The sequence below is a fragment of the Comamonas kerstersii genome (assembly GCF_008801935.1).
Taxonomy (GTDB): domain Bacteria; phylum Pseudomonadota; class Gammaproteobacteria; order Burkholderiales; family Burkholderiaceae_C; genus Comamonas; species Comamonas kerstersii.
This window is the reverse complement of the sequence record NZ_VZOT01000002.1, coordinates 111,157-224,070: the sequence shown is the minus strand read 5'-3', so window position 1 is coordinate 224,070 and position 112,914 is coordinate 111,157. Positions and strand designations below refer to the sequence as shown.

Genomic DNA, 112,914 nt, shown 5'->3' with positions numbered 1-112,914 from the left:
TTCCGCACCGTATTGACGGCTATCAGGTCGACAAGAACTTCAACAAGTGTCTGGACTGCCACTCACGCACCAAGGCCGAGACTTACCAGGCAGTGCCTGTGTCTGTGACTCACTACCATGACCGCGACGGCAATACGCTGGAGCAGATTTCGACCCGTCGTTACTTCTGCGTCCAGTGCCATGTCCCGCAGGACAACGTCAGCCCTCTTGTGAACAACACCTTTCAGGACGTTGACAGCCTGGTGCTGAAAGCACTGCAAAACTCTGCCAAGAATGGCAAGAACGACTGATTGGGGGCTGAATATGATCCAACTGCTCAAGCGCTACTGGCAGGTGATACGACGGCCCAGTGTGCATTTCAGCCTGGGGTTTCTGACCATTGGCGGCTTTATTGCAGGCATTCTGTTCTGGGGTGCCTTCAATACCGCCATGGAAGTGACCAACTCCGAGAAGTTCTGCACGGGCTGTCATGAAATGCGCGACAACGTGTTCGCTGAACTGCAGTCCACCATCCACTACACCAATCGATCAGGTGTGCGAGCCATCTGTTCGGACTGTCACGTGCCTCACAACTGGACGGACAAAATGGCGCGCAAGATGCAAGCCTCCAAGGAAGTCTGGGGCAAGATCTTCGGCACTGTTGATACGCCCGAGAAGTTCGCAGCCAAGCGACTGGAGCTGGCACAGCATGAGTGGGCCCGTCTGAAAGCCAATGATTCGCTGGAGTGCCGCAACTGCCACAACTACGAATCCATGGATTTCACGCGGCAGAGCCAGCGTGCGCAGAACATGCACTCGACTTACCTTGCCAACAAGGAAAAGACCTGTATCGACTGCCACAAGGGCATTGCGCACAAGCTGCCGCATATTCCTCCCGGAGAAGGTCCTAGCGACACGCCCGGCCAGACTGTGCCCACACCCGTTGCTGCGGCCAAGCCCTGAGCCTATGGTGATGGTGTCTCCTGCATCCCAAAGCCTGCATGTCGCCGGCTTTGGGTGTGTTCGCAATGGCCGTGTGCTGCTGCGTCATATCAACTTCGAGCTGGCCTCAGGCCAGCTTTTGCTGCTTCAGGGTGGGAATGGCACGGGTAAAAGCACCCTGTTGCGTAGCATGGCTGGCCTTATGCACTGGCGTGCTGGCACGCTGAGGTGGTGCGGGCAGGTCATGTCTGCACGCAACCCGCTCTTTCAGCAGCAACTGGCTTATCTGGGCCATCAGTGCGCCATGCATGATGCCTTGAGCGGCGCAGAAAATCTGCGCTATGCCCTGCAGCTGCAGGGCATAGCCTGGCAGGCAGAACGTGCTCATCAGGTGCTGCAGCAATTGCAGGTGCTGCATGTGGCGCAGCGCCCTTTGGGACGTCTGTCGCAGGGCCAGCGCCGCCGCATGGCACTGGCGCGTGTGCTGCTCAGTGATCGCCCTCTATGGTTGCTGGATGAACCTGATAACGCACTGGACGTTGATGGCAGCGCGCTGCTGGCGCAGATCCTGGCAGCGCATGCGCAGGCTGGTGGCATGGCCGTGGTGGTGAGTCACCGTGGCATTGCCACACCGGATGTGCCCTGCCAGATTCTGAATTTGAATCCCCCATCTTCTGCGCTGCAGCGAGAGGAGGGCGCATGCTCGGTGCTGTGATTGCCAGGGAAATGCGCCTTGCTGTGCGGCGACCTGCAGATGCATTGGGCAGTCTGGCTTTCTTCATCATGGTGGGCAGTCTGTTTCCGCTTGCGCTTGGACCGGACAGTGCCTTGCTGCGACAGATTGCACCGGGTGTGGTCTGGGTGGCAGCGCTGCTGGCAGTTCTGCTGGGGCAGCATCGTTTGTTTGAGACGGATTTTTCCGACGGAACCCTTGAGCAATGGGCGCTGGCTGCTACACCTTTGCCTGTGCTTGTTGGTCTGAAAGTGTGTGCTCAATGGCTGGTGAGTGCGGTGCCACTGCTGCTGGCAACGCCATTGCTTGGCTGGCAGTACGGGCTGGATGGTGATGTGATTGTGGTGCTGCTGCTGTCGCTGGCATTGGGTACGCCCAGCCTGTGTCTGCTGGCGGCGCTGGGTGCTGCACTGACGCTGGGCCTGCGAGGCCAGTTGCTGCTGACGCTGGTGGTTCTGCCTCTGTGCGTGCCGGTGTTGATTTTTGGCAGCCATGCTGTCACTCAGGCTGTCCACGGGCTGCCTGCTGCCCCTTCCCTGAATTTGCTGGGCGCCTGTCTGTGTCTGGCTGTGCTGGCCTTGCCGTGGGCTATTGCGGCTGCACTGCGCCTAGCTTTGGAGTGAGATGAGATCCATGCCGGTTCATTCTGATTCGACGCCTGCCCCCGCAGTGGTGCAGACAGGCTTTCGCTGGCGCCAGCTGGCATCGATCCCGGTATTTGATCACTGGGCTGGGCGGGTCTGGCCCTGGCTGGCCGGGCTTGCCATCGTGCTGGCAGCGACGGGGCTGTATGTCGGTTTTTTTGTCGCACCGACTGATCACCAGCAAGGTGAGGTCTACCGCATCATTTTTCTGCATGTGCCTGCGGCCTGGATGTCCATGTTCATCTATGTAGCAGCCGCCATACATGCAGGATTGGGGCTGATCTACCGCATGCGCATTTCGCCGCTGCTGGCGCGTGCCCTGGCACCGACGGGCGCCATGTTTACGGTGATTGCGCTGTGGACCGGCGCAGCCTGGGGCAAGCCAACATGGGGTGCGTGGTGGGTGTGGGATGCGCGACTGACGTCAGAGCTGATTCTGCTGTTCCTGTACCTGGGCTACATCGGTGTGTCATCGGCGATTGAAGACACGACACGGGCAGACAATGCTGGCGCCATCGTGCTGCTGGCCGGTGTGGTCAATGTGCCCATCATCTATTTTTCGGTGCAGTGGTGGAGCACCCTGCATCAGGGCGCGACCATTCGCCTGAACGCAGCGCCCAGCATGACCCATACCATGCTGTTGGGCATGCTGCTGATGGCGCTGGCCTGCTGGGCCTATACCCTGGCTGTGTGTCTGGTGCGCACACGTTGCCTGATTCGAGAACGCGCCGCACAGGAGCAACTGTGATGCACAACCATGCTTTTTATATGACCCTGGCCTATGGCCTGAGTGCTGTGCTGCTGCTGGCTGAAGTGGCGGTGCTCTGCTTGCGATGGCGCAAGGCATGTGCAGTGAACCAAGAGAGAGAGAGCCTATGAAACCCCGCCAGAAACGCATGCTGTGGGTGCTGGCTGGTGTGGCGCTGGTGGGGCTGGCTGTGACGCTGGTGCTGCGAGCACTAGATGCCAATGTGATGTTTTTCTATAGCCCCAGTCAGGTGCGGGCGGGCGAAGTGCCGGAAGGGGCTGCGTTTCGCATTGGCGGTCTGGTGGAAGAGGGCTCACTGCAGCGCTCTGCCGATGGCTTGCAGGTGCAGTTTGTGGTGACCGATCAGGCGCAGCGCGTGCCTGTGCGTTACCAGGGCTTGCTGCCCGATCTGTTCAAGGAAGGCAAAGGTGTGGTGGCTTCCGGGCGATTGCAGGGCGATGGTGTGTTTGCGGCTACCGAAGTGCTGGCCAAGCACGATGAAAACTACATGCCTCCTGAAGCAGCCAAGGCCCTGGAAGATGCTGCCCAGTCCATGAAAGCCCAGCCATGATTGCAGAGCTTGGTGTTTTTGCATTGGTGCTTGCCTTGCTGGTTGCGGCAGTACAGGCCATCTTTCCATTGCTGGGGGCTCAGCTGGGCATCGCTGCCTGGGTGAGACTGGCTCGGCCAGCTGCCGTGCTGCAGTGTGCGCTGTCACTGCTATCGACTGGCGTGCTGGTCTGGTGCTTCTGGGTGGGCGATTACTCTGTGCTTTACGTGGCGGGTAATTCGCACCAGGATCTGCCTGCCATCTACAAGCTCACTGCCTTCTGGGGCGGGCATGAAGGTTCCATGCTGCTGTGGCAGTTGCTGCTGGCCTGCTGGAGCGTAGCGGTGGCATGGCGCAGTCAGGCGCTGCCGGAAGCTTTTGTGGCACGTGTGCTGGCCGTGCTGGGCTGGATCAGTGTGGGACTGCTGGCTTTCTTGTTGTTTCTCTCAAACCCGTTTCTGCGTCTGGTGCCTGCAGCGCTGGAAGGGCGTGACCTGAATCCCTTGCTGCAGGACCCTGGCATGGTGTTTCACCCACCGCTGCTGTACATGGGTTATGTGGGCTTTGCCGTGCCATTCGCCTTTGCGCTGGCCGCACTGATCTCCGGGGAGCTCGGCGCTGCATGGGCGCGCTGGTCACGCTCCTGGACGCTCGCGGCCTGGGCCTTTCTGACGCTGGGTATTTTGCTGGGCAGCGCATGGGCCTATTACGTGCTGGGCTGGGGGGGCTGGTGGTTCTGGGATCCTGTGGAGAATGCTTCCTTCATGCCGTGGCTGGTTGGCACGGCCTTGCTGCACTCTCTGATTGTCACGGACCAGCGCGGGGCATTTCGCAGCTGGTCGGCTTTGCTGGCCATCTGCGCGTTTTCGCTGTCGCTGCTCGGGACCTTTCTTGTGCGCTCAGGGGTGCTGACATCGGTGCATGCATTTGCGGTTGATCCCGGGCGCGGCCTGTACATCCTGTGCTTTATCGTGGCCGTGGTGGGAACGTCGCTGTGGCTCTATGCCTGGCGTGCGCCTGAACTGGGCAAGGGGGGCGGACAGTTTGCACTGCTTTCGCGCGAGACACTGCTGCTCATCAACAACGTGCTGTTCACAGCCGGAGCGCTGGCTGTGCTGATTGGTACGCTGTATCCGCTTGCGCTGGATGTGCTGCGTGACGAAAAAATCTCTGTGGGGCCTCCATACTTTGAGGCCGTGTTTCTGCCACTGGTGCTGCCTGCTGTCGCCTTGATGGGCGTGGGTACGGTGGCTCGCTGGAAACAGGGCTCGGCACATGAGCTATGGCGGCGTCTGCGAGGTGCAGTAGCTTTGACAGTGCTGGCCACGTTGCTGATCTGGCTGATGCAGGGGAGCTGGGGCTGGCGGCTGTCCATTGCAAGCTTGCTGGGCATGGCGCTTGGTGCGTGGTGTGTGCTGAGCACACTGGTGCACGCGTGGCAGCGTCTGGTGCCAGCTGTACGACAGGGCGAAGGTCTGCAGCGGTTGCTGCGCCAGCCTTGGGGCTGGTGGGGCACGCTGGTGGCACACATGGGTGTAGGCGTATTTGTGATTGCTGTCAGCGCTGCCAATGGTCTGGAAGTCAAGCGTGAAACCAGTATCAGTCAAGGCCAGAGTATGGAGGCTGGGGGGTATCGCTTCCATTTTGAAAGTCTGTCTCCGGTGACTGGCCCCAATTACGATGCCCAGCGCGCGCATTTCCGTGTGAGCCATGGCGATGCGCAGTGGGACATGTATCCCGAGAAACGTGCCTACCGCGTACAGAGCATGGGGCTGAGTCAGGCAGCCATCGACAGCACCTGGGGCCGGGATGTGTTTATCGCGCTCGGAGAGCCGCTGGACGAAGCCGGACTCAACTGGACGCTGCGCATACAGATCAAGCCGTTGATGGAATGGATCTGGCTTGGCACATTCATGATGGCGCTGGGGGCAGCATTGAGCCTGCTGGACAAGCGTTTTCGCACCAGCCGGTCACGTGTGCGTATCAAAACAGAAAGCAAGGTGGCGTGATGCGGTTTGTGATTCCTCTGGGAATTTTTCTGGCACTTGCGGTGATGCTGGGCATGGGGCTGCAGCGTGATCCGCGGGCGTTGGAGTCCGCTCTGCTGGACCAGCCTGTGCCGGTATTTGAGTTGCCGCAACTGCAAGCACAGGCAGGCAGAGACACATTCAGCCCACAGGCACTGCAAGGGCAGGTCTGGCTGCTCAATGTCTGGGCTTCCTGGTGTGCTCCTTGCCGTCAGGAAATGCCAGTGCTGGCTCAGATGTCTAAGCAGGACCAGGTTCCTGTCTACGGCTTGAACTACAAGGATGACGTGACCAAGGCGCTTGCGTTGTTGCGTGTGGCAGGTAATCCCTATGTGGCTTCTGGTGTGGATGCGACAGGCCGGGTGGGCATGGACTTCGGCATCCAGGCTGTGCCTGAGACCTTTGTGATTGATGCACAGGGCCGCGTGCGCTACCGCCATCTGGGGCCTGTCACCCCCGAGGTGTGGCGTGACAGCCTGATGCCTGTAGTGAGGGCTGTGCAATGAAAGTCAGCGCATGGATGTTGAGTGCTGCCTTGCTGTGCCACAGCGCTTGGGCGGCAGACACAGATCTGCAAGCGCGAGAAGCAGCGCTTGCAGCGCAATTGCGCTGCGTGGTCTGCCAGAACCAGACCGTAGCTGAGTCGCAGGCACCGATTGCCAAGGACATGCGCCGTGAAATTGCGCATCAGCTGGAGCAAGGGCACAGCGATGCCGAGATCGTGGCATTTTTCGAGCAGCGCTATGGCACCTTCGTGCGCTATACACCGCCCTGGAAACCTTCAACCTGGCTGCTGTGGTGCCTGCCTTTTCTTGTGGTGTTGGTGGGCATTGGCATGCTGGTACGCGCGCTGCGTAAGCGCTCTGCCGTGACGCGTGAAGGGCTGACGCCGGAAGAATGTGCACGGGCACAGGCATGGCTGACGCAATCTGACGAGAGCAAAGACAGGAAAGGCCTCCATGGGTAGCTTGTATGTATTGTGGTTTGGGGCTTTGGCTCTGCTGCTGGTGAGTCTGGCGGTGCTGCTGCCCACTCTGCTCAAGGATGAGGCTGCTGCGCCTGTACGCAATAGTGAGGATGCGCTGCGCAGTTTGTACCGCGCTCAGCTGCAGGAGCTGGTTCGTGAGCGAGAGGCCGGCAATCTGAGTGATTCCGACTTTGCACAGGCCGAGGAGGAACTGCAACGTCGCCTGCTTGCAGAGCTGGATCAGCGTGCCCAGCCACGTTGGGGAGCGCACAAGCCCTGGTTGCCGCGCGTAAGTGCACTGGTGCTGGCAGTAGCCGTGCCTGTGTGTGCCTTTGTGCTCTATGTGCAGGTGGGAGATCCGCAGGCTGCTGCACGCCTGGCTCAGGTGGATGAGCTGGGACATGGCGCAGGGCAGGTGAATGTCGATGCCATGGTGCAGGGGCTGGCGCAGCGCTTGCAGCATGAACCGGATGATCTGCCTGGCTGGGTGATGCTGGCACGTTCCTATGAAATCATGGAGCGCTATGAAGATGCGGTGCAGGCCTATCAGCAAGCCTTACAGGCTAGTGTGGTACAGGCTGTAGCTCCCCGGGAGCAGGCCAGGTTGTGGGCAGACATGGCTGATGCTATTGGTTCTGCCAATAACGGCAGTCTGGCGGCAGCCATGGAAGCCATTGATCAGGCGTTGAAGCTCGATCCACAGCAGCCCAAGGCGCTGGCGCTGGCAGGTGCTGCTGCCGTACAGATCGAAGAATATGCACAGGCACGTGAACACTGGCAGGCATTGCTGGCGCTGCTGGAGCCTGGCTCTGACGTGGCTTTGCGTGTGCAGGATGATTTGATGCAGCTGGATTTACTGCTCAACCCAAAGTGATTTATTTCATTTTCTGATAACTCCTCCGTAAAAAATGAATTTACGGAGGAGTTATATTTTGTGGATATTAAATCCACAATAAGAAAACCCGCCTCTCCGTGAAGAGAGGCGGAAAAACGTTTACAAGCATCAGGTCAGGGTAACCCTCCTGACAGGGCGTGATTCTATGTGAAATAGCAGCGATTTTTCAGCCTGAAATTTTGCATCGTGAAATTTTCTGGATTCAGTATTTTCTGAAAAATATTGATACGCAGTTTTTTTGCATGCTATTTCAAAATGTAGGCATGTATTTTGTATGGGCTGTGCTTTGAGCTGAATCTTTGCAGATTCATGGCTGTTTGTAGGTGGCCGCCAGTTGTTATTAATTTTTTCAACTCTTATACAAGAGCTAACATTTTGTAATAACTTGAGGTGGGTACAACACAGGGTGTGAGCAACCCTGCACGCATGTCGGCTGTCAGCAGCTTGGCAGGTCAGCAAGCTGCAGTGCATGGAAAATACTTGGCATGCAAACTAATTCTGTGAACTCCCATCCCGGCGCGCCTGAAATTGCTCAGGCGCGCAGTCGTTTTGGGCAGCTGATTGGCAGTGTGTACCGCCAGTGGCGCAAAAAAGTGGATGAGAGTTTCAGGGACCAGGGGTTGACGGATGCATCGCGCATGCCACTGCTGGTGCTGTTTACGCAGGGTGAGGCCATGCTGCAAAAAGACTTGGCACAGGCGCTGTCGCTCGATAGCTCTTCGCTGGTACGGGTGCTGTCGCAGCTGCGTGAGGCCGAGCTGGTGCAGTGGGCATGTGACCCCGCTGACCGGCGCACCAAGCGCATTGCCTTGACGGCGCAGGGCACAGAGATTGCCGGGCAGATTCTGCGCAAGAGCCAGGAAATTGAGCGGGGCTTGCTCGAGGGGCTCAGCGCCGAGGAACTGGAAGTCACAAGGCGCACGCTGCACAAGATTGCACAGCGCTTTGACAGCCTCTGAGCCTGCAAAAAATTCATTAGAACAACGGATAACACATGAAATTCAAACCATCACCCTTTGCCTGGGTGAGCTTCGCCATGATTGTGGGCGTCATGGGCACAGCCCTGATCAGCCCGCTGTATGCACTCTACAAAGAGGCGTGGCAGCTGCAGGCCAGTGATATTTCCATGATCTATACCGTCTACATGGGCGGCGCTCTGTGCAGTCTGCTATTTCTGGGGCGCCTGCCTGACCGTGTGGGCTTCAAGACAGTGATGCAGGCAGGCCTGGTGCTGACGCTGATTGGCACCCTGATCAGCATGCTGGCCTGGAACATGAGCAGCCTCATTGTGGGGCGCTTTATTGTTGGTGTGGCATCGAGCATGATGACGACCAGTGCCACCATGGGCATGACAGCGCTTTCACGCCCCGGCCATGTGCAGCGTGTGGCCATGATGATTGGCTTTTTGATGGCCTTTGGCTTTGGTCTGGGGCCGCTGGTGGGCGGTGTGATGGGGCAGTGGGCGCCCTGGCCACTGGTGACCACCTATATCCCGACATTGATTCTGGGTGCGCTGGGGCTGGTGGTTCTGCTGCGACTGAATCTGCCCCCTGCCGCACAAAAACAGCACAAGGACGCGCTGCGCATCCATGATGTGCTGCCCAAGCTGACCTGGCCGGAGCGCAGCGCATCGTCGGCGTTTGTCCTGGTCTGCGCACTGCCATTTCTGGCCTTTGGTGTGTTTGGTCTGTATGCGGCCATGTCTCCCTTGTTTCTGGACAAGCTGGTGCCATGGCATGGGCCAGTGGTCAGCGGCACGGCGATTGCTGTCATCCTGTTTGCATCGGCCACGGTACAAGTGCTGGCAGGCCGCATGCCTACCCAGTGGTGCGGTTTTGGTGGTTTTGTCGGTTTGGCGCTGAGCAATGCGCTGCTGATATTCAATCTGTGGGCCAGTTCGGCCGTGCTGTTTGTGCTGGGCGTGGCCTGCACAGCCGTTGGTCACGGTATGAGCATGCTCTCAGGCATGAGCATGGTCAACCGTATTGCTCGCCCTGACAATCGTTCGGGCTTGCTGTCTACCTATCTGGTGGTGGGCTATGTGGGCTGCATGCTGCCCATGATGGCCATGGGCTGGATTGCAGACCACTTTGGCATGAATGTGGCAGTGTGTGCTTTCTGTGGGCTGGTCATTGTGCTGGGGCTGGTATGCGGGGTGCTGTTTCTGCGCCACCCACGCATGCGCGTGCAGGAGGCATAAGCCATGCAGGCCAAGGAGTTGGCAGGCGCTTCTGTGCAGGCGCCGCTGTGGGTGCTGGTGCTGGTCACGCTCAGTGGCACCATGGCCATGCACATCTTTGTGCCAGCTCTGCCCGTTGCGGGTGAAGCGCTGGGCGCAGAGCCTTCTGGCATGCAGCAGACCATCACGCTGTATGTGATTGGTCTGGCTCTGGGACAGCTGATCTACGGCCCTGTCTCGGACACCTGGGGGCGCCGTCCGGCATTGCTGGTGGGCTTGAGCCTGTATTTCAGTGCCAGTGTGCTCGCCCTGTTTGCACCCAGTCTGCAATGGCTGGTGGCTGCACGCCTGCTGCAGGCGCTGGGCGGTGCGGCAGGCATTACGCTGGGGCGCGCCATCGTGCGTGACATAGCGCCACCAGACCGTGTAACCAGAGATCTGGCGCTGCTGAACCTGCTGACACTGGTGGGGCCGGGGCTCTCTCCCATTGTGGGCGCCTATCTGGCCGATCATTTTGGCTGGCGGGCCATCTATGTGTTTCTGGTCTGCATAGGCAGCGCCATGCTGTTCTGTGCCTGGAAGCTCCTGCCAGAGACGAACCTCAACCGCCGCCCGCTGGCCATCACGCGCATTGCACTGGACTACGGCAGCCTGCTGGCCAATCCGCGCTTTGCGGCCTTCATGCTCGGCGGCGCATGTTCGAGCACGGCGCTTTATCCCTATCTGGCGACTGCGCCGTACATCGTGCATGAGCAGCTGGGGTTGCCGATTCGCTATGTGGGCTGGTTTGCCGCCAGTACCATTGTGGGGGCAGGCCTGGGTACCTTTCTCACGCGCAAGCTCGCAGGGCGCTGGCCTGCAGAGCGTTTTCTCTACATTGGCTCAGGCCTGGGCCTTGGGCTGGCCACGCTGTTTCTGTGCATCCAGGCGCTGGGCTGGCTGAGTGCGCCGCTGCTGCTGGCCCTCATGGTGGTCATGACATTTGGGGCTGGTATGGCAAGCCCTGCAGCGCTGTCACGTGCGCTGGGAGCTACAACACCAGCATTGGCAGGTACGGCAGCGGGGCTGTACGGTTTTGCGCAGATGGCGATGGGCGCCGTAGGCACCATGCTGGTGGGCTTTGGCGAGGTGCCAGCGCTGGCCTGTGCGGTCACGCAGATATGTATCACTGGGCTGGCGCTCAGCAGCTACCGCTTTGCGGCAGCGTGTCCGGTGAAGTCATAAATATAAAAATATAGCTGCTAGCGCTTGCTGCATGGGCGCTAGAGCCTGTTTTTGCTATGAATTTGATGAGCGATTGGGCAGGCGCAGCACCACGGCAGATGCCGCAAACAGCAGCGCAGCAGCAGCACCAAAGGCCAGCCAGTGGGTGTGGTAGGCCTCATAGCCCCAGCCGCCCAGCCAGGAGCTGATCATGGCCCCGACCTGATGGCCCAGGTAAGACCAGCCATAGAGCACACCCACTTTGCGCACGCCGTAGACGTCGCCCAGGATGGCGGAAGACAGCGCAATGCTGCCGGCCCAGACTACGCCGCCAATGGCCGCTACCCCATACAGCTGCCAGGCGGTACCTACGATCAGCAGGCCAACAAAGCCCAGCCCACGCACACCGTAGATGGCGCTCAGCAGCTTGCGGCGCTCCATGCGGTCTGCAATACGGCCCAGCACCATGGTGCTGGGTATGGCGACCAGGCCAATCAAGCCGATGCCAAAGGCGCTGGTGCTGGCATCAAAGCCATGGTCCTGCAGCATGGGCATGCAGTGCGTGCCCATCAGGTTCATGCTAAAGCCACAGGCAAACAGGCCGAACGTCACTTTCCAGAACGTGACAGTGCCCATGGCTTGCCGGATGCTGAGCTGGTCCATCGGTGCAACGCGGGGTGCAGCAGGGGCACCATGGTGGTCGGGCAGTGGTGCATCCGCATGGTCTGGTGCCTGATCGCGGATGATGAACAAGGCCGCAGGCACGGTGATCAAGGTGAACACGGCGGCAAAGCCGAGCAGGGTTTGCTGCCAGTTCCAGTGCTGCAGGGCCCAGCCCAGTGCAGGTGTCATGACGGCAATGCCCGCCATAGAGCCGGTGGAGAGGAAAAACAATGCCATGCCACGGCGGCGGTTGAACCAGCAGCTGATGACACCTGTCAGGGCCACAGGGCTGGTAAAGGCGGCCCCCACCGACATGAAGACGCCAAAGCTCCAGAAAATGCCCGCCGCGCTGCGGGTGTTCACGGCCCAGAGGGTGGACAGCACCAGAATGGCCGTGCCCAGCAGCAAGGTGATGCGTGTGCTGGCGCGGCTGGACAGCCAGCCTGCCAGTGGCATGGCCAGGCCATAGCAGAGCATGCCTGCTGCCACGATGCTGGCCAGCAGGCTGCGGCTAAAACCCAGGTCATGGGCCATGGGCAGAAACAATGGGCCTATGCCCAAACGCATGCCGACGGTCAGCAGCGTCAGTACGGTGGCGGCGGCAACAATGTTCCAGCCAAAGTACCAGCGCGGCAAAGCCTGGTGCGGGGTGTGGTGCATGAATCGAACTCCCTGTCAGCAGACTGTGGCTGCTTTTGGGGCGCGATGTTAGTGCATGGCGTGCATGAATCCTGTCGCCAGCTATACCTCTTGGCGACTTTTGAGCCAGGGTTGCAGCCAGCGCTCGACCATGGCTGCGTCCAGCGCAGGGGAAAAACGCTCTGCCGCCCACGTGCTGGGGCGCAGCCACGCGGCTCTGATGATGGGGGTGGCGTGGACGACGCTGGACAGCAGAGCCTGCCCTTCCTGCTGTAGCCACAGCTGTGCTGCGCACAGGATGCGGTTGAGCGGCAGCAGTCGGCGTGGCGAGCTGGCAGCCTGGGCCTGCCACTGGGACAGGGTTTGCGCTGCATGCACGCGTACTTCACGCGACAGGCGCATTGCTACCGTGCGTGCACGTTGCTGGGATTCACGGTCAAACGCCGAGGCCCAGGCAGGTTGGCTCAGGGCCAGGATGCAGGTGGCTGTGAGTACGGAGAGGGTATGGCGCATGGCTCAGGACAAAAGAGGCTGATGCAGCAAAGCTTTTGTGGGCAGTGCAGGCAAGCAGAAAGCTTACGCCTGGACCCAAGATGTAACAAGTATTTTTACAACTTATTTCAGCCTCTAGGCCTTGTAGATTCAGCGCTAGGTGCTATTAACTTTTATAAAGATCTTCCACCAAAACGCCAGTCTGGCATGGCGCGGGCAATGCTGTGCACGACCAGGGCGGTGAGTGCGCACTTGATCAGATCACCCGGGATAAAGATCAGGTTGCCCCAGAAAGCCTGGGCCAGCGACAGCTTGGCAAAAAACATCAGACCGATGATGCCGCAGGCGTACAGCACCAGAATGCCGCCCACGGCCGAAGCCACGAAGGCACTGCCTGCAGCACGCAGCGGCGTGGACTTGGGCAGCATTCCCATGAGCAGGCCGGTGACAAAGGCTGCTGCAGCCCATCCCATGAAATAGCCGGAAGTAGGGGCAACAAAGGCGCCCAGTCCCCCTCGGCCGCCCGACAGCAGAGGCAGACCGGCAGCCACGGCCACCATGAACAGCAGCATGGCCTGCAAGCCCCGCCAGGGCCCCAGCAGGCAACCTGCCAGCATGACGCCCAGGGTCTGGATGGTGATGGGTACGCCCAGCGGCAGGTCAATCTTGGGGATGAGCCCCATTACGGCGAGCAGGGCCGCAAACAGGGCAGCCATGGCAATGGATTCGGAATGTTTGCGTGTTAGAGCTTGGTTCATGGTGTGCATTCACGGTTAAGTAGCGTCTCGGACGCTTTGGTTTTTTCATTCTATGCACGCCAAAAGTAGAAAAACGACAAGCAAATTGCTTTGAACTGCATTTAATTGCTTCTGATTTTCTGCCTCTAAATGCTGTCATCCGGCTTGAAAAATGAGGCAGGAACAGCTGGTGAATATGAAAAAAGCCTGCAGGTTACGGAAACTTGTCTCAAACCATGCGTAACGTGCAGGCATATGCATGCATATTCAGGTAACTGCTGCAGAAGGTGTGCTCAGCTGCTGGTTTTTGCGCAGCGGCTCAGCAGCTGACACGCGGCTTCCACATGCTGACGCGCCGCATGGCTGGCGGTGAGCATGCGTGCAAAGCCATGCACCATGCCTTCTGCGCGCTGCAGCAGCACCTGTGGCCCGTGCGGCAGTGCCTGCATCTGGTAGGCAAAGTCCTCGGCTTCGTCGCGCAGGATGTCGTGGCTGGCGGTCATGATGACCATGGGTGGCAGCAGCGGCAGTGCCTCGGCGCACAGGCTGGGGGTACGCAAGGGCTCAGCTTCGCCACCTAGCGCCTGCCAGTACTGGTGCATGGCCGTGTCCGTCAGGCCATAGCCCTGTGCAAAGCTGCGCATGCTGGCGTTGTCCTGCCCGGGCAGCAGGCAGGGGTAGAACAGCAGCAGGGCCTGAATCTGTGCTTGCTGGGGGCAAGGCATCTGCACGGCGCTGACGGCGGTGGCCAGGGCCAGATGGCCACCTGCACTATCACCACCGAGCAGCACCGTTTCGCGCGCAAACGGCAGCACGCCACGCATCTGATGCAGCCATTGCAGCACGGCCTGGGCATCATCCACAGCTGCGGGGAAAGGGTTCTCTGGCGTGCGGCGATAGTGCACGCTCAGCACCGTATGACCGGTGTAGTGGGCCAGGTGTTCGCACAGGTCGTCGTGGGTGTCCAGGCTGCCCACCATCCAGCCCCCGCCATGCAGCCACACCAGGGTCTGACCGCTGTCATGCTGGGTGGGTGCGTAGCTGCGTACGGCAATCTCTTGGCCTGCTGCTGTGATGTAGTGGTTCTGAACGGCAATGTGGGGGAGGGCCCGGGTGCGCAGCAGGCGTGCCTGCAGTTCGCTCATCAGGCGGCGGCGCTGCACATAGTTCAGCCCGGGTGTCACGATCTCAGCATCGAGCTGGGCAAAGCGTTGTAGACAGTGAGAGAGCATGGGATCAATAGGTGGAATATTCATAATTAATAGCTGCTTGCGCAGGCGTGATGGTCCTTGGAGGCCAATTTTGATCGCAATAAAAAAGGAGTACCCATGGCACTCCTTGCAGGTGGTGGTGCGGCAGCCCATCAGGGTAGCAGTCGGGGCTCCTGGGGTGCAGCGCTGCCAGCCCGCAGCTGTGAGCTATGCATGCCCTGATTGCGCAACTTGAAGATGGCTACGGCCTGCAGCAGTTCATTGGCCTGGACGGACAGGCTTTGTGCGGCGGCAGAGACTTCTTCGACCAGCGCCGCATTCTTTTGGGTGGCCTGGTCCATGCTGGTGATGGCTTCTGCGACCTGGCCCACGCCATTGCTTTGCTCGGTGCTGGCGTGGCTGATTTCGCTGATCACGCGAGAGACCTTGTTGATCTCCTCAATCGCCTGCTGCATGGAGTTGCCTGCTTCTGTGGCGCGTGCGTTGCCCGAATGCACTTCGTCCAGGCTGTTCTGGATCAGGGTCTTGATCTCCTTGGCAGCTTCGGCGCTGCGACCGGCCAGTGCGCGCACTTCGCTGGCCACCACGGCAAAGCCGCGGCCATGTTCACCGGCGCGGGCAGCTTCTACCGCGGCATTCAAAGCCAGGATGTTGGTCTGGAAGGCAATGCCGTCAATCACGCCAATGATGTCGGCAATGCGCTGGCTGCTCTGATTGATGCCAGACATGGTCTCCACCAGTGCCGTCACCGTCTGACCACTGCTGTTGACCACTTGCTGGGCCTGGCGTGCCAGCGTGTCTGCCGTCGTGGCATTGTCTGCATTGTGGCGGACGGTGGAGCCCAACTCTTCCATGGCCGCAGCCGTTTCTTCCAGTGCACTGGCTGAGCTTTCCGTGCGGTTGGCCAGGTCGGCATTGCCGCGTGCAATTTCTTCGCTGGCCAGCGTGACGCCATTGGCCTTTTGCTGCACGGTGCGGATCAGACCATCGAGCGAATCGGCCGTGCGGTTGATGGCTTGCAGCAATTTGCCAATCTCGTCCTCGCTGTGCACGGGCGCGCGCTGTGTCAGGTCGCCCTTGGCCAGCGCTTCGGTGACTTCCAGACCCTTGTACAGCGGCATGACCACAGTGCGGCGCAGCACCCAGTAAATGGCACCTGTCAGCGTGAGAATACTCAGCAGGCCGAGCACGATGAAGATCAGCTGCAGCTGTTTGCCTGCTGCCAGAATTTCAGATTCATTCACGCTGGTGGCAATGCTCCAGTCCCACGGGGCAAAGCGCCTGAAGGTGGTCATCATGGTGCGGACGGACTGGTCCTTGTTCAGCACGTCATAAATATGCGTGCCACGATCGTGGCCCAGCATGTGCTGGATGTACTTGTGCCCCTGTGCGTCCTGGCGCTCCCACAGGTTGTCGCCTTCCACGCGGGGGTGAACCAGAATGGTGCCGCGCTGTGGGCCGCTGGTCTGCATGACAAAGTAGTAGCCGTCCTTGCCCACTTTGAGTTCACGCAGGGTTTTCTTGATGCTTTCCAGGAAGGCACTGAAGTCCATGCCAATGAAGACCGCACCAATGACCTGCTTGTTGGCATCGTGCAGCGGGCTGTAGTGCGCCATGAACTCCTTGCCGAACAGCTTGATCAGACCCAGGTATTCCTTGCCTTGGAGGAGGAGCTGGTGTGCTTCCAGTTCTTCAGGAATGGTGGCGCCTACGGCGCGGTTGCCATCTTCGAGCTCGACGGTACTGGCAATGCTTTTGAATTTGCCGTTGTCCAGCACAAACACCGTGCTGGCAGCGGTCGTCAAGGTCTGGAAACGATCCAAAAGGGCGTTGTCGCCATTGGCGGAGGCACCATTGAGCAGCAGCACCTTGCGGTCGCCCACGTCCAGCGTCTGGGCGCTGCGTGCGTGTTCACTCTGGAAAACCTTGGTGATTCTCTGGGTGCGTTCCCGCAAGTCCTGATCGCTGCTGGCGAGGAACCCATAGACCATGTCCATGCTCTGCTGCATGTCCATTTCGGCGCGCTGCTGGATGGTGCTGGTTACGCGCATATTGATGACGAACATCAGCACCATCATGATGACAGCCACCGTCAGCAAGGTTGCCAGCGAAAGCTTGACACCTAGATTCCATTTGGTTTTTCTTAGTTTTTCGAACATTTCACGTCGAACTGGGTTTCAGTGCGGCGCAGCGTAGATATTTACATTTATTAACACAAGTAAAACTTATTGAATCGCTCTGATTTCAGGAGTATTGAATGTATGTGCCCACTGGCTTTAAATTCCAAGCTCTGTGGAAGAATTCAAAGTGAAGCATCGTGCGCAGATGGGCCTCGCCTGTTCAACGGCGATGCTTGGTCAGTACTTTCAAGCGCTATGTACCCAACGCACAGAGCGAAGCACGGCCTTGGGCAGACAGGCAAAGTGCAGGCTAGGCTTGTGCGGGCTATGCGATCAAAATTTTATAGCTATCAGCGCTTGCTGCATAAGCGCTACAGGCCATTTTTGTTAATGGCCTGTCTGAGAAGGCAGAAAAAGATCTTGCTCAGGGCTGGGTGTCAGGTGTGCGATAGACCAGTACCTTGAGGCTGCGTTCTTCATCCACATCGGCAAACACCGCAGGGTTGGCGACGCGCTCGACAAACTCCAGCTCGGGGGCGATGTCTGCCATCTGGTCTTTGAGAAAGGCAGTGTTCAGCTCCGGCGCATTGAGGCACAGCAGCACATGGCCACCGGGGCGTAGCAGTGCGGGCAGGCGGCGCATGAGCTTGGCGTAGTCCTTGGTCGCGACAAAGCTGCCTTTCTGGTAGCTGGGCGGATCAATGATGATCAGGTGGTAGGGGCCGCTGCGTGTGATCTTGCCCCAGCTGCTGAAGATGTCGTGCGCCAGAAAGCTGGCGCCTGTCAGCCCATTGAGCTGGTGGTTCTGCTGACCGGTGGCCAGTGCTCCTTGGGCCATGTCCATGTTCAATACCTGCCTAGCACCTGCATCCAGTGCCACCACCGAGAACGCACAGGTGTAGGCAAACAGGTTGAGCACCTTGAGGCCATAGCGGTGTTCAGGGTGTGTTGCTACATGTTCACGCACCCAGCGCCGGCCTTCGGCCATGTCCAGAAAAATGCCGTGGTTCTGCCCGCGCAGCACATGGGCGCGGTATTGCAGCCCGGCTTCGGTGACGGTGTGCGGTTCCGGCACGCAGCCTGCCATCAGCCGTGTTTCCGCTTTGGCACCGGGCTGGCGCATCTGGTAGACCCAGTTCAGTGGCTGATTACCACCAATGTGTGCCCAGCGTGCCTGCAGTGCTTCGCCCACTGCAGCCAGTGCAGCTTCTTCCAGCGGCTGAAAGCTGGTCAGCACCAGCACGGGAGGGAAGGCATCGAGCACCAGATGCTCGCAGCCTGGGTAGCGGCCTCCGCGTCCGTGGAAGATGCGGCTGGCATCCGTGGGCATTTCAAACTGGGCAATGGCGTCGAGCAGTGCTTGCATGGGGATCACGAGAGACTGGAAAGGCCGTGAGTATGCGCTACTGCACGGCCAGATGATGGGGGTGTGGTGGCTTAGAGCGTGTCGGCCATAGGCTTCCAGCTCTGGCCATCCGCTTCAAACATGGGGATATGGCCTACCGTCTTGACGCGTTGCTCCCAGCCGGCTTCCAGTTCGTTGACCACGGCACGCCAGGCATGGCCTTCGCTGAGCACGTTCACCATGCCCACCACATTGGCGCCCGCACGCTGCAGCAGGCGGATGGCAGAGACGGCGCTCACACCGGTGTTGATCACATCATCGACCAGCACCACGCGCTTGCCCTTGATGCGCTCGACAAGCGCGGGGTCCAGATAGACCTGTTTGCCCTTGGTGCTGGTGGAGGAGGTGGTGGATTCGCTGAGCGCCTCGTCATACCAGAACTTGCGCGAGTGACCCAGCGCTACATAGTGGGGGTGGCCCAGGCCGCGTGCGACCAGACGGCCGTAGTCCAGGCCCATGGTGGGCACAGCTGCGATCACATCTGGGGCAAATTCCTGGGCTGCCTGTGCCATCAGGGGAGCGAGGGCATCCTCAACAGCGAAGTCGCACTGGTTGGTCATCAGCAGGGCAATGGCCTTGTCGCCCGTGGGCAGTACGCGCAGGGGCAGTTCCAGGTGGCTGCCATCGCTCAGGCGTACGGCGTAGCGGTCAGCAGGTGTTTCAAACGCTTGTCCAGCGGGGTAGTGGCGTGCCTCGTAGGTGGCAAGAGTCGTCATGGCGAATGTCTCCAAAAGCAAAGTCCAGCATGTAAAAAGCCTGAAAGGCAGGTGAGTTCCTTTCAGGCTTGCGGATGCAAGGGGATGGCCGGGATTAACCCAGTGTGCCGATCACGCCCTTGACCAGGAAGTTCATCTTCAGCTTGTCAGCATCAGGCATGTCGCCAGCCTGTGTCTGCTGCTTGCCCGACTGGTCCAGCAGCGGGCCATTGAATACGGGGCGCTTGCCAGAGATGATGTCCTGGCGGCGCTGCTCTACCGCAGCACGCACGTGCTCGGGCAGGTTCTTGCTGAAGCGGTCGTAGTGGATGGCGCCGTCCTTCAGACCCAGCCATACATTGCCGGGCTTCCAGGTGCCTGCCATCTTGTCGGCCACGACCTTGTTGTAGTGCACGCTCCAGTCCAGGCGGGCTGCAGCCATCTGCGCATCGCCACCCCACTGTGCCATGTCGGTATCCCAGCCAAAGCCCACCTTGCCTGCTTCCTTGGCCACTTGCAAAGGAGCGGGGGAGTCGGTGTTCTGCATCAGCACGTCCACGCCCTGGTTCAGCAGGGTCTTGGCTGCTTCTGCTTCCTTGGGGGGATCGTAGAATGTGTTGACCCACAGGATGCGTGTTTCAATCTTGGGGTTCACTTCCTGAGCGCACAGCGTGAAAGCATTGATGTTGCGCACGATTTCAGGAATTGGCACAGGAGCGACCACGCCGATGGTGTTGGTCTTGGACAGGTGACCTGCGATGGTGCCGTTCAGGCACGCACCTTCATAGGTGCGGATGTCATAAATGCCCATGTTCTTGGCCATCTTGTAGCCGGTGGCGTGTTCAAAGGCCACATCGGGGAAGTCACGCGCAGCGCGCTCCATGCCGTTCATGAAGCCGAAGGCACCACCAAAGATCACCTTGGCACCCTGGGCGGCCAGGTCACGGGTCACACGTTCGGCATCGTTTTCCGCCACGTTTTCCACGAAGATGGTTTCCACCTTGTCGCCAAACTTCTTCTGCACTTCCTGGCGAGCCAGTTCGTGGGCGTGGGACCAGCCAGCGCCGTCTGCGGGGCCGATGTAGAAAAAGCCAACCTTCATGGGGTCTGCAGCGTGGGCAGCAACGAAGGTGGCCGCACAGCCCAGAGCAATGGCGGTGCGGCGAAGAAGTGTGCTAGTGGGGCGCATAAGAGTTCGCGGAAAAGTAAGACGTGAACAAACCCGCCACGCTCGCAAGAGCCATGCCGGGTGCAAGCAAACTTTGCTTACGCAATATTTTCCGCAATCTGCGTGCTGATATTCGGGTAAACCCTGAATTTTTTATGTGCGCAGCAATCGCCATTGGCGTGTGTGTTTACTTCGCAAAAGCGCTAGACAGGTGCCATTGGATGTGTGGCAGCGCTTTTATGGTGGCGGACTGCATGCGTGAATGCGCCAGCCCCCATCAGGCGATCAGTGCTTAGCGCCGCTCCAGCACCATTTCATTGCCCTGGCGTGTCATGTGCAGCTGCGAGAGAAAGCTGTTGCCCAGCAAGATATGTGGCATGGGCTGTGGGCTGACAACGGCGTGTATGCCGTGCAGTGTGATGTCTCCTACACGCACGGAATCGAGCTTGATGCGCCAGCCCTGTGCATTGCCATTGGCAGTTCGTAAGGTGACACGCTCGCCCTGGCTGTAGTCAAGACGCAGACGCTGTGCATCGGTGATGCCAATGCCAATCACGCTGGCACCTGTGTCCACCATGTAGTGCATGGCTTTGTTATTGATAAAGCCATTGCCGCGAAAGTGGCCGTGGTTATCAGCGCGCAGCACCACTTTGCGCTGACCGGCCGGTGCGAGTTGCCCGATGCTGATGGGCGATGCCCCCATGCGGACGGTCTGGCGCTGGCCCTGGTATTCAATCGTGGCTTGCTCGCCATGCACTGCGATCAGGCGTACGCCCTGATGACTCTGGTCAGGCCCCAGCGCCTTGGGGGCACCGCCGTTGATGACCAGCAGCGCCTTGCTGCCCATGACTCCTGTCATGGCCACAGACTGTGCATGCACGGCAGCTGTGCCGAAAAAGGCTGTGAACCAGAGCACCAGCGTGCTGCGCAGAATGGGGAAAGTCATGGCGAAAAAAAGTAGACGGGGTGAGCAAAGCACCCAGTCTACCTATGCAGCACTGTGCACGACAAGGCTGGCCATACCGGCGCAGCCAGTGTCATGCAGCGATGGTCAGTCTCGGAAGTTGTTGAATGACAGGGGGTGATCAGGCAGTTCCTTGCGGATCAGGGCCATGGCTGCCTGCAGGTCATCGCGCTTGGCACCTGTGACGCGCACGGCATCACCCTGGATGGCGGCCTGCACCTTCATCTTGCTGTCCTTGATGAGCTTCTGGATTTTCTTGGCCAGGTCAGACTCAATGCCGTTCTTGATCTTCACTGCCTGCTTGAGCTTGTCACCGCCAATCTTCTGGGGTGTCTGCACATCCATGAAGCGAACGTCCACGCTGCGCTTGGTCAGCTTGTTGCGCAGAATGTCTTCCACCTGCTGCAGCTGGAATTCGGCATCGCCGAACATGGTGATTTCCTTGTCCTTGAGTTCGATGGCGGCCGATGTGCCCTTGAAGTCAAAGCGGGTGCCAATTTCCTTGGCAGCGTTCTCAACGGCGTTTTTTACTTCTACGAAATCGGCTTCAAGTACGGTGTCAAAAGATGGCATAGAAAGTCTTTCTCAAAAGAATGGTCGAGTAGGGCAGTTGCATGCGGCTGCAGACATGCTGGCAGGCGCAGTGCGACAATTGACCGGATGTTAGTCGAGAAAAATACCCCCCTGCAGGACTGCAACACCTTTGGCATTGTGGCCAGCGCAGACACGCTGGTGCGCATTCGCAGCAGTGCAGATGTGCAGGCGTTCATGGCCAGCACACACTATCAGGGCCGCAAGGTCTTTGTGCTGGGCGGTGGCAGCAATATTGTGCTCAAGGGCGATGTGGTCGATGCCGTCGTCCTGAAGATGGAAATCCCCGGCATGGCGCTGGTGGGTGAGACAGATCGCAGCTGGATTGTGCAGGCGGGTGCCGGTGTGCGCTGGCACGACCTGGTGCAGTGGACGGTAGAGCAGGGCTACGGTGGTCTGGAAAATCTGGCACTGGTTCCGGGGACGGTGGGAGCAGCTCCGGTGCAGAACATTGGTGCCTATGGCGTAGAACTGCAGGACCGCTTTCATGAGCTGGATGCAGTGGATCTGGTCAGCGGTGACAGCTTCACACTCAATGCTGCGCAATGCGCATTTGGTTATCGGGACTCTGTCTTCAAGCATTCCCCTGCAGCGCCAGCTGGCACGCCGGTGGCTAGGGCTCAGGGCATGGGGCTGGCAGGCCGCGCCGTGATTACCCATGTGCGCTTTGCGCTCCCTAAGTTGTGGAAACCTGAGCTGGGCTATCTGGACCTGCAGCGCAAGCAGCAGGAAGAAGGCGTGGCCCACCCCACGGCCCAGCAGATTTTTGACTGGGTCTGTGCCATCCGCCGTGCCAAGCTGCCAGACCCTGCCGTCATTGGCAACGCGGGCAGCTTCTTCAAGAACCCCACGGTGACAGAAGACCAGTGCCGCGACATCATCGCGCGCGAACCCAAGATCGTGCACTACCCCATGCCTGATGGCTCCATCAAGCTGGCTGCGGGCTGGATGATTGATGCCTGTGGCTGGAAGGGCAAGACGGTGGGCAATGCGGGCGTGTATGAAAAACAGGCGCTGGTGCTGGTCAACCGTGGGACTGGCAGCCACAGCGTGACGGGGGGGGAGGTCATGACTTTGGCGCGCGCTATTCAGACCAGTGTCTATGAGCGCTTTGGCATCCAGCTCGAGCCTGAACCTGTGTTCGTGTGAAGCCCTCAAAAAAGCAAAAGCGCTGTGAGAACAGCGCTTTGTTTTTGTGGGCCTGAGAGCCCGGGTTGAGAAATGCTGGCGGGGTGTTTCAGGCCAGCGCCTTTTGCTTCATCCATTCATGCGCTTGTTGCTTGGCATAGGCGATAGCGCGGTCTGCCGACTGAAACAAGGGCGTGAAGGTGAAAAAGCGCAACGTACGGCCAACGCCGTTACCGCTGTCAACGGTCAGATGCGCCTGATAGTGACCATTGGCTTCGGGCAATGCCTTGGGCTCGAAGGTGAAACGGTCGATGGTGAGGGTGTGTGTGTTTGTCATATTTATCTCCCTTCTTCTTCAGTAGTGAAAAGCACAACCAGTTGGTCATGCAAAGCACATGCTACTTTTCGATTGTGACAAAACGGAAAATGTTCCCGTTTTTTGATGTGCCAGATCAAGAAAATTTGTGAGCAAATGTTGGTTGTCTCCGGGTAGACCCTGAAATTTGCGCTCACTTGAGGTTGCCGGACAGGAATTTAGCCAGGCGTTCGCTCTTGGGATGCAGCAGCACTTCGCGCGGATTCCCTTGCTCTTCGATCACGCCTTGGTGCAAAAAGACCACGTGGTTAGAGACTTCGCGTGCAAAGCCCATTTCGTGGGTGACAACCACCATGGTGCGCCCTTCCTGCGCCAGCAGCTGCATCACGCGCAGCACCTCGCCCACCAGCTCGGGGTCCAGGGCGGAGGTGGGCTCATCAAACAGCATCACCTCTGGCTCAACGGCCAGTGCGCGTGCAATGGCCACGCGCTGCTGCTGGCCACCACTCATATGGTTGGGCCAGGCGTCTTCCTTGTTTTCCAGTCCCACAAGACGCAGGTATTTGCGGGCGCGTTCAATGGCTTCATCTTTGGGGACGCCCAGCACATGCACGGGCGCTTCAATGATGTTTTGCAGCACGGTCTTGTGTGCCCAGAGGTTGAAGTGCTGAAACACCATGGCCAGCTTGGTGCGCATGAGCTGCAGCTGCTTGGGGTTGACGGCTTCCAGCTCACCATTGCGCCCGGGCTTGAGCTGCAACTCTTCACCGGCCACCACGATGCGGCCTTGCTGGGGTTTTTCCAGCAAGTTGATGCAGCGCAGCAGCGTGGATTTGCCGGAGCCGGAGCTGCCAATCAGGCTGATCACGTCTCCGGCTCTGGCGGTCAGCGATACGCCTTTGAGCACCTGGTTGCTGCCATAGCGCTTGTGAATGTCTTCGGCTTGGAGTTTGTATGCAGTAGAGGTCATGAAGGCTTAGTACGTACGGGGTGCCAGATAGGCCATGTAGCGTTTTTCGAGCAGACGGAAGCACCCAATCAGCGCAAAGGTCACGCACAGATAAATGACGGCAGCGGTCAGATAGGCCTCGAACGGCAGGTAATAGTCTGAGTAGATGCGGCTGGCCACGGCAGTGACATCGGTCAGCGATGGCACGACGCTGGCCAGACTGGTGGAGTGCAGCATCATCACTGCCTCGTTGCAGTAGGGCGGCAGTGTGCGGCGCAGCGCGCTGGGCAGCACAATGCGCCAGCGGATCTGCCAGCTGCTCATGCCCATGGCGCGGGCGGCTTCGACCTCGCCGGGATTGGTCTCGCGGATGGCGCCTGCCAGCATCTCAGCCGTATAGCCTGCGGTGTTGAGCGCAAAGGCCAGCAGGGCGCAGAAGAACGGCTCCTTGAAGTGCGTCCAGGGCCAGACCTCGTCCCAGCGGGCCTGAATCCACTCCAGCTGCCCCAGTCCGTAGTAGATCAGGTAGACCTGAATCAGCAGTGGCGTGCCGCGCACAAAGTAGGTAAAGGCACCGATGACTTTTTCCAGCACGGTATAGCCGCTGGTCAATGCGAGTGCACACAGCAAGGCCAGGATGCCACCTGTGGCCAGGCTGGACAGCAGCAGCGACAGGGTGACGATCAGGCCTCGGCCGTACATGGCCAGTGTGTCGGCCTGGAAGATGATGTCCCAGCTCATAACTGCACCTTCTCTGTGCCCAGGCTGTAGCGTGCATTCAGGCGCTTGAGCAGCCACAGTGAGATGCTGGTGAACACCAGATACAGGCCTGCCGCAAACAGCAAAAAGATAAAGGGCTCACGTGTGGCAGCGCTGGCCTGCTTGGCCAGATAAGTCATGTCGTGCAGACCAATCAGGCTCACCAGCGCCGTGGCCTTGATCAGCACCAGCCAGTTGTTGGTAAAGCCGGGCAGGGCGTAGCGCACCATCTGCGGCAGGGTAATACGCAGAAAAGTCTGCGTAGCCCCCATGCCAAAGGCCCAGGCCGCTTCCATCTGACCGCGGGGGATAGCCATGATGGCGCCGCGAAAGGTCTCGGTCATGTAGGCGCCATAGATAAAGCCCAGCGTGGCAACACCCGCAATAAAGGGGTTGAGGTCCAGCACAAAGTCCGAGCCTATGGACTCAAAAAAGTTGTTGATACCAATGGCTGCGCCATAAAAGATCAGCAGCATCAGCACCAGTTCGGGAATGCCGCGTATCACCGTGGTGTAGAGCGTGGCCAGCCACACCAGTGGTTTTTTGCCAGAGAGCTTGGCGGTAGCGCCCAGCAGCCCCAGCACGGTGGAGACCAGCAAGGACGCCACTGACACTGCCACGGTCAGCAGCGCTCCCTGGAGAATGAGGAGGAAATAGTCGCTCATGCGCGATGTGTGTCCAAAAAACACTGCCCACTGTCAGAAGGGCCGACAGTGGGCAGTACAGCGTTGCAGGATCAGTTGCCGTAGGGGTCGAAGTCAAAGTACTTCTTGGCAATGGTGTCGTAAGTGCCATTGCTGCGAATGGTCTTGATGGCCTGGTTGATCTGCTCTTTCAGCTCTTTCTGGCCTTTGCGCATGCCGATGCCAATCCCTTCGCCGTAGTACTTTTCGTCGTACTGGTCAGGGCCGACATAGCCATAGTCCTTGCCTTCGGGCTTGCGCAGGAAGCCGCCGTGCACTTCCACCTTATCGGCCACGGTGCCATCCAGGCGGCCAGCATTGATGTCCAGATAGACCTGGTCCTGGGCTTCGTAGGGAACAATGGTCACGCCTGCGGGCTTGAGCTCACCCATGGCCCATTTTTCCTGGGTACTGCCCTTGAGCACGCCAATGCGCTTGCCCTTGAGCGATGCAGGGCCGGTGTATTCCGTGCCCTTTTTCACCACGATGGCGCTCGGTGTCTTGTAGTAGCGGTCAGAAAAGTCGATCACGCGCTTGCGTTCATCGGTAATTGACAGCGAGCTGACGATGACGTCGTACTTGCGTGCCTGCAGGCCGGGAATCATGCTGTCCCATACCTGCTCCACGAACACGCATTTGCGCTTGATTTCATTGCACACCGCGTTGGCGATGTCTACGTCAAAGCCCGCGGGGGTGCCGTCTGCCGTTTTGTAGGTGAACGGTTCGTAGGTGGGGTCAATGGCGACTTTGAGGTCTGCAGCCTGTGCTGCAGATGCACAAGCGGCCAACAAAGCCAAACCCAGAAGTTTCTTTGCCATACCAGTCTCCAATGTTGCGAGAACCTTGGCTTTGCATGATGTGTGCCAAGTTGCAATGCATTGTAGAGGGCAGTCTGGGACTGGTGCTGTTTTTTGCATCAGCGCTTCACACACTTGTGCAACGCGCTGAGTTTTGCTGTATCAGCGCTGGTCAGAGCTTGCTGTAGCTGGGGCGAATCAGCAGCGTATGGATGCGGTAGGGGGCCTGTTCTTCCACAGCCAGCTCAACCGGAACAAAGGCCTTGTCGCAGTTGAGCAGGTAGCTGCCCACGATGGACACCGGAATTGGCACCTGACCGGCCAGGCTGCAGTTGCCTACGATCTGGTGCATCTGGCTCAGCACCTGCTGCAACTGTGCGGCAGAGATTTTTTCGTTGAAGCTGTCGGTGAACTCCTTGGTCGTGAGCAAAGGGCCTTGGGCGTTAGCTGCCTGGACCAGTGCTGCTATGGCGCGTTGTACGGCCTGGGCCGCCTCGGGGTTGGGCGCAGGCAGCTGGGGAGTGCCTGCCGTCTGTGCGAGAGCTGCGGTAGAGAGCGTCAGGCCGCATGCCAGACCGGCAAGCCAGGTGGGGTAGTGGTGTGTGCGCAAGGTCGTACCTCCAAATTGAAACAAGTTGTAGTGTTGGCATCAGGCTGACGGCGCCTTGTAGGTGAAGGCCTTGCGCATGCGTCATAGGCTGGCTTTAGCCTTGTTTGTGGCAGGGAACACCACCGCTTTCTGGGGCCCGCAAGAGCAGCTGCTTTGTAGGAAACTGATTTGCAGCGATTGGCGCTGCTTGCGGACGAAGATGCCCATCTTTTTGAGGTACAACATGTGCCAATTGCATTGAAGGAAATTGCCATGAAGTCTCGTGTTGCCCTGCTGGTCCTGATCATCGTGTTGATCGGGGCGCTGGCTTTTTTCAACTTTTCTTATCTGGCCCAGAGCGTTCCCATGTCGCTGGGCTTTACCACGGTGGAAGGCCCGCTGGGGCTGATCTTGCTGGTGCTGACCGCACTGATGGCTGCTGCCTTTATTGCTTATGTTGTGACCATGCAGGGCACCTGGCTGCTGGAGTCGCGCGCCCATGCCAAGGAAATGGCGGCGCAGCGTGAGCTGGCAGACAAGGCCGAAGCCTCGCGCTTTACGGAGTTGCGCATTGCCATGGAAAACCTGCACCGTGAGGAAGAGCGCAGGCTGATTGAGCGCATCGACATGCTGGAGTCTCATCTGCAGTCTCGTGCCCAGGAAAGCGACAACGCCACCGCAGCCTATGTGGGGCAGCTGGAGCAGCAACTGCGCAGCAGCCATACTCTGGGTGTGACACGCCCTGAATCCCGCTCTGGCGATCTGTAAGCTTGGAATGGCTATGGGTGCTATTGCATCCATAGCTGCTAGCGTTTGATTTATCAGTATTTGCAGGTTGTTTAATGCTGAAAACCAGTTGCAGCAAGCGCTGCCAGCTATAAAAAAATCCACCGCAAGGTGGATTTTTTGTAGGAGCCCGTGTGTGCGCAGATCAACAGCGCAACAACAGCGCAATGCTTATTGGAAGCTCAGCACCCATTCGGCCAGCTTGTGCGATTCCGCTTCGCTGACCTGGTTGTTGGCAGGCATGGGCACTGGCCCCCATACGCCGCTGCCACCTTTGACGATTTTGCTGGCAAGCTGGGGCGCTACATCGCTTTGGCCCGCATAGCGCTTGGCGATGTCTTTGAAAGACGGGCCCACCAGTTTTTTCTCTACGGCATGGCAGGCCATGCAGCTGCGGGTCTTGGCCAGTGCCATATCGGCCATGGCCGGTGCTACGCAGCCAAGGGTCAGCGCAATAGTGATTAAAGAACGCTTCATCGCTACACTTTTCTCATGACAGGGACGACGGAGCCTGCATTGTAGAGACATGCATGGTGCGAACGCTTGCCCCTGTTCCCGGTAAGCCTGAAAGCCAAGACACAAGGAGAGGGAAGATCATGTGGCTGTTGAGTGCAGTAACACTGCTGGCATTGTTGCGGGTGCTGGCGCATCTGGAGGTGGTGGACGTCTGGGGCATTTCTGCCATGTCCTGGTGGTGGGTTGTGGGGGGCTATGCACTGTGCGCGGCCTGGTTTACCTATGCCGATCGCTCGGGGCTGACCACACGCAAAGCCATGGAGCGCATGGAGCTCCAGCGCAAGCAGCGCATCGAAAAGCAGCGCGAGATACTGGGCACGCGGCGCAAGCGTTAGAGCGTAACCCGGCTGTAGTCTTCGCAATCCGCGAAGGCTACATGCTGGTTGCCGCACCGCTGTGGGGCGTGAGCGGTGGTTCATAATGAAGACAAGCGCTCTGGCGCCCAGATGACTGAGACAACCACTGCAACCCATAACACGCACCCACATGCCTGCATATCGCTCCAAGACTTCTACCGGCGGCCGTAACATGGCCGGTGCCCGCGCCCTGTGGCGCGCCACCGGCATGAAAGATGGGGACTTTGACAAGCCCATCATTGCCATTGCCAATTCGTTCACACAATTCGTGCCCGGCCACGTCCACCTGAAGGACCTGGGGCAGCTGGTTGCACGTGAGATCGAGGCCGCAGGCGGTGTGGCCAAGGAATTCAACACCATCGCCGTAGACGATGGCATTGCCATGGGCCACGACGGCATGCTGTATTCGCTGCCCAGCCGCGACATCATTGCGGACTCGGTCGAGTACATGGTCAACGCCCACTGCGCCGATGCGCTGGTGTGCATCTCCAACTGCGACAAGATCACCCCCGGCATGCTCATGGCCGCCATGCGCCTGAACATCCCTGTGATCTTTGTCTCGGGCGGCCCCATGGAAGCGGGCAAAACCAAGCTGGCCAATCCTTCCACCAACGTCATTGAGTTCAAGAAGCTGGACCTGGTGGACGCCATGGTGATTGCTGCTGACAAGAACTACAGCGATGAACAGGTGGCGCAGGTCGAACGCTCGGCATGTCCCACCTGCGGTTCTTGCTCGGGCATGTTCACGGCCAACTCCATGAACTGCCTGACTGAGGCGCTGGGCCTGTCCCTGCCGGGCAACGGCACGGTGGTCGCTACGCACGCCGACCGCGAGCAGCTGTTCAAGCAAGCCGGTCGCCGCATCGTGGAGCTGGCCCGCCAGTACTACGAGCAGGATGACGCATCCGTGCTGCCACGCTCCGTGGGCTTCAAGGCGTTTGAAAACGCCATGACGCTGGACATCGCCATGGGTGGCTCCACCAACACCATCCTGCACCTGCTGGCGATTGCCCAGGAAGCGGAGATTGACTTCACCATGGCGGACATTGACCGCCTCTCGCGTGTGGTGCCCCAGCTGTGCAAGGTGGCGCCCAATACACAGAAGTACCATATCGAAGACGTACACCGCGCAGGCGGCATCATGGCCATCCTGGGTGAGCTGGCGCGTGCGGGCAAGCTGCACACCGATGTGCCCACTGTCTCTGGCGGCACCATGGCTGAAGTGCTGGCCAAGTGGGATGTGATGGTCGCCCAGGACGAAGCCGTCAAGCATTTCTACCTGGCGGGTCCCGCTGGCATTCCTACCCAGACTGCATTCAGCCAGAACACCCGCTGGCCCAGCCTGGATCTGGACCGTGCCGAAGGCTGCATCCGCTCTTACGAGCATGCCTTCAGCAAAGAAGGTGGCCTGGCCGTGCTGTTTGGCAATATTGCCGAAAAGGGCTGTGTGGTGAAGTCGGCCGGTGTGGATGAATCCATCCTGGTGTTTGAAGGCCCCGCCCATGTGGTCGAGTCGCAGGACGAAGCCGTAGAGAACATTCTGGGCGACAAGGTCAAGGCCGGTGATGTGGTGGTCGTGCGCTACGAAGGCCCCAAGGGTGGCCCCGGCATGCAGGAAATGCTCTACCCCACGAGCTACATCAAGTCCAAGGGTCTGGGCAAGGCCTGCGCGCTGCTGACCGATGGTCGCTTCTCGGGCGGTACATCAGGCCTGTCGATTGGCCACTGCTCGCCCGAAGCTGCCGCTGGTGGTGCGATTGGTCTGGTGCAAAACGGCGACCGCATCCGCATCGATATTCCCAACCGCAGCATCAACGTGCTGGTCAGCGATGAAGAGCTGGCACGCCGCCGTGCGGAGCAAAACGCCAAGGGCTGGAAGCCTGCCAAGCCACGTCCCCGCAAGGTGTCGGCAGCCCTCAAGGCCTATGCCAAACTGGTGACGTCGGCGGACACTGGTGCAGTGCGCGATCTGTCCAAGCTGGACGACTGAGCATCTCCAGCTGTATAAAAGCCTGCCTTGAAAGGCGGCTTTTTTCATGGTGCATGGAGCAGGCCGGGTCAGGCGGCATATATTGCAGCTTCTTTTTTAAGAGCTGCTAGCGCTTGTTAGGTAAAGATTTCAAATACAAAACTATCTGAAGTCCTTATTTATCAAGCGCTAAAAGCTCACTTTTTTGATGGTTTTGTGCCGGAGGCTTTGTGACGCTACCAACTCTGTTCCGTCGTCGTGCGTGGTGTGCCCTGGCCGCCAGTGCCTTGATCTGCCCCAGCTGGGTCATGGCAGAGACTGCAGCCTATCCGCAGCGCCCTGTGCGGCTGGTGGTGCCGTTTGCGGCGGGCGGCTCCACCGACATCGTCGCCCGCCTGTTTGCGCAAGGCCTGCAGGAGCAGCTGGGCCAGACTGTGTATGTGGAGAACAAAGCCGGTGCAGGCGGCATGATCGGTGCAGAAACGGTGGCCTATGCCGCGCCTGACGGGTTGACGCTGGGGCTGGGCTCTATCAGCACGCTGGCGGTAAATCCTGTGGTGCTCAGCACGGCGCGTGTGCAGCCGCTGCGTGACTTCAAGATGGTGCTGCCTCTGGCGTCCATCCCTTCCGTGTTTTCCATGGTGCCAGGCATGGGGGTGAAGGACTTCGCGCAGTTTGTGGCGCAGGCACGTGAGGCTGGTGACAGCTGGACGGTGGGCTCCTCCGGCGTAGGCTCCATTGGCCATGTGATTCTGGAAGCCCTGAATGCGGAGCTGGGCCTGCAGCTGCGCCACATTCCTTTCAAGGGTATGGGGCCGGTGGTGCAAAGTGTGCTGGCCGGGCAGACCCAGGTGCTGAGTGACCAGTATCCGTCTTCAGCGCCGCACATCCAGGCTGGGCGCCTGCAGCCATTTGCCGTGGCGGCGCAGCAGCGTCTGGCGGATTTGCCGCAGGTGCCTACGCTCAAAGAGCTGGGCTACCCCCAGCTGAACGAGCTGGCCATCACCTGGTTTGGTCTGGTAGTGCCTGCTGGCACGCCGGATGCCATCGTGCAGCGCCTGAATCAGGCTGCCAACGCCGCACTGCAGCAACCGCAGCTACAGGCGCAGCTGGCCAGGCAGGGTGTCACGCCCATGGGGGGCAGCGGCGCAGATCTGGAGCGCATGGTGCAGCAGACCGCAGCACATGTGCAGCAGCTGGTGCAGTCGCGGGGTATCTCAGATGCACAGTAGGCCGCCTGTGCTTCCGTCATAAAAAAGTGCCCATGTGGGCGCTTCAGTTTTTTGGGGCAGCAGCCTCAGGCTGCAGTGCCCATTTGTGCCTGCAGATAGTTGGGCAGGCCCAGCATCTGAATCAGGTTCAGCTGCTTTTCCAGCCAGTAGGCATGGTCTTCTTCCGTGTCCTTGAGTTGTGCCAGCAGCAGGTCACGGGACTGAAAGTCCTGGTGCTTTTCGCACAGCACCATGGCTGCGCGCAGGTTGTCGCGCACCTGGTATTCCACGGCCAGATCCTTGCGCAGCATGTCTTCCACTGTATCGCCGGGTGTAAAGGCGTGGGGGCGCATGTCAGGCTTGCCACCCAGGAACAGCACGCGGCGCAGGATGACGTCGGCGTGCTGTGTTTCTTCTTCCATCTCGTGGTTGATGCGTTCGTACAGACGCATAAAGCCCTGGTCTTCGTATTGGCGTGAGTGGATGAAGTACTGGTCACGAGCAGCCAGTTCGCCGCGCAGCAGTTCATTCAGGCATGCGATGACTTCAGGATGGCCTTGCATAGTTGTATTGGTCGCAGAAGTGAAAACAACCACAGTATCAGGGCATGTGCTGCCGCCTGACAAATGCGGGGCACACAAAGCCCTCCAATACGAATTGCATGGATGCGAAACGCAGAATCATTCGCGATTGCTGCCGTCGTGTGTCTCCCATGCTCTGCAGGGGGCTGCCTGCCTGCGGCACAATGCAGCCCATGCTGATGTACCCGCACATTGATCCTGTGGCCCTGCAGTTGGGGCCTGTTGCTATCCACTGGTATGGCCTGACTTATCTAGCCGCGTTCGGCTTGTTTCTGTGGCTGGGTACACGCCGCCTCAAGCACCCACCGTTCAACCGCCTGCAGGGCGAGCAGGCGTGGGTGCGGCGCGATATTGAAGACCTGCTGTTCTATGGCGTGGTGGGCGTCATCCTGGGCGGCCGTCTGGGCTACTGCCTGTTCTACAAGCCTGCGTATTACCTGAGCCACCCGCTGGAAGTGTTTGCCGTCTGGGAAGGCGGCATGAGTTTTCACGGCGGCCTGCTGGGCGTGATTGCGGCCATGGTGTTTTTTGCCAGCACACGCAAACGCCCCTTGCTGCAGGTGATGGATTTTGTCGCGCCCTGTGTGGCTACGGGGCTGGCAGCAGGACGCATTGGCAACTTCATTAATGGTGAACTCTGGGGGCGCTTTGCCAGCCCTGATCTGCCCTGGGCCATGGTGTTTCCGCAAAGCGGCTCCATGCTGCCGCGCCACCCCTCGCAGATCTATCAGTTTCTGCTGGAAGGTCTGCTGCTGTTCGTGCTGCTGTGGATCTATGCCAGAAAAGAGCGCAAGCCCGGTCAGGTTGCAGCAGCCTTTGTCTTCGGGTATGGCGTGTTCCGCTTTATTGCCGAGTATTTCCGTGAGCCTGATGCCTATCTGGGCATTCTGTCGCTGGGCATGAGCATGGGTCAGTGGCTGTGCGTGCCCATGATTGTGGGTGGTGCAGCCATATGGCTGTGGGCAGGCAAACGCAATCAGGCCAGTGCCTGAGGCGATAGGTCATCAAGCAAAGCGTAAAGGAAACAGTGGTGTTGGAGCGGCGTGCATATCTGCAGTGGATAGCGGCTTTGGCAGTGGCCTCACCGGTGTGGGCACAGACCAAGGTGGGGCAGCGTTCAGGTGTAACGTGGCCTACGGAGCCTGTGCATCTGGTGGTGCCGTTTCCGGCTGGGGGCAGCAGCGCCATTTTGGGCAAGCTGCTGTCGCGCTCTTTTGAACGTACTACCGGCCAGCCCTTGCGTCTGCAGTATCTGGGGGGCGCAGGTGGGCTGCAGGGTGCGAGCTTTGCCGCCAAGGCAGAGGCCAATGGGCAGCATCTGTTTATCGGCGGCAGTCACCTGGCAGCAGCCCGTGCGCTGGTGGAAGACGATGACTTTGACCTGATTGAAGATTTGCGCCCCTTGGTCAAGGTCGCTGATGTGCCGCAGGTGCTGGTGGTGAACCCGGCACGCTTGCGCTCGCGCACGATCATGGAGTGGCTGGTGGACATGTCGCGCAAGTCCAAGCAGTACCGTATGGGGACGGCTGGCGTGGGTTCCTCCAGCCATATCGCGGCTGAAATTGTGCGTTTTCAGGAAGACCTGCGTTTTGAGTTTGTGCACTTTCGTGGGTCAGGTCCGGCGCTGCAGGATTTGCTCAATGGCACGGTGGATACGATGATCGACGGCCTGATTTCATGCTTGCCCCATATTCGCTCCGGGCGACTCAAGGCGCTGCTCGTGACGGGCTCAGAGCGCGTCAGTGTCTTGCCTGATGTGCCTTGCGCGCAGGAGATGGGGGTGCATGCCCTGCAGGATTGTGGCATCTGGCATGGCATGTTTGCGCCGAGCCAGCTCTCGTCAGCCCGTGCGCAGGCTGTGGAGCAGGTCTTTCGCCGCGTGGGTGCGGATGCGCAGTTGCAGGCTGATCTGGCAGCTCTGGGCATTGCATGGTCGGGAGTCTACGGCGATGCATTTGCCAGCTTTGTGCAGCAAGACACCACGGACTGGGCCCAGCGCCTCAAGGGCATGGGCATTGGGAACTTCCTGCAACGTGACAGGGCTGAAGGGGCAGCATGAGCGTACAAGTGACAGCAATGCCATGGCAGGCGGCACAAGGTGATCACACGGGCATCTGGCTGGTGGAGATTGCGAACCCCGACAGACGCAATGCCATGACACGCAGCATGTGGCGACAGCTGCGCACGGTGTTTTTACAGCTGCAGCACAACATGGATGTGCGCTGCGTAGTGCTCAAGGGGCAGGGCCTGGCTTTTTGTGCGGGTGGCGATATTTCGGAATACCCGGGCTTTCGGTTTGATGCCCAGCAGCTTGCAGGCTTTCATGAGCAAGATGTCTGGGGTGGCTTGCAGGCCATGCTCGACTGCGATGTGCCTGTTGTGGCTGCTATCACTGGTGCCTGCATGGGCGCGGGCGTGGAAATGGCATGCTGCAGCGACATCCGCGTGGTGACAGAGCACTCCAAGTTTGGTGCACCGATTGCGAAACTCGGCTTTCCCATGGCTCCCAAGGAGCTGGCATTGGTCGCACGTTCTGTGGGGGAGCACACGGCCAAGCGCATGCTGCTGGAGGCTGCAGTTTTTTCGGCGCAGGAGATGGCGGCGCTGGGCTGGTGTGCAGCCCCTGTGGCTGAAGACTTGCTGGAGCAATACGTTGTGCAACTCGCACAGCGCATTGCCAGCCTGGCTCCGCAGGCAGCACGCCTGAACAAACAGACAATGCGGCATTGCGCCGCGGGTACAGGCATGCCGGATCCCTATGGCTACGCGGCCACTGCCGAACACAGAGAAGGTATTGCAGCTTTTCTGGAAAAAAGAAAACCGCGTTTTTAATAAAACAAATGGTTTTAAAAAATCTAATAGGTAATAAAAAAGGATCCTGCAAGGATCCTTTTTTATTCAGCGCTGTTTGTGACAGCAATAAGGCATTAACGCAGCACCAGAACAGGGACTTGGGAGTGGGTGAGTACGTGCTGAGTTTCGCTGCCCAGCAGCAGGCGCTTGATGCCTTTGCGGCCATGCGAAGCCATAACAATCAAATCCGCTTTCTGCTTTTCAGCAGCTGCAATGATGGATTCGGCAATCAGATCCGACTTGGCAACGCTGGTTTTCACTGTAACGCCTTGCGCTTTGCCTTCAGCCTTGATTTTGTTCAGCACCGCCTGCGCTTGCTCAGTCCATTGGGCTTCAATGCGCTTGATTTCCGATAAATCCACGGTCGCGCCACCTTCCAGATAGCTGCGGGGATAGCGAGGAATCACTTTTACAGCGATCACAGTCGCACCAGATAATTTGGCCAGATCCATTGCATGGCACACAGCTTTTTCAGATAAAGGCGAGCCGTCGGTGGCGACCAGAATGCGTTCGTACATAGGTATCTCCAATTTATTTGATGCGGACGAAAATTGTTTTTTAGCATAAATTGCACGATCTGTTTAGTCTTGATTCAAGTCAAAGTTTTCCGGGGAATTCATAGATAATCTCGCCCCATGTCCCAAGACCCCTCACAGGCCCTGCATGCGGCGGAGCAGCGTGCATTGCATGCGAATCTCCCAACATCTGACAATGAGCTGAGCCTGCTGGATGATCCTGCGGAGTGGGAGAGCTTTGGCAAGCCTGTGGGAGCGGAGGCCGGGGACATGGATACCGCCAATGTCTGGGACTCACAGATCGCGCTGGAGGGCATGTACTGCTCCACCTGTGCACTCACAATTGAAGATGCCTTGCGTGCTGTGCCCGGTGTGCTGCGGGTTGAAGTCAGCGCAGCTGCCCGCCGTGCCAAGGTGGTCTGGGCACCCGATCAGGTCAAGCCATCGGTCTGGATGGCTGCGGTAGGCAAGGCTGGCTACAAGGCAGTGCCAGCCAGAGACGCACAGGCACGAGAACTTCGCATGGCGCAGCACCGCAAGGCTTTGTGGCGCTGGCTGCTTGCCGCGCTTTGCATGATGCAGGTCATGATGTACGCGTGGCCAGCCTACGAAGCGCAGCCCGGTGACCTGGTGATGGAATATGAGCGCCTGCTGCGCTGGGCGTCCTGGGTGATCTGCATTCCCATGCTGATTTTTGCCTGCGGCCCCTTCTTCAGCGGCGCATGGCGCGATCTGAAGCATCGCCGCGTCAGCATGGACCTGCCTGTGGCACTGGGCATGCTGATCACTTTTGTCGTCAGCACAATAGGCACGTTTGACCCCTATGGCGTTTTTGGTCAGGAAGTGTTTTATGACTCGCTGACCATGTTTGTCTGCTTCCTGCTTATCGGCAGGTGGTTGGAGATTCGTTTGCGTGATCGCACCGCAGGGGCTCTGGATGCCGTGCTGAATCGCCTGCCGGACAGTATCGAAAAGCGTGGGACGGATGGCAAGTTCGAGCGGGTTGCGCTGCGCCGCATTGCTGTGGGAGACGTGGTGCGTGTGCTGCCCGGTGAAGCTTTTCCTGCTGATGGTGTCATCCTCTCCGGCCGCACGCAGGCAGATGAAGCACTGTTGACGGGCGAGTCACGCCCTGTTTCTCGCGCTGTGGGTGAGCGGGTCATCGCAGGTAGCTACAACCTGTCAGCGCCTGTGGAAGTGCAGGTGGAGCAGCTGGGTGCAGAGACAAAATTTGCGCAGATCGTGGACCTGATGGAAAGCGCTTCTACACAGAAGCCACGTCTGGCGCAGCTGGCGGATAAGGTGGCCGCGCCTTTCTTGGTGGTGGTCCTGCTGCTGGCGGGCGCCGCAGCCATGTACTGGTGGAGTACCGACCCCGGACAGGCACTGATGATTGCAGCAGCGGTGCTGATTGTGACCTGTCCTTGTGCCTTGTCGCTGGCAACCCCCGTGGCCTTGCTGACAGCAGCGGGTACTTTGGCGCGTCATGGTGTGCTGGTACGCAATCTGCAGGGCATCGAGAGTCTCGCAGGTATTGATACGCTGGTCTTTGACAAGACGGGCACCTTGACGCGTGACGGCATGCAGGTCTCGCGCATGGAGCTGCTCGATGACTCATTGATGTCGGCTTATAAGGGGCTGGCTGCAGCCATTGCAGCCCAGTCGCGCCACCCAGTGTCCAGGGCAGTGGCAGGTTTTGGCCAGGCATGGGCAGTGCGTTGGGAAGTGCTCGCATGCGAGGAAATCAGTGGCCAGGGGCTGAAGGCCCAGGTGCGGGCAGTGGGCGAGGGGACCTCTGACGAGGTCTGGACAGTGCGCTTGGGTTCAGCCAGATTTGCATCCACACAGGCCTTGCAAAGCCATGGACAAGCCGTGTATCTGGCCAGGGAGCAAGCAAGTGGTGAGATCCAGTCGCTTGCTTTCTTTGAGCTTAACGAAGGCGTGCGCAGCGAAGCTGCCAGTGTGATCAGTCTGCTGCAGTCACGAGGCGTTGAGGTGCAGCTGCTCTCCGGCGACAGTGAGCAGGCCGTGGCGGCCATTGCAAAGCAACTGGGTATTAGCCACTATCGCGCTGAATGCTCTCCTCAGGCGAAACTAGATGCCATTCAGTCTGCGCAGCGAGCAGGCCGCAAGTTGTGCATGGTGGGAGATGGTCTGAATGACGGGCCTGTGCTGGCTGGATCAGACGTGTCTTTTGCGTTTGGCAAAGCGGTGCCACTTGCGCAATCGCGTGCGGATTTTGTGGTGGTGAGTGACAACCTGGAATTTGTGCAAAAGACCGTCATGCTCTCTCGCAAGACGGTGCGCATTGTTCGCCAGAATCTGCTGGGCTCAGCCTTGTACAACGCTGTCTGCATTCCTTTGGCCATGGTTGGGTGGATGCCAGCCTGGCTGGCAGGGTTGGGTATGGCGCTGAGCTCCTTGCTGGTGGTGCTCAATGCAGCACGGCTGGCCAAGCCTTTGAAGCTGGAGCTTGCTTCGCCGCAAGTAGCGCTGGCTCAGCAAACGCCAGAGCCTGCAGCAGCGGCGGCTTGAAGAGGGGATGGTGTGGATATTCTTTATCTTTTGATTCCGTTGTCCGTGGTGTTGGTGCTCGTCATTGCCGGAGGGCTTTGGTGGGCGATATACCGGGGGCAGTTTGAAAGCGTCGACCAAGAGGCAGAACGCATTCTTAGAGACGATTGATGTTTGTCAACAACGTGAAAACCATAACAGTAAACACTCTCGACTGCATATTAAGAGGTGCCCGATGGATACTCTAAAAAACAGTACTGCATACTACAGTGACGCCGTAGTGCGGCAGTTTTCAATCATGGCCGTTGTGTGGGGGGTGGTCGGCATGCTGGTTGGCGTTTTTATCGCTGCCCAGCTGGCTTGGCCGGAGCTGAACTTCGGCATTCCATGGCTTAGCTTTGGGCGCCTGCGTCCATTGCACACCAATGCGGTGATTTTTGCGTTCGGCGGCAGCGCCTTGTTTGCAACCAGTTACTACGTGGTGCAGCGTACCTGCCAGACCACGTTGTTTTTGCCAAAGCTTGCTGCTTTCACCTTCTGGGGTTGGCAGCTGGTGATTGTGGCGGCAGCCATTTCCTTGCCACTGGGTTACACCACCGGCAAGGAATATGCGGAGCTGGAGTGGCCTATTGACATCCTGATCGCTGTGGTCTGGGTGAGCTATGCCATTGTGTTCTTCGGCACGATCGGCATTCGCAAGGTCAAGCACATCTATGTGGCCAACTGGTTCTTTGGTGCTTTCATCATTGCGGTCGCCTTGCTACACATCGTCAACAGTGCAGAAATTCCTGCAGGCTGGATGAAGAGCTACTCGGCCTACGCTGGTGTGCAGGATGCCATGGTGCAATGGTGGTACGGCCACAATGCGGTGGGCTTCTTCCTGACCGCAGGCTTCCTGGGCATGATGTACTACTTCGTGCCCAAGCAGGCAGGCCGCCCTGTGTACTCGTATCGCCTGTCGATCGTGCACTTCTGGGCACTGATCTTCACCTACATGTGGGCTGGTCCTCACCACCTGCACTACACCGCGCTGCCCGACTGGACACAGTCTGTGGGCATGGTGTTCTCCCTGATTCTGCTGGCTCCTTCCTGGGGCGGCATGATCAACGGCATCATGACCCTGTCCGGTGCCTGGTACAAGCTGCGTGAAGATCCTATCCTGCGCTTCCTGATCGTGTCCCTGTCCTTCTACGGCATGTCTACGTTTGAAGGCCCCATGATGTCCATCAAGACTGTGAACGCACTGTCGCACTACACAGACTGGACCGTGGGTCACGTGCACTCCGGTGCTCTGGGCTGGGTGGGTCTGATCACCATGGGTTCTCTGTACTACCTGGTGCCCCGTCTGTTCGGTAAGAAAGAGATGTACTCCAAGTCGGCGATTGAGCTGCACTTCTGGATGGCCACCATCGGTATCGTGCTGTACATCGCTGCGATGTGGATCTCCGGCGTGATGCAGGGCCTGATGTGGCGCGCCATTAATCCAGACGGTACTTTGACATACACCTTTGTGGAAAGCGTGAAGGCGTCCTATCCCTTCTACGTGATCCGTACGGTGGGTGGTCTGCTGTACCTGATCGGTATGCTGATCATGGCTTGGAACGTGGCGAAGACTGTGGCTTCGGGTCGCTCCGTCAAGGTCGAAGTGCCTGCCGTTAACCCCGCTCACGCCTAAGTACGAGGAGCCAGAATAATGTCTGCAAACAACAAAGGCTTCACCCACGAGAAGGTCGAAACCAACAACTTCTTGCTGATTGTCTTGACCTTGTTGGTGGTCGCCGTGGGTGGATTGGTGGAAATCGTTCCACTGTTCTTCCAGAAGTCCACGACGGAAGCGGTGCAGGGCGTTGAGCCTTACGAGCCTCTGCGACTCATGGGCCGTGACGTCTACATCCGTGAGGGCTGCTACAACTGCCACTCGCAGATGATCCGTCCCTTCCGTGCCGAGACCATGCGCTACGGCCACTACTCGGTGGCGGGTGAGTTCGTGTACGACCACCCCTTCCAGTGGGGCTCCAAGCGTACAGGTCCTGACCTGCAGCGTGTGGGCGGCAAGTACAGCGATGAATGGCACCGTGTTCACCTGATGAATCCACGTGACGTAGTGCCCGAGTCCAACATGCCTGAGTACCCATGGCTGGCCGAAAACATGGTGGACCACACCGTGGTGGCGCAGCGTATGAGCGCCTTGCGCAAGGTGGGCGTGCCCTATACCGATGAGCAAATCGCCGGTGCGGCTGAACAGGTCAAGGGCAAGACCGAGATGGAGGCTCTGATCGCCTACCTGCAAGGTCTTGGTACTGCGATTAAGTAGGAAGGATGGGTCTTATGGATATCACCACCATGCGCATTGTGGCAACGCTGGTTTCTTTGGTGTGCTTCATTGGCATCTGGTGGTGGGCATACGCCCGCCGCAACCAGGCGCGTTTTGATGAAGCGGCCCAGCTGCCATTTCAACAAGACTGATCTATTCACCAGAACGAGAATATCCCATGAGCGATTTCGTAAATAACTTCTGGTCGGTCTACGTCGCAGGCATTACTGTTGCAGGCATTCTGGCTTGCCTCATTTTGCTGATCATCACTGCTCGTAAGAAAGTAGTGTCTGACAGTGACAATACCACTGGCCACGTGTGGGACGAGGACCTGCGCGAGTTGAACAACCCCATGCCCCGCTGGTGGGTCTGGATGTTCGTGATCACCATCGTGTTTGGGCTGCTGTATCTGTTTGCCTATCCCGGACTGGGCTCTTATGGCGGTCAGTTGCAGTGGAGCCAGAATCGTGCCTATGAAGCCGAGATGGCAAAGGCCAATGCCCAGCTGGAGCCTTTGTATGCACGCTTTACCGCCATGACTCCTGAGGAGATGGTGGGTGATGCACAGGCCATGGCTATTGGCGAGCGCCTGTTTATGAACAACTGTGCGCAGTGCCACGGCTCGGATGCACGCGGCAGCAAGGGCTTCCCCAATCTGGTGGATGGCGACTGGCTGCATGGCGGTGCACCTGAGAACATCAAGGAAACCATTGCCAACGGCCGCATCGGCATGATGCCTCCCCAGGCAGAAGCCATCGGTACAGCGGAAGATGTTCGCAATCTGGCGCACTATGTGCTGAGCCTGTCTGGCAGCCCCCACGACGCACTGAGAGCTACAGAAGGCAAGTCCAAGTTCACCATCTGTGCAGCATGCCACGGCATGGACGGCAAGGGCAACACCATGCTGGGTGCCCCCAACCTGACAGACGACGTCTGGCTGCATGGCTGGGGCGAGCAGGCCATCATCGACATCATTACCAATGGCAAGATGAATGAAATGCCTGCCCAGAGCAATAAGCTGACACCTGCACAGATCGATGTGCTGGCAGCTTATGTCTGGGGACTGTCGAACAAACCCGCTACAGCAGGTAATTAATCTGTGAGAGAGTATGGAAGGCGGCACGGTGTGCCGCCTTTTTCTATGGTGCGATATAGGGAGTGCAGCTCATGAGTTCCGAGCAAAAAAAACCGCATAAAACGATACCTATCAAAGCGGAAAGCCAGGAAAAAATGGTGTCTTTTTTTGAAGCGCATAAAAAGATATACCCGCGCTCCATCCGTGGAACATTTATGAGCTGGCGCTGGGCCATGGTGTGGTTGACGCAGTTGATCTTCTATGGGCTGCCCTGGATGAACTGGGGCGAGCGCCAGATGGTGCTGTTTGACCTTGGGGCGCGGCGCTTTTACCTGTTTGGGTATGTGCTGTATCCGCAGGACTTTATCTATTTGACAGGCCTGCTGATCATTAGCGCGCTGTCCCTGTTTCTGTTTACAGCTGTTGCCGGGCGTCTGTGGTGCGGTTTTACATGCCCGCAGTCGGTCTACACCGAAATTTTCATGTGGATAGAGCACAAGGTCGAAGGTGACCGCAGTGCACGTATTCGCCTGGACCAAGGTGGATGGGGCTTCGAGAAGATCTGGAAAAAATCGCTCAAGCAGTTTTTGTGGATTGCCTTTGCCCTGTGGACGGGTTTTACCTTCGTGGGTTATTTCGTTCCCATTCGTACGCTGGGCAGTGAACTGCTGGCGCTGCAAGGCGGCTGGCAGATTTTCTGGGTGCTGTTCTATGGCTTTGCCACCTACGGCAATGCTGGTTATCTGCGCGAGCAAATCTGCAAGTACATGTGCCCCTATGCGCGTTTTCAGAGTGCCATGTTCGACAAGGACACGCTGATTGTGAGCTACGACGCACAGCGTGGTGAACAGCGCGGCCCCCGCAAGAAAGATGTGGACTACAAGGCGCAAGGACTGGGTGACTGCATTGACTGCAAGCTGTGTGTACAGGTCTGCCCTGTGGGTATTGATATCCGCAACGGCCTGCAGTACGAGTGCATTGGCTGCGGCCTGTGCATCGATGCATGCAACAGCGTGATGGATAACATGCACTATCCACGTGGCTTGGTGCGCTTGACCACCCAGAATGCGGTGAACCAAGGCTGGAAGAGCGCGCAGATCTGGCAACGCATTGCACGTCCACGGGTGCTGATTTATTCGAGCATTTTGCTGGCACTGGCAGCGGCCATGGCCATCAGTCTTGCCATCAGAGAACCGCTGAAGGTGGACGTCATCCGTGACCGCGCTTCACTGGCACGCATTGTTGCAGGCGGCAAGCTCGAAAATGTGTATCGTCTGCAGGTGATGAACGCGACCGAGCAAGCGCAGACCTATAAGGTGTCGGTGCAGGGTATTCAAGGCATTGAGCTGGTGGAAGGGCAGACCGTCAAGGTTGATCCTGCACAGACGCGCGGCGTAGCGGTGCGAGTGCAGATTCCTTACGGTGCGGCCAGCGCTGGCTCACACGCCATTGAGTTTGATATCGCAGCGCAAAGTGGCCAAGGGCATGTGACGGAGAAATCTGTCTTCCTCGTGCCGCGCTAAAAATGATCCTGTAGTGTGCATGGCGTTGCTGTGCACACTTTCTGTTGAAGGAAGAGAGTGTTCGAAATGTCCCAGCTAGGAAAACAAGTGGAGTCAGCATCCGGTCCGTGGTGGAAGTATGGCCATGTATGGATGGTGCTGGCAGGCCCTGCCATCGTCGTGGTGGCAGGCGTTGTGACGGCCATGATTGCCATGGATGGCGCTGACCCTGTGGTGGATCCGAACTACTACCAGGAGGGGCTGAAGATCAACCAGAAGCTGGAAAAAAGCCTGGCGCCTGCAGGCGCCGTGCGCAACCATGTTGTTACACCTGATGAAGATTTGCCTGATCTGACACCCAAGTGATACTTGCTGCTTCTTAAAAAGATGAGCGGCTAGCGCTTGTTTTATGGGTGTTTGAGATACTTTTGTATCTGAAATACCGATAAATCAAGCGCTAGCCGCTATTTTTTATGCGGTGTAGATGCTCTGGCATCGCACCCAAAGCAAACGCCCACAGCATGCAGTGGGCGTTGGGTGTGTGAGAGCGCAGGCTGGCTGGGTTTACAGCTGCTTGTTGCAGTCGTGCTGGCTGTTGACCAGGCGCTGCAGGGCGGCAGTGTCCAGAATTCGAACGTGGCGCTGCTTCACTTCGACCCAGCCTTCATCCACAAACTTGGAGAAAGTGCGGCTGACGGTTTCCAGCTTCAGACCCAGATAGCTGCCAATTTCCTCGCGGGTCATACGCAAAATGAGTTCTGACGAGGAGAAGCCGCGTGCATGCAGGCGCTGCACCAGATTCAGAATAAAGGCCGCCAGACGCTCTTCGGCGCGCATGCTGCCCAGCAGCAGCATGACGCTGTGCTCGCGCACGATTTCGCGGCTCATCACTTTGTGTACGTGCGTCTGCAGGGCTGTAACCTCGCGCGAGATCTCTTCGAGGCTGTCAAAGGGCATCACGCAGACTTCGGCATCTTCCAGTGCGATCGCATCGCAGGTGTGGTGGTCATTGACGATGCCATCGAGCCCGATGATCTCTCCCGCCATCTGGAAACCTGTGACCTGATCGCGTCCGTCTTCGGTGGCTACGCATGTCTTGAAAAAGCCCGTGCGGATGGCATACAGCGACGTGAAAGGCTCTCCGTTGCGGAACAGTGTCATCCCGCGCTTGACTTTGCGGCGCGTAGCCACAATGTCGTCGATGCGCTGCAGCTGCTGGTCATTTAAACCGACGGGCATGCACAGTTCACGCAGGTTGCAATTGGAGCAGGTTACTTTGATGGTTGGTGGAGTCATGTACGCAACGCCTGAACACGAGGTAGACACGGGTGTAAAGGCCAGAATTAAAAGTTGGATGTCAATAAACGGGGACTATCGGGCGCTTGCTATGTATCTCGAATGATTTCAGTCAAATTCTGACACTTCCCTTATGGTCAGTGCTTGATTCATGTCAAGAGTGTGCATGCCATCTTGCTGCACAGTTGCAGCACTAAGGAAGAAAACATGACTGCAGTCACCCCGGAACTCTTGCGTCGCTATGACGTGCCAGGACCTCGTTACACCTCTTATCCTACTGCGGACAGGTTCGTTGAGGCATTTGGTGATAGCGACTATATCTTGGCATTAAAGCAACGCAAAATTTCTGCAGCGGCCAAGTCGCCAATGTCGCTGTATGTGCACATCCCATTTTGTAACTCTTTGTGTTACTACTGTGCATGCAACAAGATCATCACCAAGCACCACGAGCGTGCGGTCACGTACCTGCAGTATCTTGAGCGGGAGCTGGATCTGCATCTGGCCCATTGTGGAAGAGGTCAGCTGGTCAGCCAGCTTCACATAGGTGGTGGAACGCCGACATTTCTTTCGGACGAGCAACTGGTGCAGATGTGGGGCATGCTGCGCCAGCGCTTTGTCTTTGATGAAGCGGGTGAGTACTCCATTGAAGTTGACCCACGTACTGTGACACGTGAGCGTCTGACCGCCCTCAAGGCCATGGGCTTTAACCGCCTGAGCTTTGGGGTGCAGGACTTTGACCCGGATGTACAAAAAGCGGTGCACCGTGAGCAGCCTGCCGAGCAGGTGTTTGATCTGGTGGCCGCTTCACGTGAGCTGGGCTTTGAGTCGATCAATGTGGACTTGATCTACGGCCTGCCCAAGCAAAATGAAAAGTCCTTCGCCAGAACGCTGCAGCAAGTGGCCGAGCTGCGCCCTGATCGCATTGCGCTGTATGCCTATGCACATCTGCCCGAGCGCTTCAAGCCTCAGCGTCGCATTCTTCAGGCGGATCTGCCTGCAGCAGCGGACAAGGTCAATATGCTGGCTGCGGCGCTGGACAGTTTCATGGAGGCTGGTTATGTGTACGTGGGCATGGACCACTTTGCCCTGCCTGAAGATTCACTGGCCGTAGCCAAGCGCCAGGGTCGCCTGCATCGCAACTTCCAGGGCTACAGCACACAGCCTGACTGCGATCTGATTGCACTGGGTGTTTCGGCCATTGGTCGCGTAGGGGCCACCTACAGCCAGAATGCCAAGACGCTGGAAGAGTATTACGACCTGCTCGATCAGGGGCGTCTGCCCATCGTGCGCGGCCTGGCGCTTTCGCGTGATGACATGCTGCGCCGTGCGGTGATCATGGCCATCATGTGTCAGGGCGAGGTGCAGTATGAGTCCATCAACAGTGCATGGCTCATTGACTTTCGCAAGTATTTCGCTGCCGAGATTGAGGCACTAAGGACGCAGGAAGAAGAAGGTCTGGTGGAAATTCTGGACGACTGCATCCGCGTGACGGCCAAGGGCTGGTTCTTCGTGCGTGGCGTAGCATTGGTGTTTGACCGCTATTTGCAAGAAGCACGTGATCGCGCGAGATTCTCGCGGATCATCTGATCTTTATGACACTTTCGTTTTTGTGGACTGCATTTTTCATGGGGCTCGTGGGTGGGCCCCATTGTCTTGCTATGTGCGCAGCACCCTGCCATGCCGTGATTCAAGGGCATGGCAAGGCGGTGCAGATGCATGCGACGTTGCCTCAGCCTGCTGCATGGCCTGTATGGAGTGCCACGCAGTTTCACGCAGGTCGCTTGCTGGGCTATGGCGTGCTGGGAGCAGTGGCTGCGTTTGCCATGGAGCAGGTGGCCTGGTTTTCAGACCGCACCTCCATGCTGCATCCTGTGTGGGTGATGATGCACCTGGCCATTCTGGCCTGGGGCCTGCTGATGCTGTTTCAGGGGCAGCAGCCGCTGTGGCTGGAGCGTGCCGGGCGCATGGCCTGGAGCAAGGTCCAGCCTGTACTGGCCATGCGAGGCGGTGTGGTGCTGGCGGGGATGTGCTGGGCCTTGATGCCCTGCGGCTTGCTGTATTCCGCCATTTTGGTGGCGGCGCTGAGCGCTTCGCCACTGGCGGGGGGCTTGAGTATGGTGGCTTTTGGTCTGGGTGGGGCGCTGTGGCTGCTGGCTGCGCCTTATGCATGGCGCTGGCTCAGTGGCCGTGTCAGCCGTTTTCGCAGTGCGTGGGGCACGCGTGCAGCAGGTGGCATGCTGGTGCTGGTGTCGTTGTGGGCACTGTGGATGGATCTGATTTACAAGCCATCACTGTGGTGCCGTTAGGCCAGATCGAAAGCTAAAGCTAAAGAAGCGGGGGGGGGGAGGTTGGCGGAACTGCCGATGAAGGTGTCTGCAAAGCCACCGGGCCGTCAACCTGAACCGGGGGTTCAGGTGGGCGAGAGCAACCTAACGTTGGGTTCATCTGACGCGAGACGATCACGCTTGCTAGGCAATGTATCAAGCCCGTGCTCAATGAGCATTGGTTCAAGGCAATATAAAGCCCGGCGGGTTGCAGACGGGTGCAATTTTACTGCGGTTCTTGTGGTGCTGCAGGCAATTCCACACCATTGTCATTGTCTAGAGAAGGTTGTGCCTGTGCTTCGTCAGCAGAACTGGGCTCAGTCCCCAGTGCTTGATCCAGGCGCTGCAGCAGCTGTTCGGCCTGTGCCTGCTCCTGCGCAAGCAGTGCTTCCAGCGTCTGCAGGCGTTCGCCATCTTCATTGCTCAGCTGAGAAGACAGCTGCTGCTGCAGGTCGAGCAGCTGTTCGCGCAGTTTCAGATTTTCAAACGCCAGATTGACAGCCAGCAGCACCGCAACATGCTCGCGGGCACGCAGCTTGCTGGAGTCACGCATTTTCTGGAACTGCTGATCCACGCGCTCTACGGCCTCCAGGAGCTGTGCTTCCTGGCCGTCAGGGCAGGTCAGTACATAGTCCTGATGCAGAATCGTGACGTCCAGCTTGCTCATCGTGCCTCCCGGTTTTCTGGCAGACGCTCGATCAACTCATCCACACGTGCACGCGCGGCCTTCAGGCGTGACCTCAGCGAGTCGCGCTCTTTTTGCAGGGCTTGAATCTCTTCGGTGAGCAGGCGATTGGCGTGCTCCAGCGCTTCGTGCTTGGCCAGCAGCAGCTCTACACGCTCGGTAATGGGGGCAAGGATCGATGGTGTCGTCATGGATTGCTCTAATTGTAGGACTCCACTCTTCGCGAGAATGCAAAACTAGGTGAGATCGGTGAGCATATCTGCGAACTTGCATGGCTTTGTACGCAGCTTGCCTTGGTTTTTCATTGGGGTGTAACTTTGTGTATCCAGTGGGGGCGTGGTGTGGACCGCTAAAATCAGCAGATTCAATGTTGGTGCTCGCAACTTGGTTCACAAGTGTGCAGTTCAACGGGAAGCAGGGCGATGCGGCGAATCCTTCGCGTACATCTAGCCTGCGCTGCCCCCGCAACGGTGAGTTCCTGGTGTCAGATCTGGCACCCAGCCATCCACGCAGCCACTGAATGCCTTGAACAAGCATTTGGGAAGGCGATGGTCTTGACGAACCAGCCCGGATACCGGCCAACATCAGGTGTAGCACGCGCAGGCGGCTATTGTTTTGCCCATGGCTGGCGGGGAGGCTGGCGCGGGTGATCTTCTACACGATGTGCATGCACTTTCATCGGCTCTGGATGTTTTCAGCGGGTCCGCAGACTGCTGACGCAGCAGTTGAAGCCATGGTACGTGCGCTCAGACAGCCATTTCTATGAATATTGTGAATCACGGGCCCTGGCAGGAACTGATTCTGGGCGGCCAGAAAAGCGGCAAGACGCGCCGTGCAGAGCTGGCCGCGCACGACTGGATCGCAGGTAGTGCTGGTCACCGTGCCGTGTATCTGGCTACGGGTCAGGCCTGGGATGAGGAAATGCGCGTGCGCATCGCACGCCACCAGGCAGACCGTGCGCAGCGCGTGCCAGGCATGCAGACGGTGGAAACGCCACGCTTGCTGGCCCAGGCACTGCAGCAGCACAGCAATGCGCAGACGCTGGTGGTGGTGGATTGTCTGACGCTGTGGCTCACTAACTGGATGATGCCCATGGAAGGCGTGGAATTTGAACCCAATCAGCCGCTGACGCAGGACTGGGCCGCGCAGCGTGCTCTTTTTCTGGAAGTGCTGCCCCAGTGCCCCGGGCCGGTGGTGCTGGTGGGCAATGAGATTGGCATGGGCGTGATTCCCATGGGGCGTGAGGTACGTGCCTTTGTAGATGCACTGGGCTGCCTGAACCAGGATGTGGCGCAGGCATGCAGTCGCGTGACTTTGATGGCAGCTGGCCTGCCACTGCAGCTCAAATGAAGCGCTATATACGACGCTGCAGCCTGCTGGCAGCCTGCTGGCTGGGCCTGCTGGGCAGTGTGCAGGCTGCCGATGTGCCACCTGAGGCGCTCAAGGATGAGCGCGGCCGTAGCGTGGTGCTGAGTCAGCCTCCACAGCGCATTGTGAGCCTGCTGCCTTCGCTGACTGAGACCGTGTGCGCGCTGGGGGCCTGCGACAAGCTGGTCGGGGTGGACCGCTATTCCAACTGGCCTGAAGACTTGCAGCGCAAGCTGCCCGTGGTGGGCGGTGGGCTGGACCCGAATGTGGAAGCCATTGTGGCGCTCAAGCCGGATGTGGTGCTGCTGTCCAGTTCGGCGCGCGTGGGCGAGCGTCTGGAGGCGCTGGGCCTGCGCACGGTGGCATTGGAGCCCCGTACGTCGGCCGATGTGCTGCGCGTGATGCATTCCGTGGGCGTGGTGCTCGGCCAGCCACCGCAGCAGGTGCAGGCCGTGTGGCGGCGTATGCAGAACGGGGTGCAGGCAGCGGCGCAGTCCCTGCCACCAGAAGTGCAGGGTGCGCGCGTGTACTTTGAAGTCAGCCGTGGGCCGTATGTGGCGGGGCCATCGTCTTTTATCGGGGAAATGCTCAGCCGCATGCAACTGGGCAATGTGGTGCCGCAGGAGATGGGGCCGTTTCCGCGCGTGAACCCGGAGTTCATCGTGCGTGCGCGGCCTGATGTGATTTTGATGGTCAACCACAGCATGCAGGCTGCCTCGTCCTACCCGGGCTGGCAGTCGCTGGAGGCTGTGAAGCAGCAGCGCATCTGTACTTTTGATGCAAGAGAGTCCGATGTGATCGTGCGCCCCGGGCCGCGCATGGACGAAGCCGCCGCACTGATTGCACGCTGCGTGCGTGAGAAAGCACCTCGCCGTGGCCATGAATAACAGTGCCATGTCGCGTGAAAACAGCAGCTTGTTTCAAGAAAACAGCAGCTTGTTTCGTGAAAAACGGCGCAGTGCCTGGCTGGCGCTGGGCCTGCTGCTGCTGAGTGTGGGCGCCATGGGTGTGGGCGCCAGCGTGGGCAGCACCGGCTGGGAGAGTGTGTGGCGCATGCAGCAGGACCCTGTGGCCTGGCAGATCGTCTGGGACATTCGCCTGCCGCGCACACTCGGTGCCTGGCTGGCAGGGGCTTTGCTGGGGCTGGCAGGTGCGGTGGCGCAGGGGCTGTTTCGCAACCCGCTGGCCGATCCTTATCTGCTGGGCAGTGCCTCAGGCGCTTCACTGGGCGGTGCGGTGGCCATGGTGCTGGGGGGCTCGGCCGCCATGGGCATGGAATGGATGCTGCGCCTGGGCATGACGGGCATGGCCTTTGTGGGTGCTGGCATTGCCGTGCTGCTGGCGCTGATGCTGGCGCAAGGGGTGCAAAACAGTCTGCGCCTTTTGCTGGCCGGGGTGGTGGTGGGCGTGGTGCTCAGCGCCATGCGTGACATGCTGGAGCTGCGCTATCCGGACATCCTGCAGCCCATGAAAGCTTTTGGTCTGGGTAGTACCGCCTTTATAGGCTGGCAGTCCTGCGGTCTGATGCTGGGGGCGCTGCTGGTGTGCCTGCTGGCGGCTTGGGGACTGGCGCGGGTGCTCGATGGGCTGAGCCTGGGCGAATCCACGGCAGCCAGTCTGGGCCTGCCGCTGGCACCCATGCGTGCAGGGCTGATTGTGGTGATGGCACTGGCCACGGGCACGGCTGTGGCACAGACTGGCTTGATTGCCTTTGTGGGGCTGGCTGCGCCGCATCTGGTGCGCAGCATGGTCAGCGCAGGGCAGGCACGCAGCTGCCTGCTCAGCAGTCTGATGGGCGGCGTATTGCTGCTGCTGGCCGACATTCTGGCGCGCTGGGTCATGGCGCCAGAGGAATTGCCCGTAGGCGTGCTGACCGCATTGCTGGGTGGCAGCTACCTGCTGTGGCTCATGCACCGTGGCCACGCTGCGCGGCGGGGGAGGGGCACATGAAGAGCGCTTTGCCTGTGGCACTGCAGGCCCGGCAGCTGCAGGTATCAGCCGGTCGCCAGCGCTTGCTGCATGGCCTGGATGTACAGCTGCCTGCCCAGCAGTGGACGGCCATTGTGGGCCCCAATGGGGCGGGTAAGTCCACGCTGCTGCGGGCGCTGGCCGGGCTGCTGCCGCGCAGCGCGTGGCAGGGGCAGATAGAGCTGATGGGCCGCGCATTGCAGGACTGGCCACGCCGCGAGCGCGCACGCATGCTGTCGTGGATGGGGCAAAACGAAAACACCACGCAGGATGTGTGCAGCTATGACGTGGTCATGCTGGGCCGCCTGCCACACCAGAGCTGGCTGGCTGCCCCCAATGCTGAGGACCACACTGTGGTGCAGCAATGCCTGCAGATGACGCAGGCCTGGGACTGGCGACACCGGTCGCTGGCAGAGCTTTCCGGCGGTGAGCGCCAGCGCGTGCTGCTGGCGCGTGCGCTGGCCGTGCAGGCGCAGGTGCTGCTGATGGACGAGCCGCTGGCCAATCTGGATCCGCCGCACCAGAGCGCCTGGATGGACACTGTGCAGGCTCAGGTTGCCAGCGGCCACACCGTGGTCAGCGTGCTGCATGAGCTGGGCATTGCGCTGCAGTCCGACCACATGGTGGTCATGCAGGCCGGGCGTGTGCTGCACCAGGGTGCGACGCAGGATGCAGCCACCCATGCGGCGCTGGAGGCGGTGTTCGAGCACCGCATCCGCATCCGCGAGATCGACGGCATGTGGATGGCGCTGCCCACGGCAGGCCATGCCCCATCGATGAAGAACAAAAATGGCCACTAAGGCCGATGCTACAAGCGCAGACAGCTATGCAAATTGAAACACCACCGAGCGAAAAACCCTACGACAAGGCCGAGGGCGAACGCCGCGGCCTGGTCATCGTCAACACCGGTGACGGCAAGGGCAAGAGCACGGCCGCCTTCGGGCTGGCGTTCCGTGCGCTGGGCCGGGGCAAGGCGGTCAAGGTTTTCCAGTTCATGAAAGTGCCCACGGCACGTTTTGGCGAGCACCGCCTGGCAGAGCGCGTGGGCCTGCCCGTGGAAGGGCTGGGCGACGGCTTCAGCTGGAAGAGCAAGGACCTGGACCACTCCGCGCAGTTGGCGCGTGAGGGCTGGGACAAGGCCAAGGCGGCCATTCTCTCGGGCGCGTATTTCCTCGTCGTGCTCGATGAGGTGACCTATCCCCTGATCTATGGCTGGTTGCCGCTGCAGGAAGTCCTCGATACCCTGCAGGCACGACCGAAAGACGTGCATGTGTGCCTCACGGGCCGCCGCTGCCCGCAGGAGCTCATCGCCATCGCGGACACGGTGACCGAGATGCAGATGATCAAGCACGCCTTTCAGGCAGGCATTCCTGCGCAACGCGGCATTGAAGACTGAAAGGGGAACGGGATGAGCGAGACCCACGATCTGGACCAGTACACCACCATTGCGGCTGCGCCGTTTTCTGACGCTGAGCGCGAGGCCGTGTACCGCGCCATCTACGAGCGGCGCGACATGCGCCACTTTGTGCCGGGCACGGTGTCGGACGAGGTGCTGCTGCGTCTGCTGCGTGCCGCGCACCATGCGCCCAGCGTCGGCTTCATGCAGCCCTGGCGCTTTATCCGCATTCGCTCGCGTGCCATGCGCGAAGGTATTCATGCGCTGGTTGAGCAGGAGCGCGTGCTCACCGCCAAGGCGCTGGGAGAGCGTGAAGAAGACTTCATGCAGCTCAAGGTGCAGGGCGTGCTGGACGCGGCCGAGGTGCTGATCGTCAGCCTGCCGCCGGGGCGCGAAGCCCATGTGTTTGGCCGCCGCACCATGCCCGAGATGGACATGGCCTCTGCCGCCTGCGCCATCCAGAACATGTGGCTGGCCGCGCGGGCCGAAGGGCTGGGCATGGGCTGGGTGTCGATCTACGACCCCGTGGCGCTCGCCCAGCTGCTGGAAATGCCCGCAGGCAGCTACCCGCTGGCCGTGCTGTGCCTGGGCCCCGTGCAGGCCTACTACGCCGAGCCCATGCTGCAGCAGGAAAAATGGGCCGCACGCGCACCGCTGGAAGACATGCTGTTTGACGAGCGCTGGGGGCAGTCTGCCATCATGGGTGACAAGCAGCTCGAGCGCCCATGAACTGGCTCGATGGCATCGGGGCGCTGGTGCAGGCCATCAGCCCTGTGGCATGGCTGTGCCAGTTGTGGAGCACGGAAAGCATCTGGCAGGCCTGGGGTGCGCAGCAGCTGATGGTGGCCGCACTGGCCGTGCTGGTGGCACTGCTGCTGGATCGCCTCTGGGGCGAACCACCCGTGTGGCTGCACCCCGTGGTGCTCATGGGCAAGCTGCTGGGTGGAATTGGTAAATGCATAGCGCCTAGCGCCGATAAATCAAGGGATTGCAAGTCTTTTCTATCTGGAATGCTTGCATGGCTTGCGCTAGCAGCTCTCTTTTTTGTAGTTTATGCCGCGCTGCAATGGCTGTTCCTGTTTACGGCGTGGTGGATGCAGGGCGTGGTGCTGGGTGTGCTGCTCAAGCCACTGCTGTCCTGGCGCATGTTGCGTGACGAAGTATTGGCTGTGGAAGCTGCGTTGCAACAGTCGCTGGCAGCAGGGCGTGAGCGCCTGTCCTGGCTGGTCAGCCGTGACACCGCGCAGCTGGATGCAGGCGTGGTACGCGAAAGCGCCATCGAGACACTGGCCGAAAACCTCTCGGACTCCGTGATCGCCCCCTTGTTCTGGTTTGCGTTGCTGGGCCTGCCGGGGGCGGCGGTCTACCGCCTCACCAACACGGCCGATGCCATGTGGGGCTACCCCGGCTGGCGCGGGCAGGGTGCGCAGCGCCGCCACTGGCAATGGGCGGGCAAATGGGTGGCGCGCACGGACGATGTGCTTAACTGGATCCCTGCGCGGCTGACGGCCCTGCTGCTGGCACTGGTGGCACGCGGTCTGCGCTGGCAGGATTTGCGCCGCGATGCGGCTGTGACCCCATCGCCCAATGGCGGCTGGCCCATGGGTGCGATGGCACAGGCGCTGGGTGTGCGGCTGGGCAAGCCCGGGGTCTATGTGCTCAACCCCGCAGGGCAGGTGCCGCAGACGGCGCAGCTGCAGCGCAGTGTGCAGCTGGCTGGGCGTGTGGTGCTTGTGATGGCCGTGTGCAGCGCGGTGGTGCTGCTGGCTGCAGGCGGGGTGGTCTATGGCTGAGATAGGCGTGCATGGCGGCACGGATGCACTGGGCATTGCGGCGCATGATTTTTCGACCAACCGCAATGCCTGTGGACCCTGCCCGCTGGCCGTAAAAGCCTTGCAGGCCGCGCACAGCGCACAGTACCCAGACCCAGCCTATACCGCGTTGCGCGAGCAGCTGGCGCAGTTCCATGGCGTGGAGGTGCGGCGCGTGGTGATGGCGGGCAGCGCCAGCGAATTCATCCACCGCATCACCATGCATGCGCTGCGCCAGGGCGCATCCTGCGTGAGTTTTCCGGCTCACCACTATGGCGACTATCCACAGGCCGCTCAGGTCTGGGGCTTGCAGCTGGCAGATCGTGCAGCGCAGCGCCTCGGCACAGGGTTGCACTGGGCCTGCGCGCCGTCCAGCCCGCTGGGGCAAGAAGATGCAGTGCTGGCCCAGTGGGCAGCGCATCCTGCAACGCCCGGCACCTGGCGTGTGCTGGACTGCGCCTATGCACCGCTGCGTCTGGACCCCGCGCCAGCGCTGCCAGGGCTGGACCAACTCTGGCAGATGTGGACGCCGAACAAGGCGCTGGGCATGACGGGCGTGCGTGCCGCCTATGCGATTGCGCCGGAGCATGTGACGGAGCAGGAGCTGACTGCGCTGCGCCTGCTGGCCCCTTCCTGGGTGGTGGGGGCGCATGGCGTGGCCATGCTGCAGGCCTGGACGCAACCCGAGGTGCAGCAATGGCTGCAAGCCAGTCTGGTGCAGCTGCGAGACTGGAAAAGCCAGCAGTTGCAGCTGTGCGAACGGCTGGGTTGGCAGGTGCTGCCGGGTAGCCAGGCCAACTATTTTGTCGCGCGCTGGCCAGAGCATTTGCACACTGCCATGCCGCAGTGGCTGGCCGCCTTGCGCGCGCAGAGCATCAAGCTGCGGGATGCCGCCAGTTTTGGTTTGCCGGGCTGCGTGCGTCTGGGCGTGCTGCCCCCCGCATCGCAGCGGGTGCTGGAGCAGGCGTGGCAGGAACTTGCCCCAAAGGAATCAATATGACGACACTCCCTCTGCCCCAACCGGGCCAGCGCCAGGCCTTGTGCGTCATGGTGCTGGGCACCAGCAGCAATGCAGGCAAGAGCTGGGTCAGCACGGCGCTGTGTGCCTGGTATCGCGCCCAGGGCTACAAGGTGGCGCCCTTCAAGGCCCAGAACATGAGCAACAACGCACGTGTGGTGGCTACGCCTGATGGACAGTGGGGCGAGATCGGCACAGCGCAATACCTGCAGGCACTGGCCTGTGGTGTGGAGCCCGATGTGCGCATGAACCCGCTGCTGCTCAAGCCAGAGGCGGATACGCGCAGCCAGGTGGTGCTGATGGGGCAGGTGAATGCCCTGCTCTCAGCGCTGCCCTGGCGTGCGCGCAGTGCGCAGGTGTGGCCGCAGATCACTGCAGCGCTGGACAGCCTGCGTGCGGAATATGAGGTGGTGGTGATCGAGGGCGCAGGCTCGCCAGCAGAAATCAATCTGCACGACAGCGACATCGTCAACATGCGCGTGGCGCGGCATTGCGATGCGCACTGCCTGCTGGTGGCGGATATCGACCGAGGCGGAGCCTTTGCCCATTTGTACGGCACCTGGGCACTGCTGCCACCGCAGGAGCAGGCGCTGATCCGTGGCTTTGTGCTCAACAAGTTCCGAGGTGACCCAGGCCTGCTGGCTCCCGCGCCGCAGATGCTGCAGGAACGCACGGGCGTGCCCACGGTGGCCACGATTCCCATGCAGTGTGGCCACGGCCTGCCTGAGGAAGACGGGGTGTTCGATGCACGCAGCACGGGGCAGGGCTCCATTCACACGACGGTGGCCATCGTGGCCTATCCGCGCATGAGCAACCATGACGAATTCCAGCCGCTGCGCAGCGTACCTGGCGTGCGCGTGGTCTGGGCGCGCAGCCCGGCAGATCTGGCTGGTGCCGACTGGGTGATCCTGCCTGGCAGCAAGGCCACGGCGGCCGACCTGGCCTGGATGCGCCAGCAGGGGCTGGACGCGGCCGTGGTCGCCCATGCACATGCCGGGCGGCGCGTGCTGGGCATTTGCGGCGGCCTGCAGATGCTGGGCGAGGCGCTGATTGACCTGCACGGCGTGGATGGCAATGCCGCTGGCCTGGGCCTGCTGCCGCTGGTGACGCTGTTTGCGCCGGAGAAAACCGTGCGCCGTGTACAGGTGCAGCTGCCACCGCTGCGCGGGGTGTGGTCGGCGCTGAATGGGCTGCAGCTGCAGGTCTATGAAATTCACCACGGCCAGACCCAGCTGCGTGCGGACATGGAGGCGGGCCAGGCACAGCGTGCTGATGAACCCGTGCCCGGCATGGTCTGGCAAAGTGCGCAGGGCAATGTCTGGGGTACGTACTGGCATGGCATGTTGGAAAACGCGGCCATGCTGCAGGCGCTGTGGGGGGCGCAGGCACCGTCGCTGGATCAGGTGTTTGCGCGCATGGCTTTGGGGGTTGAAGACTGGTTTGCTTACAAAAAGTAAGCACATGCTTTTTGTGTAGGTTGCAGACTTCAGCCACTGAGGTCTTGCACTGATACATGCTTTCATGGCAGTGCAGGATGCTCGTCCCATCTCTCATGTTCAAGGAGTACTGACCCATGAAGCAGCAATGGAATTCCGCTTTTCGCTGGTCGCTGGGTGCCCTGGCTGTGATGGGCGCTTCGCTGGCCTTGGCACAGGCACAGCCTGCCCCGGAACCGCCGCCACCTGCAGCCGCGCATGCGCAGCCACACCACCCGGCCAAGCAGATGCACAAGCACGAACCTAAGCACAGCCCCAAGCACAAGGGCTCGAACAAGTACGCCAGCCCGAAAAAGCACGAAGCAGCAGCCGTTGCGGCTGAGCGCCGCCGTGGTGCAGGCCATGGAGAAAGCATGGACCAGTACCAGCGCAATGCCCTCAAGCGCTGCGATGTGTTCAAGACCGAAGAAGATCGCCGCTCCTGTGTGGCACGTGTGCACCATGCACAGGTGACAGGCAGCGTGGAAGGCGGTGGTGTGCTGCGCAAGTACACAGAGACAGCGCCAGCGGCAGGCCACCACCATGCACCGGGGCATGCTCCTACCCATGCGCCGCACAAGGCGCATCACCCGGAAAAACCTGCCCGCTGATGGCGTGCTGCACCTGCGCAACCCGGCATTGCCGGGTTTTTTTGTGCGTGGGTTTTGATCGGCAGGGCTTCAGAGCTGCGCGGTAAGTTGCATACTTCAGCCAGGGCGCCGAGGCGCCATTTTGTTTGTATGAGGTGTGTTGATATGTCCTGCGTGATTCCTGAAGTTGCTTGCATCCACGATGCTGGTTTTGCTGCCCATGTGCAGACCCTGCTTGATGAGAAAACCAAGCCAGTCGGATCGCTCGGCGTGCTGGAGCAGCTGGCCCACCGCATCGCCTGCATTCTGGGCACGGACCAGCCCGTGCTGCAGCAGCCGCAGATGGTGGTGTTTGCGGCAGACCATGGCCTGGCGGCGCGCGGCGTGTCGGCCTATCCCGTGGATGTGACCTGGCAGATGGTGGAAAACTTCATGGCTGGAGGTGCGGCCGTGAGCGTGCTGGCACGCCAGCATGGGGTGGCGCTGAATGTGGTGGACTGTGGTGTGGCGCGTGACTTTGCCGTGCGTGAGCAGGACCCGCACGACAAGCTGCCCAAGGCCGGGCAGCCCCGTCTGTGGCGCCGCAAGGTGGCCTATGGCACGCAGGACTGCAGCCAGGGGCCAGCCATGACGGCGCAGGAATGTGCCCTGGCGATTCGCAACGGGGTAGAGCTGGTGAAGCAGCTACCCGGCAATGCACTGCTGCTGGGCGAAATGGGCATTGGCAATACCTCGACAGCTTCGCTGCTGCTGTCCAAGCTCTGTGGCATTCCCGTGGCGCAGGTGACTGGCATGGGCACGGGCCTGAATGCCGAAGGCGTGCAGCGCAAGATTGCTGTGCTGGAAGCAGTGCTGGCCAAGCATGCGGATGTGACCGAACCGCTGCAAGTGCTGGCCGCCATGGGCGGGCTGGAAGTTGCCACCATGGTCGGCGCTGTGCTGCAGGCCGCGGCCGAGCGCCGCGTGATTGTGGTCGATGGCTTTATCACCACATCGGCCGTGCTGGTGGCCAGCCGCCTGCAGCCAGCCGTGCTGCAGCGCTGTGTCTATGCCCACCGCTCGGGCGAGCCCGGGCATGATCTGATGCTCAAGGCCCTGAACGCCCAGCCCCTGCTGGACTGGCAGCTGCGTCTGGGTGAAGGCTCGGGCGCTGCCACTGCCTGGCCGCTGCTGCCCTCGGCCTGCGCCATCCTGCGCGAGATGGCCAGCTTTGCCTCGGCTGGCGTGGCCACCAAAGCAGACTAGACGTTCTTCATCAGAACCCCCTGCGATGTTCGCAGGGGGCAACGGCTTGGTTGGCACAGGCAGCAAGCCCTGGGGCGCCTGTGCTTTGGCCTACACTGTGCCTTTCGTTTTCGCGCACACCCATGATCATTACCAGTCTGCTCGATACCGACCTGTACAAGTTCACCATGATGCAGGCGGTGCTGCACCAGTTTCCGGGCGCGCAGGTGGAATACAAGTTCAAATGCCGCAATCCCGGCGTGCAGCTTGCGCCCTATGTGCAGGAAATCCGTGACGAGGTGCGCGCGCTGTGCCAGCTGCAGTTTCAGGAAGCGGAGCTGGCCTATCTGCGTTCGCTGCGCTTTGTCAAAAGCGACTTTGTGGACTTTCTGAGCCTGTTCCGGCTCAATGAGAAATACATCACGATCACACCGCTGGATAACGGCGAGATTGATATTTCCATTAAGGGCCCCTGGCTGCACGTGATCCCGTTTGAGATTCCGGTGCTGGCCATCGTCAACGAGGTGTATTTCCGTAATACCCAGCCCGTGCCCGACTTCATGGAAGGGCGCAGGCGGCTGGACGAGAAAATCGCGTTGCTGCGCGGTGAAGGTCTGGAAGGCCTGAAAATTGCCGACTACGGCACGCGCCGGCGCTTCAGCCGAGCCTGGCATGAAGAAGTGCTGCGCGTGCTGTGCGCCAAGCTGGGCACGGGTGCTCAGCGCCCGGAGCCGGGCCACGGACCGGGGCAGTTTGCCGGCACCAGCAATGTGCTGTATGCCATGCGTCTGGGCATTACGCCGCTGGGCACCATGGCACATGAGTTTCTGCAGGCCTGCCAGGCGCTGGGCCCCCGGCTGCGTGACAGCCAGATCTTCGGACTGGAAGCTTGGGCCAAGGAGTACCGGGGCGATCTGGGCATTGCGCTGTCGGATGTCTATGGCATGGAAGCTTTTCTGCGCGACTTTGACCTGTATTTCTGCAAGCTGTTTGACGGTGCGCGCCATGACAGCGGCGACCCCTTTGTCTGGGGTGAGCGCATGCTGGAGCACTACCGCAAAAACCGCGTCGATCCGCTGAACAAGACGCTGATCTTCAGCGATGCGCTGACCATTCCGCGCACCATTGAGCTGTACCAGCGCTTTCATGGGCGCTGCCAGCTGGCCTTTGGCATTGGTACCAACCTGACCAATGACCTGGGTTATGAGCCGCTGCAGGTCGTCATCAAGATGACGCGCTGCAATGGTCAGCCCGTGGCCAAATTGTCGGATACACCCGGCAAGAGCATGTGTGACGACCAGAAGTACCTGGCCTATCTGCGCCAGGTGTTTGAGATTCCAGAGGAGACCAACGAATGAAGTGTGTGCGATCTGCTGCTGCAGCAGTTGTGTGTATGGCACTGCCAGCGCTGGCGCAGGCGGCCGAGCTCGATGGCGCCAGCCTGAGCGTGCTGTGGGCCGTGCCTTTTGCGGGCTTGCTGCTGTCGATTGCGCTGATGCCTTTGCTGCTGCCCAATTTCTGGCACCACCACTTTGGCAAGGTAACGGCCGCATGGTCGCTGGCTTTTCTGATTCCGCTGGTCATCACGCATGGCGCGGGTGCGGCAGCCGTGAACTTTGTGCATGCGCTGCTGGCCGAATACCTGCCATTTGTGATTTTGCTCACCGCGCTGTATGTGGTGGCAGGCGGCATTTACATTCGCGGCTCGCTCACGGGCACGCCACTGCTGAACACCGGAATTCTGGCACTTGGTGCAGTGCTGGCCAGCTTCATGGGCACCACGGGTGCCTCCATGCTCCTGATTCGCCCGCTGATTCGCGCCAATGCACACCGCAGCAAGGTGGTGCACATTGTGGTGTTCTTCATCTTCATCGTCTCCAACGCCGGTGGCTCGCTCACGCCGCTGGGTGATCCTCCGCTGTTCCTGGGCTTTCTGAAGGGTGTGGACTTCAGCTGGACGCTGCTGCACATCTGGCCCCATGCCTTGTTTCTGGTCGGTGTGCTGCTGCTGATGTTCTTTGTGCTGGACACCTGGATCAGCCGCCATGACGACAACAAGCTGCCAGAGCCTGTGAGCGATCAGGCCCGCGAGGCCCTGGGTTTTGATGGCAAGTTCAACTTCATCCTGCTGGGCGCCGTGGTGGGCCTGGTGCTGCTCAGCGGCATGTGGAAGTCGGACGTGGTGTTTGACGTGGCAGGCACGCCCGTCGGTCTGCCCGGACTGGTGCGTGATGTGGGCCTGATTGTGGTGGCGCTGGTGTCGCTGGCGCTCACGCCCAAGGCGGTGCATGAGAGCAACCAGTTCGGCTGGGGCCCCATGCAGGAAGTGGCCAAGCTGTTTGCGGGCATTTTCCTGACGATCATTCCCGTCATCGCCATGCTCAAGGCTGGGGTGGATGGCCCGTTTGCCGCCATTGTGCGGGCCGTGACTGAGCCCGATGGTTCGCCCAATAACGCCATGTACTTCTGGGCGACGGGTGCGCTGTCTTCCTTCCTGGACAATGCGCCCACCTATCTGGTGTTCTTCAATACCGCAGGCGGTGACCCTGTGACGCTGATGGGCAGCATGGCCCCCACGCTGATTGCCATTTCCGCCGGTGCTGTGTTCATGGGGGCGAACTCCTATATCGGCAATGCGCCCAACCTCATGGTTAAGGCCATTGCCGAAGACCGTGGCGTGGCCATGCCCAGCTTCTTTGGCTATCTGCTGTGGTCCGGCTGCATTTTGCTGCCGCTGTTTGTGGTGATGACGCTGATCTGGTTCTGACGCTATGACAACTTCCAAACCCCGTGTGCTGGTGGCACGTGCGATTCCACCGCAGGTGCTCCAATTTTTGCAGCAGCACTTTGTGCTGCAGACCAATGAAGACGATACCGTCTGGAGCCATGATGAACTCATCGCCAGGCTGCAGGGCATGGATGGCGTGCTGGCCACGGGCACGGAGCGCATCGATGCGCAGCTGCTGGCTGCCTGCCCGCAGCTGAAAGTGGTGGCGAATATGGCGGTGGGCTACAACAATTTTGATGTCGCCGCCATGACTGCCGCTGGCGTGCAGGGCACGAATGCGCCTGATGTGCTGACCGAAACCACGGCAGATTTTGGCTTTGCGCTGCTGATGGCGACAGCCCGGCGCATCACGGAAAGCGAGCATTTCCTGCGCGCTGGCCAATGGAGCAAGTGGAGCTACGACATGTTCACGGGCTGCGAAGTACACGGCAGCACCCTGGGCATCCTTGGCATGGGTCGCATCGGCCAGGGGATTGCCAAGCGCGGCGCGCATGGCTTTGGCATGCAGGTGCTCTATCACAACCGCTCGCGTCTTGCGCCCGCGCTGGAAGCCGAGTGCCAGGCCCGCTATGTGAGCAAGGAAGAGCTGCTGCGCACGGCCGACCATGTGGTGCTGGTGCTGCCTTACACGCCAGAGAGCCACCACACCATTGGAGCGGCAGAAATCGCGCTGATGAAGCCCACGGCCACGCTGATCAATATTGCACGCGGCGGCATTGTGGACGATGCAGCGCTGGCGCAGGCCCTCAAGGCGCAGCGCATTGCCGCCGCAGGCCTGGATGTGTTCGAGGGCGAGCCCAAGGTGCATCCCGATCTGCTGACCGTGCCCAATGTGGTGCTGACCCCGCATATCGCCAGCGCCACCGTGCCTACGCGCATCCGGATGGCACAGCTGGCGGCAGACAATCTGGTTGCCGTACTGGGCGGGCAGGCACCGCGCACGCCGGTCAATACGCCGGATGGCAGGGCGCGCGCTGTGCGCTGGGTTGCATAAAAACAATAGCTGCTAGCGCTGAATATATAAGCATTTCAGATAGAAAACTATCTGAAAACAAGCAATAGCAAGCGCCGGCAGCTATGGTTCAAGGAGTTGCTGTGGAGGTTTTACTGTGGGCAGTGCTTGCCCTGCTGCTGGTGGTGGTGGCGCTGCTGGCTCTGATGTGGCTGCGCCCCCGGCCCGTGCCTGCCGATCTGGATCTGCTGGAGCGCCTGGAGCTGGTCGAGCGCGCACAGCAGCACATACAGATGGCGCTGAGCAAGAACGATGGCGCGCTGGTCGCCATGGGCCAGCAGGTGCAGGGGCTGGTGCACAGCCTGAGTCAGAACCAGGCCACCGCCGCAGACAGCCTGCGCCAGCTGGTGGACAGCCACATGGTACGCCAGCTGGGTGAAGCACGCCAAAGCCGCGTGGAGCTGCAGCAGCAGTTCACGGCGCTGCAGCAGGCGCTCGCCCAGCAGCTGCAGCGTCTGAACCAGGACAACCACCAGACGGCCGAGCAGCTGCGCGGCACCTTGAACGAGCGGCTGGCCAGTATCCAGTCGGACAACGCTGCCAAGCTCGAAGAAATGCGCCGCACGGTGGACGAAAAACTCCACGCCACGCTGGAGCAGCGCTTGGGCGAATCTTTCAAGCTGGTCAGCGACCGGCTCGAGCAGGTGCACAAGGGGCTGGGCGAGATGCAGTCGCTGGCCAGCAGCGTGGGCGACTTGAAGCGCGTGATGACCAATGTGAAGTCGCGCGGCACCTGGGGCGAAGTGCAGCTGGGCGCCATCATTGACAACGTGCTCACGCCCGAGCAGTACGCACGCAATGTCAAGACCGTGCCGGGCAGTGATGAACTCGTGGAATTTGCCATTCGCCTGCCGGGGCGCGATGGTGAGCACCCCGTGTGGCTGCCGATCGATGCCAAATACCCGGTCGAGCACTACCAGCGCCTGCAGGACGCCTGGGATGCGGGCGACAAAGTGGCCATGGTGGCGCTGGGCAATGCGCTGGAAAGCTCCATCCGCAACGAGGCCAAAAAGATTGCTGCCAAGTACGTGTCCCCGCCATTCACCACCGATTTCGCCGTCATGTACCTGCCTTCGGAAGGGCTGTTTGCGGAAGTGCTGCGGCGACCAGGGTTGGTGGAAGCGGTGCAAAATGACAGCCGCGTAGTGATTACGGGGCCTGCCAATCTGGCGGCCATGCTCAACAGTCTGCAGATGGGCTTCAAGACCCTGGCCATTGAAAAGCGTTCCTCCGAGGTGTGGGGCGTGCTGGGCCAGGTGAAGACCGAGTTTGCCAAGTTTGGTGAAGTGGTAGAGGCCACGCGCAAGTCGATTGACGCGGCGGCCCGCAAGTTTGAGCAGGTGGATGTGCGCACGCGTGCCATCCAGCGTCGTCTGCGCACCGTACAGGAGCTGCCGGATGCAGTTGCCCATTCCTCCTCATTGCCGCTGCACAGCCCCGATACGCCAACTGCAGCGGCTGATTTAGACGACGAGTAACAGTCAAGTGACCTGGACATTGCTGCGCCTGATCCTGGCGCAAATCTCCGTGCACGCCTGCATGACGGGCATGCGCATGGCAACGCCATTGCTGGCGCTGCGCGAAGGCTATAGCCCGGCGGCCGTCGGTTTTCTGCTGGCCCTGTTTGCGCTGACGCAGGTGTTTCTGTCCCTGCCTGCCGGGCGCTATGCCGACCGCCACGGTCTCAAGCGGCCGCTGGCCATCAGCGTCACGGTCGCCAGCATCGGCGCGGGTGCGGCGGTGATGTTTCCTATCTACCCCGTGCTGTGCTTTGCGGCGCTGTGCAGTGGGGGCGCTTCAGGCTCGGCCCTGATTGCCCTGCAGCGCCATGTGGGGCGCGAGGCCAAAGACCAGGTCATGCTGCGCAAGATGTTCAGCTGGCTGGCCATTGGCCCAGCGGCCTCCAACTTTCTGGGGCCGTTTCTGGCAGGCTTGCTGATTGACTATGCAGGCGGTGAGGCAGCCAGCGATGTGGGCTTTCGCGCAGCTTTTCTGCTGCTGGCACTGCTGCCGCTGAGTGCCTGGCTGTGGGTGCGTACCCTGCAGGAAACCAAGCCAGAGCCCAAGCCTGCAGGCAGCAAGAAAAGTACAGCCTGGGACATGCTGCAAAGTCAGGGCTTTCGCCGCCTGCTGCTGATGAACTGGGCGCTGTCCTCATGCTGGGATGTGCATACCTTTGTTGTGCCGATTCTGGGGCATGAACGCGGTCTGTCTGCCTCGGCGATTGGCTCCATCCTTGGTGCATTTGCGATCGCTGCTGCTGCCGTGCGTCTGCTGATTCCTTTTGTGTCTGAGCGCATCACCGAGTGGAAGGTAGTCATGACTGCCATGATCGGCGCCTGCATGCTGTTCTGCATCTATCCCCTGATGTCCAGCGCCCTGGCCATGATGGCCTGCTCGGTGTGTCTGGGCTTTGTGCTGGGCTCGGTGCAGCCCATGGTGATGAGCATGATCCACATGGTCACGCCAGCGCACCGCCAGGGCGAGGCACTGGGCCTGCGCATGATGGCCATCAACGGCTCCAGCGTGCTCATGCCCATGCTGTTTGGCTCTATTGGCACTGTCGTCGGTGTGGGAGCTCTGTTCTGGGCGGTTGGCGGCGTGGTCGGCGCCTGTTCGCGCCTGCCATGGCTGCTGGGACAGCAGGATCTGCCGGCGCTCAAGCATCAGGCAGCCAAGGCGCTGCAGCAGAAATAGAAACAGAAATAAAAACAGGCAGCCTTGGGCTGCCTGTTTTGCGAGGGGGCTTGCTGCTGGATTAATCAGGCAGCTGGTAGAAGTCCTTGATGACCTGCCATGCCGCTTCGGGCGTGTCTACCAGATGGAACAACTTCACGTCCTGGGGCGAGATCATGCCTTCTTCGACCAGCAGGTCAAAGTTGAACAGCTGCTTCCAGAACTGGCTGTCAAACAGGATGATGGGCACGGCCTTGACCTTGGTGGTCTGCACCAGGGTCAGCACTTCGAACAGTTCGTCCATGGTGCCAAAGCCACCGGGGAAGGCCACCAGCGCCTTGGCACGCATCATGAAGTGCATCTTGCGCAGTGCAAAGTAGTGGAACTTGAAGCACAGCTCAGGCGTGATGTAGGGGTTGCCCTGCTGCTCGTGCGGCAGCAGGATGTTCAGGCCTACGTTCATGGCACCTGCTTCGTGGGCGCCGCGGTTGGCAGCTTCCATGATGCCGGGGCCGCCACCTGTGGCGATATACAGGCGCTGGTCTTCGGGGTGGCGTTCGCTGTACTCGGCCACCATGCGTGCAAAGGCGCGGGCGTTTTCGTAGCGGGTGGCATTGCGCATGTCGCGCTCTGCGGCCTTGATCTTTGCAGGATCACCGCTGGCCTGGGCCTCGGCAAGGCGAGCCTGAGCCGCCTGTGCATCCACAAAACGTGCGCTGCCATAGACGACAATCGTGTGCTCAATGCCCAGGGCTTTCTGCCCCAGATCAGGCTTGAGCAGTTCCAGCTGGAAGCGGATGCCGCGTACCTCACGGCGAGCCATGAATTCGGGGTCGGCAAAGGCCAGGCGGTAGGCATCGGGCAGCAGAGGGTCGGCCGTGGTGGTGTCACGCACCGCTGCAGGTGCATTCAGGGGAGCCAGATCTTCAGCCAGAGAACGCGCATGCAAAGAGGTTTTTGAGTCCATAGATATCCAGTCGCACTTTCACGGAAACAGGTGCTGATCTTCGCAGATTGCAGCGAGCTTTCAGCGCTTGCACGGCAGCAAGAGGGCGGGTCCTTCCATTAACGCAGTGCCTGCTGCACGGTGTAGATGCCTGTGATAATGAGCAGCAGGGAGGCGAACAGATGCGCTGCCGCCCAGGCTATGGCCATGCCCCAGCGCTGCGCCTGCAGCAGGCCGACGACCTCGGCCGAGAAAGAGGAGAAGGTGGTCAGTGCGCCCAGAAAGCCAGTGATGATGGCCAGCCGCCAGACTGGGTCGAGCTGGGGTGAGGCATCCAGCCATGCAATGGCCAGCCCAATGCCATAGCCACCGATGGCATTGGCGGCCAAGGTGCCCCAGGGTAGCTGCCCCGGGGCAGTGAGCCACAGGCCCAGTTGCCAGCGTAGCAATGCGCCCAGGCTGGCTCCGGTACAGATGGCAAGAACGGCAAGCATGACTTTGAGCGTTAAAAAAAGCCTCTAAGCCTTGTGCAGCAAGCGCTAGGCGCTCATTTTTTGTTTAGCTTCCGCGGTGGACTCTGCCTCTGCTTCCTCTGCCGTTTGAGGCGCATTGGGAACAATGCGGCTGACACTGGGAGGCACGTTCTGTCCGGCACGGCGTGCACGGAACAGGGCTGCACGCATCAGAAAGATGGTGGTGATAGGCACGGTCACAGCAATGAAGATGGCAATCAGCAGGGCGTGCAGTGCCAGTCCCTGACCGGTAGCGCTGAAGAACACAAAGGTGGCCCACATGATCAGCCAGCAGCCCATGGTGGCAATGATGGAGGGCGTGTGTACGCGCTCGAAATAGCTCTCCAGCCGCATCAGGCCGAGGGAGCCCAGCAGAGCGATGAGAGCGCCGCCGAGCACCAGCACGGCAATCAGAATCTCAGCCCACAGGGGCAGGACAAATTCGTTCATTCGATCACCTCGCCACGCAGCAGGAACTTGGCCATGGCGGTTGAGCCCACGCAGCCAAACAGCGCAATCAGCAGTGCGGCTTCAAAGTACATGGACGAGCCATAGAGAATGCCCAGCACCAGCATGGCCAGCATGCCATTGAGGTACATGCAGTCCAGTGCCAGCACGCGATCCTGTGCAGAAGGGCCACGGTACAGGCGAACCAGGGTGAAGGACATGGCCAGCACAAGCATGAAAAGGGCGACCGACAGCACCCAGACCAGCCATTGACTCATTCGAAAATCTCCATCAAAGGACGTTCGTAACTGTTTTTGACATGGTCGATCACCTGTTGTGGGTCATCGACTTCCAGTACATGCATGAGCAGCATGGAGCGGTCGCGCGAAATCTCAGCCCAGGCAGTGCCCGGCGTGATGCAGGTGATCATGGACAGCACGGCCAGTGCGTTGGGGTCTTTGAGCTCCAGCGGAATGTGCACAAAGGCTGCTGGATGCCTGCGCAGCGATGGGAACAGCAAAAAGCGCACGACCTGAAAGTTCGAGATCGAGGTGTCCACCACCACGGTGCAGAACAGCTTGAAGATGGTCCATGGGTGACGCACACGCACTGGCAGAGGACGCAGGCCGCGCGTGATGATGGGAATCAACAGGCCCAGAATGGCGCCCAGCACGATGTGACCACGGCTGACTGAGTGGTTCAGCAGCAGCCACAGAATGAACAGGGCAATCGACAGCAGAGGGGCAGGAAAGAGTAGCTTCATCATGGCTGAACTCCTGGTTCCTTCGTAGGAGCAGCAACAGGGTTGGGAACAGGGCGGGTACCCATGACGGCCTGGATATAGGTGCCGGGCGAGTGCAGGGCATTGGCCGTGCTCTGGGTGAACTGCATCACGGCATCGGCCTTGACGGTCAGGATGATGCACAGCGCCATCAGCGCGGCAATGGGCAGACCTTCGGCCACGCGCAGTTCAGGCGTGCCGCGTTCGTGCGTGGCCCAGAAGTGGCGGATGCCAGCACGGGTCAGTGCAATCAGTGCCATCAGTCCGGTGCTGATCATCAGCACCATCAGCACCCAGCCCCAGTAGCCTGCCTGGTAGCCCGCAGACTGACCCAGCCCCACAGGGTTGATCAGATTGCTGAGCATGGCGAACTTGCCGATAAAACCGGACAGCGGAGGCAGGCCGGAGACCACCAGCGTGCACATGATGAAAGCCAGACCCAGGAAGGCGGCAGACGCTGGAATGGCGCGGCCGATCAGCACCTGCTCGTTTTCGTCGAGGTTGATGTTCTGGGCAGGCACCAGCTCTGAGTTGAGGAAGGGCGCTTCCTCATCGTCAATGTCTACGTTGCCGTCGTTGCGCCAGCGATCCATGATGTCGGCCAGCATGAACAGAATGGCCACGGCCAGTGTGGAGCTGGGCAGGTAATACAGCAGACCGGCTGTGAGCATGTTCTGGTTAAAGCCAATGGCCGCCAGCAGCGTGCCGGAAGACAGAATGGCTGCGTAACCGGCCAGGTGCGTCAGGCGTGTAGCAGACAGCATGCCAATGCCGCCAAAGATCATGGTGATCATGCCGCCTGCAATCAGCCACATGGCGCCAAACAGGGCAGAGTCACCAGCTTCGCTCGAGAACATCAGCGTCCACAGCCGCAAGATGGTGTAGATGCCCACCTTGGTCATCAGCGCAAACAGCGCACCTGCAGGGGCGGTGGCTGCACTGTAGGCGGGTACCAGCCAGAAGTTCAGCGGCCAGACGGCAGCCTTGATCAGAAAGGCCGTAGCCAGCACGGCGGCTGCCGTGTGCAGCAGCCCGCGGTCTGCATCAGACACATTGGGAATGGCCTGTGCCAGGTCCGCCATGTTCAGCGTGCCGGTAATGCCGTAGAGCATGGACACACCAATCAGGAACAGCGAGGAAGCTGCCAGATTGATGGCGATGTAGTGCAGACCCGACTGCACGCGTTGGCGGCCCGATCCATGCAGCAGCAGCCCGTAGGAAGCTGCCAGCATGATTTCAAAGAAGACGAACAGGTTGAACAGGTCGGCCGTCAGGAAAGCACCGCTCAGACCCATGAGCTGCAGCTGGAACAGCGGGTGGAAATGTACCCCCGCCTTGTGCCAGCGTGCGGTCGCAAACAGACTGGCCGCCAGCGCAATGCTGTAGGTCAGCACCAGCATGAGGGCGGTGAGCCGGTCTACGGCCAGCACAATGCCAAAGGGCGCAGGCCAGTTGCTGCCCAGATAAACGCCCATGGTGCTGGTGGAGCCCGACTGGTTGGTCCACAGCAGCAAGGCAATGGAGATAAGCAGGCCAAGCGCGGTAGCGCCCACGTTCATCACCATCTTGATGGTCAGGCGCTCTTCGCGCAGCAACAGCATCAGCGCTGCAGCCAGCATGGGCAGCAAGATGGGGCCAAGCATGAGGTGTGGCATCAGCGATGCCAGCCATTGCAGGATCAAGCTCATGGCATCTCCTGCACGTCACGCGACTTCACGCCGTCCACATGGTCGGTGCCCGACATGCCACGCGAAGCCAGCAGCACGACGAGGAACAGTGCCGTCATGGCAAAGCCGATCACGATAGCTGTCAGCACCAGGGCCTGTGGCATGGGGTCCGCATAGTGCGCCAGTGTTTCTGGCACGCCGGGGCGCAGCACGGGTTCCTTGTCGATGGCCAGACCTTCACGCCCCATGCTGAAGATGAACAGGTTGACGGCATAGGACAGCAGCGACAGGCCCACAATGACCTGAAAGGTACGTGGGCGCAGCAGCAGCCATACGCCGGAGCCGGCCAGCACGCCAATGGCAATAGCGAGTACGGTTTCCATCAGCGGCCTCCTTCCTGAGCTGCTTGCTCTTCTTGCATGCGTGCGTGATAGCGATGGCCGCGCACGGACTGGTGGGCAATGGCGGTCAAGATCAGCAGGGTAGAACCCACAACCAAGGTAAATACTCCTATGTCAAAGAAGGTAGCGCTGGCCAGGTGGATCTGCCCGATCCATGGCAGGCTGAAGTGGAAGGTGTGACTGGTCAGGAAGGGATAGCCTGCGGTAATGGCACCCAGGCCCGTCAAGAGCGCAAACAGCAGCCCCAGACCAATCCAGCGGCGTGGGTACAGCGGCATATGCGCCTCGACCCATTGCGTGCCAGAGATGATGTACTGCAGCAGCAGTGCTACGGAGAACACCAGCCCAGCCACAAAGCCGCCGCCAGGTTCGTTGTGGCCACGGATGAACAGATAGATGGAGACCATGGTGGCAAAAGGCAGCAGCAGGCGCACCAGCACAGCAGGCACCATCAGGTAGCCCACGGCAGTGTCGGCTGCATTGCGGGGGTTGACCAGATCCGTCTGCAGGTCACCCGGAATGTAGCGCTGCTGCTCGGGCAAATCCATGGTCTCACGTGCAGGGCGGAAGCGGCGCAGCAGGGCATAGACAGTCAGCGCCACAATGCCCAGCACCACGATTTCGCCAAAGGTATCGAAGCCGCGGAAGTCCACCAGCATCACATTGACGACGTTGGTGCCACCACCTTCAGACAGGGCGCGCTCCAGGAAGAAAGTTGAGGTGCTTTCCGGGAAGGGGCGGCTCATCATGGTGAAGGCCAGCCAGCCCACACCGCCGCCTGCGGCCAGCGCGATCAGCAAGTCACGCAAACGGCGTGCACGCACGGTCAGATCAGTAGACAGGGCAGGCGCCTGCAGGTTTTTGTCGCGCTTGGGCAGCCAGCGCAGGCCCAGCAGAATCAGCACGGTGGTAACCACTTCCACGACCAGCTGGGTCAGCGCCAGGTCAGGGGCAGAGAACCACAGGAAGGTGATGCAGGTGCAAAGGCCCGAGCCGCCAAGCATGATCAGCGCTGCCATTCGGTGGTACTTGGCTTTCCATGCCGCGCCCAGGGCACAGGCACAGCCGATGACCCAGAGCAGCACAAAGGCGGGTGATAGTGGCAGATTGGCGCGATGACCAATCGTGAGCCCCTGCAGCCACAGCGGCAGCGTTCCGGCGAGCAGCGCAATCAGCACCAGCCACAGCATTTGCCATTGCAGACGCTGCGTGTTGAGCAGGCGGCGTGTGTCACGCGCCAGCAAGGTGGTGCGGGCCAGCAGGTTCTCGAATACGCGCTGGCCATCGATGCGTGAAAACAGTGGTGCCTCGTCACCCAGCACTTCCTGCTTGCGCAGCCAGCGCAAGGCCATGTAGAGCACCACGCCGCCCAGCAGGGCGACGATACTCATGATCAGCGGTGTATTGATGCCGTGCCAGACCGCCAGACTGAAGTAGGGCAGATTGCCACCAACGACCGGCAAGGCGGCGGCGTTCAGGAAAGCACCTACAGTCCAGGCAGGGAAGATGCCCACTAGCAAGCAGATCAGCACCAGCAGCTCCACGGGAACGCGCATCCAGTGGGGCGGCTCGTGGGGCTTGCGTGGCAGATCTGTAGCCTTGGGACCAAAGAACACATCCACCGTAAAGCACAGCGAATAGGCTACGCTGAACATGCCGGCAATCGTGGCGGCCAGAGGCAGGGCTACGCGTACCCAGTGGTCAGCATCCACAAACACGGTTTCTGCGAAGAACATTTCCTTGGACAGGAAACCGTTGAGCAGTGGCACCCCCGCCATGGCCGCACTGGCCACACAGGCCAGGGTGGCCGTAATGGGCATCATCTTGCGCAGGCCGGAGAGGCGGTTCATGTCACGTGTGCCGCTTTCGTGGTCCACGATACCTGTTGCCATGAACAAGGACGCCTTGAAGGTGGCATGGTTCATGATGTGGAACACGGCCGCCACAGCGGCCAAGGCGCTGTTCAGGCCCAGCATCAGGGTAATCAGACCCAGGTGCGAAATCGTGGAGTAAGCCAGCAAGCCTTTGAGGTCACGCTGGAACATGGCCAGAAAGCCACCGAGCAGCAAGGTGGCCACACCAGCACCGCCCACAATCCAGAACCATTGATCGGTGCCGGACAGCACGGGCCACAGTCGAGCCATCAGAAACACGCCAGCCTTGACCATGGTGGCCGAGTGCAGGTAGGACGAAACGGGGGTGGGAGCTGCCATGGCATGCGGCAGCCAGAAATGGAATGGGAACTGTGCGCTCTTGGACAGTGCACCCAGCAGGATCAGCACCAGCATCGGGGTGTAAAGCTCGTGCGAACGCACTTGCTCACCAGCTGCCAGCACATTCTCCAGGTCATAGCTGCCCACGATATGACCAAGAATCAGCATGCCTGCGAACATGCACAGACCACCAGTACCCGTGACGGTCAGTGCCATGCGTGCACCGCGGCGGGCATCCTTGCGGTGGTGCCAGTAGCCAATCAGCAGGAAGGAAAACAGGCTGGTCAGTTCCCAGAAGAACACCAGCTGGATGATGTTGCCGGACAGCACGACGCCCGACATTGCCCCCATGAAAGCCAGCAAAAACGAGAAAAAGCGCGGGACGGGGTCTGCTGGCGACATGTAGTAGCGCGCATACAGCACCACCAGGGAGCCTATGCCCAGCACCAGCATGCTGAACATCCAGGCAAAACCGTCCATACGCACGACGAAGTTCAGACCCAGAGCCGGCAGCCACACCAGCTCCTGGCGTATGACACCGCCATCTGCCACTTCTGGAAACAGCATGGCGGCCTGAACAGTACAGACTAGCGCAATGATGCCGGCCAGCGTGGACTCGGTATTTCGCGCGTTAGCAGGCAATACGGCAGCCAGAACGCTGCCAATGAAAGGGAGAAGTATGAGGGAGATCAGAGGCATGAATGTGTATTCAAGGGCCAGATATCTTTGCGTATGGAACGAAATAAAGCGTGTGGGGCACGCACGCTAGGAAATTTGGGAACAAAAAAACCCGCCATCGGCGGGCGTGTACTAAGCATAATGGAGAAAACTAGCTTTTTTCTGGTTTTTTGCCTGCACTTTGTGCGGGTTTTGCAGATTTTTCTGCAGGCTTGTTGCTCTGTTGGGTGGCCTTTTGCGTGGCGCCATAGGTCTGTCCGTTGATGGTCAGCCCGGCTTCAGACAGTTTGGCTGCAGATGTGTGCGCAACACCTTTGACGCGCGCAATAAAGTCATCCCAGTTCCTGAACTGTCCTTGCTGGCGTGCTTCGACGATGTGAGAGGCGGTCGCCGGACCAATGCCTTTGACTGAGGTCAGCTCATCGGCCGAGGCTTTGTTGGCATCGACGGCCGCCATGGCCAGTGTGGCATACAGCGCAGTAAACAAAACAAGCAGTTTCTTGAGCATGCGAATATCTCCCTCCGTTACGGAACGTTGTGGAAACAGAAGCACGTGTGCCGTGCAGCCTGCATGTTAAGAAGCTGTGCCATCAAATGGTATGGGGTCTGCCTGGTTTCTGGCTGATCGGCACAGATCCGGTTTAATGGCCTTGTGGGTCAATCATTTTTGCGTAAATTGGTGCGTTTTTCGGCATTTTTCCCGTAACGCGCAGCAATGACGGCGGACACCATCAGCTGCATGGGGTGAAACAGCATGATGGGCAGAACCATGGGGCCGACGATGGCTGCAGGAAACAGGACGTTGGCAATCGGAATGCCGCTGACCAGGCTTTTCTGAGCCCCACAAAACAAGATGGTGGCCTCATCGCTGGCGTCAAAGCCCAGGCGGCGGCTGATCCAGACACACCAGAACATGGCGCACATCAGCAAACCTGCGCAGACCAGCAGCAGCATGAGCAGAGCGCTCAGGGGCAGTTGCTTCCACAAGCCTGCGACTACGGAGCCGCTGAACGCGGCATAGACCACCAGCAAGATCGAACCTTGATCGAGCAACTTGATGTTGCTGCCAGCTTTTTGCAGCCAGCCAGAGGTCCAGGGGCGCAGCCAGTGGCCCAGTGCAAAGGGCAGCAGCAGCTGCAGTGCGATCTTGCCTATGGATTCAAGCGGATTGCCAATGCTGGCGTCCTGCGCCAGCAAAATACCCACCAGCAGCGGCGTAAACACAATACCCATCAGCGTGGAGCCAGAGGCGCTGCAGATAGCTGCTGGAATATTGCCGCGAGAGAGCGTGGTCAGTGCAAGGGCAGACTGCACCGTTGCAGGCAGGGTGCACAGGAACAGTACGCCAAATACCAGCTCGCTTGGCAGCAACTGTCTGAGTAATGGCTGTGCCAGCCAGCCCAGCAGCGGGAAAAAGGCAAAGGTGGTGAGGGTGACCACCAGATGCAGCCGCCAGTGGCTGATGCCGGCCCAGATGGCGCTGCGCGAGAGCTTGCTGCCGTGCAGGAAGAACAGCATCACGATGACGCCGCTGGTGATCTTGTCCAGGATGTCGCCAAACTGGCCGGAAGCAGGAAGCGCACTGGCTAATAGAACAGTGGCTGCCAGGGCGATGGTGAAGTTGTCAGGTCTCAGACGTTGGAAAAGGCTCATTGCTGGATGGACTCCTGTGATTGCGGAGCAAAAAGTGCTAAATATTTGCTGCAAGCTGCCGATACGGAGGTAACTTGTCGTCTTAAAGGTACTGCCTTATGTTGCTTGTCAGCCCAAGCTCTACAGATTCTGTTCATACGCACCATGAGCGCTCCACGGTATTTCAGATGCCTGTTTTCAAGCCCGGGGTGCAGGTCATGCAAGGTGGCCGACAGGAAGTTGTCAGCCATGTGGTGCTGCGCAGGCGTGAGATGATGGTGTATCTGGTTGGTAAGGAAGAGCCTGTGAAGCCGGAACACCTGAGTCTGACGCCTACCTGGTTCACTACGACCCGCAGGCCTGAGACTCTGCACTGGTATCTCTGAGAAAAAAGCTCCATGTTGAATCCATGGAGCTTTTTTTACGGCTGCTGACTGGCCATCGCCTCGCCCAGGCGTACGGGTGCTGTCGCGCACCAGTCTGCATTGAATTGCAGCGGGCCTGGCGGTGTGAGCAGGACGACCGTGGAGCCGAGCAGGAAACGTCCCATTTCAGCACCTTGCTCCAAGTGTATGTTTTTATCCGCGTAGTTCCATTCACGCACGTGTCCAGGGCGGGGCGGGTTCACTACACCATGCCAGGTGGTGGCCATGCTGCCGACGATGGTGGCACCTACCAGCACCATGACGAAGGGACCATGCTTGCCTTCAAACACGCACACCACACGCTCGTTGCGTGCAAACAGACCGGGTACGCCTCGGGCGGTGGTGGGGTTCACTGAAAACAGGTCGCCCGGGACATGAATCATGCGCAGCAGACGGCCTGCGCAGGGCATGTGGATGCGGTGGTAGTCGCGAGGGCTGAGGTAGATGGTGGCGAAGTGACCATCCTGAAACTGTGCTGCCAGCTGCGCATCGCCACCCACCAGTGCCTGCGTGGAGTAAGAGTGTCCTTTGGCCTGAAAAATCTGATCGCCCTGAATGCGTCCGAGCTGACTGACTGCACCATCTACGGGGCAGATCCATTCTGAGTCGGCCAGTGGGCGTACGCCTGGCTTGAGTTCTCGCGTGAAAAAGCTGTTGAAGCTGGAATAGGCAGCTGGGTCCGGGTTGAGGGCTTCGGCCATGTTGACCTGGTAGCGACGGATGAACCAGCGAATGACTGCGGTAGTCACTGCACCAGCTTCTCGACTGGCAAGATAGCCCATGAGCTGCGTCAGTGCGCGCTTGGGAAGAAGGTATTGCGGAAGAACCGCGAGGCGATCAGACACGTGCAATCTACGAAGAAAAGGCAAAGGACTCGGGATTCTATAGGGTGTGGCAGGGGCCATGTGATCCGCTCGCCTGCGACATATGGCCGAGTTCTGCACAATGTCGCCGTGCTGTCATAAACAGAGGCGGCCCGATATGAACAAGGTGTTAGTGCTTTTATGGATCCCCTGAGAAAGTCTTCGACCACACTGGACGCTCACCATGCACAGCTTGGCAGGTGGGCACTTTGGCTGCGTAATTTTTTGCCAGCTTCGGTACGCATTGGCTATGCAGAGGCTTTTCGCATTGCTCTTGGTGTTGCGCTCGGGGTGCTGATTACCGGCTGGCTGTCCAGGTGGTGGGGTGGGAATCCGGACAATATCTGGATGGTGTCCTCTCTGGGGGCTAGTGCTGTATTGCTCTTCGGTATGCCAGCCAGCCCTATGGCGCAGCCATGGCCGGTGTTGGTGGGAACCATTGTTTCTGCGCTGGTTGGAGCTCTGGTGCAGATGGTGGTGTCAGATACGGCTGTGGCCTGTGCGCTGGCTGTGGGCCTTTCTGTGATCTTGATGGTTCCCTTGCGCTGCATGCATCCGCCCGGTGCCGGCTTTGCCGCCTATGTGGTTCTGGAGCACCTGGATGGTGTGGGGCTGGTGATGTTCCCCATCCTTTTCAATATCACCACACTGCTGGTGTGTGCGGTCCTCTACAACGCTTTGACGGGGCGACGCTATCCACACCCTCAGCACAGCCTGAAGCCGGGCAGCGCATCCGGAGGCTTGCAGACCTTTACTGCAGCTGACGTGGACGCTGCACTGCGTCACTACAACCAGGTGCTGGACGTCAGTCGTGCAGATCTGGAGGGCTTGCTGCATGTGGCTGCTCGTTCGGCATTCAACCGCAATTTTGGCAATCTGCGCTGCGTGGACATCATGACCAAGCCGGTGTTTGCCGTGGAGCCGGGTGTCTCACAAAAGGAAGCGTGGGCGCTGATGCGGCAGGAGCACGTCAAGGCACTGCCGGTTGTGGATAGTGAAGGCCAGGTGCTGGGGATGGTGAGTACGGCAGATTTTGTGCGTCAGGCCAATATGGAAACACCAGAAGGCATGGTGCAGAAGCTGCGTAACCTCGTGACAGGTCGTGGTGTCAATAAAAGCAAGGTCCAGGAGCTGATGGATGCGGATGCACCAGTGGTGCAGGTGGACTGCATGCTGGTTGACTTGATACCTTTGTTTTCTGCAGGGAATTGCCACCACCTGCCGGTTGTGGATGCGCAGCGCAAGCTGGTTGGTATCGTTACCCAGACTGATCTGATTCGCGCACTGGGAGCGGCCATCAATATGCCTGCGCAGTAGTGTGGAGGCGCTACGGCGCGCTGCGTGTGGCCGTCTGGTTATGACAAGAATTGCACGTAGCTGTATGCGGAAAACTGCGTTGTTTTTGCAAGGATTCATGCCGAGCCGCTACAATTAGCGGTTATTTTTGTGGCTGAATATGCCACGCGACATATTCCGTTGAGGCCCTCTGTTCGGTTTGCGCCCTGCGCACTTTTCCTGCCGCGCAGATGCACACATACCTTGTGTTGTTGCGAGGGCAGCGTGGTTTTGAAGCAAAGGCGCCGCAAGCATATACCTATCCTTAAGAGCTAATTGAACATGGCGAAAGAAGAATTGATTGAAATGCAAGGCCAGGTCACTGAAGTCTTGCCCGACTCGCGTTTTCGCGTGACCCTGGAAAACGGCCACCAGCTGATTGCTTACACCGGTGGCAAGATGCGCAAGCACCACATCCGTATCCTTGCGGGTGACCGTGTTTCTCTGGAAATGTCTCCTTACGACCTGAGCAAGGGTCGTATCACATTCCGTCATCTGCCCAATCGTGGCCCAGCTCCCACGACATCGCGCTAAGCATGGAATGTGCAGATTTTTTGAAGTTTTCAAAATGGCTTCGAAAATCTGTATATAATCTGCGTCTTGTCGGAGCGTAGCGCAGCCTGGTAGCGCATCTGCTTTGGGAGCAGAGGGTCGCGAGTTCGAATCCCGCCGCTCCGACCATAAGATTAGAGGGCCAGATCGCAAGATCTGGCCCTTTCTCGTTTTTGGTGTTTTCGGTTGCAGCGCTTGTATAGTCAGCCAAGAGTGCTATCAAAAAATAAAAAATTTCGACGAAGCCTGATTTTTTGCGCGTATAATTTATCCATCGTCGGAGCGTAGCGCAGCCTGGTAGCGCATCTGCTTTGGGAGCAGAGGGTCGCGAGTTCGAATCCCGCCGCTCCGACCATCACATTGAAAAGGGCTAGATCGCAAGATCTAGCCCTTTTACTTTTTCTGCTTAGCTTGGATCTTGTGGAGTAGCCGGTGTTTGCGTGAGCAGGCCGGTGCTCATTGCATACCGATACAAATCGGCATCGCGTGTCAGTCCCAGCTTGCGCATGGCGTTGTTTTTCTGTGTGCTGATGGTCTGTTTGCTGCGGTGCAGGCGATCTGCAATTTCGTTGATAGACAGTCCGGCAACAAACAAGCGAATAACTTCGGTCTCTCGTTGTGACAGGGCGGTCGCTCCCTGGCGCGAGTGGTTGGAGAAAGCGGTGCTTTCTAGAATCTGTCGCACGCTGGGTGAGTAATAGCTGCCATAGGCGTATGCGGCATGGATGGCGGGCACGATGTGGTTGGGGTCATCGGCTTTGCTCAGAATGCAGGCAATTTGTGCGTCCATGAGTGTTTTCAGAATGGCAGGGTTGTCCAGCATGCTTAGCACTACAAAGCGCAAATGAGGGAATCGCCGCTGCAGCAAAGTGATCATGGAGATGCCATCGCCGTACTGGCCGCCGGGCATGATGTAGTCTGTCACCAGAACATCGCAGTCATGCTGCTCCAGGATATTCATCACTTCTGTTGAGTCAGACGCCGTTCCAATCAGAGACAGTGTGTTGTTTGTCAGAGCAACGCTGCGCAGGCCAAGCATCAGTGCAGGGTGGTCATCGGCCAGCAAAATTTTGATGGAAGCAGACATTGTGGAGTGGGTCTGTAGAGTCTATTTGGAGGGGGACTGCTGTTTCTGGGGCCGATAGAGCACTCCAGTAAGCAGTCGGTCAGCGTTTAATGTGCAGCCAGAGCTTGCTCGTTGTACTTACTTGACAATCTGGTTATTGCAATAGTTCCTGATCAGATACGATTTTTTGATTTTTTACAAGTAAATCATATTTAAAATCTAAGAAAAGCATTATTTCTATATGGAAATAGGAATTTTCTTATCGTATGAGTAGGATTTTTCTGTCAGGATGTGTTTTTTGATCTAATGCGGTAAATACTGTTATATTTTTATATTATGAAGCAAAAAAATACGAATGGTTTTTTTTTAGTTTTTTTGATGTAAAAAGATTTTTTGGAGAAAAAATTCTTTTTTGGGGCGCTGCATTTATAAGTTTCTTGATAGTTGCTGTGTTTTGTGTGGGTGCAATGGTGAAAATTCTGGGGTATGTATCCAATGCACGTCTGATTTTTAGTGCGCAAAAAACGGTGATCCAGGCAGAGCTGGATGCCAAGCAGGCTTCAGTCAGGAGAGGTATTAGCCATGCAGAAATGCTATGGGCCAACGAAAGGCAAGCTTCTGTGTCATCCAGTGCTTTGCCGAAATTTGGTGAAGCAAAGGATTATATTTATATAAAGGATGAGCCGAGCTTCTTTGAAGTTTTTGCAAAGGCTGATGTAGATAATCATTCGGTTGAATATTTTGATGATTATATTCGTTTCAGTGAACGTCTCGCAAAAATTGCAACAGGAGATGTTTCGGCCACAAAAAGTCCTTTGCATAGTTATCACTACACTCCGGATGGAAGCTATATGGCATTTATGCCTCCATCGGTGGAAAACATTGAGCTTGTTGAACGTGAAAAAATTCCTCAGTTAATGCAGAAGTTTTCGCTGGACCTGGGTGATCTCAGTGATCTGGAAGTACGTAAAGCATGGAAAGAAAGTCGTGCAACCAAGTGGCTTCTTCCAGGAGAGGGTCTGCTGCTGGAAGATCAGGTGATTCGGCTGGTGCAGCCAGCTTTTGATGGGGATGAGGTATTCATGGTTTATGCCAGTGATCTGGCTGTGGACAGATTGAAGGCGAACTTGCAGCGCAGCGATTTTGATGGGACTTTTTTTGTTGTAAGCAATGATGGGCAAATACTTCTGCAAAGCACTGGTGATAAAATCAATGATGCAGAGATGGCCGCCATGGCGCAAATACTCAAGAAGACAAAGGCGTGGCAACTGTCCGGTCCCAACTTGAAAGTAAATTACTCACGAGGTTTGTTTACTGTGAGTCAGCCGCTGGGAGATACGGAGTGGTTTGCAGTCTATGCCTACACCGTGAAGACCATGGTTCAGGCATTGAAGGGGCCACTTTCTTTGTATGGCGCGATTGCGTTGGGAATGCTTTTGGTGTTATGGGTGGCTGTTTTTGTCTTTCATTACCGTTTCTTTTTGCCTGCATATCAAAATTCTCAAAGAATATATGAAAGTGAAAAACTTAGTCGCAGTATTTTGAGCATGGCTCATGTGGGGCTTGGGCTGTTGAGCAAAGGTTCGGGTCTTGTGCTGCTCGAGAATAAGGCCATGGAGCGCTATACCATTGAGGGTATGCCTTTGGCGGCATATCTTTTTGGACGTTATCAGCAGGAAATAGGCGCGCAGAATGTAGAGCTTGTACGTGAAATCAATGCTCTGGATGAAGCACTGCAGCCGGCAGACCTGCTGGTGCACATGGCGCCTTGCTATTACCAGGGGCAGGCAGCTTTGCTCAGCAGTGTCCTGGATATCACAGAGCGCAAAAAGGCTGAGCATGCGTTGCAGCATGCGCGACTGGCTGCAGAGCGGGCGAGTCAGGAAAAATCCATGTTTTTAGCGGCTGTCAGCCATGAGATTCGCACGCCTTTGAATGCCATTCTGGGAAATCTGGAACTGCTGGAGCGTGAAGAGTTGCAGCTGCGTGCACAAGAGCGAGTGCAGATTGTTTCTTCTGCGTCTAGGACTTTGCTGCGCGTGATTGACGATACTCTGGATTTGTCCAGGGTTGAGTCCGGAATGCTGTCGCTGGAGATGCAAGCTTTTGATATCACGCCGGAGGTAGAAAGTGTGGTGCAGACCTTTTTGCCGCGTGCAGAAGCCAAAGACCTTGCCCTCTACTGTCGCATCATGCCTGGGATTTCTGCATGCGAAGGGGACCCGTTCCGTCTTCGGCAAATTCTCGGGAACTTGCTGAGCAATGCCATCAAATTTACGCAGAACGGGCATGTACTGGTCACTGTAGATTCTTGGGTGGTGAATGGGCAGCGTTTGCTGCGGCTGACAGTGCAAGACAGCGGCATTGGTATGAGCCCAGAACAGCAGGCACAGTTGTTTACACCGTTTACGCAGGCCAGCTCGTCCATTGCCCGTGAGTTTGGTGGTTCTGGTCTGGGGTTGGCACTGTGTCAAAGAATTGCTGGCCTGATGGGGGGTGTCATTCGTGCAGAAAGTACGCTGGGGCAAGGGAGTACTTTTGTGCTGGAGCTGCCACTGGCACATGGCATTCAACATGAAAAACTGCAGTCCAGTCACTGGTCGGGCAAACGGATTGCGATCTGGTGTGATAACCCGCAATGGCAAGCTGCATTGGCTCCGTACTGGTCGTATTGGGGCGTGGAGAGCATTTCCTGCGAAAGAGCATTGAATGCATTGAGCGAGGTTGATGCTCTGGTGCTGCTGGGCAATCCTCGTACTTGGCCGTTCGTCCTGGAAGATGCCGCCATCAAGGCTGTGCCTGCGGTGATCGATGTGCAGGAAAGTGGTCCGACTCATCCCCTCAGGCGCGATGGTTGGGTGCAAGTTTCCTGCTATTCGCTGGCAGGTATTTATGAATCCCTTGCTGTAGAGCCAGTGCAGCGGCTAGCGAGCATCGATGACGTCCAGGCAACGGGTATGTTGCCTCATCAGGAATCTGCGCCTCGTTTACGGATTCTGGTGGCAGAAGACAATCCGGCAAATCAGCGATTGCTGCAAGAGCAGCTGGACTTGCTGGTGCATGACGTAGTGATGGCTGAAAGCGGTGGTCGTGCACTGGAGCTGTTCAATACCCAGTCATTCGATCTGGTACTGACGGATCTGGACATGCCGGGTATGGATGGCTACGCCCTTGCCAAGGCGCTAAGAGCGCAGGGCGCTTTGCAGCCTATTTGGGCCTTTACCGCTCATGCGGGCGAGTCGGAGCGGAGCATGTGTCAGGCTTCTGGCATCAATGAGGTGCTGCTCAAGCCTCTGTCCATGAAACAGCTGGCGCATATGTTGGCTACTTTGACAGGGCAGGCTGCGGTTGCAGATGTGCCCGAAAAAGCAGTAACGCCAGAGGTGCTGGAGGCAGTCAGAGATGCCTGTGAGATGTATATGCACAGCATGCACCAAGGCTTGCATGCAGGTGATATGGCAGTGCTCCAGCGTGGGTTGCATGCTATCAAAGGCAGCTTTGCCATGTTGCGTGCCCATGCACTGGTGGAGCAAACCACAGCGTTGGAACGAATGGTGGAGGGGCAGGCACCTACTACTGAAATAGCGCAGGCCTTGGAAGTGCTGGCATCTGCTGTGAAGCAGGTGCTGGATGGATGGCCTAAGGATCAGGCCGCCGAATAGTTGCGAAGCCCCAAGAATAAACTAGGGCTCGTACTGCAGCAGGGGCGCCTTGGCTATCCCGCTGCCGTTCTTGGTATCAGGGGTAGCTGATGAAATAGTAGGGTACGGACTTGGTAGAGCCTGCGGCGCTGGCAATCAGGACGGGTTGAGAGGATGCAACCATTGCGCTGGGTTGCTCCACAGGAATTGTTTTGTGCTGCAGCTCCACCTGAGGTTCTACGCCAGTGCAGTGCTGAATCTGCATGTCCTTCTGGGTTGCGGTGGGATAGTTGAGGGTGCAGGTGCCGTGAACGATCTGGCCCGAGAAATGGATGATTCCACCAATTTTCTCTTTGTGTGCCAAGGCAGGTTGTGCCAGCACAGCAGTGAGCAAGAAAGCCAGAGCGAGGGATGCTTTTTTCATGGTCAACCTTTTGACAGTAAGAGGGCCTGTAACTTCAGTTCGTAACAAACCGTGATTAGGTGACCGCTAGTGTAAAAACTGTCTCTGCGGCTGGCTATCTGACAAAAACTAAGTGAATGCTTTATTTTATAGGAATAGTCCTAAACTTGTTTCACATGATGTGGAGGCCATAGCCGTAAAAAAGCCCACTGGCGGAAATCACCAGTGGGCTTTGCTTTAGATTTGATAGCTGCTCAGGTAGGCTGCATCAGCCGCAGGCACCAATATAGCCGCAGGATGTGCAGAAGGAGCAGCCATCCTTCTTGATGACGGCATGGGCTCCGCACTCAGGGCACTTGGTGCCGCTCATGGCCTGGGCCGGTGTGGCTGCAGCAGGTGTGGCAGTTACGGTTGCAGGCGCTGCGGGATTGATGGGGGCAGGTTGCTGCTCCTGGCTTGCGCGGTTGGCAATGATGGACTGGATGGCGTAGGCCAGCAGTGCCACTTCACTGTCGTGCCACAGAGGGATGCGGGTGCCGTCTTCCTTGTCGCGCCAGCCGTAGCGGATGGGGCCGCGGTCCCAGGCCACCTTGCGCAGATCATCCAGCGCCTTGTCCAGGAAGCCGCCGCGTGCTGCCAGCGACAGCGAACGCATGGTGGCGGTGATCCATTGCTGGCTCTCACCGGTCTGGCCCACAGGCATGAAGAACTCGATGGGGCGCTCTACGCCATTGACGTACATGAAGCTCACCACCAGGTACAGGCGGCGCACACCGTCGTGGGTGTAGTACTCGATCTTGTCAACGACCGCGTTCAGTGGGCCTTCGGGGCGGCGTTCCACCACGGCGGACAGGCCGCTGGTGTGGGCAGCAGCAGGCTGCGGTGCAGGCTTTTCTTCGGTCTTGGGGGCTTCTACCGACAGCACGGCACCCAGTGTGTCGTTGGGGCGGTAGGTGGCGCAGCCCTTCAGACCGGCCTTCCAGCTTTCCATATAGAGGTTCTTGAAGTCCTCAAAAGGATAGTCCGCAGGAATGTTGACGGTCTTGGAGATGGCTGTATCGATATAGGGCTGCACGGCGCGCATCATGGCCACGTGCTCAGCCGCAGTCATCTCCAGTGCGCTGACGAAGTAGGCTGGCAGTTCTGCATCAGCACCAAACTTTGCCTTGTAGAGGCGATAGGCATGGTCTTCCACGGTGTAGAAGGCATTGCCGCCGTCGGCCGTGCGCTTCTTGCGCTGGTAAGTCCAGGAGAAGGGCGGCTCAATGCCGTTGGAGGCGTTGTCTGCAAAGGCTAGCGACACGGTGCCTGTTGGTGCGATGGACAGCAGGTGGCTGTTGCGGATGCCATGCTTGCGGATGGCTGCACGGATTTCCTCGGGCAGGCGCTGGGTGAAGCCGCTTTGCAGGTACTTGTCTGCATCAAACAGCGGGAAGGCGCCCTTCTCCTTGGCCAGCTCGACAGAAGCCAAATAGGCTGCATCGCGCATGTTGCGGGCAATTTCTTCGCCCTGGGCCACGCCAGCTTCGCTGTTGTACTTCAGGCCAAGCATGATCAGCGCATCGCCCAGGCCTGTGAAGCCCACGCCGATGCGGCGCTTTTGCTGCGATTCCTTGTGCTGCTCGGGCAGGGGCCAGACGGTAGCGTCCAGCACGTTGTCCAGCATGCGCACCTGAATGGAGACAGCGGCGCGGAAGGCTTCAAAGTCAAAGTGGGCGTTCTCGGTGAACGCGTCACGCACAAAATTGGTGAGGATGATGGGGCCCAGGTCGCAGCAGCCGTAGGGTGGCAGAGGTTGCTCACCGCAGGGGTTGGTCGCGGCAATGGTCTCTGCGTAGTACAGGTTGTTGTCGGTATTGATGTTGTCGATGAACAGAATGCCGGGCTCGGCGAAGTCGTAGGCGGACTTCATGATGGTGTCCCACAGCTCACGTGCGGCAACCGTCCTGTAGACCCACTTGCCGTCCTCACGCTGGTGGGCGCCTTCTTCGATCTGGTTGTCAGAAGGGGTGGCAATGTGCACCAGCTCCCACTGAGCGTCGCTTTCCACCGCCTGCATGAAAGCGCTGGTTACGCCCACCGAGACGTTGAAGTTGTTCCAGCGACCCTTCTGGCGCTTGGCCGTGATGAAGTCCAGCACATCGGGGTGGTCAATGCGCATCACGCCCATTTGTGCGCCACGGCGTGCACCGGCCGATTCCACGGTGGTGCACGATGCATCAAACACGTCGATGAAGGAGCAGGGGCCAGAGGCAAAGGAGTTCGTGCCCTTGACCTTGGCACCCTTGGGGCGCAGGTTAGAGAAGTCGTAACCAACGCCGCCGCCGCGACGCATGGTTTCTGCTGCCTGCGACAGCGCGGTGTAGATGCCGGGGTTGCCGTGCTCGTCAAAGCCGTTGGTGGCATCGGCCACAGGCTGCACAAAGCAGTTGATCAGTGTGGCCTTGGTATCCAGGCCGGCTGCGGCCATGATGCGGCCTGCACCGATGGCACCGGCTTGCATGTTCTGGAAAAACTTCTCTGCCCACTCTGCGCGCAGTTCTGGCTTTTCTTGGTCAGCCAGGGCTTTGGAGACGCGGCGGAACAGATCTTCGGCGGTTTGCTCGCCCGCGGCCAGGTATTTTTCAGCCAATACGTCTTGGCTGATGGGTTGAGTGTTCAAAGAAGTCATTGCGTCTTTGTGAGTGAAGATAAACATGGTTGCGCCGATGCCAAGCAATAGGCGTGCACAGGCGCGTTACATAAAAGAAAGAGCCGGACGTTCGTCGCCCGGCCTGGGTAGAAATCGGAGCTGCCAGGGCCTATCCCATCGAATGGGCGAAGGCCCAAGTTTTACCTAAATCTAGCCTGTTTTGCGTATCAGCACACAATAGGTAGTGCTGTCTGCAAGGTCATCACGCGAACCCAGACAGTCTAGTGCAAGAGCTCCGGGAAGCAAAACCGCACGGGCTAGGGGAATGTCTTAGGTCAGAACCAAGGGGATATGCAGACGTATTCTACGGCCAGCAAATTATCAAAAAAGATAGCAAAAAATCAATACATGACAACGCATAGCATTGAAATTATTGAGAATTTCAGTGCTAAACATTTTTTCATTCTTGTGGTGAATTGCCACACATAGATAGTGTGGTCTTGTGGGTGACACACTAAATGTGTTGTATGCATCCACAAGGCGGGCTTGTAAACGCGGGGCTTACAGCTGCTTGACCAGGACCTGGCTCTTGCGGTCCCAGTTGTATTTGGCCTTGCGTGCTTCGGGCAGCCAGTCGGGGCTGACGGGCTGAAAGCCCCGCTTGATGAACCAGTGCATGGTGCGGGTGGTCAGCACAAACAGCGTCTTGCAGCCCAGAGCGCGGGCGCGCTGCTCGATGCGCTTGAGCAGCTTCTCTCCATCGCCCGTGCCCTGTGACTTGGGCGATACCGTCACGGCCGCCATCTCTGCGGTCTGCGCTTCCAGATAGGGGTGCAGGGCGGCACAGCCGAAAATCACGCCGTCGTGCTCGATCACGGTGTAGCTGGCAATGTCGCGTTCGATTTCGGTGCGGTCGCGCTTGACCAGGGTGCCGTCATTCTCAAAAGGCTCGATCAACTGGATGATGCCACCCACATCATCAATGGTGGCTTCGCGCAGCTCTTCGAGCTTTTCGTCAATGACCATGGTGCCTATGCCATCGTGCACATAGATTTCCAGCAGCAGGGCGCCGTCAATGGCAAAGGGCAGGATGTGGCTGCGTTCCACGCCGTGCTCGCAGGCACGCACGCAGTGCTGCAGGTAAAAGCCTGTGTCGGTAGGCAGCTGTGCGGGTGGCAGCTCGGCCAGAATGCGGCGGGCCTGTGCCAGTGGCAGCTCGGTGTTGATGGGGTTGTCTTCGCCTGCGGGCTCGTGCGGCTTGGCGCGCACGCCGGGCACTTCGGTCAGGAAGATCAGCTTGTCCGCCTTGAGCTCGCAGGCCACGCGGGTCGCCACTTCTTCCATGCCCAGATTGAAAGCCTCGCCTGTAGGCGAAAAGCCAAAGGGTGAGATCAGTACCATGGCCTCAGACTCCAGCGCGCGGCGAATACCTTCGCCGTCGACCTTGCGCACCAGGCCGGAATGCATGAAGTCCACCCCATTGACGATGCCTACGGGGCGGGCTGTCAGAAAGTTGCCGGAGATCACGCGTACGCGTGCGCCAGCCATGGGGGTGTTGGGCAGGCCCTGGCTGAAGGCGGCTTCAATTTCAAAGCGCAGCTGGCCTGCTGCTTCCTGGGCGCAGTCCAGGGCCACGCTGTCGGTGATGCGCACGCCGTTGTAATACTGGGGCTCGTGGCCCTTGATGCGCAGCTGCTCGTTCACCTGCGGGCGAAAGCCGTGGATGAGCACGATCTTCACGCCCATGGCCTGGATCAGTGCCAGATCCTGCACGATGCCCTGCAGCTTGCCGGCGGCAATGGCTTCCCCTGTGATGCCCACCACAAAGGTCTGGTGTCGGAACTTGTGGATATAGGGGGCCACGGACCGGAACCAGGGAACAAAGGTGAAGTTGAAGACTGTGGACATGGGCGTACAAGGCTGCAAAGGGACGAAAGGCTTGCATGTCCTGTACGCGCACAGAACATGCAAGCCAGTGTGAAGTGTAGCGGCCTGTGTGCGTGCTGCAGCGTTTATTCGCAGCCAGGCGTCTGCGTAAATCTGTATGGCAAGCGTGCGCAGAGCGTGAGGACGCTATGGCCGCGTGAGCCACAGGGTGATGCAGATGACCAGTCCCACCAGCCCGGCCAGCAAAAGCAGAGGGCTGACGTAGTACAGCGCAGCGGGCATCAAGCTTTGGAGAGCAATACTTTCAAGCATGGCGTACTCCTTCCGGGGGCAGCGGGTACGGCGCCCCGCATGTGCACTACTACCTTAGTGCGGCGGTTCACAGGGGCATGTAGGCAAAAGTCGCATGCTGCTCATGTTGCGTTTCGCTTTTAAAAACATAGCTGTTAGCGCTTGATATGCATTTGTTTCAGATGCTTTTATATTTGAAAACATTGAAATACTTGCGCTAGCAGCTTTCAAATTCATAGCTTTCACGCTGGGCTCTATGGGGCCAGACGCAGCATGGTTAAAAGCCAGGCGGCGTGCTGTACCGAAGCAGCCCGTGTGAGAATCGCCGCCAGCGGTCAGTCGTACCGCCCTTATTCCATGCCCCGTGTGGGCTGTTTATTAAGCTGCCGAGTGCTCCGTCTCGGTGGTGGATTCAAGAAACGGATCATTCATGACTACTTCTTTTGCCCGCCGCTTGGTGATCAAGCAGGCGTTGCTTGCCGTTGCCGCAACTTCTGCCCTGACTGCTTTCTCGGCCTCTGCTGCCGACAAGGTGCTGCGCGTGTCCGCAATTCCTGATGAGGCGCCGACCGAACTGCAGCGCAAGTTCAAGCCTCTGGGTGAATACCTGTCCAAGGAAACCGGCATGAAGGTCGTGTTCACACCTGTGAGCGACTATGCCGCCGTGGTCGAATCGCTGGCCACCGGCAAGCTGGACATGGCCTGGCTGGGCGGCTTCACTTTTGTGCAGGCCAAGATTCGCACCAATGGCACGGCCAACCCCATCGTGCAGCGTGCGGAAGATGCTGTGTTCACTTCGCGCTTCATCACGGCAGACCCTAACATTAAGTCGCTGGAAGACCTCAAGGGCAAGACCTTTGCCTTTGGCGCGCCTTCGTCCACTTCGGGCAGCCTGATGCCGCGCTACTTCCTGCAGCAAGCCGGTCTCCAGCCTGAAAAAGACTTCAAGAATGTGGCTTTCTCGGGCGCACATGATGCTACCGTGGCCTTTGTGGCTGCGGGCAAGGCCGATGCCGGCGTGCTGAACACTTCCGTGTGGGACAAGCTGGTCGAATCCAAGAAGGTGGACCCTGCCAAGGTGCGCGTGTTTGCCTCCACCCCAGAGTACTTCGACTACAACTGGACGGTGCGCGGTGATCTGGACCCAGCAATCACCAAGAAGCTGACCGAGGCTTTCCTCAAGCTGGACCCTGCCAATCCTGAACACAAGGCCATCATGGATTTGCAGCGAGCTTCCAAATTTATTCCCACCAAGCCAGAGAACTACACAGGCATTGAAGAAGCGGCCAAGTCCGCAGGCCTGCTCAAGTAATTGCTGCTTTTGTGCGACCTACAAGCCAGCCTTTGCGCTGGCTTGTGGCGTTCAACCCGCTTCACAACCCTTGATACGTCGTTGCTCAGCCTTGTCGTACGACTTGTACTGCCTGCGGCTTCGCGCCTGCGCGGCCCGGCCTCGTCTCAAACGCAAACCTGCGGTTTGCTGGGTTGTGCCAGCGGTTCTTGGTGCCGTTCTGTTTTTTTGATTACAAGCCAAATTGGCATCTAACGCTGATGTAGTAAGCGCTGGCAGCTACATTTTGCGGAGTAACGCTATGAGCTTTTCTTTGCAGGGGCTGGGGCTGACCCATGCCAACGGCCATGTGGCGCTGGCCGATATCACGCTGCGTGCCGCGCAGGGCGAGAGCATTGCGCTGATTGGCCCCTCGGGCGCGGGCAAAACCACGCTGCTGAGCACGCTGGGCACGGCGCTGCCACCGACGCTGGGGCAGATCGAAGTGCTGGGTCAGGCCGTGCCTTTTGATTCCAGATCCGGCCTGCGTCAACTGCGCGCGCGCATTGGCACGGTGCACCAGGCCGTGCCCATTCCGCCGCGCCAGCGGGTGGTGACGGCGGTGCTCGCAGGCAAGCTGGGGCAGTGGCCAGCGTATAAGTCCTTGCTGTCACTCATCCACCCGCAGGACATGCCCGGCGCACAGGCTGCGCTGGCACGGGTGCATCTGGCCGACAAGCTGTTTGCGCGCTGCGACCAGCTCTCGGGCGGGCAGCTGCAGCGCGTGGGCATTGCGCGGGTGCTGTACCAGGAGGCGCAATTGATTCTGGCGGACGAGCCTGTGTCTGCGCTCGATCCGACTTTGGCGCTGGACACGATTGAGCTGCTGGTGCATGAAGCCAAGGCACGCCACGCCACCCTGGTGGCCAGTCTGCACACCGTGGAGCTGGCGCTGCGCTGCTTTGAGCGCATTGTGGGTATTCGCGATGGGCGCATTGCCTTTGATCTGCCTGCTGCTCAGGTCACACCAGCCCAGCTGCAGGCCCTGTATGCCGCACAGCCCACTGCCGTGGCGGCTGAAGCAGCACCGGGGGCAGAACCTGCCTTGCCACTGCATGGGTGCCGCTGATGCCGAGTAGCAAGCAGTCGATCGCTTTGCGTGACCCCGCCGCGCGTTCGCGCCTGTGGGGCGCTGTGTTGGCCGTGGTGGTGCTGTGGCCGCTGTTCGATGGTGCAGGCGTCAGTGTCTCGGCCTTGTTCGATGCAGACAACCTGCGGGTGATTGGCGGCTTTCTCGCCAACTTTCTGCCGCCAGACACCAGTGCTGAATTCGCTGCTTATCTGTGGCAGGCCACGCTGGAAACCCTGGCCATTGCCACCTTGGGGCTGCTGCTGGCCTTTGTGCTGGCGGTGCCGCTGTCGTACCTGGCTACCAGTGCCGTGCGTGAACGTGCCAGCCAGAACCCGGTAGCCCGTGCGGTGATGACGGTGCTGCGCGGCATCCCCGAACTGGTCTGGGCACTGGTGTTTGTGCGCGTGTTTGGCCTCGGGCCAGCGGCCGGTGTGCTGGCGCTGGGTCTGACCTACGGCGGCATGCTCGGCAAGGTCTATGCCGAAATTCTGGAAAGCGAAGACGGCGCCGCCGCCCGTGCCTTGCTACGCACTGGCAGCCCACGCGCGCTGGCTTTGTTGTATGGCCTGCTGCCGCTGGCCTCCAAGGAACTGGTGTCCTACACGGTCTACCGCTGGGAATGTGCGATTCGCGCCTCGGTGGTCATGGGCTTTGTGGGGGCCGGGGGGCTGGGCCAGCTCATGGATCAGGCCATGAAGATGCTCAATGGCGGTGAGGCCTGCTCCATTCTGCTGGTGTTCGTGGTGCTGGTGCTGCTGGCCGATGCGTTGTCGGGCTGGCTGCGCCGCAGTCTGGATGTGCCGCCCGCTGCGCGCACTTCAGCCTTTGGTGTGCGCAGTGTGGTGGTACTGCTGGCCGTGGCTGCGGGTGTGGTGGCCAGCTGGCGGCTGCTGGACATGGATCTGGGCGCGCTGTTCACGGCCGATGCCGCCTCCAGCATGGGCGACTTTGTCTCCGGTTTTTTCCCGCCAGACACCAGCCGTGCATGGTTGTGGCAGGTGCTGGTCGGTATCTGGGAGACGCTGGCCATCTCGGTGGTCGGCACTTTGCTGGCGGCTGTCGCTGGCTTGCTGCTGGCGCTGCCTAAATTTCGCGCACCGTGGAATGTGCTGCTGAATGTGCTGCGCTCCGTACCTGAGCTGGTCTGGGCCACCATCACCGCGCTGGCCGTGGGCTTGGGGCCGTTTGCCGGAGCACTGGCACTGGCCTTGCACACGGCAGGCGTGCTGGGGCGGTTGTATGCCGAAGCGCTGGAGAACGCACCCAGCCAGCCCGCGGAGGCCCTGTGCCGCACAGGCAGCAGCCGCGCCATGGCGTTTCTGTATGGCACCTTGCCGGGGGCTGCGCCGCAGCTGGTGGCTTACACCCTGTACCGCTGGGAGATGAACATCCGCATGGCCGCCATCCTTGGCTTTGTGGGTGCAGGTGGTCTGGGGCAGCTGCTGTATTTCAAGCTCTCGCTGTTCCACTACGCCGAGGCCAGCACCGTCATCATCGCCATGCTGGCGCTGTCGATTGCAGTGGATCAGGCCAGTGCGTGGTTACGGCGCAGCATGCGCTGATGCGGCCTGCGCATTGCGCAGGTGCGGCACGATCAGCTCCAGCAGCACGGGGCTGATCTGTGCATCCAGCTGGTGGCGCATGCCGCGAATGATGTGCAGCTGCGCCCCGGCAATCGAGCGAGCAGTTGCTGCCCCGCCGCCGGGGTGGACGATGCGGTCTTTGTCACCGTGGATGATCAGCGTCGGCGCTTCGATGCGGTAGAGCGCGGCGCTGCGGTCGCCTGCAGCCAGAATGGCCGTCACCTGGCGCTCATAGCCCAGACGCGCCTGTTCCGGGTCAGGGATGCGCTGCCAGGCCTGGGCCACATAGTTGCGCCACGCGTCCTCAATGCCCGGCACCTTGGGGTCGCCAATGTGGCGCATGATGCGCACATAGTTTTCCTGGGCCTGCTCCAGCGTCTGCGCGGCGCGGCTGAACAGCATGCGCAGCACGGTGGAGCCTGCGGCCTGACCAACGCGCGGGTTGCCCGTGGTGGAAAAGATGGACGTCAGTGACAGCACCTTGTCTGGATATTGCGCGGCCAGGTTCTGCGCAATCATGCCGCCCATGGACATGCCCAGCACGTGGGCGCGTGCAATGCCCAGCACATCCAGCAGCTGGGCCACATCGTCTGCCATGTCGCGAATGTGGTAGTGCCCGGGCGGCACGCTGCGCAGCAGCAGACGCCAGCGTGGCGGCGGCAGCTGCGGCAGATGGCTGGAGCCCCCGACGTCACGGTTATCCAGCGTGATGACCCGCAGCCCCGCCTGTACCAGCCCGTCGATCAATACCATGGGCCAGGACACCAGCTGCAGCCCCAGCCCGGCAATCAGCACGATGGCCGGGTGTTCGGGCTGGCCATAGCTGCGATAGCACAGCTGCAGGCCACTGGGCAAGGTGGCGAACTGGTCGGAAGCTGGGTCGGCAAGAGGCAAGGCGTGCTGCATGGGTGAAAGCGCAAATGACACAAAGGCCCACATTGTGGCGGCAGCTGCAAGAGGCAAGAGGCCGGGTAGAGGATAGGCCCCATGCCCTTTGGTCAGCCACAGCGCACAATGCAGGCAAAGCCGGAACAAGGCGGAGACAGGAGACACAGGTGCAGTGGAAAAAATTAGCGCTGGGCGCTTTGGTGGTGGCAGGGGCCGCTGCCGTAGGGGGATGGTTCAGTCTGGACAAGGAAACGCGGGGCCTGCTGGCTACGTTCCCGACGAACCGTGATTTGCTGTTCTGGTCTGAGCCGCAGCGCGACGCGGCCTTCCGTGCGCTGGACCGCATTCCGCTGCTGGCGCGCTCGCATATGGTGCCAGCGAGCGGCACGCCATCACCGCTGCCGCCCGGAGAGCCGCTGCCGCTGCGCACAGATATCAATGCCTTCATGGCGGGTCAGCGCAGTGCCGCGCTGCTCATCGTGCAGGGCGGCAAACTGCGGCTGGAGCGCTATGGGCTGGACTTTGATGGCGCGGGCCGCTGGACCAGCTTTTCCGTGGCCAAGTCTTTTACTTCGACGCTGGTCGGCGCTGCGCTCAAGGATGGCTATATCCGCAGTCTGGATGACAAGGTCAGTGACTACATTCCTGACCTCAAGGGCTCGGCCTATGACGATGTCAGCGTGCGCCAGCTGCTGACCATGACGTCTGGCGTGCAGTGGAACGAAGACTATGCCGACCCGCAGTCCGATGTTGCGCGCTTTAACAACCACCAGCCCGAAGCGGGGCAGGAAGCCCTGGTCAGCTATATGCGCCAGCTGCCGCGCGCAGCGCCGCCCGGCACGCGCTGGCTGTACAGCACAGGGGAAACCAATCTGGTGGGCACGCTGGTGCAGCAGGCCACGGGCAAGCCGCTGGCCACCTATCTGGCCGAAAAGGTGTGGGGGCCAGCCGGTATGGAGCACGATGCCACCTGGCTGGTGAGCAAGACCGGGCAGGAAATTGGCGGCTGCTGCATCCAGGCTTCACCACGTGACTATGCCCGCATGGGCCTGTTTATTCTGAATGGCGCCAAGGTGGATGGCCAAAGCATCGTGCCTGATGGCTGGTGGGAGGCTGCCACCACCAAGCAGGCCGACATTGGCCGGCCCGGGCATGGCTATGGCTATGGCTACCAGTGGTGGACCAATGACGATGGCAGCTACGCCGCGCGGGGCATTTTTGGGCAGGGCATCTTTATCGACCCCCAGCGCGAGCTGGTGATTGTCACGAACGCCAACTGGGCCGGTGGCGCGCGTGACCCGGCTGCCATGAAGGCGCGCGAGCAGTTCTACCGTGAGGTGCAGCAGGCGGTGGATGCCGAACAGCAGCGCAGCAAAGACTGACGCTGCAGGCCATGGCTGCGCCGCGCCACAATGGCAGCCATGCCAAGTTCTGATTTCTCTGCTTCTTTGCCCGAGCACTTTGCGCCTGTGGCGCTGGACAAGTGCTACCGCCTGCTCAACCACGGCCCCACGGTGCTGGTCTCGGCCCAGCATGACGGGCAGGCCAATGTGATGGCAGCCGCCTGGGCCTGTGCGCTGGACTTCCACCCGCCCAAGGTGACGGTGGTGATTGACAAGGCCGCCTTCACACGCGGGCTGATTGAGCAGTCCGGCCGCTTTGCCCTGCAGCTGCCTACGGTGCCGCAGGCCGCGCTGACGGTGGCGCTGGGCAGTACCTCCGCCCACCAGATGCCCGACAAGCTGCAGCAGCACGCCGTGCCGCTGTTTGCCTCACCCCTGCATGGCACGCCGCTGGTGGCCGGCTGTGCTGCGTGGCTGGAGTGCCGTTTGATTCCCGAGTCGCACAACCAGCAGGCCTATGACCTGTTCATTGGCGAAGTGGAGGGCGCCTGGGCTGATGTGCGCGTGTTTGCCAACGGGCACTGGCAGTTTGAGCACGCCCCGGATGCACTGCGCACCCTGCACTATGTGGCTGGCGGCCATTTCTACGCGACTGGGGCTGTGGTGAAGGTGGAAAACTGATAGCGGATAGCGCAGGTTTTATGCGGATTTGAGATGAAAAATGCTTGCAAACGCTGTATAGATCTGCGCAAACCGCTATGTTTTGAAGGGGGAAGGCCTGGCGCACCAGCGGTTTGAATGCTTGGTGAATAAAATAGTTTGCAATGCAAATTATTTATCCGTATTCGAACTGAACGCATGTCTTCTTCTGTGATGCACACACAGGCTGCCACTGAGCAGCCTTTTTTTGGTCATTTGCTCATGGGCGTGAGCCGTACCTGGCGCAGCGTGCTGGAAGTGCGCCTGCGTGAGCTGGGGCTCACGGATGCCACCTGGGCACCTTTGTTTCACCTGCATGCCGCAGCCCAGCCCCTGAACCTCAAGCAGCTGGCCCAGCGCGTGGGGCTGGACAGCTCCAGCCTGGTGCGGGTGGTGGATGTGCTGGAGCAGCGCGGCCTGCTGCAGCGCCAGCAGGATGCGGCAGACCGGCGCAACAAGCAGCTGCTGCTGACCGAGCAGGGCCATCTGATGGTGGCGGATGTGCGTGCCAAGCTGCAGCAGGCCGAAAGCCAGCTGCTCGCAGGCATGGATAGCGCTGTCATTGAACAGCTGTACGCTGGCATGATGCTGCTGCACGAGCGCCTGTGCGCCCTGCAGCAGCAAGACCGTGCAGAAGGAGTGGCGGCATGAGTGTCACGGTTTCTGCTGCCGCGCAGCCTGGCTGGCAGCAATGGGCGCAGCGTGCAGGTTTTAACTCGCAGGTGCTGGTCTTTGCCCTGCGCACGGCGCTGGCCGCCTTTGTGGCTTTTGTGGTGGCCAAGGCCATGGGGCTGGAGCATGCCAACTGGGCGGCCATGTCGGCCTGGGCTTCCAGCCAGCCCTTGCGCGAGCATTTGCTCTCGCGCGGTATGTACCGCTTTGCCGGTTCGCTGCTGGGGGTGATCTATGCCGTGGGTCTGGTGCTGCTGGCGCAGGACAACCTGTGGCTGCTGGCGCTGGGCCTGGCGGCGTGGGGTGCGCTGTGCGCGTTCTGGGGCAATGCACAGCGCGGCTTCATGGTCTACGGCTGGATGCTGGCGGGTTACTCGGCCGCCATGGTGGTGCTGCTGCACCACGGCCCGGCAGCCAGCATTACCGACTTGGCCTGGGACCGCATGCTCACCGTGGTGACGGGCGTGGCTGCGGCATTGTGTGTGTCATGGTGCTTTGCGCCGCGGCGCAAGGCCATGGTGCTGATTGGTCAGAGCCGCCAGACGCTGGCCCAGGTGCTGCAGGCTGCCATGGCGCAGATGCAGGGCCAACCACGCCCTGCAGGCTGCGAGAGCGCTGTGTTGCTCAGCCGCCTTGCCGAGGTGGATGAGTTGCTGGATCTGTACCCCGAAGGCTCAGCCCGTGCACGCCGCACGGCACAGGCCATCCACTGGCAGCAAAGCCAGGCCATGGAGCTGCTCTACCAGCTGCAATGGCTGGCGCAAGGGCTGTCCAGCAAGACACTGTGTACGCCCACCGCAGCGGCGCAGCTCTTGCCTGTACTGCAGGCCGTGGTGCAGCAGTTGCAGCACGCGCCTGGAACGGACGAAGCGCAGCTTTACCGTGTCGTGCAGCAGGCGGGCGAGCTGGTGCAGCGCCAGATAGCTGCTGACACGGTGGGCAACCAGGTGCTGGCCCAGGTGGCGGCGCTGCTGCAGGCCGTGCAGGCGGGGCTGCATGCCGAGCAGCATGATCTGGGGCAGCAGGAAGTGGGTGAGGGCACCAGTGTTTCCATTCCTGTGACACCCTTGCACCGTGACTGGATGGGTGCGCGCCAGGCGAGTGTGCGCACCGGCGGCACCATGCTGCTGGTGGGGGCGGCATGGGCCTGGACGGGCTCCAGCGTCATGGCTTTCTGTCTGCTGGGGCTGTCGGTCATGCTGCTGGTGTTTTCTTCATTTGAAAGCCCCAGCCGCACCATGCTGTATGTGCTGCGCGGCCAGATTATTGGTGCGGTGCTGGCATTGATCTGCCAGCTGTGCGTATGGCCCTTGGCCTCATCTTCCTGGGACATGGTCTGGATGACGCTGCCCTTTGCCCTGATGGGCGGCTTGCTGTTTGCCCACCGCCGCACGGCCATGGGGGCCATGGACACCAATATGGTGATGTTTATCCTGCTGGCGCCACGCTTTCCGGACACCCTGGGCGCACAGGCCCATCTGAGTCTGGCGCTGGCCATTGTGGCCGGCCCTGCGCTGGCCTGGGGCATTTACCGGCTGATTTACCCCACGCAGGCTGTGGTGCGCATGCGCCACCTGCTGAGCATGATGTGGCAGCAGCTGCCTGCTGCCGCCGTACAGGCACTGCAGGGCGGCACGCCCGATGCGCAGTGGCGCGCACAGCTGCACCACCGGGTGCTGCGCCTGATGCGCTGGGCAGACAAGACGCAGTGGGCCAGCCGTTCCTTGCTGCCCAGCTATGGCATGGCGCTGCGCAGCACGCAGTCCGTCGTGGAACAGCTGCAGCACTGGCGCAGCACACAGGGTGCGCAGGCCCCCGCCCGTAGCTTGCGGCGCGCAGAGCTGGCGCTGCGCCGACTGTCCAAGTGGCAGCTGGAGCGCGCAGAAGGGGGTGTTCCGCAAGGCTTGCAGCAGGCCTGGCAGGCACTGGCCCAGCAGCCTAGGCTGCCCCCCGCACTGGCGGCCAAGGTACGGCGCGTAGCCGGGCATGATCTGGCGGTGCTGGCCCAGCTGCAGCAGGCACTACAGACCAAATAATGGCCGCAGCAGGCGCAAAAAAGCCCAGGTGTGCATGCACCTGGGCTTTTTGTCTGGCATCACGGGGGCTGGGCGAAGCCGATCAGAGGCTGGCGCGCTCCAGCACCAGCACATCAATCGACGAAGGCACACCCAGTCGCACAGCAAAACCGGGCCATAGACCTGCGCCATTGCTCACAAACAGGCGCATGGGGCCCACTTCATAGAGACCGCTGACAAAGCCGTCATTGGCGGGGGCGACCAGCCACTGGTCCATGCCCTTGATATGACCGCCATGGGTATGCCCTGCAATTTGCAGATCCACCCCATGCGGGGCATAGCTGCGTGCCATCTTGGGCTGGTGGCCCAGCAGGATGTGGAACTCAGCCCCTGCGGCCTTGGCCTGTGCGGCCACGGCTTCAATATCAGGCGGCACGCCTTCGGGCTTGCTGGGGTCTGCGTTTTGTCGGGAAAGGCGTCCATAGGCGGGATCGCCCACGCCAGAAATGGCCAGCCTGTGGCCACGCACGTCCATGACGTGGGCCTGGTTGACCAGGTAGTGCATGCCCTGCTGGCCATAAATCTTGGCCCAGGCATCAAAGCCGCTGTAGTACTCGTGGTTGCCGGGGGCAGCCCATACGCCCAGAGGTGCTTTCAGGCCAGCCAGTGGGGCAATATTTTTGGACTGGGTGGCTGCATCGCCATCGACCATGTCGCCGGGCAGCACCACTATGTCGGGCTGTGCAGCATTCAGGCGCTCGACCAGTGCCTGCACATATTCGGCATTGTTGACGGGGGTGGCATGGATATCTGCCAGCACACCAATGCGCAGGCCTTTCAGCGCCTCAGGCAGATTGGGCAGGGCAATGCGGTGCTCACGCACCTCTGGTACACGCGTGCCCTGGATCAGTCCATAGCCGCACAGCAGCAGACTGATGCCAAGCACCACACAGGTGTTGCGTGGTGCCAGCACGGGGCGTGCACCACCACGCCCGCGTGCCAGACGCAGGATGAGGGCCAGCACATCGCGCACCAGCGCCCAGACCAGCCCCATGCCCATTGCAGCAAACAGACCGCCGCAGATGAGCTGCAGGGGCGCCAGCTGCTCATAGGGCAGCCATTCGTTGCGCATGGCCAGAATCAGCAGTGCGGGGCTGATGATCAGCAGCGTGCTGATGCCCAGCAGCCACCAGAAAGCACGGCGCTGGGCGCGAAACAGCGGATACCACAGCCACAGGGCCAGCAGTGGTGCCGCGAAAGCAATCAGAAAAACCATGATGAAAACCGGAAGGATGCGGATAGTCAGCGCAGGACAGAGCCGCAGAGCATAGCAACAGCTGCAGAACCCCCAGAGCCTGCGCACCAGACCGTAAGGAAATGCATCCTGCACCTTGCCTGACAAAACGGCTATGCAGGCTGGTACACCATGCGCACATACGTGCCGGGCATGGGCGCGGGATGCACGGTGCAACAGGAACTGGAGGTTTGCAATGCCATACAAATGCATGAAGCAGCTGGGGCTGGCGCTGGCTGCCGTGGTGGTATCTGCCTCGGCCATGGCAGGGACTGCCGTGGGGGCAGGGGTGACCTGGACTTTCGGCGGCCCCAAGCCCATGACGGGGCCAGCGCTAGGCATCAAGCTGTTTTCTACCGACAAGGAACAAAAGGGTGCCGCCTATATCGGGGTGGATTACTCATTCAGTGACCATGGCCTGCGCCCCAATGTGGGGCTGGCCTATCTGGCCAAGCACAAAACCTATATTGGCGCTGACATTGGCTACTCCTTTACCCAGCAGGGCGCAGACTTTGGTGCGGGGCTGGGTTTTGTAGACAGCAAAAAGCGCGACTGATCCGCACTCCCTGGATTCCCAAGCTTCCTGCTCGCAGGTTGCAAGGCTTGCAGGCAGCATGGCTGAGCTGCAACGGGGATAATTACGCCCCTTATGCCTTTGAAGATCACGTTCCCCGAATCGCTTCCCGTATCCAGCCGCCGTGAAGAAATCATGGAGGCCATGGACCGCCACCAGGTCATCATCGTCTGTGGTGAGACGGGTTCGGGTAAAACCACACAGCTGCCCAAGATTGCGCTGGCACTTGGCAGAGGCAAGGTCAATGCGCAGCCCGATGCCAATGGCCAGGTAAGAGGCCATCTGATTGGCCACACCCAGCCGCGTCGTATTGCGGCGTCATCCGTGGCCAAGCGCATTGCCGAAGAGCTGGACACGCCGCTGGGCGAGGTGGTGGGCTACAAGGTGCGTTTTCAGGACACGCTGCAAAAGGGCGCTTCCGTCAAGCTGATGACGGACGGCATCTTGCTGGCCGAGACGCAGACCGACCCGCTGCTCAAACAGTACGACACGCTGATCATTGACGAGGCGCACGAGCGCAGCCTGAACATTGACTTCTTGCTGGGCTACATCAAGCAGATCCTGCCCAAGCGCCCCGACCTGAAGGTGGTGGTGACTTCGGCCACCATCGATGCCGAGCGCTTTGCCAAGCATTTTGAAGGCCCCAAGGGGCCAGCGCCGGTCATCATGGTTTCGGGTCGCACTTATCCGGTGGAAGTGCGCTATCGCCCGTTTGAGGAAAAGAAAGACTACGACCTCAATGACGCCATTGCCGATGGCGTGGATGAGTTGTGGAACGGCGGCGCCAAGGGCGGCGATATTCTGGTCTTTTTGCCCGGTGAGCGTGAGATCCGTGAGGCGGCCGATCACCTGCGCAAGCATCTGCAACACCAGCCTGCACTGCGCAGTGCCGAGGTACTGCCCCTGTTCTCGCGCCTGTCACAGGCCGAGCAGGACCGTATTTTTGATGGCCACACGGGCCGCCGCATTGTGCTGGCCACCAATGTGGCCGAAACCTCGCTCACAGTTCCAGGTATCCGATACGTCATTGACGCAGGCACGGCGCGTGTGAAGCGCTATTCCTTCCGTAGCAAGGTGGAGCAGCTGCTGGTCGAGCCGATTTCGCAGGCAGCAGCCAACCAGCGCGCAGGCCGCTGTGGCCGCGTGGCAGACGGTATCTGTATTCGCCTGTATGACGAGGTAGACTTCAGCAGCCGCCCCCCATTTACTGACCCGGAAATCCTGCGCTCTTCGCTGGCAGGCGTGATCCTGCGCATGAAGTCGCTGGGTCTGGGCGATGTGGTGAACTTCCCGTTCTTGGAAGCACCCTCGGGCCGCGCGATTGCTGACGGCTACCAGCTGCTGGCCGAACTGGGCGCGGTGGACGAGCGCGGCAATCTGCTGCACATGGGCAAGGAGCTGTCGCGCCTGCCGCTGGACCCGCGTGTGGGCCGCATGATTGTGGAGGCGCGCGAGCGCGGAGCCTTGGCTGAAGTGCTCATCATTGCCGCTGCTCTGTCTGTGCAGGACGTGCGTGACCGGCCGCTGGAAGCGCAGCAGCAGGCCGATCAGCAGCATGCCAAGTTTGATGACGACAAGAGCGAGTTCACCGGCTATCTGCGTCTGTGGAAGTGGCTGCAGGATGCGCGCGGCGGCAAGGTGGTGGCCAAAAGCCGCAAGGAAATGGCCGCACAAAATGCCCCCGCTGCCAAACCCAACGCACGCAACCAGGCCTTTTTGCCGGTGAGCCAGCGTGCCAGCGGTGGGCAGGTGGAAGGCTCGGTGGAAGAGCGCCTGGCGCTGTTCAACCCGGCGGAAGACCAGGAGGCCGACACCCACAAGCTCAGCAACCGCCAGTGGGAGCAGTTGCTGCGCCAGAACTTCATCAATATCCGCCGTGTGCGCGAGTGGCGAGATATTCACAGCCAGCTGCTCACCGTGGTGAAAGAGCAGAAGTGGCTCATCAATAACGAACCTGCAGGTTATGACGCTGTGCACCTGTCCATGCTGTCTGGCCTGCTGGGCAATATTGGCTACAAGGGCGAAGAAAGCGAAGCCTATCTGGGCGCGCGTGGCATCAAGTTCCACCCACACCCCGGTGCGCACCTGTCCAAAAAGCCCGGGCGCTGGATTGTGGCGGCCGAACTGGTCGAAACCTCGCGCCTGTATGGCCGTGGCATTGCGGCGATTGAGCCGCAGTGGCTGGAAGAAGTCGGCGCCCATCTGCTGAAAAAACAGCTGCTCGATCCGCACTGGTCTAAGAAGCAGGCCGATGTGGTGGCGCAGGAGCGCGCCACACTCTATGGCATCGTGGTCTACAACAACCGCAGCGTCAGCTATGGCCGCGTGGACCCCGATGCGGCACGCACCATGTTCATCCGCCAGGCGCTGGTCGAAGGGCAGTGGGATACGCACTGGCATTTCCTGGCGGCCAACCAGAAGATGGTGCGCAAGATTGAGGACCTGGAACACAAGTCTCGCCGGCAGGACGTGCTGGTGGACGATGAGTTGATCTACGCCTTCTACGAGCAGCACATCCCCAAGGGCATCTACAGCGGCGCTACCTTTGACAAGTGGTTCCGTCTGGAAAGCAAGGGCAAGCCGGAGCTGCTGCGCTTGTCCAGGGATGAGCTGATGCGCCATGAGGCCGCAGGCATTACCACCGAAAACTTCCCCAAGGTGGTCAAGCTCGGCGGTGTGGACTGCACGGCCAGCTACCTGCACAGCCCCGGTGACGCACGCGATGGCATCACGGTGAGCGTGCCGCTGTTTGTACTCAATCAGGTGAGCGAAGAGCGTGCGGAGTGGCTGGTGCCCGGCATGCTCAAGGACAAGATTCAGGCGCTTCTGAAGAGCTTGCCGCAGCGCCCGCGCAGCCGCTTTGTGCCGCTGCCTGAAAGCGCGACGCGGCTGGCCGAGCTGTTCACCCAGCCCGAGCGCTGGGCCAAGGGCAGCCTGATTGATGTGCTGCTCAAGCAGGTGCGCGATGAGACCTCGCTGGATGTGAAGCGCGCAGACTTTAAGCTGGACATGCTCAGCCCGCACCTGTTCATGAACTTTCGCGTGCTGGACGAGCATGGCCGCCAGCTGGGCCAGGGCCGCAATCTGGCTGCACTCAAGGCAGAGTGGGGTGCCAAGGCGCGCGGGGCCTTCCAGGCGCTTGCTGCATTAAAAGTAGCTGCTAGCGCTGATCAATCAAGCAATTCAGATAGAAAAGTATCTGAAAACAAGCAGCAGCAAGCGAAAGCAGCTCCTAAAAATGAGAAGTCGGCCAAGGCTGCTCCCACGCAAAAAGCCGAGCAGCGCTACACGAGCTGGGCCTTTGGTGAGCTGCCGGAGCTGATGGAAATCAGCAAGGGCAACACCACGCTGATTGGCTTTCCCGCCCTGATCGACCACGGCACAGAAGTTGGCATCGAAGTGTTTGACGAGCCTGAAGTGGCCGCCGCCAAGCACCGCGTAGGCCTGCGCCGCCTGTTTGCGCTGCAGATCAAGGATGCGCTCAAGTACCTGGAAAAGAACATCCCCGACCTGCAGAAAATGGCCGTGGCCTATATGCCGCTGGGTACGCAGGAAGAGTTGCGCCAGCAGATCATTGATGTGGCGATTGACCGCGCCTTTTTGCAAGACCCATTGCCTGCCAGCGAAGCCGACTTCAAGCAGCGTGTGCAGGATGGCCGTGGCCGCCTGACCTTGATTGCCAACGAAGTGGCGCGCATGGCCGGTGTCATCCTGACCGAGTACGCTGCGGCGGCGCGCAAGATCAAGGACACCAAGAACGCGCCGGATGCCACCAAGGATGCGGCAGAGCAGCTGGGCAAGCTGATGCCCAAGCACTTCATCGCCGTCGCACCCTGGACGCAGCTGGGCCACTATGCGCGTTACCTCAAGGCCATCACTGCGCGCCTGGACAAATACCGCGCCGACCCTGCGCGTGATGCCGCCAAGCTCAAGGAGCTGCAACCGCTGGAGCAACGCTACTGGCGTCTCGTGGCCGAGCGCAAGGGGCAGGTGGACGCACGCATGCAGGAATACCGCTGGATGCTGGAAGAGCTGCGCGTGAGCTTTTTTGCGCAGGAGCTGCGCACGCCGTATCCGGTCAGCGCCAAGCGTCTGGACAAGGTCTGGGCGCAGCTGCAGTATTGAGCGTCACTTCAGCCAAAAAACACCATCACCCACACCACAGCCCGATCCACTGCTGGGTCGGGCTTGTTTTTTAAGGACTTTTCATGACCGATATCACCCAGGACCTGCGCGTGGTCGCCATTGACAACGACAGCTACGCCCAGGCCGTGGCCGCTGCACGCGCCTACCGCATGGGCGATGACCCCTCAGGTTTTGCTTTCACCGGCAAAGCCACTTTGATGTTCCAGCGCGAGCACGAGGAATGGGAGCACAACGCCTTCAGCAGCACGCCGCTGATTCGCTACGTCAACCCTGTAGAAGGCGCGGCTGACGCCGATGAAGTGCAAAGCGACGACTTTTTGCGCGCTGTCTCGCACCAGGTCACCTATATGCACATTCCTGCCGAGTGCAAGGACATGGAGGTGGACGACGTCTGGGCCATTGACTGCGAATTTCTGATGTTTGCCATGCCCCACCCCGTGGAAGAGGGTGAAACTGCCTGGCTGCTGGTAGCAGGCCCTGAGAACCGCACGATTGCTTCCAAGCACACGGTGCAGGAGTTCCAGCTGGCGGAGATCAAGGCAGCGGCGAAAGAATTGGGCCTTTAAGCGGGCAATAAAAAACCCCTGCGGATGAGGCAGGGGTTTGACAGGCAAGTGGCCTGTGTTTACTGGATCACGGCGCCAGAGGCCTTCACCACCGCTTCGGAGTTGGCAAAGTCCTCGCGGAACATGGTCTCAAACTCCTGAATGCTCATGGCCTTGGGCTCTGCGCCCTGGGCCAGAATGGCTTCCTGCACGGCGGGCTGGGCCAGCAGCTTGTTCACTTCGGCATTCATCTTGGCGGTGATGGCTGCAGGTGTACCAGCGGGCATGAACAGGCCGTACCAGGTGCTCACGTCAAAGTCCTTGATGCCTTGCTCCTGCATGGTGGGCACATCAGGCAGCGAAGTGGCGCGCTGGGCAGAAGTCACAGCCAGGGGGCGCAGCTTGCCAGCCTTGATCTGGCCAATGGCCGATGGCACGGAAGACACCAGCAGGTCCACATTGCCCGCGATGGCATCCATCAGCGCGGGGTTGGAGCCCTTGTAGGGCACGTGGGTCAGCTGGATGTCGGCAGCCTTTTCAAACAGGTGGCCAGCGATGTGAATGCTGGTGCCGTTGCCAGGCGAGCCGTAGGTGATCTGGGTGGGCTTGGCCTTGGCGGCAGCCACCACATCTGCAATCGTCTTGTAGGGGGAGTTCACGCTGGTGGCGATGATCACAGGTGTATAGGCCACGTGTGCCACAGGGGTCAGGTCCTTGACGGGGTGCCAGGGCAGGCTCTTGTACAGGTAGGGGCCAAGCACCAGATTGTCTTTCTGGCCCATCACCATCTCATAGCCGGTAGGTGCAGCCTTGGCAGCTTCCGTAATGCCGATGGTGCCGCCTGCGCCAGCCTTGTTTTCGGGAACAACGGTCCAGTTAGTGGCTTCGGTCAGCTTGTTGGCGACGACGCGGGAGAGAATGTCTGTGCCGCCACCGGGAGGAAATGGAATCACCAGACGAATGGCCTTGCTGGGATAGTCTGCAGCGTCTTGGGCAAAGGCAGGGGCGGCAACACCTGCAGTCAACGCCAAGGCAGTGCAGGTGATCAGTTTGCGGTACATGAGAGTCTCTCCAGAACACAGGTATCTAAAACAGCAGCAGGCCCTGTGCAACACACAGCAGAGCGGAAACTGCTTTCAAGCAAATTTGTGGGCCTGTCGACAGCGAAAGGGTGTTCACCATCTGGCGCGGAGTTCCTCTATGGAACCTGTCTGTATATAGCCCGCAGGGGTTGCCTGCGGGATGATCACGGGCTGTGCTGACCGATCAGATCGCACAGCGCGGTGTGGCCCACTTGACTCAGACAGGTTCTTGGGATGTGTGAATGTTAGCGCCGTAATTGTTTGTACAAGATCAAACGCTGCAAAAAATACATTCCGATTCGGCATCGGCTCAGGATGTTCTGTGCGCATCGCACGAAGCCATGCAGCGCGAATCAAGCAGAGCCAATCAACCAAGTTTAGGCCTGTCGCACATCCGCAATCACAGGATCGCCAAAGTTCTCGCGCTCCAGCCAGGCCAGAACGCGGGCGCCTGCTGCTTCGGGCGAAGTGAGCTGGCCATTGGCCTTGAGGTCCGCAAAGCGGCCGACGCCCGGAAAGTCCTCCACGCTGGCGCTGCGCAGCTGCAGCTGCATGTCAGTATCAATCACTCCAGGAGCCAGTGAGCAGATCTTGGCGCCATGGGGCTTGCTGGCTTCATCCAGCGCTACGGACAGCGAGAAGTTGTCCATGCCAGCCTTGGCGGCACAGTAAGTGGCCTGCGAAGCAATGGCGCGGCGGCCCAGGCCAGAGGAAATATTGAGCACCCGGCGGGGAATGCTCCAGTTTTCCGTCGCCTGCAAAAATGCCGAGGTCAGCAGCATGGGGGCTTCCAGACCCACACGCAATGCGTGGCTGATAGCGCTCCAGTCCGTATGCGACAGCGGTGCAATGGGGGGAATGACGCCAGCGTTATTGATCAGCACCACACGGGCATAACGGCTGGCTTCCTGTGCAGCCAGCCAGCTGCGCAGTTGCTGGGCGGCCGTATCGGGAGCAGACAGATCATGCTGCCACTGCTGCAGCGTGGCCTGGTGGGTCTGGGCCACGGCTTCCAGTGCGTCGTTGCGATGGCGTGCCATGGTGATCAGGTGGTGGCCCTGTTCGAGGATCTGACGGGCCATGGCCAGACCCATTCCGCGTGAAGCGCCAGTAAGTATGTAGAGCTGAGGTTTCATGGGCTGGATCGTAACGCGCCTGCCTGCTGTACAAACAGTTGGCATATCAGGGATTGGCTGACAGCCTGCAGCAGTTCAGGCTTGAACAATCAATGCGTCAGGCAAACAATGCAACTGGTTTTAACAAGTGACTCAAAGGGAGCAGGAATGACCCAACGTGTAGCGGATTTGATGGTGGAGATTCTGGCGCAGGCAGGTGCGCAGCGCTGTTATGGCATTGTGGGCGATACGCTGAACTACTTTACAGATGCCATCCACAAGAGCAAAAAGCTGGAATGGGTGCACATGCGCCATGAAGAGGCAGGTGCTTTTGCCGCAGGTGCTGATGCCCTTTTGACAGGGCAGCTGGCGGTGTGTGCGGGCTCATGTGGCCCAGGCAGCCTGCACTTTATCAATGGTATTTTTGAGAGCAACCGCAACCGCTCGCCACTGGTGCTGATTGCCAGCCAGCTGGGCACGCCGCAGCTGGGCACGCAGTTCCCGCAGGAGGTGGATTTCCTCAAGGTCTACAGTGAGTGCACGGTATTTGCCCAGCAGATCAACCACCCCAGCGAAGCGCGCCGCATTCTGACGCAGGCCTGCCAGGCTGCGCTGAACAAGCGTGGCGTGGCGCTGGTGGTCGTGCCGGTGGATGTGAGCAGCGCCGAGGTGCCGGAAAGCTTGCCTTTTAACGTGCATGTGCCGCAGCCTGTGGTGCGTCCTTCCGATACCGAGCTGCAGGCCATGGCACAGCTGCTCACAGAGGGCAAAAAGGTCGCCATCTACTGTGGCTCTGGCGTGGAAGGTGCGCACGATGAGCTGATTGCGCTGGCCAGCAAGCTCAAGGCCCCGATTGGCCATACCTCGCGCGCCAAGGACTTTGTGGAATACGACAACCCCTTCAACATGGGCATGACGGGGCTGTTGGGCATTTCCTCTGGCTACGAGATGATGGAGCAGTGCGACACGCTGCTGCTGCTCGGCGCGGACTTTGCCTGGTCACAGTTCTACCCGAACAAGGCGCGCATCATCCAGGTGGACAAGGAAGTCATGCACCTGGGCCGCCGCCATCCGGTGGATCTGGGTGTGGTGGGCGATATCGTGCCTACGCTGCAGGCCCTGCTGCCGCTGCTGACCGAAAAGACCGATGACAGCTTCCTGCAGACCTGTCTGAAGCACCGTGAACATGCGCTCAAGACGCTGGAGGCACAGGAGCGCGTGGGCAAGGGTGATGTGATTCACCCCCAGCATGTCTACCGTGTGATCAGCGAACTGGCGGCAGAAGACGCCATCATTGCAGCCGACTGCGGCTCTTCCATGGCCTGGCTGCTGCGTCACCTCAAGGTCAACGGCAAACGCCGCACGCTCACCAGCATGCTGCATGGCACCATGGCCAATGCCATGCCACAGGCGCTGGGCGCACAGAAGGCATTCCCCGGGCGGCAGGTGATTTCCGTGTCGGGCGATGGCGGTCTGGCCATGCTGATGGGCGACTTGATCACTACGCTGCAGGAAAAACTGCCCATCAAGATCGTGGTGCTCAACAATGGCTCGCTCAATTTTGTGGAGCTGGAGCAAAAGGTCGATGGCCTGCTGAACAACTACACCGACCTGGTCAATCCTGACTTTGGTGCGGTGGCGCAGGCCTTGGGCATGTGGGGCCGCAGTGTGCGCAAGGCCGATGAGGTGGAAGCCGGCGTGCGTGAGCTGCTGGCACAGCCCGGCCCGGGCTTGCTGAGCGTGCATACCTCACCGTTTGAGCTGGTCATGCCTCCTACGGTGCAGGCCAGCCAGGTGGTCAGCACCACGCTGTACGCCGCCAAGGCATTGATCAGCGGCCGCGCAGAAGACGTGGAGCATCTGCTGGTCGATAACTATGTGAAGTAATCGCAGCTTGCCGAGTGCTTCTCGTAAAAAAACCTGCATCGGTATTTGATGCAGGTTTTTTTGATGGCGGAGGCTTGCTTACTGAAAGGCGCTGGTGATGTCGCCTGCCTGCGTGGCAAACGTGGCCAGCTCCAGGTACTTGCTGGCTGCGTTTGATTGCTGCAGCTGCTGCAGATCGATGCTGATGTAGTTCAAGGCGTTGTAGCTGCGGATGTGGAACTTGCGCTGCTTCAGATCCGACAGCGCCGTCCAGGAGGTGTACTCCGAGATATAGCGTAGGCTACCTGTGACGCCGGGGGCGGTCATGTCCTGCAGGCCTGCCTTGAAGCGCTCATCCACCGTGATGCCGCGCGGACGGTCGAAGTTGTTCATCACATGCGCCAGCGTAACCAGTGCCTGCTCTGGCGTCTTGGCTTTCTCGGCAAATGTGGCGTAGTACACAGCACGTACAAAGCGACCGACCGAGGTGTTGGACGAAGGCAGAGCCACGGTGGCGATGCCAGAGTCTGGCTGCTGCAGCTGCACGCCTTTGATGGTGAGCCTGGACTGGTCCTTGTTGCTCAGAAAGGTGTAGTTGTTCAGATTGGTCAGATGCCACTGGAATTCCGGGCCGTTGGTCATCACGCCAATCGGGTTGTCGATGACGTTCTGCTGCCCGTTGGCGAACTCGATGACGATGGAAGCCCCCGTGGCATCGTGCAGGGTGTAGTGGAATGGTGTCTTGAGCACGCCAAAGGGCAGCAGTGCGGTGACCAGTGCGGGCGTTTGCTCCAGTGCCTGCTTGACCTCGGCCACGGTAGCGAAATTGGCGAGTGTCCATGCTCCCAGATCAATAGCTGCCAGCGCTGACTGTGTCTTGTCCAGCTGGTCCTGTGGGCCTTCGGTGCTGGCAAAGGCCAGCAGGCTGAAGCTCATGCCGGCTGCATTCATGCCTTCTGCCACCTTCTGGTCCTTGGAGACAGGGTCAGGCACGGTCACGGCAATGAAGGCGTATTTCGACTGGTAGTTCAGTGGGGCATGGCCTTTGACCGTGGATTGAAACTCGGAGCCGGGCGCAAAGTAGGCCAGCTTGTAGGGCAGCTCCATGGGCAGCTCCATGGTGCGGCCGGCATAGGGGGCATGGTTGGCATCTGTGTAGAGCAACGATGTGCACATGGTGTTCTCCTCAAAGAAATCGGTGCATGGCGCAACAAGGCGGCATGGCAGGGCTGGTGTGCTGGGTCTAGGCAGTTATGGCTGTGAACGGCTGGGCAGTGCAGGCAGCATGGTAGCGGTTGGCGTCTCTGGCAAAGAGGTGCTGCTAGCCGTGGGTAGCCAGCTGGCATCGGCAGACACCATGGTGCCCATGACAAAGGCCAGATTGGCTGCGGCGGCTACGGCCGCATATTGCGCTTCAGCCAGAGCCTGGTTGGCTTTGTTGAGCTGGATGGCTGACTCAGTCAGCAGCACGGTGCTGATGCGCCCGACTTTGTAGGCCTCCAGTGAGGCATCGTGCACCACGCTAGCGGTTTCCACCAGCTCTGTGGCTGCTTCATGGCTTTGCAGTGCTGTCTGCAGTACCTGCTCTGCCGCAACAATTTCGCGCACGGCCGTCATCTGCAGGTGCTCCAGTTGCAGCTGGGCTTGCTCTTTGGCCAGCTCGGCCTTGCTCAGCTGGGTAGAGCGCAGGCCGGCGTCATACAGCGGAATGGAAATACCCAGCAGCACGCCAGACCCTGTGTTCTGCACGCCCAGGCCTGAGAGATTGCCGGCCTGGAAGGTGGAACTGTTCTTGGCCAGCCCTGCACCCATGTAGACCTTGGGCATGAAGGCGGCTTTGGCAGCGCGCTGACCAGCATCGGCAATCTTGACGGCCGCATAGGCGGCAGCGATATCTGCGCGCTGGGCAATGACTTGCTCGATGCGCTGTTGCGTCAGGGGGGCGGAGGAGGCGGGCAGTTCCTGCAGTCCTGGCGCTGCCACCTGCAGCTGGGTGTCGGGCGGCAACCCCACAGCCTGCATGAGTGCCAGATAGCTGGAGCGCTCCAGTCCCTCATGGGTGACGACATTGAGCTTGCCCTGTGCGAGTGCCTGTTTGGCCAGCGCCAGATCAATGCGGGTAGCCAGTCCACCTTCCAGACGGGCAGTGACCGCCTGCAGCACATGCTCGTGCTGCTTGAGCGACTTGTGCGCCAGCTGCGTATTGGTGCGCGCAGCGTTGTAGCGGTAGTAGGCATCCGTGACGTCACGGATGACCTTCTGGTGTGCGGCATTGAACAGAATATTCGTGGTCAGTGCCGCGTACTGCGTGCCTTCGCGAATGGCATCGCGCTCACCGAAGTCAAACAGCAGCCAGGTCAGCGTCAGCATGGGCGTGGTGCCGCTGACCTTGTTGTCGACATCCACCGTGCCCAGCTCCAGTGGCAGCTTGACGGGAATGCGCAGGCGCTGCTCGCCAGTGATGACGCTGGCGGTCAGCGAAGGCAAAAACAGTGCATCGGTCAGGCCGATGGAGAGGGCTGCCTCACGTGCACGGTTCCATGCCAGCCGGGTGCTGGGGTTCTCGCGCTGGGCGATATCAATCAGCTGCGGCAGGGTCAGCGCCGTGTCGCTGGGGTAGATGGCGCTGGGCTTGAAGGTCTGCAGCGCTGGAACAGCAGGGATGGTAAACACCTGGCTTTCACCAGCTGTGTGGGCAGTGCTGGACTGGGCAGGCAGATCCCAGGCGCTGCTGTCTGCCTGCCAGGCCTGTGCAGGTGTTTCAGGCAGGCGCAGATCGGCGGGTGTGGTGCAGCCCGTCAGTGCGCCCAGTGTCAGGGCAGCAAGGCCTGCAGGTCCGTAGCGGAAACAGGTGCGTAGTGGCATCAGCTTAGTCCTCCAGCCATGACTTTGTTTTGCAGGGCATGGACTTGTTCTTGAATCTTGGGGTCTTCGAGCGATAGTTCGCCAAAAGCAGTTTGCAGATAAATGCTCTCGAGCGCGTTGATGCTTTGCTGCATGCGCGTTTGCTCGGAGACGGGAATGTGCAGCACGGCCGCTTCGTATTTGCTGGAGATCACCTGCTCGCGCAGGGTCTGCAGCTGCGGCAGCAGCTCAGGCAATGCAGCCTGCATCTGCAGCGCAGCCTGGGGCTTGTGGATGAACAGGTCCAGCCCGCGAATATGCTGGCGCAGCATCTTGATCACGCGTGAGGCCGAGCTGACGGGCCAGATCTGCGTGAACACGATAAACAGCATGAAGTTGCCCAGCAAAATGCCGTAGATACGGTCCAGGGCTACGGAAATCTTGACGTCTGGTCCAAAGCCCTGCAGCACGGTCAGCACAAAGGCCAGGCCAATCTGCACCCCGGCGTAGGAGATGCGCTCCGAGCCCTGGGCCACCCAGGCTGCCACCATGCAGCCCGCAAATACCAGTGCCATGAGCTGGCCGATATTGGTCATGTGTGGCATCAAAAAGTAAATCGATGCAATGCCCATGGCCGCGCCCACCAGACATCCACAGATACGCAGGACCAGCTTGTGAATGGTCTCGCCCACGGTGCCCAGTGCAGCGACATAGCAGGTGATCATGGCAGTGTGAATGTCTTGCCATTGCAGCGCGGTATAGGTCAGGTAGCAGACCACGGCGCAGAAGGTGACCTTGGTGCCGAATTCCGCATAGCTGCTGTTGTGTGCGACATCACGGTTGAAAAAGCCATCCTTGGGCAGTGGTGACTTTTCAATGGCATAGGGCGGCAGGGCTGGCAAATGCTGAAAGCGGGCTTCCACATCCTGCAGCAGCGCAGGCAGAGGCTGGTCGCTGCTCACGTGGGCAGGCTTGTCGAGCAAGCGGCCGTGCTGCAGAGCATCGGCCACATGGTCGCAATACTGGCCCCAGCGGGTGCGCAGCTCGGTGGGCACGCTGTCTGGCGGCAGTGCACTCCAGGCCGCCATGAGCTGGTACTGGCTCAGTGCAAGCTGCTTGAGCTGCTGCAGGCGCTGCCTGGGTAGCAGGAAAAACAGCGTGGTGAAGAGCAGCATCTTGTCGATGTCTGCATTGCCTTCGCGCAGAAAGGGCAGCAGATCGGTGGCAGGCGCGTGGCCTTTGACAACGGCTGCCAGCGTCTGGCTGCGGCGCAGCAGGTGGCGCTGTGCCAGACGTGCAGGCGAGGGGCCCAGCATGGCCAGCACAATGAGCATGATGGCCATGGGGGCCACGGCCATGAGTGCCGCGTACAGGATGGCACGGGTCAGCAGTTCACCAAAGGGCGCAATGCCGACCAAGGTCATGATGAAGCCAATCACCAGTGCCACGATGCTGCCCACTTCGCCCACCTTGCTGGCCACGCTCAGGTACATGAAGAGAAAGGAGCCAATGCAGAGGATGAGCATGCGCACCAGCAGGCTGTCGACCGACAGCACAGCCAGCCCCACCAGAATGGGAATCATGATGCCCACCAGCACAATGACGCCTATGCCCATGAGCAGGCTGTCGGTGGAGTTGGGCTTGACGACAAACAGCACCAGATAGCAGGCAATAGGCGCCAGTGGAATCTGGTAGACCATGAAGACCATGGCTACCAGGGCGCAGACCAGTGCCGTGCGCCAGGTCATGGCCAGGCGCCCTTCGTAAGGCGCCAGTTCCGTGCGCAGGAAGTGCTGCAGTGTGGAACCGCTCATTCGCATGTCTGCTGTGCACGAATGGTGACGGTGGCAGACGCACCCATGCGCATCAGATCAGCAGGTGGGTTGTCCAGTTGGATGCGTACCGGAAAGCGTTGTGCCACACGTACCCAGTTCAGCGACTTTTGCACATAGGGCAGGCTGCGTGGCAGGTTGATGACTTCTTCACTGTTCACCCCCCAGCCAATATTGACGACCTTGCCTTTGATCTCTCGCTTGGGATCAGCCAGCACGTAGACGGATGCACAGGCACCCAGTGGAATGTCGGTCAGCTCGGTTTCCAGATACAGCGCTTGGGCATACCAGCTTTGTGTCTCAATCAGCGTGAACAGTGACTGGTCGGGCAGCAGGCGTTCTCCGGTTGCCACGCGCAAGCCAACGACCAGGCCATCATGCGGGGCGCGGACTTCGGTGTCTTGCAGTGCTTTTTCGGCGATGGCAACGGCAGCCTCAGCCACCTGCACGGCGGCTAGTGCGGCATCGGCCTGACCGACCAGATGCTGGGCTGCCTGATTCTGTGAGCCAGCCTGGGACAGGCTGATCTGCGCGTCGCGCTCGGCCGTCAGTGCAATGTCCAGTTCCTGCTGCGTGGCATAGCCTTGTGCAACCAGAGGGCGCAGGCGCTCTACCGTGCGCTTGGCCAGTGCCAGGTTGGTTCTGGCGCGTGTGATCTGCTCCTGGGCAATGGTGGCATTGGCAGATTCGGCCTTGATGACCCTGCCCTTGGTGTTCAGCGCAGCCTGGGCAATGGCCAGTTCGGCACGTGCCTGCTCAAGCCGCCACTGGTACAACTCTGGCTCCAGGCGGAAAAGCACATCGCCACGCTTGACGCGGGCACCGTCTTGCACCAGTAGCTCTGCAATCTTGCCGGGTACGGCTGTGCTGATGTGGACGACATTGGCCTGTATGACCGCATCATCCGAAGAAACATTGTCCTCCTGGTGGCGGTGGAAAAAGAGCAGACTTCCTAGCAGGCCCAGAAAAATCAATACGGCAATGAGTTTGGCCGCCAAAGGCTTTTTGCTGGCAGATTCTGTGGTGCTGGTCATGGCTTCACCTTG

General features: G+C 59.7%; 110 protein-coding genes, 2 tRNA genes and 1 riboswitch (2 of these 113 cut by a window edge). Of the genes, 65 read left to right on the top strand and 47 right to left on the bottom strand.

Features of this window, described 5'->3' with window-relative positions:
* From F7P80_RS04195 to F7P80_RS04135, 13 genes are all read left to right on the top strand, one after another.
* Positions 1-290, top strand: partial view of a nitrate reductase cytochrome c-type subunit gene (locus F7P80_RS04195; RefSeq protein WP_054066897.1) — the 3' portion only. Its footprint begins 199 nt before the window's first position; only the last 290 of its 489 coding nucleotides appear in the window; the start codon falls outside the window, past its left edge; its stop codon occupies positions 288-290.
* A gap of 13 nt (positions 291-303) precedes the next feature.
* Positions 304-942: a cytochrome c3 family protein gene (locus F7P80_RS04190; RefSeq protein ID WP_054066898.1), complete on the top strand. Its 639-nt coding sequence runs from the start codon at positions 304-306 to the stop codon at positions 940-942.
* 4 nt (positions 943-946) lie between these two features.
* Entirely contained in the window at positions 947-1,636 is a 690-nt protein-coding gene (gene ccmA, locus F7P80_RS04185; protein WP_114070938.1) for a heme ABC exporter ATP-binding protein CcmA, read from the top strand.
* A complete protein-coding gene (ccmB, locus tag F7P80_RS04180) occupies positions 1,621-2,277 on the top strand; it encodes a heme exporter protein CcmB (protein ID WP_054066899.1) in 657 nt (218 codons plus the stop codon). The genes ccmA and ccmB overlap by 16 nt, the downstream gene beginning before the upstream one ends.
* A gap of 10 nt (positions 2,278-2,287) precedes the next feature.
* Positions 2,288-3,046: a heme ABC transporter permease CcmC gene (gene ccmC, locus F7P80_RS04175; protein WP_211371990.1), complete on the top strand. Its 759-nt coding sequence runs from the start codon at positions 2,288-2,290 to the stop codon at positions 3,044-3,046.
* A 127-nt stretch (positions 3,047-3,173) separates the two neighbouring features.
* Positions 3,174-3,617, top strand: coding sequence for a cytochrome c maturation protein CcmE (ccmE, locus tag F7P80_RS04170; protein ID WP_054066900.1), 444 nt, complete (start codon positions 3,174-3,176; stop codon positions 3,615-3,617).
* A complete protein-coding gene (locus tag F7P80_RS04165; RefSeq protein ID WP_151043020.1) occupies positions 3,614-5,605 on the top strand; it encodes a heme lyase CcmF/NrfE family subunit in 1,992 nt (663 codons plus the stop codon). The genes ccmE and F7P80_RS04165 overlap by 4 nt, the downstream gene beginning before the upstream one ends.
* Positions 5,605-6,129 (top strand): DsbE family thiol:disulfide interchange protein, encoded by a 525-nt coding sequence (locus F7P80_RS04160; protein ID WP_151043018.1) that lies wholly within the window; start codon positions 5,605-5,607, stop codon positions 6,127-6,129. The genes F7P80_RS04165 and F7P80_RS04160 overlap by 1 nt, the downstream gene beginning before the upstream one ends.
* Positions 6,126-6,590: a cytochrome c-type biogenesis protein gene (locus tag F7P80_RS04155; RefSeq protein ID WP_151043016.1), complete on the top strand. Its 465-nt coding sequence runs from the start codon at positions 6,126-6,128 to the stop codon at positions 6,588-6,590. Before F7P80_RS04160 ends, F7P80_RS04155 begins: the two co-directional genes overlap by 4 nt.
* Complete coding sequence (ccmI, locus tag F7P80_RS04150) at positions 6,583-7,464, top strand: c-type cytochrome biogenesis protein CcmI (RefSeq protein WP_151043014.1); 882 nt, start codon at positions 6,583-6,585, stop codon at positions 7,462-7,464. Before F7P80_RS04155 ends, ccmI begins: the two co-directional genes overlap by 8 nt.
* Positions 7,465-7,970: 506 nt before the next feature.
* Positions 7,971-8,444, top strand: a complete 474-nt coding sequence (locus tag F7P80_RS04145) for a MarR family winged helix-turn-helix transcriptional regulator (RefSeq protein ID WP_054066905.1) — start codon at positions 7,971-7,973, stop codon at positions 8,442-8,444.
* Between the two features lie 35 nt (positions 8,445-8,479).
* Positions 8,480-9,685: an MFS transporter gene (locus F7P80_RS04140; protein ID WP_249041371.1), complete on the top strand. Its 1,206-nt coding sequence runs from the start codon at positions 8,480-8,482 to the stop codon at positions 9,683-9,685.
* A 3-nt stretch (positions 9,686-9,688) separates the two neighbouring features.
* Positions 9,689-10,888 carry a multidrug effflux MFS transporter gene (locus tag F7P80_RS04135; RefSeq protein ID WP_054066906.1) on the top strand — a complete coding sequence of 400 codons (1,200 nt, stop codon included), beginning with the start codon at positions 9,689-9,691 and terminating at the stop codon, positions 10,886-10,888.
* A gap of 54 nt (positions 10,889-10,942) precedes the next feature.
* On the opposite strand, the gene F7P80_RS04130 is transcribed toward F7P80_RS04135, so the two are convergent.
* From F7P80_RS04130 to F7P80_RS04095, 8 genes are all read right to left on the bottom strand, one after another.
* A complete protein-coding gene (locus tag F7P80_RS04130) occupies positions 10,943-12,190 on the bottom strand; it encodes an MFS transporter (RefSeq protein ID WP_054066907.1) in 1,248 nt (415 codons plus the stop codon).
* Positions 12,191-12,271: 81 nt separating this feature from the next.
* Positions 12,272-12,682: a hypothetical protein gene (locus F7P80_RS04125; RefSeq protein WP_151043011.1), complete on the bottom strand. Its 411-nt coding sequence runs from the start codon at positions 12,680-12,682 to the stop codon at positions 12,272-12,274.
* A 152-nt stretch (positions 12,683-12,834) separates the two neighbouring features.
* Complete coding sequence (locus tag F7P80_RS04120) at positions 12,835-13,419, bottom strand: biotin transporter BioY (RefSeq protein ID WP_054066954.1); 585 nt, start codon at positions 13,417-13,419, stop codon at positions 12,835-12,837.
* Positions 13,420-13,691: 272 nt separating this feature from the next.
* The gene (locus F7P80_RS04115; RefSeq protein ID WP_151043008.1) at positions 13,692-14,654 is read right to left on the bottom strand and encodes an alpha/beta hydrolase; all 963 of its coding nucleotides are present in this window, start codon (positions 14,652-14,654) and stop codon (positions 13,692-13,694) included.
* 107 nt (positions 14,655-14,761) lie between these two features.
* Entirely contained in the window at positions 14,762-16,699 is a 1,938-nt protein-coding gene (locus F7P80_RS04110) for a methyl-accepting chemotaxis protein (RefSeq protein WP_249041384.1), read from the bottom strand.
* 454 nt (positions 16,700-17,153) lie between these two features.
* Entirely contained in the window at positions 17,154-18,095 is a 942-nt protein-coding gene (locus tag F7P80_RS04105; RefSeq protein ID WP_054066910.1) for a class I SAM-dependent methyltransferase, read from the bottom strand.
* Positions 18,096-18,166: 71 nt separating this feature from the next.
* A complete protein-coding gene (locus F7P80_RS04100) occupies positions 18,167-18,850 on the bottom strand; it encodes a phosphoribosyltransferase (RefSeq protein ID WP_151043002.1) in 684 nt (227 codons plus the stop codon).
* A gap of 94 nt (positions 18,851-18,944) precedes the next feature.
* Positions 18,945-20,018, bottom strand: a complete 1,074-nt coding sequence (locus F7P80_RS04095; protein ID WP_151042999.1) for a BMP family ABC transporter substrate-binding protein — start codon at positions 20,016-20,018, stop codon at positions 18,945-18,947.
* A 23-nt stretch (positions 20,019-20,041) separates the two neighbouring features.
* On the opposite strand from F7P80_RS04095, the gene F7P80_RS16890 reads away from it, so the two are divergent.
* On the top strand, positions 20,042-20,293 hold the full coding sequence (locus tag F7P80_RS16890; RefSeq protein WP_130932679.1) for a hypothetical protein: 252 nt from the start codon (positions 20,042-20,044) through the stop codon (positions 20,291-20,293).
* On the opposite strand, the gene F7P80_RS04085 is transcribed toward F7P80_RS16890, so the two are convergent.
* Both F7P80_RS04085 and F7P80_RS04080 read right to left on the bottom strand, forming a co-directional pair.
* Entirely contained in the window at positions 20,290-20,943 is a 654-nt protein-coding gene (locus tag F7P80_RS04085; protein ID WP_054066912.1) for a retropepsin-like aspartic protease family protein, read from the bottom strand. The genes F7P80_RS16890 and F7P80_RS04085 overlap by 4 nt on opposite strands.
* A gap of 105 nt (positions 20,944-21,048) precedes the next feature.
* Positions 21,049-21,534 (bottom strand): YajQ family cyclic di-GMP-binding protein, encoded by a 486-nt coding sequence (locus F7P80_RS04080; RefSeq protein WP_054066913.1) that lies wholly within the window; start codon positions 21,532-21,534, stop codon positions 21,049-21,051.
* An 87-nt stretch (positions 21,535-21,621) separates the two neighbouring features.
* On the opposite strand from F7P80_RS04080, the gene murB reads away from it, so the two are divergent.
* Positions 21,622-22,701 (top strand): UDP-N-acetylmuramate dehydrogenase, encoded by a 1,080-nt coding sequence (gene murB / locus F7P80_RS04075; RefSeq protein ID WP_151042996.1) that lies wholly within the window; start codon positions 21,622-21,624, stop codon positions 22,699-22,701.
* Between the two features lie 88 nt (positions 22,702-22,789).
* Here murB and F7P80_RS04070 read toward each other — a convergent pair whose 3' ends face one another.
* The 6 genes from F7P80_RS04070 to F7P80_RS04045 form a co-directional block, all read right to left on the bottom strand.
* Entirely contained in the window at positions 22,790-23,017 is a 228-nt protein-coding gene (locus tag F7P80_RS04070; protein ID WP_054066915.1) for a hypothetical protein, read from the bottom strand.
* 172 nt (positions 23,018-23,189) lie between these two features.
* Positions 23,190-23,966: an ABC transporter ATP-binding protein gene (locus tag F7P80_RS04065; protein WP_054066916.1), complete on the bottom strand. Its 777-nt coding sequence runs from the start codon at positions 23,964-23,966 to the stop codon at positions 23,190-23,192.
* A gap of 6 nt (positions 23,967-23,972) precedes the next feature.
* Positions 23,973-24,686 (bottom strand): ABC transporter permease, encoded by a 714-nt coding sequence (locus F7P80_RS04060; RefSeq protein ID WP_151042993.1) that lies wholly within the window; start codon positions 24,684-24,686, stop codon positions 23,973-23,975.
* Positions 24,683-25,369 carry an ABC transporter permease gene (locus F7P80_RS04055; protein ID WP_054066918.1) on the bottom strand — a complete coding sequence of 229 codons (687 nt, stop codon included), beginning with the start codon at positions 25,367-25,369 and terminating at the stop codon, positions 24,683-24,685. The genes F7P80_RS04060 and F7P80_RS04055 overlap by 4 nt, the downstream gene beginning before the upstream one ends.
* A 71-nt stretch (positions 25,370-25,440) precedes the next feature.
* Positions 25,441-26,205, bottom strand: a complete 765-nt coding sequence (locus F7P80_RS04050; RefSeq protein WP_151042990.1) for an ABC transporter substrate-binding protein — start codon at positions 26,203-26,205, stop codon at positions 25,441-25,443.
* Between the two features lie 151 nt (positions 26,206-26,356).
* Positions 26,357-26,794: a hypothetical protein gene (locus tag F7P80_RS04045; RefSeq protein ID WP_151042987.1), complete on the bottom strand. Its 438-nt coding sequence runs from the start codon at positions 26,792-26,794 to the stop codon at positions 26,357-26,359.
* Between the two features lie 252 nt (positions 26,795-27,046).
* Between F7P80_RS04045 and F7P80_RS04040 the strand changes: the two genes are divergently transcribed.
* Positions 27,047-27,541, top strand: a complete 495-nt coding sequence (locus tag F7P80_RS04040; protein ID WP_054066956.1) for a hypothetical protein — start codon at positions 27,047-27,049, stop codon at positions 27,539-27,541.
* 189 nt (positions 27,542-27,730) lie between these two features.
* Here the strand turns inward: F7P80_RS04040 and F7P80_RS04035 are convergent, their stop codons facing one another.
* Positions 27,731-28,036, bottom strand: a complete 306-nt coding sequence (locus F7P80_RS04035; protein WP_054066921.1) for a c-type cytochrome — start codon at positions 28,034-28,036, stop codon at positions 27,731-27,733.
* A gap of 119 nt (positions 28,037-28,155) precedes the next feature.
* Between F7P80_RS04035 and F7P80_RS04030 the strand changes: the two genes are divergently transcribed.
* The 3 genes from F7P80_RS04030 to F7P80_RS04020 all read left to right on the top strand — a co-directional run bounded on the left by F7P80_RS04030 (position 28,156) and on the right by F7P80_RS04020 (position 31,632).
* Positions 28,156-28,410: a TIGR04438 family Trp-rich protein gene (locus F7P80_RS04030; RefSeq protein WP_170265333.1), complete on the top strand. Its 255-nt coding sequence runs from the start codon at positions 28,156-28,158 to the stop codon at positions 28,408-28,410.
* A 151-nt stretch (positions 28,411-28,561) separates the two neighbouring features.
* A complete protein-coding gene (ilvD, locus tag F7P80_RS04025) occupies positions 28,562-30,421 on the top strand; it encodes a dihydroxy-acid dehydratase (protein WP_151042981.1) in 1,860 nt (619 codons plus the stop codon).
* 209 nt (positions 30,422-30,630) lie between these two features.
* Complete coding sequence (locus F7P80_RS04020; protein ID WP_249041370.1) at positions 30,631-31,632, top strand: Bug family tripartite tricarboxylate transporter substrate binding protein; 1,002 nt, start codon at positions 30,631-30,633, stop codon at positions 31,630-31,632.
* 65 nt (positions 31,633-31,697) lie between these two features.
* Here the strand turns inward: F7P80_RS04020 and bfr are convergent, their stop codons facing one another.
* Positions 31,698-32,174, bottom strand: a complete 477-nt coding sequence (bfr, locus tag F7P80_RS04015; RefSeq protein WP_054066925.1) for a bacterioferritin — start codon at positions 32,172-32,174, stop codon at positions 31,698-31,700.
* A 191-nt stretch (positions 32,175-32,365) separates the two neighbouring features.
* On the opposite strand from bfr, the gene lgt reads away from it, so the two are divergent.
* Genes lgt through F7P80_RS04000 form a run of 3 tightly spaced genes read left to right on the top strand, consistent with a single transcriptional unit; the run spans position 32,366 to position 35,024 of the window.
* Positions 32,366-33,184 (top strand): prolipoprotein diacylglyceryl transferase, encoded by an 819-nt coding sequence (gene lgt, locus F7P80_RS04010; RefSeq protein ID WP_211371989.1) that lies wholly within the window; start codon positions 32,366-32,368, stop codon positions 33,182-33,184.
* Positions 33,185-33,222: 38 nt separating this feature from the next.
* Entirely contained in the window at positions 33,223-34,251 is a 1,029-nt protein-coding gene (locus F7P80_RS04005; protein WP_170265332.1) for a Bug family tripartite tricarboxylate transporter substrate binding protein, read from the top strand.
* On the top strand, positions 34,248-35,024 hold the full coding sequence (locus tag F7P80_RS04000) for an enoyl-CoA hydratase/isomerase family protein (RefSeq protein ID WP_054066927.1): 777 nt from the start codon (positions 34,248-34,250) through the stop codon (positions 35,022-35,024). Before F7P80_RS04005 ends, F7P80_RS04000 begins: the two co-directional genes overlap by 4 nt.
* Positions 35,025-35,119: 95 nt before the next feature.
* Here F7P80_RS04000 and F7P80_RS03995 read toward each other — a convergent pair whose 3' ends face one another.
* Positions 35,120-35,563, bottom strand: a complete 444-nt coding sequence (locus tag F7P80_RS03995) for a universal stress protein (protein WP_151042975.1) — start codon at positions 35,561-35,563, stop codon at positions 35,120-35,122.
* Positions 35,564-35,680: 117 nt separating this feature from the next.
* On the opposite strand from F7P80_RS03995, the gene F7P80_RS03990 reads away from it, so the two are divergent.
* From F7P80_RS03990 to F7P80_RS03955, 8 genes are all read left to right on the top strand, one after another.
* A complete protein-coding gene (locus F7P80_RS03990; RefSeq protein ID WP_151042972.1) occupies positions 35,681-38,095 on the top strand; it encodes a heavy metal translocating P-type ATPase in 2,415 nt (804 codons plus the stop codon).
* A gap of 12 nt (positions 38,096-38,107) precedes the next feature.
* Positions 38,108-38,245, top strand: a complete 138-nt coding sequence (gene ccoS, locus F7P80_RS03985) for a cbb3-type cytochrome oxidase assembly protein CcoS (RefSeq protein WP_054066929.1) — start codon at positions 38,108-38,110, stop codon at positions 38,243-38,245.
* A 64-nt stretch (positions 38,246-38,309) separates the two neighbouring features.
* Positions 38,310-39,749 (top strand): cytochrome-c oxidase, cbb3-type subunit I, encoded by a 1,440-nt coding sequence (gene ccoN, locus F7P80_RS03980; RefSeq protein WP_054066930.1) that lies wholly within the window; start codon positions 38,310-38,312, stop codon positions 39,747-39,749.
* An 18-nt stretch (positions 39,750-39,767) separates the two neighbouring features.
* Positions 39,768-40,388 (top strand): cytochrome-c oxidase, cbb3-type subunit II, encoded by a 621-nt coding sequence (gene ccoO, locus F7P80_RS03975; protein ID WP_054066931.1) that lies wholly within the window; start codon positions 39,768-39,770, stop codon positions 40,386-40,388.
* Positions 40,389-40,402: 14 nt separating this feature from the next.
* Positions 40,403-40,540: a CcoQ/FixQ family Cbb3-type cytochrome c oxidase assembly chaperone gene (locus F7P80_RS03970; protein ID WP_054066932.1), complete on the top strand. Its 138-nt coding sequence runs from the start codon at positions 40,403-40,405 to the stop codon at positions 40,538-40,540.
* A 26-nt stretch (positions 40,541-40,566) separates the two neighbouring features.
* Entirely contained in the window at positions 40,567-41,484 is a 918-nt protein-coding gene (gene ccoP, locus F7P80_RS03965) for a cytochrome-c oxidase, cbb3-type subunit III (protein ID WP_054066933.1), read from the top strand.
* 71 nt (positions 41,485-41,555) lie between these two features.
* Positions 41,556-42,986, top strand: coding sequence for a cytochrome c oxidase accessory protein CcoG (ccoG, locus tag F7P80_RS03960; RefSeq protein ID WP_151042969.1), 1,431 nt, complete (start codon positions 41,556-41,558; stop codon positions 42,984-42,986).
* Positions 42,987-43,052: 66 nt separating this feature from the next.
* Positions 43,053-43,331, top strand: coding sequence for a FixH family protein (locus tag F7P80_RS03955; RefSeq protein ID WP_151042966.1), 279 nt, complete (start codon positions 43,053-43,055; stop codon positions 43,329-43,331).
* Positions 43,332-43,529: 198 nt separating this feature from the next.
* On the opposite strand, the gene fnr is transcribed toward F7P80_RS03955, so the two are convergent.
* Positions 43,530-44,261 carry a fumarate/nitrate reduction transcriptional regulator Fnr gene (gene fnr / locus F7P80_RS03950; RefSeq protein WP_054066936.1) on the bottom strand — a complete coding sequence of 244 codons (732 nt, stop codon included), beginning with the start codon at positions 44,259-44,261 and terminating at the stop codon, positions 43,530-43,532.
* Between the two features lie 207 nt (positions 44,262-44,468).
* Between fnr and hemN the strand changes: the two genes are divergently transcribed.
* Both hemN and F7P80_RS03940 read left to right on the top strand, forming a co-directional pair.
* Positions 44,469-45,848, top strand: coding sequence for an oxygen-independent coproporphyrinogen III oxidase (gene hemN, locus F7P80_RS03945; RefSeq protein WP_151042963.1), 1,380 nt, complete (start codon positions 44,469-44,471; stop codon positions 45,846-45,848).
* A gap of 5 nt (positions 45,849-45,853) precedes the next feature.
* Positions 45,854-46,567, top strand: a complete 714-nt coding sequence (locus F7P80_RS03940) for a sulfite exporter TauE/SafE family protein (protein ID WP_058879840.1) — start codon at positions 45,854-45,856, stop codon at positions 46,565-46,567.
* Between the two features lie 244 nt (positions 46,568-46,811).
* Here the strand turns inward: F7P80_RS03940 and F7P80_RS03935 are convergent, their stop codons facing one another.
* Positions 46,812-47,252 (bottom strand): cell division protein ZapA, encoded by a 441-nt coding sequence (locus tag F7P80_RS03935; protein ID WP_054067594.1) that lies wholly within the window; start codon positions 47,250-47,252, stop codon positions 46,812-46,814.
* A complete protein-coding gene (locus F7P80_RS03930; RefSeq protein WP_054067595.1) occupies positions 47,249-47,461 on the bottom strand; it encodes a DUF5320 domain-containing protein in 213 nt (70 codons plus the stop codon). The genes F7P80_RS03935 and F7P80_RS03930 overlap by 4 nt, the downstream gene beginning before the upstream one ends.
* A gap of 163 nt (positions 47,462-47,624) precedes the next feature.
* Positions 47,625-47,867: riboswitch (cobalamin riboswitch) on the top strand.
* A gap of 165 nt (positions 47,868-48,032) precedes the next feature.
* On the opposite strand from F7P80_RS03930, the gene cobU reads away from it, so the two are divergent.
* From cobU to F7P80_RS03850, 16 genes are all read left to right on the top strand, one after another.
* Positions 48,033-48,620 (top strand): bifunctional adenosylcobinamide kinase/adenosylcobinamide-phosphate guanylyltransferase, encoded by a 588-nt coding sequence (gene cobU / locus F7P80_RS03925; protein WP_151042960.1) that lies wholly within the window; start codon positions 48,033-48,035, stop codon positions 48,618-48,620.
* Positions 48,617-49,525 carry an ABC transporter substrate-binding protein gene (locus F7P80_RS03920; protein ID WP_151042957.1) on the top strand — a complete coding sequence of 303 codons (909 nt, stop codon included), beginning with the start codon at positions 48,617-48,619 and terminating at the stop codon, positions 49,523-49,525. Before cobU ends, F7P80_RS03920 begins: the two co-directional genes overlap by 4 nt.
* A 7-nt stretch (positions 49,526-49,532) precedes the next feature.
* Positions 49,533-50,588 carry a FecCD family ABC transporter permease gene (locus F7P80_RS03915; protein WP_151043235.1) on the top strand — a complete coding sequence of 352 codons (1,056 nt, stop codon included), beginning with the start codon at positions 49,533-49,535 and terminating at the stop codon, positions 50,586-50,588.
* Positions 50,585-51,406: an ABC transporter ATP-binding protein gene (locus tag F7P80_RS03910; protein ID WP_151042954.1), complete on the top strand. Its 822-nt coding sequence runs from the start codon at positions 50,585-50,587 to the stop codon at positions 51,404-51,406. The genes F7P80_RS03915 and F7P80_RS03910 overlap by 4 nt, the downstream gene beginning before the upstream one ends.
* A gap of 26 nt (positions 51,407-51,432) precedes the next feature.
* Entirely contained in the window at positions 51,433-52,002 is a 570-nt protein-coding gene (gene cobO, locus F7P80_RS03905) for a cob(I)yrinic acid a,c-diamide adenosyltransferase (RefSeq protein WP_054067599.1), read from the top strand.
* Between the two features lie 12 nt (positions 52,003-52,014).
* Positions 52,015-52,731, top strand: coding sequence for a 5,6-dimethylbenzimidazole synthase (gene bluB, locus F7P80_RS03900; RefSeq protein WP_151042952.1), 717 nt, complete (start codon positions 52,015-52,017; stop codon positions 52,729-52,731).
* The gene (cbiB, locus tag F7P80_RS03895) at positions 52,728-53,795 is read left to right on the top strand and encodes an adenosylcobinamide-phosphate synthase CbiB (RefSeq protein WP_151042949.1); all 1,068 of its coding nucleotides are present in this window, start codon (positions 52,728-52,730) and stop codon (positions 53,793-53,795) included. Before bluB ends, cbiB begins: the two co-directional genes overlap by 4 nt.
* Complete coding sequence (locus F7P80_RS03890) at positions 53,788-54,813, top strand: aminotransferase class I/II-fold pyridoxal phosphate-dependent enzyme (protein WP_151042946.1); 1,026 nt, start codon at positions 53,788-53,790, stop codon at positions 54,811-54,813. Before cbiB ends, F7P80_RS03890 begins: the two co-directional genes overlap by 8 nt.
* Positions 54,810-56,288, top strand: a complete 1,479-nt coding sequence (locus F7P80_RS03885; RefSeq protein WP_249041369.1) for a cobyric acid synthase — start codon at positions 54,810-54,812, stop codon at positions 56,286-56,288. Before F7P80_RS03890 ends, F7P80_RS03885 begins: the two co-directional genes overlap by 4 nt.
* Positions 56,289-56,404: 116 nt before the next feature.
* On the top strand, positions 56,405-56,917 hold the full coding sequence (locus tag F7P80_RS03880; RefSeq protein ID WP_249041368.1) for a hypothetical protein: 513 nt from the start codon (positions 56,405-56,407) through the stop codon (positions 56,915-56,917).
* Between the two features lie 144 nt (positions 56,918-57,061).
* Complete coding sequence (gene cobT, locus F7P80_RS03875) at positions 57,062-58,141, top strand: nicotinate-nucleotide--dimethylbenzimidazole phosphoribosyltransferase (RefSeq protein WP_151042942.1); 1,080 nt, start codon at positions 57,062-57,064, stop codon at positions 58,139-58,141.
* A gap of 122 nt (positions 58,142-58,263) precedes the next feature.
* On the top strand, positions 58,264-59,478 hold the full coding sequence (gene pncB, locus F7P80_RS03870) for a nicotinate phosphoribosyltransferase (protein WP_054067605.1): 1,215 nt from the start codon (positions 58,264-58,266) through the stop codon (positions 59,476-59,478).
* Entirely contained in the window at positions 59,475-60,887 is a 1,413-nt protein-coding gene (locus F7P80_RS03865; protein ID WP_151042939.1) for a sodium:proton antiporter, read from the top strand. The genes pncB and F7P80_RS03865 overlap by 4 nt, the downstream gene beginning before the upstream one ends.
* Before the next feature lie 4 nt (positions 60,888-60,891).
* The gene (locus F7P80_RS03860) at positions 60,892-61,902 is read left to right on the top strand and encodes a 2-hydroxyacid dehydrogenase (RefSeq protein WP_151042936.1); all 1,011 of its coding nucleotides are present in this window, start codon (positions 60,892-60,894) and stop codon (positions 61,900-61,902) included.
* Positions 61,903-62,003: 101 nt separating this feature from the next.
* The gene (locus F7P80_RS03855) at positions 62,004-63,398 is read left to right on the top strand and encodes a DNA recombination protein RmuC (RefSeq protein WP_133936531.1); all 1,395 of its coding nucleotides are present in this window, start codon (positions 62,004-62,006) and stop codon (positions 63,396-63,398) included.
* Positions 63,399-63,405: 7 nt separating this feature from the next.
* Positions 63,406-64,617, top strand: coding sequence for an MFS transporter (locus F7P80_RS03850; RefSeq protein ID WP_151042933.1), 1,212 nt, complete (start codon positions 63,406-63,408; stop codon positions 64,615-64,617).
* A 61-nt stretch (positions 64,618-64,678) separates the two neighbouring features.
* Here F7P80_RS03850 and F7P80_RS03845 read toward each other — a convergent pair whose 3' ends face one another.
* The 10 genes from F7P80_RS03845 to F7P80_RS03800 form a co-directional block, all read right to left on the bottom strand.
* Positions 64,679-65,563, bottom strand: a complete 885-nt coding sequence (locus F7P80_RS03845) for an LOG family protein (RefSeq protein WP_151042930.1) — start codon at positions 65,561-65,563, stop codon at positions 64,679-64,681.
* Between the two features lie 98 nt (positions 65,564-65,661).
* Positions 65,662-66,036 (bottom strand): fluoride efflux transporter CrcB, encoded by a 375-nt coding sequence (gene crcB / locus F7P80_RS03840; protein ID WP_151042927.1) that lies wholly within the window; start codon positions 66,034-66,036, stop codon positions 65,662-65,664.
* 45 nt (positions 66,037-66,081) lie between these two features.
* Complete coding sequence (locus F7P80_RS03835; protein WP_054067612.1) at positions 66,082-66,504, bottom strand: monovalent cation/H(+) antiporter subunit G; 423 nt, start codon at positions 66,502-66,504, stop codon at positions 66,082-66,084.
* Positions 66,501-66,779: a K+/H+ antiporter subunit F gene (locus F7P80_RS03830; RefSeq protein ID WP_151042924.1), complete on the bottom strand. Its 279-nt coding sequence runs from the start codon at positions 66,777-66,779 to the stop codon at positions 66,501-66,503. The genes F7P80_RS03835 and F7P80_RS03830 overlap by 4 nt, the downstream gene beginning before the upstream one ends.
* A complete protein-coding gene (locus F7P80_RS03825) occupies positions 66,776-67,267 on the bottom strand; it encodes a Na+/H+ antiporter subunit E (protein WP_054067614.1) in 492 nt (163 codons plus the stop codon). Before F7P80_RS03825 ends, F7P80_RS03830 begins: the two co-directional genes overlap by 4 nt.
* Positions 67,264-68,970, bottom strand: a complete 1,707-nt coding sequence (locus tag F7P80_RS03820; protein WP_151042921.1) for a monovalent cation/H+ antiporter subunit D — start codon at positions 68,968-68,970, stop codon at positions 67,264-67,266. The genes F7P80_RS03825 and F7P80_RS03820 overlap by 4 nt, the downstream gene beginning before the upstream one ends.
* Positions 68,967-69,332 (bottom strand): Na+/H+ antiporter subunit C, encoded by a 366-nt coding sequence (locus F7P80_RS03815; protein ID WP_054067616.1) that lies wholly within the window; start codon positions 69,330-69,332, stop codon positions 68,967-68,969. The genes F7P80_RS03820 and F7P80_RS03815 overlap by 4 nt, the downstream gene beginning before the upstream one ends.
* Positions 69,332-72,262 (bottom strand): monovalent cation/H+ antiporter subunit A, encoded by a 2,931-nt coding sequence (locus F7P80_RS03810; protein WP_054067617.1) that lies wholly within the window; start codon positions 72,260-72,262, stop codon positions 69,332-69,334. The genes F7P80_RS03815 and F7P80_RS03810 overlap by 1 nt, the downstream gene beginning before the upstream one ends.
* A 130-nt stretch (positions 72,263-72,392) precedes the next feature.
* On the bottom strand, positions 72,393-72,749 hold the full coding sequence (locus tag F7P80_RS03805) for a ComEA family DNA-binding protein (RefSeq protein ID WP_054067618.1): 357 nt from the start codon (positions 72,747-72,749) through the stop codon (positions 72,393-72,395).
* Between the two features lie 149 nt (positions 72,750-72,898).
* The gene (locus F7P80_RS03800) at positions 72,899-73,894 is read right to left on the bottom strand and encodes a bile acid:sodium symporter family protein (protein WP_151042918.1); all 996 of its coding nucleotides are present in this window, start codon (positions 73,892-73,894) and stop codon (positions 72,899-72,901) included.
* A gap of 167 nt (positions 73,895-74,061) precedes the next feature.
* Here F7P80_RS03800 and F7P80_RS03795 point away from each other — a divergent pair, with 167 nt between their 5' ends.
* Positions 74,062-74,259, top strand: a complete 198-nt coding sequence (locus tag F7P80_RS03795; protein ID WP_240183916.1) for a hypothetical protein — start codon at positions 74,062-74,064, stop codon at positions 74,257-74,259.
* Positions 74,260-74,294: 35 nt separating this feature from the next.
* Here F7P80_RS03795 and asd read toward each other — a convergent pair whose 3' ends face one another.
* The gene (gene asd, locus F7P80_RS03790; protein WP_054067742.1) at positions 74,295-75,143 is read right to left on the bottom strand and encodes an archaetidylserine decarboxylase; all 849 of its coding nucleotides are present in this window, start codon (positions 75,141-75,143) and stop codon (positions 74,295-74,297) included.
* A gap of 243 nt (positions 75,144-75,386) precedes the next feature.
* Here asd and F7P80_RS03785 point away from each other — a divergent pair, with 243 nt between their 5' ends.
* From F7P80_RS03785 to F7P80_RS03770, 4 genes are all read left to right on the top strand, one after another.
* Positions 75,387-76,478: an HPP family protein gene (locus tag F7P80_RS03785; protein ID WP_428840847.1), complete on the top strand. Its 1,092-nt coding sequence runs from the start codon at positions 75,387-75,389 to the stop codon at positions 76,476-76,478.
* 300 nt (positions 76,479-76,778) lie between these two features.
* The gene (infA, locus tag F7P80_RS03780) at positions 76,779-77,030 is read left to right on the top strand and encodes a translation initiation factor IF-1 (protein ID WP_054067621.1); all 252 of its coding nucleotides are present in this window, start codon (positions 76,779-76,781) and stop codon (positions 77,028-77,030) included.
* A 70-nt stretch (positions 77,031-77,100) separates the two neighbouring features.
* Positions 77,101-77,177: transfer RNA gene (locus F7P80_RS03775), tRNA-Pro, on the top strand.
* Positions 77,178-77,326: 149 nt separating this feature from the next.
* Positions 77,327-77,403: transfer RNA gene (locus tag F7P80_RS03770), tRNA-Pro, on the top strand.
* Positions 77,404-77,454: 51 nt separating this feature from the next.
* Here the strand turns inward: F7P80_RS03770 and F7P80_RS03765 are convergent.
* Positions 77,455-78,135, bottom strand: a complete 681-nt coding sequence (locus F7P80_RS03765) for a response regulator (protein WP_054067622.1) — start codon at positions 78,133-78,135, stop codon at positions 77,455-77,457.
* A gap of 446 nt (positions 78,136-78,581) precedes the next feature.
* Between F7P80_RS03765 and F7P80_RS03760 the strand changes: the two genes are divergently transcribed.
* On the top strand, positions 78,582-81,776 hold the full coding sequence (locus F7P80_RS03760) for a hybrid sensor histidine kinase/response regulator (protein ID WP_151042916.1): 3,195 nt from the start codon (positions 78,582-78,584) through the stop codon (positions 81,774-81,776).
* Between the two features lie 76 nt (positions 81,777-81,852).
* Here the strand turns inward: F7P80_RS03760 and F7P80_RS03755 are convergent, their stop codons facing one another.
* From F7P80_RS03755 to F7P80_RS17265, 4 genes are all read right to left on the bottom strand, one after another.
* Complete coding sequence (locus F7P80_RS03755; RefSeq protein ID WP_151042913.1) at positions 81,853-82,179, bottom strand: type 1 fimbrial protein; 327 nt, start codon at positions 82,177-82,179, stop codon at positions 81,853-81,855.
* A gap of 247 nt (positions 82,180-82,426) precedes the next feature.
* Positions 82,427-84,829, bottom strand: coding sequence for an adenosylcobalamin-dependent ribonucleoside-diphosphate reductase (locus F7P80_RS03750; RefSeq protein WP_151042911.1), 2,403 nt, complete (start codon positions 84,827-84,829; stop codon positions 82,427-82,429).
* 522 nt (positions 84,830-85,351) lie between these two features.
* Positions 85,352-86,698 (bottom strand): amino-acid N-acetyltransferase, encoded by a 1,347-nt coding sequence (argA, locus tag F7P80_RS03745; protein WP_151042908.1) that lies wholly within the window; start codon positions 86,696-86,698, stop codon positions 85,352-85,354.
* Between the two features lie 165 nt (positions 86,699-86,863).
* A complete protein-coding gene (locus F7P80_RS17265) occupies positions 86,864-86,989 on the bottom strand; it encodes a hypothetical protein (RefSeq protein ID WP_258536120.1) in 126 nt (41 codons plus the stop codon).
* A 409-nt stretch (positions 86,990-87,398) separates the two neighbouring features.
* Between F7P80_RS17265 and F7P80_RS03740 the strand changes: the two genes are divergently transcribed.
* The 3 genes from F7P80_RS03740 to phnE all read left to right on the top strand — a co-directional run bounded on the left by F7P80_RS03740 (position 87,399) and on the right by phnE (position 90,932).
* On the top strand, positions 87,399-88,280 hold the full coding sequence (locus tag F7P80_RS03740) for a putative selenate ABC transporter substrate-binding protein (protein WP_077345245.1): 882 nt from the start codon (positions 87,399-87,401) through the stop codon (positions 88,278-88,280).
* 280 nt (positions 88,281-88,560) lie between these two features.
* Positions 88,561-89,367 carry a phosphonate ABC transporter ATP-binding protein gene (locus tag F7P80_RS03735; protein ID WP_054067629.1) on the top strand — a complete coding sequence of 269 codons (807 nt, stop codon included), beginning with the start codon at positions 88,561-88,563 and terminating at the stop codon, positions 89,365-89,367.
* Positions 89,367-90,932, top strand: coding sequence for a phosphonate ABC transporter, permease protein PhnE (gene phnE / locus F7P80_RS03730; protein WP_151042905.1), 1,566 nt, complete (start codon positions 89,367-89,369; stop codon positions 90,930-90,932). The genes F7P80_RS03735 and phnE overlap by 1 nt, the downstream gene beginning before the upstream one ends.
* Here the strand turns inward: phnE and F7P80_RS03725 are convergent.
* Positions 90,912-91,859: an alpha/beta fold hydrolase gene (locus F7P80_RS03725; RefSeq protein WP_151042902.1), complete on the bottom strand. Its 948-nt coding sequence runs from the start codon at positions 91,857-91,859 to the stop codon at positions 90,912-90,914. The two genes, phnE and F7P80_RS03725, sit on opposite strands and share 21 nt — an antisense overlap.
* A gap of 149 nt (positions 91,860-92,008) precedes the next feature.
* On the opposite strand from F7P80_RS03725, the gene F7P80_RS03720 reads away from it, so the two are divergent.
* The 4 genes from F7P80_RS03720 to F7P80_RS03705 all read left to right on the top strand — a co-directional run bounded on the left by F7P80_RS03720 (position 92,009) and on the right by F7P80_RS03705 (position 96,591).
* Positions 92,009-93,223, top strand: coding sequence for a serine hydrolase domain-containing protein (locus F7P80_RS03720; RefSeq protein WP_249041366.1), 1,215 nt, complete (start codon positions 92,009-92,011; stop codon positions 93,221-93,223).
* 66 nt (positions 93,224-93,289) lie between these two features.
* Positions 93,290-93,865, top strand: coding sequence for a flavin reductase family protein (locus F7P80_RS03715; protein WP_211371992.1), 576 nt, complete (start codon positions 93,290-93,292; stop codon positions 93,863-93,865).
* Positions 93,866-94,042: 177 nt separating this feature from the next.
* Positions 94,043-94,534 carry a MarR family winged helix-turn-helix transcriptional regulator gene (locus tag F7P80_RS03710; protein ID WP_054067632.1) on the top strand — a complete coding sequence of 164 codons (492 nt, stop codon included), beginning with the start codon at positions 94,043-94,045 and terminating at the stop codon, positions 94,532-94,534.
* The gene (locus F7P80_RS03705) at positions 94,531-96,591 is read left to right on the top strand and encodes an FUSC family protein (protein ID WP_151042893.1); all 2,061 of its coding nucleotides are present in this window, start codon (positions 94,531-94,533) and stop codon (positions 96,589-96,591) included. Before F7P80_RS03710 ends, F7P80_RS03705 begins: the two co-directional genes overlap by 4 nt.
* Positions 96,592-96,673: 82 nt before the next feature.
* Here F7P80_RS03705 and F7P80_RS03700 read toward each other — a convergent pair whose 3' ends face one another.
* Complete coding sequence (locus F7P80_RS03700; protein ID WP_151042890.1) at positions 96,674-97,846, bottom strand: metallophosphoesterase; 1,173 nt, start codon at positions 97,844-97,846, stop codon at positions 96,674-96,676.
* A 214-nt stretch (positions 97,847-98,060) separates the two neighbouring features.
* Between F7P80_RS03700 and F7P80_RS03695 the strand changes: the two genes are divergently transcribed.
* The 3 genes from F7P80_RS03695 to F7P80_RS03685 all read left to right on the top strand — a co-directional run bounded on the left by F7P80_RS03695 (position 98,061) and on the right by F7P80_RS03685 (position 103,150).
* Complete coding sequence (locus F7P80_RS03695; RefSeq protein ID WP_151042887.1) at positions 98,061-98,420, top strand: hypothetical protein; 360 nt, start codon at positions 98,061-98,063, stop codon at positions 98,418-98,420.
* A 93-nt stretch (positions 98,421-98,513) separates the two neighbouring features.
* Positions 98,514-102,563, top strand: a complete 4,050-nt coding sequence (gene hrpA, locus F7P80_RS03690) for an ATP-dependent RNA helicase HrpA (protein WP_151042884.1) — start codon at positions 98,514-98,516, stop codon at positions 102,561-102,563.
* An 83-nt stretch (positions 102,564-102,646) separates the two neighbouring features.
* Positions 102,647-103,150, top strand: coding sequence for a hypothetical protein (locus F7P80_RS03685; protein WP_151042881.1), 504 nt, complete (start codon positions 102,647-102,649; stop codon positions 103,148-103,150).
* Between the two features lie 59 nt (positions 103,151-103,209).
* Here F7P80_RS03685 and F7P80_RS03680 read toward each other — a convergent pair whose 3' ends face one another.
* Positions 103,210-104,190 (bottom strand): Bug family tripartite tricarboxylate transporter substrate binding protein, encoded by a 981-nt coding sequence (locus F7P80_RS03680; protein WP_054067638.1) that lies wholly within the window; start codon positions 104,188-104,190, stop codon positions 103,210-103,212.
* 398 nt (positions 104,191-104,588) lie between these two features.
* On the bottom strand, positions 104,589-105,347 hold the full coding sequence (locus F7P80_RS03675) for an SDR family NAD(P)-dependent oxidoreductase (protein ID WP_151042878.1): 759 nt from the start codon (positions 105,345-105,347) through the stop codon (positions 104,589-104,591).
* A gap of 147 nt (positions 105,348-105,494) precedes the next feature.
* On the opposite strand from F7P80_RS03675, the gene F7P80_RS03670 reads away from it, so the two are divergent.
* Positions 105,495-107,213: a thiamine pyrophosphate-dependent enzyme gene (locus F7P80_RS03670; RefSeq protein ID WP_151042875.1), complete on the top strand. Its 1,719-nt coding sequence runs from the start codon at positions 105,495-105,497 to the stop codon at positions 107,211-107,213.
* Between the two features lie 78 nt (positions 107,214-107,291).
* Here F7P80_RS03670 and F7P80_RS03665 read toward each other — a convergent pair whose 3' ends face one another.
* The 5 genes from F7P80_RS03665 to F7P80_RS03645 form a co-directional block, all read right to left on the bottom strand.
* Positions 107,292-108,368, bottom strand: a complete 1,077-nt coding sequence (locus tag F7P80_RS03665) for a linear amide C-N hydrolase (protein WP_151042872.1) — start codon at positions 108,366-108,368, stop codon at positions 107,292-107,294.
* A 75-nt stretch (positions 108,369-108,443) separates the two neighbouring features.
* On the bottom strand, positions 108,444-110,057 hold the full coding sequence (locus F7P80_RS03660) for a TolC family protein (RefSeq protein ID WP_151042869.1): 1,614 nt from the start codon (positions 110,055-110,057) through the stop codon (positions 108,444-108,446).
* Positions 110,057-111,850 (bottom strand): FUSC family protein, encoded by a 1,794-nt coding sequence (locus tag F7P80_RS03655; protein ID WP_170265331.1) that lies wholly within the window; start codon positions 111,848-111,850, stop codon positions 110,057-110,059. The genes F7P80_RS03660 and F7P80_RS03655 overlap by 1 nt, the downstream gene beginning before the upstream one ends.
* The gene (gene mdtN, locus F7P80_RS03650; protein WP_054067644.1) at positions 111,847-112,902 is read right to left on the bottom strand and encodes a multidrug transporter subunit MdtN; all 1,056 of its coding nucleotides are present in this window, start codon (positions 112,900-112,902) and stop codon (positions 111,847-111,849) included. The genes F7P80_RS03655 and mdtN overlap by 4 nt, the downstream gene beginning before the upstream one ends.
* Before the next feature lie 4 nt (positions 112,903-112,906).
* Positions 112,907-112,914, bottom strand: partial view of a YtcA family lipoprotein gene (locus tag F7P80_RS03645; RefSeq protein ID WP_170265330.1) — the 3' end only. Its footprint extends 274 nt past the window's final position; 8 of the gene's 282 nt are visible here — the last part of the coding sequence; its start codon lies beyond the right edge, outside the window; the stop codon is at positions 112,907-112,909.

Coding starts and splice junctions, on each gene's coding strand:
- F7P80_RS04190 (WP_054066898.1), top strand. CDS start 304: ATGATCCAACTGCTCAAGCGCTACTGGCAGGTGATACGACGGCCCAGT.
- ccmA (WP_114070938.1), top strand. CDS start 947: ATGGTGATGGTGTCTCCTGCATCCCAAAGCCTGCATGTCGCCGGCTTT.
- ccmB (WP_054066899.1), top strand. CDS start 1,621: ATGCTCGGTGCTGTGATTGCCAGGGAAATGCGCCTTGCTGTGCGGCGA.
- ccmC (WP_211371990.1), top strand. CDS start 2,288: ATGCCGGTTCATTCTGATTCGACGCCTGCCCCCGCAGTGGTGCAGACA.
- ccmE (WP_054066900.1), top strand. CDS start 3,174: ATGAAACCCCGCCAGAAACGCATGCTGTGGGTGCTGGCTGGTGTGGCG.
- F7P80_RS04165 (WP_151043020.1), top strand. CDS start 3,614: ATGATTGCAGAGCTTGGTGTTTTTGCATTGGTGCTTGCCTTGCTGGTT.
- F7P80_RS04160 (WP_151043018.1), top strand. CDS start 5,605: ATGCGGTTTGTGATTCCTCTGGGAATTTTTCTGGCACTTGCGGTGATG.
- F7P80_RS04155 (WP_151043016.1), top strand. CDS start 6,126: ATGAAAGTCAGCGCATGGATGTTGAGTGCTGCCTTGCTGTGCCACAGC.
- ccmI (WP_151043014.1), top strand. CDS start 6,583: ATGGGTAGCTTGTATGTATTGTGGTTTGGGGCTTTGGCTCTGCTGCTG.
- F7P80_RS04145 (WP_054066905.1), top strand. CDS start 7,971: ATGCAAACTAATTCTGTGAACTCCCATCCCGGCGCGCCTGAAATTGCT.
- F7P80_RS04140 (WP_249041371.1), top strand. CDS start 8,480: ATGAAATTCAAACCATCACCCTTTGCCTGGGTGAGCTTCGCCATGATT.
- F7P80_RS04135 (WP_054066906.1), top strand. CDS start 9,689: ATGCAGGCCAAGGAGTTGGCAGGCGCTTCTGTGCAGGCGCCGCTGTGG.
- F7P80_RS04130 (WP_054066907.1), bottom strand. CDS start 12,190: ATGCACCACACCCCGCACCAGGCTTTGCCGCGCTGGTACTTTGGCTGG.
- F7P80_RS04125 (WP_151043011.1), bottom strand. CDS start 12,682: ATGCGCCATACCCTCTCCGTACTCACAGCCACCTGCATCCTGGCCCTG.
- F7P80_RS04120 (WP_054066954.1), bottom strand. CDS start 13,419: ATGAACCAAGCTCTAACACGCAAACATTCCGAATCCATTGCCATGGCT.
- F7P80_RS04115 (WP_151043008.1), bottom strand. CDS start 14,654: ATGAATATTCCACCTATTGATCCCATGCTCTCTCACTGTCTACAACGC.
- F7P80_RS04105 (WP_054066910.1), bottom strand. CDS start 18,095: ATGCAAGCACTGCTCGACGCCATTGCCCAGTTTGAAATGCCCACGGAT.
- F7P80_RS04100 (WP_151043002.1), bottom strand. CDS start 18,850: ATGACGACTCTTGCCACCTACGAGGCACGCCACTACCCCGCTGGACAA.
- F7P80_RS04095 (WP_151042999.1), bottom strand. CDS start 20,018: ATGCGCCCCACTAGCACACTTCTTCGCCGCACCGCCATTGCTCTGGGC.
- F7P80_RS04085 (WP_054066912.1), bottom strand. CDS start 20,943: ATGACTTTCCCCATTCTGCGCAGCACGCTGGTGCTCTGGTTCACAGCC.
- F7P80_RS04080 (WP_054066913.1), bottom strand. CDS start 21,534: ATGCCATCTTTTGACACCGTACTTGAAGCCGATTTCGTAGAAGTAAAA.
- murB (WP_151042996.1), top strand. CDS start 21,622: ATGTTAGTCGAGAAAAATACCCCCCTGCAGGACTGCAACACCTTTGGC.
- F7P80_RS04070 (WP_054066915.1), bottom strand. CDS start 23,017: ATGACAAACACACACACCCTCACCATCGACCGTTTCACCTTCGAGCCC.
- F7P80_RS04065 (WP_054066916.1), bottom strand. CDS start 23,966: ATGACCTCTACTGCATACAAACTCCAAGCCGAAGACATTCACAAGCGC.
- F7P80_RS04060 (WP_151042993.1), bottom strand. CDS start 24,686: ATGAGCTGGGACATCATCTTCCAGGCCGACACACTGGCCATGTACGGC.
- F7P80_RS04055 (WP_054066918.1), bottom strand. CDS start 25,369: ATGAGCGACTATTTCCTCCTCATTCTCCAGGGAGCGCTGCTGACCGTG.
- F7P80_RS04050 (WP_151042990.1), bottom strand. CDS start 26,205: ATGGCAAAGAAACTTCTGGGTTTGGCTTTGTTGGCCGCTTGTGCATCT.
- F7P80_RS04040 (WP_054066956.1), top strand. CDS start 27,047: ATGAAGTCTCGTGTTGCCCTGCTGGTCCTGATCATCGTGTTGATCGGG.
- F7P80_RS04035 (WP_054066921.1), bottom strand. CDS start 28,036: ATGAAGCGTTCTTTAATCACTATTGCGCTGACCCTTGGCTGCGTAGCA.
- F7P80_RS04030 (WP_170265333.1), top strand. CDS start 28,156: ATGTGGCTGTTGAGTGCAGTAACACTGCTGGCATTGTTGCGGGTGCTG.
- ilvD (WP_151042981.1), top strand. CDS start 28,562: ATGCCTGCATATCGCTCCAAGACTTCTACCGGCGGCCGTAACATGGCC.
- bfr (WP_054066925.1), bottom strand. CDS start 32,174: ATGCAAGGCCATCCTGAAGTCATCGCATGCCTGAATGAACTGCTGCGC.
- lgt (WP_211371989.1), top strand. CDS start 32,366: ATGCTGATGTACCCGCACATTGATCCTGTGGCCCTGCAGTTGGGGCCT.
- F7P80_RS04000 (WP_054066927.1), top strand. CDS start 34,248: ATGAGCGTACAAGTGACAGCAATGCCATGGCAGGCGGCACAAGGTGAT.
- F7P80_RS03995 (WP_151042975.1), bottom strand. CDS start 35,563: ATGTACGAACGCATTCTGGTCGCCACCGACGGCTCGCCTTTATCTGAA.
- F7P80_RS03990 (WP_151042972.1), top strand. CDS start 35,681: ATGTCCCAAGACCCCTCACAGGCCCTGCATGCGGCGGAGCAGCGTGCA.
- ccoN (WP_054066930.1), top strand. CDS start 38,310: ATGGATACTCTAAAAAACAGTACTGCATACTACAGTGACGCCGTAGTG.
- ccoO (WP_054066931.1), top strand. CDS start 39,768: ATGTCTGCAAACAACAAAGGCTTCACCCACGAGAAGGTCGAAACCAAC.
- F7P80_RS03970 (WP_054066932.1), top strand. CDS start 40,403: ATGGATATCACCACCATGCGCATTGTGGCAACGCTGGTTTCTTTGGTG.
- ccoP (WP_054066933.1), top strand. CDS start 40,567: ATGAGCGATTTCGTAAATAACTTCTGGTCGGTCTACGTCGCAGGCATT.
- ccoG (WP_151042969.1), top strand. CDS start 41,556: ATGAGTTCCGAGCAAAAAAAACCGCATAAAACGATACCTATCAAAGCG.
- F7P80_RS03955 (WP_151042966.1), top strand. CDS start 43,053: ATGTCCCAGCTAGGAAAACAAGTGGAGTCAGCATCCGGTCCGTGGTGG.
- fnr (WP_054066936.1), bottom strand. CDS start 44,261: ATGACTCCACCAACCATCAAAGTAACCTGCTCCAATTGCAACCTGCGT.
- hemN (WP_151042963.1), top strand. CDS start 44,469: ATGACTGCAGTCACCCCGGAACTCTTGCGTCGCTATGACGTGCCAGGA.
- F7P80_RS03940 (WP_058879840.1), top strand. CDS start 45,854: ATGACACTTTCGTTTTTGTGGACTGCATTTTTCATGGGGCTCGTGGGT.
- F7P80_RS03935 (WP_054067594.1), bottom strand. CDS start 47,252: ATGAGCAAGCTGGACGTCACGATTCTGCATCAGGACTATGTACTGACC.
- F7P80_RS03930 (WP_054067595.1), bottom strand. CDS start 47,461: ATGACGACACCATCGATCCTTGCCCCCATTACCGAGCGTGTAGAGCTG.
- cobU (WP_151042960.1), top strand. CDS start 48,033: ATGAATATTGTGAATCACGGGCCCTGGCAGGAACTGATTCTGGGCGGC.
- F7P80_RS03920 (WP_151042957.1), top strand. CDS start 48,617: ATGAAGCGCTATATACGACGCTGCAGCCTGCTGGCAGCCTGCTGGCTG.
- F7P80_RS03915 (WP_151043235.1), top strand. CDS start 49,533: ATGTCGCGTGAAAACAGCAGCTTGTTTCAAGAAAACAGCAGCTTGTTT.
- F7P80_RS03910 (WP_151042954.1), top strand. CDS start 50,585: ATGAAGAGCGCTTTGCCTGTGGCACTGCAGGCCCGGCAGCTGCAGGTA.
- cobO (WP_054067599.1), top strand. CDS start 51,433: ATGCAAATTGAAACACCACCGAGCGAAAAACCCTACGACAAGGCCGAG.
- bluB (WP_151042952.1), top strand. CDS start 52,015: ATGAGCGAGACCCACGATCTGGACCAGTACACCACCATTGCGGCTGCG.
- cbiB (WP_151042949.1), top strand. CDS start 52,728: ATGAACTGGCTCGATGGCATCGGGGCGCTGGTGCAGGCCATCAGCCCT.
- F7P80_RS03890 (WP_151042946.1), top strand. CDS start 53,788: ATGGCTGAGATAGGCGTGCATGGCGGCACGGATGCACTGGGCATTGCG.
- F7P80_RS03885 (WP_249041369.1), top strand. CDS start 54,810: ATGACGACACTCCCTCTGCCCCAACCGGGCCAGCGCCAGGCCTTGTGC.
- F7P80_RS03880 (WP_249041368.1), top strand. CDS start 56,405: ATGAAGCAGCAATGGAATTCCGCTTTTCGCTGGTCGCTGGGTGCCCTG.
- cobT (WP_151042942.1), top strand. CDS start 57,062: ATGTCCTGCGTGATTCCTGAAGTTGCTTGCATCCACGATGCTGGTTTT.
- pncB (WP_054067605.1), top strand. CDS start 58,264: ATGATCATTACCAGTCTGCTCGATACCGACCTGTACAAGTTCACCATG.
- F7P80_RS03865 (WP_151042939.1), top strand. CDS start 59,475: ATGAAGTGTGTGCGATCTGCTGCTGCAGCAGTTGTGTGTATGGCACTG.
- F7P80_RS03860 (WP_151042936.1), top strand. CDS start 60,892: ATGACAACTTCCAAACCCCGTGTGCTGGTGGCACGTGCGATTCCACCG.
- F7P80_RS03845 (WP_151042930.1), bottom strand. CDS start 65,563: ATGGACTCAAAAACCTCTTTGCATGCGCGTTCTCTGGCTGAAGATCTG.
- crcB (WP_151042927.1), bottom strand. CDS start 66,036: ATGCTTGCCGTTCTTGCCATCTGTACCGGAGCCAGCCTGGGCGCATTG.
- F7P80_RS03835 (WP_054067612.1), bottom strand. CDS start 66,504: ATGAACGAATTTGTCCTGCCCCTGTGGGCTGAGATTCTGATTGCCGTG.
- F7P80_RS03830 (WP_151042924.1), bottom strand. CDS start 66,779: ATGAGTCAATGGCTGGTCTGGGTGCTGTCGGTCGCCCTTTTCATGCTT.
- F7P80_RS03825 (WP_054067614.1), bottom strand. CDS start 67,267: ATGATGAAGCTACTCTTTCCTGCCCCTCTGCTGTCGATTGCCCTGTTC.
- F7P80_RS03820 (WP_151042921.1), bottom strand. CDS start 68,970: ATGAGCTTGATCCTGCAATGGCTGGCATCGCTGATGCCACACCTCATG.
- F7P80_RS03815 (WP_054067616.1), bottom strand. CDS start 69,332: ATGGAAACCGTACTCGCTATTGCCATTGGCGTGCTGGCCGGCTCCGGC.
- F7P80_RS03810 (WP_054067617.1), bottom strand. CDS start 72,262: ATGCCTCTGATCTCCCTCATACTTCTCCCTTTCATTGGCAGCGTTCTG.
- F7P80_RS03805 (WP_054067618.1), bottom strand. CDS start 72,749: ATGCTCAAGAAACTGCTTGTTTTGTTTACTGCGCTGTATGCCACACTG.
- F7P80_RS03800 (WP_151042918.1), bottom strand. CDS start 73,894: ATGAGCCTTTTCCAACGTCTGAGACCTGACAACTTCACCATCGCCCTG.
- F7P80_RS03795 (WP_240183916.1), top strand. CDS start 74,062: ATGCCTGTTTTCAAGCCCGGGGTGCAGGTCATGCAAGGTGGCCGACAG.
- infA (WP_054067621.1), top strand. CDS start 76,779: ATGGCGAAAGAAGAATTGATTGAAATGCAAGGCCAGGTCACTGAAGTC.
- F7P80_RS03765 (WP_054067622.1), bottom strand. CDS start 78,135: ATGTCTGCTTCCATCAAAATTTTGCTGGCCGATGACCACCCTGCACTG.
- F7P80_RS03760 (WP_151042916.1), top strand. CDS start 78,582: ATGGTGAAAATTCTGGGGTATGTATCCAATGCACGTCTGATTTTTAGT.
- F7P80_RS03755 (WP_151042913.1), bottom strand. CDS start 82,179: ATGAAAAAAGCATCCCTCGCTCTGGCTTTCTTGCTCACTGCTGTGCTG.
- F7P80_RS03750 (WP_151042911.1), bottom strand. CDS start 84,829: ATGACTTCTTTGAACACTCAACCCATCAGCCAAGACGTATTGGCTGAA.
- argA (WP_151042908.1), bottom strand. CDS start 86,698: ATGTCCACAGTCTTCAACTTCACCTTTGTTCCCTGGTTCCGGTCCGTG.
- F7P80_RS17265 (WP_258536120.1), bottom strand. CDS start 86,989: ATGCTTGAAAGTATTGCTCTCCAAAGCTTGATGCCCGCTGCGCTGTAC.
- F7P80_RS03740 (WP_077345245.1), top strand. CDS start 87,399: ATGACTACTTCTTTTGCCCGCCGCTTGGTGATCAAGCAGGCGTTGCTT.
- F7P80_RS03735 (WP_054067629.1), top strand. CDS start 88,561: ATGAGCTTTTCTTTGCAGGGGCTGGGGCTGACCCATGCCAACGGCCAT.
- phnE (WP_151042905.1), top strand. CDS start 89,367: ATGCCGAGTAGCAAGCAGTCGATCGCTTTGCGTGACCCCGCCGCGCGT.
- F7P80_RS03725 (WP_151042902.1), bottom strand. CDS start 91,859: ATGCAGCACGCCTTGCCTCTTGCCGACCCAGCTTCCGACCAGTTCGCC.
- F7P80_RS03710 (WP_054067632.1), top strand. CDS start 94,043: ATGTCTTCTTCTGTGATGCACACACAGGCTGCCACTGAGCAGCCTTTT.
- F7P80_RS03705 (WP_151042893.1), top strand. CDS start 94,531: ATGAGTGTCACGGTTTCTGCTGCCGCGCAGCCTGGCTGGCAGCAATGG.
- F7P80_RS03700 (WP_151042890.1), bottom strand. CDS start 97,846: ATGGTTTTTCTGATTGCTTTCGCGGCACCACTGCTGGCCCTGTGGCTG.
- F7P80_RS03695 (WP_151042887.1), top strand. CDS start 98,061: ATGCCATACAAATGCATGAAGCAGCTGGGGCTGGCGCTGGCTGCCGTG.
- hrpA (WP_151042884.1), top strand. CDS start 98,514: ATGCCTTTGAAGATCACGTTCCCCGAATCGCTTCCCGTATCCAGCCGC.
- F7P80_RS03685 (WP_151042881.1), top strand. CDS start 102,647: ATGACCGATATCACCCAGGACCTGCGCGTGGTCGCCATTGACAACGAC.
- F7P80_RS03680 (WP_054067638.1), bottom strand. CDS start 104,190: ATGTACCGCAAACTGATCACCTGCACTGCCTTGGCGTTGACTGCAGGT.
- F7P80_RS03675 (WP_151042878.1), bottom strand. CDS start 105,347: ATGAAACCTCAGCTCTACATACTTACTGGCGCTTCACGCGGAATGGGT.
- F7P80_RS03670 (WP_151042875.1), top strand. CDS start 105,495: ATGACCCAACGTGTAGCGGATTTGATGGTGGAGATTCTGGCGCAGGCA.
- F7P80_RS03665 (WP_151042872.1), bottom strand. CDS start 108,368: ATGTGCACATCGTTGCTCTACACAGATGCCAACCATGCCCCCTATGCC.
- F7P80_RS03660 (WP_151042869.1), bottom strand. CDS start 110,057: ATGCCACTACGCACCTGTTTCCGCTACGGACCTGCAGGCCTTGCTGCC.
- F7P80_RS03655 (WP_170265331.1), bottom strand. CDS start 111,850: ATGAGCGGTTCCACACTGCAGCACTTCCTGCGCACGGAACTGGCGCCT.
- mdtN (WP_054067644.1), bottom strand. CDS start 112,902: ATGACCAGCACCACAGAATCTGCCAGCAAAAAGCCTTTGGCGGCCAAA.